The sequence below is a fragment of the Pseudomonas sp. SORT22 genome, from assembly GCF_018417635.1.
In the GTDB taxonomy this organism is placed as follows: Bacteria; Pseudomonadota; Gammaproteobacteria; order Pseudomonadales; family Pseudomonadaceae; genus Aquipseudomonas.
In genome coordinates this window covers 1,219,189-1,333,146 of record NZ_CP071007.1, presented here as the reverse complement: position 1 = coordinate 1,333,146, position 113,958 = coordinate 1,219,189, and the positions used below count along the sequence as shown (strand labels likewise).

102 protein-coding genes, 1 tRNA gene and 2 pseudogenes (2 of these 105 cut by a window edge) are annotated in these 113,958 nt (G+C 63.2%); 51 read left to right on the top strand and 54 right to left on the bottom strand.

Annotated elements, in window-relative coordinates; all coding sequences use genetic code 11:
* The 4 genes from JYG36_RS06305 to ung form a co-directional block, all read right to left on the bottom strand.
* Positions 1-1,052 carry the 5' portion of an autotransporter outer membrane beta-barrel domain-containing protein gene (locus tag JYG36_RS06305; protein WP_213603398.1) on the bottom strand. Its footprint begins 1,213 nt before the window's first position, so the window shows 1,052 of its 2,265 coding nt (coding positions 1-1,052); its start codon is at positions 1,050-1,052; the stop codon falls past the left edge of the window.
* A gap of 221 nt (positions 1,053-1,273) precedes the next feature.
* Positions 1,274-3,169, bottom strand: coding sequence for a hypothetical protein (locus tag JYG36_RS06300; RefSeq protein ID WP_213603396.1), 1,896 nt, complete (start codon positions 3,167-3,169; stop codon positions 1,274-1,276).
* A gap of 190 nt (positions 3,170-3,359) precedes the next feature.
* Complete coding sequence (locus tag JYG36_RS06295; protein ID WP_213603394.1) at positions 3,360-5,297, bottom strand: hypothetical protein; 1,938 nt, start codon at positions 5,295-5,297, stop codon at positions 3,360-3,362.
* Positions 5,298-5,425: 128 nt separating this feature from the next.
* Positions 5,426-6,118 (bottom strand): uracil-DNA glycosylase, encoded by a 693-nt coding sequence (ung, locus tag JYG36_RS06290; RefSeq protein ID WP_213603392.1) that lies wholly within the window; start codon positions 6,116-6,118, stop codon positions 5,426-5,428.
* 126 nt (positions 6,119-6,244) lie between these two features.
* Between ung and dspII the strand changes: the two genes are divergently transcribed.
* Positions 6,245-7,354, top strand: coding sequence for an enoyl-CoA hydratase/isomerase DspII (gene dspII / locus JYG36_RS06285; protein WP_045197589.1), 1,110 nt, complete (start codon positions 6,245-6,247; stop codon positions 7,352-7,354).
* Between the two features lie 8 nt (positions 7,355-7,362).
* Here the strand turns inward: dspII and JYG36_RS06280 are convergent, their stop codons facing one another.
* Positions 7,363-7,740, bottom strand: coding sequence for a hypothetical protein (locus tag JYG36_RS06280; RefSeq protein ID WP_213603390.1), 378 nt, complete (start codon positions 7,738-7,740; stop codon positions 7,363-7,365).
* 213 nt (positions 7,741-7,953) lie between these two features.
* Here JYG36_RS06280 and JYG36_RS06275 point away from each other — a divergent pair, with 213 nt between their 5' ends.
* The 5 genes from JYG36_RS06275 to JYG36_RS06255 all read left to right on the top strand — a co-directional run bounded on the left by JYG36_RS06275 (position 7,954) and on the right by JYG36_RS06255 (position 11,820).
* Positions 7,954-9,444 carry a sensor domain-containing diguanylate cyclase gene (locus JYG36_RS06275; protein ID WP_045197587.1) on the top strand — a complete coding sequence of 497 codons (1,491 nt, stop codon included), beginning with the start codon at positions 7,954-7,956 and terminating at the stop codon, positions 9,442-9,444.
* Positions 9,441-9,662 carry a cysteine-rich CWC family protein gene (locus JYG36_RS06270; protein ID WP_045197585.1) on the top strand — a complete coding sequence of 74 codons (222 nt, stop codon included), beginning with the start codon at positions 9,441-9,443 and terminating at the stop codon, positions 9,660-9,662. The genes JYG36_RS06275 and JYG36_RS06270 overlap by 4 nt, the downstream gene beginning before the upstream one ends.
* Positions 9,663-9,689: 27 nt before the next feature.
* Positions 9,690-10,382, top strand: coding sequence for a pseudouridine synthase (locus JYG36_RS06265; protein WP_213603388.1), 693 nt, complete (start codon positions 9,690-9,692; stop codon positions 10,380-10,382).
* Between the two features lie 322 nt (positions 10,383-10,704).
* On the top strand, positions 10,705-11,589 hold the full coding sequence (locus JYG36_RS06260; RefSeq protein ID WP_213603386.1) for an alpha/beta fold hydrolase: 885 nt from the start codon (positions 10,705-10,707) through the stop codon (positions 11,587-11,589).
* A 157-nt stretch (positions 11,590-11,746) separates the two neighbouring features.
* Positions 11,747-11,820: transfer RNA gene (locus JYG36_RS06255), tRNA-Gly, on the top strand.
* Positions 11,821-11,878: 58 nt separating this feature from the next.
* On the opposite strand, the gene JYG36_RS06250 is transcribed toward JYG36_RS06255, so the two are convergent.
* The gene (locus JYG36_RS06250; RefSeq protein WP_213603384.1) at positions 11,879-12,283 is read right to left on the bottom strand and encodes a DUF2388 domain-containing protein; all 405 of its coding nucleotides are present in this window, start codon (positions 12,281-12,283) and stop codon (positions 11,879-11,881) included.
* Between the two features lie 148 nt (positions 12,284-12,431).
* On the opposite strand from JYG36_RS06250, the gene JYG36_RS06245 reads away from it, so the two are divergent.
* A complete protein-coding gene (locus JYG36_RS06245) occupies positions 12,432-14,174 on the top strand; it encodes a SulP family inorganic anion transporter (RefSeq protein ID WP_045197579.1) in 1,743 nt (580 codons plus the stop codon).
* 27 nt (positions 14,175-14,201) lie between these two features.
* Here the strand turns inward: JYG36_RS06245 and JYG36_RS06240 are convergent, their stop codons facing one another.
* The 6 genes from JYG36_RS06240 to JYG36_RS06215 all read right to left on the bottom strand — a co-directional run bounded on the left by JYG36_RS06240 (position 14,202) and on the right by JYG36_RS06215 (position 21,646).
* Positions 14,202-15,797, bottom strand: coding sequence for an alpha/beta hydrolase-fold protein (locus JYG36_RS06240; protein ID WP_249744402.1), 1,596 nt, complete (start codon positions 15,795-15,797; stop codon positions 14,202-14,204).
* Positions 15,798-15,804: 7 nt separating this feature from the next.
* Positions 15,805-18,219 (bottom strand): TonB-dependent receptor, encoded by a 2,415-nt coding sequence (locus JYG36_RS06235; protein WP_213603382.1) that lies wholly within the window; start codon positions 18,217-18,219, stop codon positions 15,805-15,807.
* Positions 18,220-18,289: 70 nt separating this feature from the next.
* Positions 18,290-19,258, bottom strand: a complete 969-nt coding sequence (locus JYG36_RS06230) for a FecR family protein (protein ID WP_093380007.1) — start codon at positions 19,256-19,258, stop codon at positions 18,290-18,292.
* On the bottom strand, positions 19,251-19,790 hold the full coding sequence (locus JYG36_RS06225; protein WP_213603380.1) for an RNA polymerase sigma factor: 540 nt from the start codon (positions 19,788-19,790) through the stop codon (positions 19,251-19,253). Before JYG36_RS06225 ends, JYG36_RS06230 begins: the two co-directional genes overlap by 8 nt.
* Before the next feature lie 77 nt (positions 19,791-19,867).
* Entirely contained in the window at positions 19,868-20,506 is a 639-nt protein-coding gene (locus JYG36_RS06220; protein WP_045197570.1) for a LysE family translocator, read from the bottom strand.
* A 69-nt stretch (positions 20,507-20,575) separates the two neighbouring features.
* Entirely contained in the window at positions 20,576-21,646 is a 1,071-nt protein-coding gene (locus JYG36_RS06215; RefSeq protein ID WP_093387320.1) for a glycerophosphodiester phosphodiesterase, read from the bottom strand.
* A gap of 112 nt (positions 21,647-21,758) precedes the next feature.
* On the opposite strand from JYG36_RS06215, the gene JYG36_RS06210 reads away from it, so the two are divergent.
* The 5 genes from JYG36_RS06210 to JYG36_RS06190 all read left to right on the top strand — a co-directional run bounded on the left by JYG36_RS06210 (position 21,759) and on the right by JYG36_RS06190 (position 28,016).
* Positions 21,759-22,781, top strand: a complete 1,023-nt coding sequence (locus tag JYG36_RS06210; protein WP_093380001.1) for a DUF4917 family protein — start codon at positions 21,759-21,761, stop codon at positions 22,779-22,781.
* A gap of 86 nt (positions 22,782-22,867) precedes the next feature.
* The gene (locus tag JYG36_RS06205; RefSeq protein ID WP_093379999.1) at positions 22,868-23,407 is read left to right on the top strand and encodes an RNA polymerase sigma factor; all 540 of its coding nucleotides are present in this window, start codon (positions 22,868-22,870) and stop codon (positions 23,405-23,407) included.
* Complete coding sequence (locus JYG36_RS06200) at positions 23,404-24,357, top strand: FecR family protein (protein ID WP_195884914.1); 954 nt, start codon at positions 23,404-23,406, stop codon at positions 24,355-24,357. The genes JYG36_RS06205 and JYG36_RS06200 overlap by 4 nt, the downstream gene beginning before the upstream one ends.
* 114 nt (positions 24,358-24,471) lie before the next feature.
* Positions 24,472-27,027, top strand: a complete 2,556-nt coding sequence (locus tag JYG36_RS06195; RefSeq protein WP_371128669.1) for a TonB-dependent receptor — start codon at positions 24,472-24,474, stop codon at positions 27,025-27,027.
* Between the two features lie 95 nt (positions 27,028-27,122).
* Entirely contained in the window at positions 27,123-28,016 is an 894-nt protein-coding gene (locus tag JYG36_RS06190) for a DMT family transporter (RefSeq protein WP_045197562.1), read from the top strand.
* 35 nt (positions 28,017-28,051) lie between these two features.
* Here JYG36_RS06190 and JYG36_RS06185 read toward each other — a convergent pair whose 3' ends face one another.
* From JYG36_RS06185 to JYG36_RS06170, 4 genes are all read right to left on the bottom strand, one after another.
* A complete protein-coding gene (locus JYG36_RS06185; protein ID WP_093379993.1) occupies positions 28,052-29,269 on the bottom strand; it encodes a class I SAM-dependent methyltransferase in 1,218 nt (405 codons plus the stop codon).
* Between the two features lie 109 nt (positions 29,270-29,378).
* Complete coding sequence (locus tag JYG36_RS06180; protein WP_093379990.1) at positions 29,379-29,996, bottom strand: TPM domain-containing protein; 618 nt, start codon at positions 29,994-29,996, stop codon at positions 29,379-29,381.
* 26 nt (positions 29,997-30,022) lie between these two features.
* Complete coding sequence (locus tag JYG36_RS06175; protein WP_093379987.1) at positions 30,023-30,760, bottom strand: TPM domain-containing protein; 738 nt, start codon at positions 30,758-30,760, stop codon at positions 30,023-30,025.
* Positions 30,760-31,362: a LemA family protein gene (locus JYG36_RS06170; RefSeq protein WP_213603377.1), complete on the bottom strand. Its 603-nt coding sequence runs from the start codon at positions 31,360-31,362 to the stop codon at positions 30,760-30,762. The genes JYG36_RS06175 and JYG36_RS06170 overlap by 1 nt, the downstream gene beginning before the upstream one ends.
* Before the next feature lie 182 nt (positions 31,363-31,544).
* Here JYG36_RS06170 and bglX point away from each other — a divergent pair, with 182 nt between their 5' ends.
* The 4 genes from bglX (at position 31,545) to JYG36_RS06150 (ending at position 38,486) form a co-directional block, all read left to right on the top strand.
* Entirely contained in the window at positions 31,545-33,836 is a 2,292-nt protein-coding gene (gene bglX, locus JYG36_RS06165; protein ID WP_213603376.1) for a beta-glucosidase BglX, read from the top strand.
* A gap of 60 nt (positions 33,837-33,896) precedes the next feature.
* Positions 33,897-35,654, top strand: a complete 1,758-nt coding sequence (locus tag JYG36_RS06160) for a sensor histidine kinase (RefSeq protein WP_093379981.1) — start codon at positions 33,897-33,899, stop codon at positions 35,652-35,654.
* Positions 35,648-36,982, top strand: a complete 1,335-nt coding sequence (mifR, locus tag JYG36_RS06155) for a two-component system response regulator MifR (RefSeq protein WP_093379978.1) — start codon at positions 35,648-35,650, stop codon at positions 36,980-36,982. Before JYG36_RS06160 ends, mifR begins: the two co-directional genes overlap by 7 nt.
* Positions 36,983-37,166: 184 nt before the next feature.
* The gene (locus JYG36_RS06150; protein ID WP_045197546.1) at positions 37,167-38,486 is read left to right on the top strand and encodes an MFS transporter; all 1,320 of its coding nucleotides are present in this window, start codon (positions 37,167-37,169) and stop codon (positions 38,484-38,486) included.
* Positions 38,487-38,555: 69 nt separating this feature from the next.
* On the opposite strand, the gene JYG36_RS06145 is transcribed toward JYG36_RS06150, so the two are convergent.
* The gene (locus JYG36_RS06145; protein WP_045197544.1) at positions 38,556-39,311 is read right to left on the bottom strand and encodes a COG4705 family protein; all 756 of its coding nucleotides are present in this window, start codon (positions 39,309-39,311) and stop codon (positions 38,556-38,558) included.
* Positions 39,312-39,633: 322 nt separating this feature from the next.
* Between JYG36_RS06145 and JYG36_RS06140 the strand changes: the two are divergent.
* Together JYG36_RS06140 and JYG36_RS06135 are read left to right on the top strand one after the other, a co-directional pair.
* Positions 39,634-39,879, top strand: a pseudogene (locus JYG36_RS06140) (hypothetical protein); the annotation flags it as partial.
* Between the two features lie 116 nt (positions 39,880-39,995).
* Positions 39,996-40,607, top strand: a complete 612-nt coding sequence (locus JYG36_RS06135; RefSeq protein WP_195884920.1) for a flavin reductase family protein — start codon at positions 39,996-39,998, stop codon at positions 40,605-40,607.
* Here the strand turns inward: JYG36_RS06135 and JYG36_RS06130 are convergent.
* Positions 40,597-40,839, bottom strand: a complete 243-nt coding sequence (locus tag JYG36_RS06130; protein ID WP_213603373.1) for a hypothetical protein — start codon at positions 40,837-40,839, stop codon at positions 40,597-40,599. The genes JYG36_RS06135 and JYG36_RS06130 overlap by 11 nt on opposite strands.
* A gap of 38 nt (positions 40,840-40,877) precedes the next feature.
* Positions 40,878-41,186: an antibiotic biosynthesis monooxygenase family protein gene (locus tag JYG36_RS06125; RefSeq protein WP_045197535.1), complete on the bottom strand. Its 309-nt coding sequence runs from the start codon at positions 41,184-41,186 to the stop codon at positions 40,878-40,880.
* Between the two features lie 203 nt (positions 41,187-41,389).
* On the opposite strand from JYG36_RS06125, the gene JYG36_RS06120 reads away from it, so the two are divergent.
* Complete coding sequence (locus tag JYG36_RS06120) at positions 41,390-42,319, top strand: AraC family transcriptional regulator (protein ID WP_045197533.1); 930 nt, start codon at positions 41,390-41,392, stop codon at positions 42,317-42,319.
* A 14-nt stretch (positions 42,320-42,333) separates the two neighbouring features.
* Here JYG36_RS06120 and JYG36_RS06115 read toward each other — a convergent pair whose 3' ends face one another.
* Positions 42,334-43,767, bottom strand: a complete 1,434-nt coding sequence (locus JYG36_RS06115; RefSeq protein WP_213603371.1) for an aldehyde dehydrogenase family protein — start codon at positions 43,765-43,767, stop codon at positions 42,334-42,336.
* Positions 43,764-45,401 (bottom strand): 5-guanidino-2-oxopentanoate decarboxylase, encoded by a 1,638-nt coding sequence (locus tag JYG36_RS06110; protein ID WP_213603369.1) that lies wholly within the window; start codon positions 45,399-45,401, stop codon positions 43,764-43,766. Before JYG36_RS06110 ends, JYG36_RS06115 begins: the two co-directional genes overlap by 4 nt.
* A gap of 113 nt (positions 45,402-45,514) precedes the next feature.
* On the opposite strand from JYG36_RS06110, the gene JYG36_RS06105 reads away from it, so the two are divergent.
* Positions 45,515-46,396, top strand: a complete 882-nt coding sequence (locus tag JYG36_RS06105) for a LysR substrate-binding domain-containing protein (protein WP_213603367.1) — start codon at positions 45,515-45,517, stop codon at positions 46,394-46,396.
* On the opposite strand, the gene JYG36_RS06100 is transcribed toward JYG36_RS06105, so the two are convergent.
* Positions 46,390-47,004 (bottom strand): NAD(P)-dependent oxidoreductase, encoded by a 615-nt coding sequence (locus JYG36_RS06100; protein ID WP_045197520.1) that lies wholly within the window; start codon positions 47,002-47,004, stop codon positions 46,390-46,392. The two genes, JYG36_RS06105 and JYG36_RS06100, sit on opposite strands and share 7 nt — an antisense overlap.
* Positions 47,005-47,034: 30 nt before the next feature.
* Positions 47,035-47,916 (bottom strand): MBL fold metallo-hydrolase, encoded by an 882-nt coding sequence (locus JYG36_RS06095; protein WP_195884927.1) that lies wholly within the window; start codon positions 47,914-47,916, stop codon positions 47,035-47,037.
* A 105-nt stretch (positions 47,917-48,021) separates the two neighbouring features.
* On the opposite strand from JYG36_RS06095, the gene JYG36_RS06090 reads away from it, so the two are divergent.
* Entirely contained in the window at positions 48,022-48,930 is a 909-nt protein-coding gene (locus JYG36_RS06090; RefSeq protein WP_045197516.1) for a LysR family transcriptional regulator, read from the top strand.
* 71 nt (positions 48,931-49,001) lie between these two features.
* The gene (locus JYG36_RS06085) at positions 49,002-49,175 is read left to right on the top strand and encodes a hypothetical protein (protein ID WP_176794223.1); all 174 of its coding nucleotides are present in this window, start codon (positions 49,002-49,004) and stop codon (positions 49,173-49,175) included.
* Here JYG36_RS06085 and JYG36_RS06080 read toward each other — a convergent pair.
* Positions 49,168-50,046: a helix-turn-helix domain-containing protein gene (locus tag JYG36_RS06080; protein WP_093379957.1), complete on the bottom strand. Its 879-nt coding sequence runs from the start codon at positions 50,044-50,046 to the stop codon at positions 49,168-49,170. The two genes, JYG36_RS06085 and JYG36_RS06080, sit on opposite strands and share 8 nt — an antisense overlap.
* A gap of 168 nt (positions 50,047-50,214) precedes the next feature.
* Between JYG36_RS06080 and pobA the strand changes: the two genes are divergently transcribed.
* Positions 50,215-51,408: a 4-hydroxybenzoate 3-monooxygenase gene (gene pobA / locus JYG36_RS06075; RefSeq protein ID WP_093379954.1), complete on the top strand. Its 1,194-nt coding sequence runs from the start codon at positions 50,215-50,217 to the stop codon at positions 51,406-51,408.
* A 132-nt stretch (positions 51,409-51,540) separates the two neighbouring features.
* Complete coding sequence (locus JYG36_RS06070) at positions 51,541-52,944, top strand: MDR family MFS transporter (protein WP_213604354.1); 1,404 nt, start codon at positions 51,541-51,543, stop codon at positions 52,942-52,944.
* A 49-nt stretch (positions 52,945-52,993) separates the two neighbouring features.
* Here the strand turns inward: JYG36_RS06070 and JYG36_RS06065 are convergent, their stop codons facing one another.
* Positions 52,994-53,626, bottom strand: a complete 633-nt coding sequence (locus JYG36_RS06065) for a TetR family transcriptional regulator (protein WP_045197509.1) — start codon at positions 53,624-53,626, stop codon at positions 52,994-52,996.
* Between the two features lie 259 nt (positions 53,627-53,885).
* Here JYG36_RS06065 and JYG36_RS06060 point away from each other — a divergent pair, with 259 nt between their 5' ends.
* The 4 genes from JYG36_RS06060 (at position 53,886) to JYG36_RS06045 (ending at position 61,382) form a co-directional block, all read left to right on the top strand.
* A complete protein-coding gene (locus tag JYG36_RS06060) occupies positions 53,886-55,037 on the top strand; it encodes an efflux RND transporter periplasmic adaptor subunit (protein WP_093379951.1) in 1,152 nt (383 codons plus the stop codon).
* 3 nt (positions 55,038-55,040) lie between these two features.
* Positions 55,041-58,193, top strand: coding sequence for an efflux RND transporter permease subunit (locus JYG36_RS06055; protein WP_093379949.1), 3,153 nt, complete (start codon positions 55,041-55,043; stop codon positions 58,191-58,193).
* Positions 58,190-59,644, top strand: a complete 1,455-nt coding sequence (locus JYG36_RS06050; RefSeq protein WP_045197503.1) for an AdeC/AdeK/OprM family multidrug efflux complex outer membrane factor — start codon at positions 58,190-58,192, stop codon at positions 59,642-59,644. Before JYG36_RS06055 ends, JYG36_RS06050 begins: the two co-directional genes overlap by 4 nt.
* A 490-nt stretch (positions 59,645-60,134) precedes the next feature.
* Positions 60,135-61,382 carry an OprD family porin gene (locus tag JYG36_RS06045; RefSeq protein WP_371128636.1) on the top strand — a complete coding sequence of 416 codons (1,248 nt, stop codon included), beginning with the start codon at positions 60,135-60,137 and terminating at the stop codon, positions 61,380-61,382.
* 84 nt (positions 61,383-61,466) lie between these two features.
* Here JYG36_RS06045 and JYG36_RS06040 read toward each other — a convergent pair whose 3' ends face one another.
* Positions 61,467-62,372, bottom strand: a complete 906-nt coding sequence (locus JYG36_RS06040) for a TauD/TfdA dioxygenase family protein (RefSeq protein WP_093379944.1) — start codon at positions 62,370-62,372, stop codon at positions 61,467-61,469.
* Positions 62,373-62,554: 182 nt separating this feature from the next.
* On the opposite strand from JYG36_RS06040, the gene JYG36_RS06035 reads away from it, so the two are divergent.
* On the top strand, positions 62,555-63,481 hold the full coding sequence (locus JYG36_RS06035) for a LysR family transcriptional regulator (RefSeq protein WP_093379941.1): 927 nt from the start codon (positions 62,555-62,557) through the stop codon (positions 63,479-63,481).
* Here the strand turns inward: JYG36_RS06035 and JYG36_RS06030 are convergent.
* Positions 63,438-64,484: an ABC transporter substrate-binding protein gene (locus JYG36_RS06030; protein WP_093379938.1), complete on the bottom strand. Its 1,047-nt coding sequence runs from the start codon at positions 64,482-64,484 to the stop codon at positions 63,438-63,440. The two genes, JYG36_RS06035 and JYG36_RS06030, sit on opposite strands and share 44 nt — an antisense overlap.
* Before the next feature lie 279 nt (positions 64,485-64,763).
* On the opposite strand from JYG36_RS06030, the gene JYG36_RS06025 reads away from it, so the two are divergent.
* From JYG36_RS06025 to JYG36_RS06015, 3 genes are read left to right on the top strand one after another with little or no spacing between them, the layout of a single operon-like run.
* Positions 64,764-66,359 (top strand): ABC transporter permease, encoded by a 1,596-nt coding sequence (locus tag JYG36_RS06025; protein WP_213603365.1) that lies wholly within the window; start codon positions 64,764-64,766, stop codon positions 66,357-66,359.
* Entirely contained in the window at positions 66,356-67,180 is an 825-nt protein-coding gene (locus JYG36_RS06020) for an ABC transporter ATP-binding protein (RefSeq protein WP_045197491.1), read from the top strand. Before JYG36_RS06025 ends, JYG36_RS06020 begins: the two co-directional genes overlap by 4 nt.
* 9 nt (positions 67,181-67,189) lie before the next feature.
* Positions 67,190-68,791: an arylsulfatase gene (locus JYG36_RS06015; RefSeq protein WP_045197488.1), complete on the top strand. Its 1,602-nt coding sequence runs from the start codon at positions 67,190-67,192 to the stop codon at positions 68,789-68,791.
* Here the strand turns inward: JYG36_RS06015 and JYG36_RS06010 are convergent.
* A complete protein-coding gene (locus JYG36_RS06010) occupies positions 68,763-69,452 on the bottom strand; it encodes a Crp/Fnr family transcriptional regulator (protein WP_045197486.1) in 690 nt (229 codons plus the stop codon). The genes JYG36_RS06015 and JYG36_RS06010 overlap by 29 nt on opposite strands.
* An 88-nt stretch (positions 69,453-69,540) precedes the next feature.
* On the opposite strand from JYG36_RS06010, the gene JYG36_RS06005 reads away from it, so the two are divergent.
* Positions 69,541-70,065 carry an Mpo1 family 2-hydroxy fatty acid dioxygenase gene (locus JYG36_RS06005; RefSeq protein ID WP_045197484.1) on the top strand — a complete coding sequence of 175 codons (525 nt, stop codon included), beginning with the start codon at positions 69,541-69,543 and terminating at the stop codon, positions 70,063-70,065.
* 75 nt (positions 70,066-70,140) lie between these two features.
* On the opposite strand, the gene pcaC is transcribed toward JYG36_RS06005, so the two are convergent.
* From pcaC to pcaR, 9 genes are all read right to left on the bottom strand, one after another.
* Positions 70,141-70,533 carry a 4-carboxymuconolactone decarboxylase gene (gene pcaC / locus JYG36_RS06000; RefSeq protein WP_045197482.1) on the bottom strand — a complete coding sequence of 131 codons (393 nt, stop codon included), beginning with the start codon at positions 70,531-70,533 and terminating at the stop codon, positions 70,141-70,143.
* Positions 70,534-70,535: 2 nt separating this feature from the next.
* Complete coding sequence (gene pcaD / locus JYG36_RS05995) at positions 70,536-71,333, bottom strand: 3-oxoadipate enol-lactonase (protein WP_213603363.1); 798 nt, start codon at positions 71,331-71,333, stop codon at positions 70,536-70,538.
* 11 nt (positions 71,334-71,344) lie between these two features.
* The gene (locus tag JYG36_RS05990) at positions 71,345-72,709 is read right to left on the bottom strand and encodes a 3-carboxy-cis,cis-muconate cycloisomerase (RefSeq protein ID WP_045197477.1); all 1,365 of its coding nucleotides are present in this window, start codon (positions 72,707-72,709) and stop codon (positions 71,345-71,347) included.
* A gap of 19 nt (positions 72,710-72,728) precedes the next feature.
* Complete coding sequence (locus JYG36_RS05985; protein WP_045197475.1) at positions 72,729-74,018, bottom strand: MFS family transporter; 1,290 nt, start codon at positions 74,016-74,018, stop codon at positions 72,729-72,731.
* A gap of 119 nt (positions 74,019-74,137) precedes the next feature.
* Positions 74,138-75,343 (bottom strand): 3-oxoadipyl-CoA thiolase, encoded by a 1,206-nt coding sequence (pcaF, locus tag JYG36_RS05980; RefSeq protein ID WP_195885921.1) that lies wholly within the window; start codon positions 75,341-75,343, stop codon positions 74,138-74,140.
* A complete protein-coding gene (locus JYG36_RS05975; RefSeq protein ID WP_213603361.1) occupies positions 75,340-76,119 on the bottom strand; it encodes a CoA-transferase subunit beta in 780 nt (259 codons plus the stop codon). Before JYG36_RS05975 ends, pcaF begins: the two co-directional genes overlap by 4 nt.
* The gene (locus JYG36_RS05970; protein WP_045197469.1) at positions 76,116-76,973 is read right to left on the bottom strand and encodes a CoA transferase subunit A; all 858 of its coding nucleotides are present in this window, start codon (positions 76,971-76,973) and stop codon (positions 76,116-76,118) included. Before JYG36_RS05970 ends, JYG36_RS05975 begins: the two co-directional genes overlap by 4 nt.
* Positions 76,974-77,140: 167 nt before the next feature.
* Positions 77,141-78,487 carry a 4-hydroxybenzoate transporter PcaK gene (pcaK, locus tag JYG36_RS05965; protein ID WP_093379926.1) on the bottom strand — a complete coding sequence of 449 codons (1,347 nt, stop codon included), beginning with the start codon at positions 78,485-78,487 and terminating at the stop codon, positions 77,141-77,143.
* A gap of 277 nt (positions 78,488-78,764) precedes the next feature.
* Positions 78,765-79,640: a pca regulon transcriptional regulator PcaR gene (pcaR, locus tag JYG36_RS05960; protein WP_176794222.1), complete on the bottom strand. Its 876-nt coding sequence runs from the start codon at positions 79,638-79,640 to the stop codon at positions 78,765-78,767.
* A 607-nt stretch (positions 79,641-80,247) separates the two neighbouring features.
* Between pcaR and JYG36_RS05955 the strand changes: the two genes are divergently transcribed.
* Both JYG36_RS05955 and JYG36_RS05950 read left to right on the top strand, forming a co-directional pair.
* Complete coding sequence (locus JYG36_RS05955; RefSeq protein ID WP_010220873.1) at positions 80,248-80,448, top strand: hypothetical protein; 201 nt, start codon at positions 80,248-80,250, stop codon at positions 80,446-80,448.
* Positions 80,449-80,789: 341 nt separating this feature from the next.
* On the top strand, positions 80,790-82,262 hold the full coding sequence (locus JYG36_RS05950) for an inorganic phosphate transporter (protein ID WP_045197461.1): 1,473 nt from the start codon (positions 80,790-80,792) through the stop codon (positions 82,260-82,262).
* Between the two features lie 55 nt (positions 82,263-82,317).
* Here the strand turns inward: JYG36_RS05950 and JYG36_RS05945 are convergent, their stop codons facing one another.
* A complete protein-coding gene (locus JYG36_RS05945) occupies positions 82,318-83,796 on the bottom strand; it encodes a helicase HerA-like domain-containing protein (protein WP_093379920.1) in 1,479 nt (492 codons plus the stop codon).
* A gap of 169 nt (positions 83,797-83,965) precedes the next feature.
* Here JYG36_RS05945 and JYG36_RS26750 point away from each other — a divergent pair.
* The 5 genes and pseudogenes from JYG36_RS26750 to gpgF all read left to right on the top strand — a co-directional run.
* Positions 83,966-84,940, top strand: a pseudogene (locus JYG36_RS26750) (cache domain-containing protein); the annotation flags it as partial.
* A 141-nt stretch (positions 84,941-85,081) separates the two neighbouring features.
* Positions 85,082-85,846 carry a methyl-accepting chemotaxis protein gene (locus JYG36_RS26745; RefSeq protein ID WP_371128668.1) on the top strand — a complete coding sequence of 255 codons (765 nt, stop codon included), beginning with the start codon at positions 85,082-85,084 and terminating at the stop codon, positions 85,844-85,846.
* Between the two features lie 202 nt (positions 85,847-86,048).
* Entirely contained in the window at positions 86,049-87,170 is a 1,122-nt protein-coding gene (gene gpgS, locus JYG36_RS05935) for an N-acetylglucosaminyl phosphatidylglycerol synthase (RefSeq protein WP_213603359.1), read from the top strand.
* Entirely contained in the window at positions 87,163-87,924 is a 762-nt protein-coding gene (gene gpgD / locus JYG36_RS05930) for an N-acetylglucosaminyl phosphatidylglycerol deacetylase (protein WP_045197453.1), read from the top strand. Before gpgS ends, gpgD begins: the two co-directional genes overlap by 8 nt.
* A complete protein-coding gene (gene gpgF, locus JYG36_RS05925; RefSeq protein WP_093379914.1) occupies positions 87,921-88,925 on the top strand; it encodes a glucosaminyl phosphatidylglycerol flippase in 1,005 nt (334 codons plus the stop codon). The genes gpgD and gpgF overlap by 4 nt, the downstream gene beginning before the upstream one ends.
* Here the strand turns inward: gpgF and JYG36_RS05920 are convergent.
* The gene (locus JYG36_RS05920) at positions 88,900-89,073 is read right to left on the bottom strand and encodes a hypothetical protein (protein WP_176794221.1); all 174 of its coding nucleotides are present in this window, start codon (positions 89,071-89,073) and stop codon (positions 88,900-88,902) included. The two genes, gpgF and JYG36_RS05920, sit on opposite strands and share 26 nt — an antisense overlap.
* Before the next feature lie 23 nt (positions 89,074-89,096).
* The gene (gene purU, locus JYG36_RS05915; RefSeq protein ID WP_045197450.1) at positions 89,097-89,948 is read right to left on the bottom strand and encodes a formyltetrahydrofolate deformylase; all 852 of its coding nucleotides are present in this window, start codon (positions 89,946-89,948) and stop codon (positions 89,097-89,099) included.
* Between the two features lie 314 nt (positions 89,949-90,262).
* On the opposite strand from purU, the gene mvaT reads away from it, so the two are divergent.
* Complete coding sequence (gene mvaT, locus JYG36_RS05910; RefSeq protein WP_045197447.1) at positions 90,263-90,640, top strand: histone-like nucleoid-structuring protein MvaT; 378 nt, start codon at positions 90,263-90,265, stop codon at positions 90,638-90,640.
* A gap of 74 nt (positions 90,641-90,714) precedes the next feature.
* On the opposite strand, the gene sbcB is transcribed toward mvaT, so the two are convergent.
* From sbcB to JYG36_RS05895, 3 genes are all read right to left on the bottom strand, one after another.
* Positions 90,715-92,145, bottom strand: a complete 1,431-nt coding sequence (sbcB, locus tag JYG36_RS05905; RefSeq protein ID WP_045197445.1) for an exodeoxyribonuclease I — start codon at positions 92,143-92,145, stop codon at positions 90,715-90,717.
* A 61-nt stretch (positions 92,146-92,206) separates the two neighbouring features.
* Positions 92,207-92,566: a PilZ domain-containing protein gene (locus JYG36_RS05900; RefSeq protein WP_045197442.1), complete on the bottom strand. Its 360-nt coding sequence runs from the start codon at positions 92,564-92,566 to the stop codon at positions 92,207-92,209.
* Between the two features lie 126 nt (positions 92,567-92,692).
* A complete protein-coding gene (locus JYG36_RS05895) occupies positions 92,693-93,079 on the bottom strand; it encodes a tetratricopeptide repeat protein (protein WP_045197440.1) in 387 nt (128 codons plus the stop codon).
* A gap of 244 nt (positions 93,080-93,323) precedes the next feature.
* On the opposite strand from JYG36_RS05895, the gene pyk reads away from it, so the two are divergent.
* A complete protein-coding gene (gene pyk / locus JYG36_RS05890) occupies positions 93,324-94,775 on the top strand; it encodes a pyruvate kinase (protein WP_093379909.1) in 1,452 nt (483 codons plus the stop codon).
* Positions 94,776-95,617: 842 nt separating this feature from the next.
* On the opposite strand, the gene JYG36_RS05885 is transcribed toward pyk, so the two are convergent.
* Positions 95,618-96,556: an iron-sulfur-binding ferredoxin reductase gene (locus tag JYG36_RS05885; RefSeq protein WP_213603358.1), complete on the bottom strand. Its 939-nt coding sequence runs from the start codon at positions 96,554-96,556 to the stop codon at positions 95,618-95,620.
* Positions 96,549-97,661: a GGDEF domain-containing protein gene (locus JYG36_RS05880; protein ID WP_213603356.1), complete on the bottom strand. Its 1,113-nt coding sequence runs from the start codon at positions 97,659-97,661 to the stop codon at positions 96,549-96,551. Before JYG36_RS05880 ends, JYG36_RS05885 begins: the two co-directional genes overlap by 8 nt.
* Positions 97,662-97,977: 316 nt before the next feature.
* Here JYG36_RS05880 and JYG36_RS05875 point away from each other — a divergent pair, with 316 nt between their 5' ends.
* Positions 97,978-99,501, top strand: coding sequence for a fumarate hydratase (locus JYG36_RS05875; protein ID WP_045197431.1), 1,524 nt, complete (start codon positions 97,978-97,980; stop codon positions 99,499-99,501).
* Positions 99,502-99,624: 123 nt separating this feature from the next.
* On the opposite strand, the gene JYG36_RS05870 is transcribed toward JYG36_RS05875, so the two are convergent.
* From JYG36_RS05870 to JYG36_RS05850, 5 genes are all read right to left on the bottom strand, one after another.
* A complete protein-coding gene (locus JYG36_RS05870; protein ID WP_213603354.1) occupies positions 99,625-100,782 on the bottom strand; it encodes a phospholipase D-like domain-containing protein in 1,158 nt (385 codons plus the stop codon).
* Position 100,783: 1 nt separating this feature from the next.
* Entirely contained in the window at positions 100,784-101,365 is a 582-nt protein-coding gene (locus tag JYG36_RS05865) for a YceI family protein (protein ID WP_045197427.1), read from the bottom strand.
* Between the two features lie 45 nt (positions 101,366-101,410).
* Entirely contained in the window at positions 101,411-101,707 is a 297-nt protein-coding gene (locus JYG36_RS05860) for a hypothetical protein (RefSeq protein ID WP_045197425.1), read from the bottom strand.
* Positions 101,704-102,780 (bottom strand): serine hydrolase domain-containing protein, encoded by a 1,077-nt coding sequence (locus JYG36_RS05855; protein WP_408980604.1) that lies wholly within the window; start codon positions 102,778-102,780, stop codon positions 101,704-101,706. The genes JYG36_RS05860 and JYG36_RS05855 overlap by 4 nt, the downstream gene beginning before the upstream one ends.
* A gap of 63 nt (positions 102,781-102,843) precedes the next feature.
* Complete coding sequence (locus JYG36_RS05850; protein ID WP_213603350.1) at positions 102,844-103,731, bottom strand: acyl-CoA dehydrogenase middle domain-containing protein; 888 nt, start codon at positions 103,729-103,731, stop codon at positions 102,844-102,846.
* A 133-nt stretch (positions 103,732-103,864) separates the two neighbouring features.
* On the opposite strand from JYG36_RS05850, the gene olsB reads away from it, so the two are divergent.
* Both olsB and JYG36_RS05840 read left to right on the top strand, forming a co-directional pair.
* Complete coding sequence (gene olsB / locus JYG36_RS05845) at positions 103,865-104,620, top strand: L-ornithine N(alpha)-acyltransferase (RefSeq protein ID WP_093379894.1); 756 nt, start codon at positions 103,865-103,867, stop codon at positions 104,618-104,620.
* Positions 104,620-105,405 (top strand): lysophospholipid acyltransferase family protein, encoded by a 786-nt coding sequence (locus tag JYG36_RS05840; RefSeq protein WP_093379890.1) that lies wholly within the window; start codon positions 104,620-104,622, stop codon positions 105,403-105,405. The genes olsB and JYG36_RS05840 overlap by 1 nt, the downstream gene beginning before the upstream one ends.
* On the opposite strand, the gene JYG36_RS05835 is transcribed toward JYG36_RS05840, so the two are convergent.
* Positions 105,402-105,974 carry an acyl carrier protein phosphodiesterase gene (locus JYG36_RS05835; protein WP_093379886.1) on the bottom strand — a complete coding sequence of 191 codons (573 nt, stop codon included), beginning with the start codon at positions 105,972-105,974 and terminating at the stop codon, positions 105,402-105,404. The genes JYG36_RS05840 and JYG36_RS05835 overlap by 4 nt on opposite strands.
* A gap of 154 nt (positions 105,975-106,128) precedes the next feature.
* Between JYG36_RS05835 and JYG36_RS05830 the strand changes: the two genes are divergently transcribed.
* Genes JYG36_RS05830 through JYG36_RS05820 form a run of 3 tightly spaced genes read left to right on the top strand, consistent with a single transcriptional unit; the run spans position 106,129 to position 108,681 of the window.
* On the top strand, positions 106,129-106,431 hold the full coding sequence (locus tag JYG36_RS05830) for an ArsR/SmtB family transcription factor (RefSeq protein ID WP_038998919.1): 303 nt from the start codon (positions 106,129-106,131) through the stop codon (positions 106,429-106,431).
* Between the two features lie 13 nt (positions 106,432-106,444).
* Positions 106,445-107,614: an MFS transporter gene (locus JYG36_RS05825; protein WP_045197415.1), complete on the top strand. Its 1,170-nt coding sequence runs from the start codon at positions 106,445-106,447 to the stop codon at positions 107,612-107,614.
* Positions 107,615-107,631: 17 nt separating this feature from the next.
* Positions 107,632-108,681, top strand: coding sequence for an alkene reductase (locus JYG36_RS05820; RefSeq protein ID WP_213603348.1), 1,050 nt, complete (start codon positions 107,632-107,634; stop codon positions 108,679-108,681).
* Positions 108,682-108,702: 21 nt separating this feature from the next.
* Here JYG36_RS05820 and JYG36_RS05815 read toward each other — a convergent pair whose 3' ends face one another.
* The 3 genes from JYG36_RS05815 to JYG36_RS05805 all read right to left on the bottom strand — a co-directional run bounded on the left by JYG36_RS05815 (position 108,703) and on the right by JYG36_RS05805 (position 111,580).
* Positions 108,703-109,545: a hypothetical protein gene (locus JYG36_RS05815; protein WP_045197411.1), complete on the bottom strand. Its 843-nt coding sequence runs from the start codon at positions 109,543-109,545 to the stop codon at positions 108,703-108,705.
* Between the two features lie 87 nt (positions 109,546-109,632).
* On the bottom strand, positions 109,633-110,637 hold the full coding sequence (locus JYG36_RS05810) for an NAD-dependent epimerase/dehydratase family protein (protein WP_045197409.1): 1,005 nt from the start codon (positions 110,635-110,637) through the stop codon (positions 109,633-109,635).
* A 52-nt stretch (positions 110,638-110,689) separates the two neighbouring features.
* Entirely contained in the window at positions 110,690-111,580 is an 891-nt protein-coding gene (locus JYG36_RS05805) for a LysR family transcriptional regulator ArgP (protein WP_213603346.1), read from the bottom strand.
* A 122-nt stretch (positions 111,581-111,702) separates the two neighbouring features.
* Here JYG36_RS05805 and JYG36_RS05800 point away from each other — a divergent pair, with 122 nt between their 5' ends.
* The 3 genes from JYG36_RS05800 to JYG36_RS05790 form a co-directional block, all read left to right on the top strand.
* Positions 111,703-112,302 carry a LysE/ArgO family amino acid transporter gene (locus JYG36_RS05800; RefSeq protein ID WP_093379874.1) on the top strand — a complete coding sequence of 200 codons (600 nt, stop codon included), beginning with the start codon at positions 111,703-111,705 and terminating at the stop codon, positions 112,300-112,302.
* Between the two features lie 189 nt (positions 112,303-112,491).
* Positions 112,492-113,088: a superoxide dismutase gene (locus JYG36_RS05795; RefSeq protein WP_045197403.1), complete on the top strand. Its 597-nt coding sequence runs from the start codon at positions 112,492-112,494 to the stop codon at positions 113,086-113,088.
* 344 nt (positions 113,089-113,432) lie between these two features.
* Positions 113,433-113,958: the 5' end (the start) of a putative bifunctional diguanylate cyclase/phosphodiesterase gene (locus JYG36_RS05790; protein ID WP_045197401.1), read on the top strand. 1,526 nt of this gene lie beyond the right edge of the window; only the first 526 of its 2,052 coding nucleotides appear in the window; the start codon lies at positions 113,433-113,435; its stop codon lies off the right edge, out of view.

Here is a 113,958-nt window from a genome sequence, read left to right as displayed (position 1 = left end):
GGCTCGCCAAACTGCACATGGCCGCCCTGCAGGCTCAATTGTTCAACCTGGCTGTCACCCACCAGCGCCCAGGTACTGTCGCCGTTGAGCGCCAGTGCGTCGACGTTTTCCAGGCGCCCCTTGAACAGCGATTGATCGTTCAGGCTCAGTTGCGCCGCGCCGCCAGTGGCGACAATCACATCACCTTCCAGGCTGGCATTGCTCAGGGTCAGTTGCGCAGTGCTGCCATCGCCTACCTGAATATTGCCGACCAGGTCGCTGCGGCCAATCTGCATCTCTGCCGAACCACCGTTCTTGAGCTCAAGCAGGGTGCCATTGGCGCCTTCCAGGCTCGAACCATTGAGTACGTCGATACGGGCGGTGGTTGCAGAATCCACCACCAGGGCCGGCCCTGCTTCCCCGATCACTTTGCTGTTGTCCAGCAGCAAAGTCGGCGCCTGCTCGTTGGCTTCAGAGCCATAGTATTCATGAGACAAACGCACACCGCTCTCGGCGCCCTTGATCACGCTGTTGTGCGCCTGGGCCTGGCCGCCGATCATCAACAGACCATCAGCCGTAGCACCGGTCAGGCTCGAGTCTTTGAGCGACAGATTGCTATAGGCGCTGAGGGTTGCACCGAATCGGCCACCGTTGATTTCGCTGCTCTGGACCTGGACCTCGGACCCGGTCGCCGAACCATCGAGCAATCGGCCAACCGTCAGGCCGTTGCCCTGGGCGCTATCGATACGTGCGTTGGCGATACGGGCGGTACTGCTCACCAGGGCAACAGCGTTGTTCGAGCCGACGGCAGTGACGGTGCCACCCTCGATGTTCAGTTGGCCCTTGCGCACTTGAATGTGCTCGGTCCGCGCACCCTGGACATTCAGAGTGGCATTTTCCAATACGCGATAGTTGTAGGACGGCGTCCCCGAGGTAGCGGTAAAGGTCTGGTTGCTTTCGACAACCTTGGTGATAGCCAGGGCCTGAGCCGATGCCATCACCAAAGGTGCGACAAGGGCTGCCTGCAAGGCGCACGAAAGCGCCGAGGGTTTGAAGATGCTTGGTTTGGTCATGAGATTCTACTCCGCAGCATTGAGACTATTCAGTTCCGGATTAAACAGAGCCAACTAGTTCAAGCCCCGTTTGTTCGGAGCGCAGAATAGAAACTTCTGACAGAATCTTATGTAGGAATATTCCTCATAAGAAGTAGGCGTAATCAACAGGCAGTGTCGCGCCCATATAGATAAAATGAAGCCGAGCATTGCTCGGCCTCATTCATTATCAAACACTCAGCTTATGGCCTTCCTGGGCAAAGCCCGGTCCCCTGTTCTCCAAAGTAGTAGTAAGACTTCACTGGAGAACGGCCAATATCCTCGCCACCACGTTCCTGAATCCAATACAGCTCGACAAAACCGCTGCGCAGCGGCTCCATGCAAGGAATCCATGGGATCGTAAGATTTACCCCGGTGTCCACTTCGTTTTGATTGAGCACTTCCCGTGGGAAAGATAAACGCGTTTCTTCGACAGGCTGCGAATTGGTAAAACCTTCAAGGCCCAGCCAGTGCAAAGTAACGATGTCGCCCACTTGAAGATTTTGAGCATCAACAACCCTGGCATTAACGCCTCGCCATGGAAAATCGGAACAACTGATACCCGCTTGGGTTTCGAGCAAATTCAACTCAGGCGCGTTGACCTCTGCCAATGGAATGGCCCTGACATCCACCAATTGACTGCCCGACGACTGGAAGTTGGTGGTGGTCGCATTGGCAAAAATTTTATAGAACAGCGGAATGTCCGTTCCATTGCCGACTTTGACAATATCGTCCCAGCTGATTTGCAACTCGATCGGGTCACCGGGATTGTCTGTGCTCTGCACTGTATAGGTGGCCACCAACAGGTTTTCCGGGCCATAGTAAAGCCGAATAACCTCCCCGGTTTGCGCAGGATCATAGAGGGTAAAACTGACGTCGGCAGGCTGGCCTGCATCCTCTGGGCGCAAAAGATTCAGCTCCCCCGTCGACGAGGTCAGGAGTGGAACATCCAGCGCCGGGTTGACCGGATAGGGTTCGCCCGGGTTAGGTGGCCCAATTAACTCCAGGTCTACTTCCACGTCCAGTACTGGGGAGGGATAGGCCTTGCTACGGATGACTTCATAGCGCACCTGGGCCATATGCGCAGTCCCTTCGACGCCACTGGAGATGACTGCCCACGGTGCGGTAAACGGTAAAGGCCAGTTAGGCGTGGGCGGCAGGAAGACCCGATCCACATAAATATCATTCCAGTAAACGCGCACTTCGTCACCCGACGCCGCATTGGTATACTCATCCACCTCGATCAGCACGCCCTCACGTGCTTCGACAATGTCAATGGGCGCAGCGTCTACCCTGGGCGCCAGCAAGTCGATAGGTGTTGGCTCAAGGATAACGAACACTTGCTGGCGGTATGCCAGCTTGGTCGGATTGCCGGCCCGGTCTTCCAGTATATAGGTCACCTGCTTGGTGCCAGGCCCGGCAAGGAGCAGCTCGTCCTTTGTCAGCACTACGTTGATAGGCCTTTCGCTGACCAGCCCGCCTTTATTCGGCTGGGACTGCTCATCACCAAAGAGAATCGCCCAATAGTCACCCACTTGCAGGTCAAGGTAATCTGGAATCTGCAACACCAGCTCATCGTCGTGCGCTTCCAGATACTCCGGCGTCACCGTGGCATCCGGCAGGTCCTCCGGAAGAATGATGGCCGCTGGGAAAGCACCAAGATTGGGATCAAGCCTGTCGACTGTTACCGTAAGATTCTGCGAAACTCCATCATTGGGATTTATCGAGTTGACGACGTCAAAATAGACAACTTTCTCACCGTGCGACTCAAGCACTGGGTCTTGCAGCGTCACCGGAATGGGAAATGTGATCACATGAGGGACCGGCAACTCAACGCTGTGAACCGGCCTTTCGTTAATATAAACGGTTACCGTATCGATTGTGTCGGGCGGCCCCACTGTAGTGAAAGCCGGAATTTCCACCTCGAGTCCTTCCGGGATTTTCGGTGTACGCAGCAGATTAATCTGTCCCCCGGGAATATTTTGCTCCGTATTCATAGGCACCGGTGGATTAAACAAGTTTCTAAAACTTCTAGGCTGTGGGGCCCGTGTTTTGGCTTTTTCGGCTGACGCCTTGGTTGTCGCTTCAAACTTGGTCATCTTGGTATCTCCTGCAAATAGAAATAGGCTTGGAACACCATCAGCACCTCAGTCGACCCAGCCGCCGTCCTGCCAAGCAACGGCATTGCGGGGGCAAAGCCAAACCTTTTTTCAGAGCAAAACGTCGTCTTGTTTATTGCAACTGCGCAATCACTTCAGCGTATTGAGTCAACATCCTTGAACACAGTATTCACGCCTCTAGATCACAATACAGGCCCGTACTCAGATCGATGACTGACAACCTCGCACGGGCCAACCCCGACTCCCCCACACCACTACCGTCACCTTTCTCCAGCCGATAACGGACATTACCGCCCCCCCCACCCGGCGCACTTCGAGCCGCCAACTTGATCAGCGGGTCGTAGGGCAATACGGTGAACCTGTAGCCATGCTCGGCCTCGAGGTCTTCGCGGGTCAGAACATGCTCGAAACGTCCCTGGGTTCCAGGGATCGGGTTATTGCCCGATTGGTTGTAGTCGCCCTCCCAAAGCAGGATGAGCTTGTCATCCACCTGCAGTTGCGGGTCTTTGGGGATCTCTACCCGAACGCCCAACCATGGCTGTTCTTCGCAACGTATCCATTGATTGGTCTTGGCATCTGGAAAGGTGGCGGGCGCCAGGCCTTCGATGACTCGCACCTCGACACGCACGGATGTTATAGGCGACCGTTGCCGGTTTACCCCATTGAACGTGGTGTACTGCATCGGCAGGGCAGGTGAATTGCCGACACTATGGATAATCGCCCAAGGAACCCTCAGCACGATCAATTGCCCGCCAACATCCTCAACCTTCACCTCGTAGCGATCCACCGCCTGCGGATGACTGCCCCAGAACAGTTCCAGCACCTGACCGAATTGCGGGTTGTCATACAGAAGGATCTCGACGCTTGCGTCCTGCCCGGCATCGGCGCCTGTGAGCACATTATCGGCTGTCGTGCCCTTGACTACAGCCGGTAGCAACAAGGGGTTGACCGGATCCGGGCCGGGAGGCGGACCGGCCACCGTCAGGTCGATGTCTACCCATAAGGTCGAAGAGGTGAGCGAAGCCCCACCGCGTCGCCAGGTGTAGTGCACCCGATCAACAAAAGGTGCAGCAAAGCCTCCTGCCGCTAGAATTGCCCAACTGACCGGGGCCCTCAAAGGCCATTGCTGGTTCTCGGCAATGGTGATGAGGCGAAGCGCCAGCCCGCGCCAGTAGACCTGAACCTGATCGCCTTGCTGTGCGTCGCTGATGACGTCGATGTGAACCTCGACATCTGCACGGGCATCTTCCAGGTCAATCAGCCCATCGACATCGAACCTGGGCACCCGAGGGTCAGGCAGGTCGCCCGGCAATTCATCCAGCACTACCTCAATTGGCTGGACCTCGGACGTTGGCCCGCGATTACCGGTTCGATCTTCCAGGCGATAGTAGGCGTTATGCGGGCCTGAACCGCTCTCTCGGACCAGCATCGCATCGTATCGCGCAATGATCGGCGCATTGACATCGGTGATGCGCAACTCACCGGCATAGGGCAGTTCGCGTGATTGCTCATCCGTATCGATAACGGGCAACTTTTCCCAGTAGTAGGTCAGCAGGTCGCCCACCCTGATATCTGGCCAAGCCTCGACCCGGGCATCGACCGTGTCGTGCCGGCTGAGATAATCCTCGGTAACGCCGCTGATCAGGACTTCCTGGTCAAACTGCAGGGGCGTACCTTCTTCGTCGCCATTGGGCGCCTGCTTATCGATGAACAGGTGCGTTGCGTGCGAAGTGGACGGGTTCACCGATACCGTAACGCGGTACTCGACCCGGGCGGGGCCAGGCGCCGCCATGTACTCCGAGGGCATCTTGCAGACAACCGGGATCACATCATCCGGGATCACTGGCTGAGAAAAGGTAAATGTTTCAACTACATCGCCTCGCCAGAGAAATTCGACTGTCGTATCGAGGCCCGGAGGAGCGGCATTGTAATCCGCCCAGATCTCCCTGATGCTGATTTCCAATGGGCGTAGCTGGTCTTCCCTGCGGACCAAATGCCCCAGCACGTCATCTTCCGTTAACTCCATAGCGGCCGGAACGAACGGCGCGGCGTAGCGCTCCCGGGGATTTACCGGTTCATCAGTAGCATCAGAATCGTCCGAGCCCATGGCGACAGTTCCTTCCAGCGAAGAGGACCGTGGCAGCGAGCCTGTAGCTGACTGCCGTGGAAAACCTGGAAGTATTAGATGCCTATTTCAAATCGGCCGAAACTGACAAAAATGCTAGGTACCCAGCGTTAAACCGGTGGCAAACGCCAGTCGATCGGGGTCAACCCGCGCTGCTCGAGGAAGCGGTTGGCCTGGCTGAAATGCCCGCAGCCGAGAAAGCCACGGTAGGCCGACAACGGCGATGGATGCACCGACTTGAGCACCAGGTGCTTGGTGGCATCGATCAGTTTCTGCTTGCTCTGGGCATGGGCGCCCCAGAGCAGGAACACGCTGTTGGGCTGGTGCTCGCTGACCACTTCGATGATGCGGTCGGTGAAGAACTGCCATCCCTTGTTGGCATGAGACGCGGCATTGGCGCGCTCGACGGTCATGGTGGTGTTGAGCAGCAACACGCCCTGCTCGGCCCAGGATTGCAGGCAGCCGTGCTTGGGGATCTCGATGTTGAGGTCACGCTGCAGCTCTTTGTAGATGTTCACCAGCGACGGCGGCGTCGCCACCCCCGGTTGCACCGAAAAGCACAGGCCATGGGCCTGGCCCGGGCCGTGGTACGGGTCCTGGCCGAGGATCACCACCTTGACCTGGTCCAGCGGGGTGGAGTTGAGGGCGTTGAAGATCAGCGGGCCAGGTGGGTAGATCTCTTTGCCGGCAGCGTGCTCTTCGCGCAGGAACTCGCGCAACTGGTGCATGTAGGGCTGGTCGAATTCGGCGCGCAGGGCCTCTTTCCAGCTCGGTTCAAGTTTGATGCGATCGTCGTCAGTCATGGTCGGGTCCGTAAAACAATGGCGCGACACTAGGAAAGCCGCCTGCGCTTGTCAATCGATCCGACCGGCGACCGCCGAAATCGCCAGCAGCGGCCATACTTGTGCGGATCAACCACGAGGTCGCCCATGGCTGCAGTACAGTGCGAAGAACTCACCGGCGTCGACGGCGCGCGCATCGGCGTTGCCACCCTCAATACGCCGCAAACCCTCAATGCCTTGTCGCTGCCGATGATCGAGGTACTCGACGAACAGCTCAAGGCCTGGGCCGATGACCCGGATGTGGTCTGCGTGCTGCTGCGCGGCGAAGGCGCCAAGGCCTTCTGCGCCGGTGGCGAGGTGCGCAGCCTGGCCCAGGCCTGCCTTGACCATCCCGGCCGGGTACCGCCCCTGGCGGCGCAGTTCTTTGCCGCCGAATACCGCTTCGACTACCGCCTGCATACCTACCCCAAGCCGCTGATCTGCTGGGGCCACGGCCATGTGCTGGGTGGCGGCATGGGTTTGTTGCAGGGGGCCAGTGTACGCGTGGTCACCCCCAGCAGCCGCCTGGCCATGCCGGAGATCAGCATCGGCCTGTATCCGGATGTCGGCGGCAGTTGGTTCTTGTCGCGCCTGCCCGGCAAGCTGGGCTTGTTCCTCGGCCTTACCGGCGCGCCGATCAACGCCAGCGATGCCCTCGACCTGGGCCTGGCCGACCGTCTGCTGGGCGAAAGCCAGCAGGAAGAGTTGCTCGACGACCTGCTGCAATTGAACTGGCAGGAGCAGACCGCCCTGCAGCTCAACAGCCTGCTCAAGGCCCAGCAGAACGGCGCCCAGGCGCAAAGGCCCGAAGCCCAGTGGCTGCCCAGGCGCCAGCAGATCGACGCGTTGCTGGATGTCGCCGACCCGGTGTGCGCCTGGCGTGCCATCGCCCAGTTGCGCAACCACGCCGACCCGCTGCTGGCCAAGGCCGCGCAGACCATGCTCGAAGGCTGCCCGCTGACCGCGCACCTGGTCTGGGAGCAAATCCAGCGTGCCAAGTACCTGTCGCTGGCCCAGGTGTTCCAGATGGAATACACCCTGAGCCTCAATTGCTGCCAGCATCCGGAGTTCAGCGAAGGGGTGCGCGCGCGGCTGATCGACAAGGACCAAAAACCGCGCTGGCACTGGGCAGATATCGCCCAGGTGCCAACGGCGGTGGTTGAAGCGCATTTCAGCAAGGCGTGGGAAGGTCGTCACCCTTTGGCGGACCTGGCCTGAATGGCGCCTCAGCGGCGCCAGTTGCGATCCGGCCAGCCGTCACGGCTGCGCTCGTGACGTGACGATCCCTGGCGGTAGCGGTCATGGCTGCGCCCCGGGTAAGGCTTGTAGTAGTTATGCGGCGTTTCCCGGTAATAGCCGTGGGGCGCCGGACGGTAGTAATGCGGTGGCGGCGCGTAGTAACGCGGCGGTGGTGCCACGTAGTAGCGCGGCTGCGGCGCTACGTAATAGCCGCGGCTGTAGGGATACGACGGCCGGTAGTAACCCGGATAGCCATAGCGATCGGCGGTGTAGACCTCGGTGCGGTAGTAACCGTTACCTCCATAGGGGACACAGGCGGTGGTCAGCAAACCCAACACTGCAAGCAGCAAAAGTCGGCGATACATGGCGGCCTCCCGGACCGCGAAACTGCCCATCCCAGCGGCGCTGGTCGGCGTCGATCGGCAAGTGTTCATCGACATTGAATAAGACTGTCAAAACCAGGTCCGGTGCCATTGCTGCAATAAATTGATACAAGGCCGATACCCTTAAAAATCGTAAAGTTATTTTTCTGCCACACCACTAGAATGAAGGCCATTGGCCTACAGACCGGGAATGTCATGCCGCCTCGTTCCGCCCTGTTTTCGCAGCGCTCGCTGATCCTGACATTACTGCTGTTGCTCGCCTGCGGCTTCTTGGCGACCTCCCTGCTCAGCTACTTCGCCTCACGCAGCTCGATTCGCGACAACATCGTCAACACCGAGCTGCCGCTGACCTCCGATACGGTCTATTCGGAAATCCAGAAAGACCTGGTACGCCCGATCCTGATCTCGTCGATGATGGCTCACGACACCTTCTTGCGCGACTGGGCCCTGGGCGGCGAGCGCGACACCGCCCAGGTCACCCGTTACCTGGACGAAATCATGCGCCAGCACCACGCCTATACGGCGTTCTTCGTCTCCAGCAACAGCGGTATCTATTACCAGACCAAAGGCGTTCTGAAGAAAATCGACCCGCAAGAACCCCGTGATGCCTGGTACCAGCGGGTACTGAAAATGAACACGCCCTACGAGATCAACGTCGACCTCGACATGGCCAACCAGGACCGCCTCACGGTGTTCATCAACTACCGGGTGTTCGATTACGACGGCAAGTTCATCGGCGTTGCCGGCATCGGCCTGACGGTCGAGGCGGTGATCCGCCTGATCGACGATTACCAGCAGCGCTACCAGCGCCAGGTGTTCTTCGTCGATCCGCAGGGGCGTATCGTACTTACCGGCTCCAATGGCGGTCCCCATGGCGCCAGGACCGGGCAGCCGCTGGTCGAACTGGACGGGCTCGGGCAAATGCCACAACCGGTCAGCGGCAGCCATGAATACAACAGCAGCGATGGCCATAGTCATTTCCTCAACGTGCGCCTGGTGCCGGAGCTGAACTGGTACCTGTTCGTCGACAAGCGCGAAGACGGCGCCATGGATGCCATTCGCCAGTCGCTGTACCTGAACCTGGCGATCTGCGCGATGATCACCCTGGTGGTGTTGTCGCTGCTCAATGCCATGGTCAAGCGCCATCAGGACAACATCGAAGCCCTGGCCACCCTCGACAGCCTCACCGGCCTGCCCAACCGCCGTGGCTTCGACCTGCTGGCCGCGCAAGCGCTGCAGGAAGCCCAGCGCGAACCCAAGCCGCTGATCGCCCTGCTGATCGACCTCGACCACTTCAAGGCGCTCAACGACACCCATGGCCACCTGGCCGGCGACGAAGTGCTACGCCAGTTCGCCCAGGTGCTGGAGGAATGCCTGCGCCATGCTGATATCATCTGCCGCTGGGGTGGTGAGGAATTCATCGTGCTGCTCAAGGACACCGACAGCCAGAACGCCGCGGCGGTGGCCGAAAAAATTCGCAGCAAGACCGAGGCCCTGGCCTTTACCTATGCCGAGCAGCCGATCCACCTGACCGCCAGCATCGGCTTGAGCAACCTGCAGGCCGACGATACCCTGCACAGCCTGATCGCCCGCGCCGACCGTGCCCTGTACCGGGCCAAACAAAGTGGGCGCAACCGTGTCTGCAGCGAGATACCCCGAACCGACCATGAACAGCCCCGATCATGAATGACAGCCGCCGCTGCCCCGCCTGCGGCGCCAGCAACGATTGCAGCCTGGCCGACCCGCGCACGGCCGCCCAGGCCTGCTGGTGCTACGGCGTGAGCATCGACCCTAAGGTACTCGAAGCCCTGCCCGCCGAACTGCGCAACCAGGCCTGCCTGTGCCCGCGCTGCGCCGAGGTCGAGGCGCAATTGCAGGCAGCCAAGGCCACGCCAGCCGGTTAAACTGTCGCGCCCTGCACCTGGTTTTGTATGCGTCTCGATCGCTTCCTCAGCAACCTGCCCTGCTTCAGCCGTCAGCACGTGCGTTTGCTGCTGGTCGAACGGCGCGTGCGCGTGGATGGCCAGCAGGTCAGCGATCCACGCTTCCAGGTGCGCGAATTCAGCCGCATCGAGGTCGACGAGCAACTGCTGCAGGCCGGGCGCCCATTGCGCTACCTGATGCTGCACAAGCCCCAGGGCTGCGTCAGCGCCACCCAGGACCCGCAGCACCCCACGGTGATCGAGTTGATCGACCAAGCCGACACCGAAGATTTGCACATCGCCGGGCGCCTGGACTTCAACACCACCGGGCTGATGCTGCTGACCAACGATGGCCTGTGGTCGCGGCGCCTGACCCAGCCGCAGACCAAGCTGCCCAAGGTTTACTACGTCGAGACCGAGCAGGAGATCGGCGAGCACTACATCGAGAAATTCCGCCAGGGTTTCTACTTCGCCTTTGAAGACCTCACCACCCTGCCCGCCGAATTGACCTTGCTCGGCCCACGCAGCGCGCGCCTGAGCATCGTCGAAGGCCGCTACCACCAGGTCAAGCGCATGTTCGGCCACTTCGACAACAAGGTCGTGCGCCTGCACCGCGAACGCATGGGCCCGTTGCAGCTGGACCCCGACCTGCAGCCCGGTCAGTACCGCGCGCTCTACCCTGAAGAAATCCGGGCAATCTGAGCCTGCGACCGCCTGGCGGAAAATTTTCGTCAATTGCCCGAAAGGCACTTGCGGGTTGGCCGGGTGCCTGCTTGAATCCAATCGTCGGTCTGCATGTGACCAGCCAGTCACGATCGTAGTCCAAGACACCTTTTTGCCAGCGACCAGTGCCTCGAAGCCCCGGCGTCCGGCAGATTGCCCTCCTAGAACAATACCGGTCGACCAACGTGCCACATGGATCGACCAGGGCCCTCAGCTTCTCTTCAAGGCGTATGCCTACCTGTCATAAAGAACGCGCATCCTTGCATGTGCGAACACCCTTTTTGCGCCAGGAGTCGACGACATGAGGCCAGAAATCGCTGTGCTTGATATACAAGGTCAGTATCGGGTTTACACGGAGTTCTATCGCGCAGATGCCGCTGAGAAGACGATCATCCTGATCAATGGCTCGCTGGCCACGACGGCCTCGTTTGCCCAGACGGTGCGCAACCTGCACCCGCAATTCAACGTGGTGCTTTATGACCAGCCCTACGCCGGCAAGTCCAAGGCGCACAACCGCAACGAACACTTGCTGACCAAGGAAACCGAAGGGCAGATCCTCCTGGAGCTGATCGACCACTTTGGCGCCGATCATGTCATGTCCTTCTCCTGGGGCGGCGCCTGCACCCTGCTGGCCCTGGCGCACAAGCCGCGGCGCATCGAAAAGGCGGTGGTCAGCTCGTTCTCGCCGGTAATCAACGAACCGATGCGCGACTACCTCGAACGCGGCTGCCAGTACCTGAGCGCTTGCGATCGTTACCGGGTCGGCAACCTGGTCAACGACACCATCGGCAAGCACCTGCCGTCGCTGTTCAAGCGCTTCAACTACCGCCACGTCAGCAGCCTGGACAACCACGAATACGCGCAGATGCACTTTCACATCAACCAGGTGCTCGACCACGACCTGGGCAATGCCCTGCGGGCGGCGCGGGTGATCGACATTCCGGTGCTGTTCATAAATGGCGAGTGGGACGAATACACCACCACCGAAGATGCCCGCCAGTTCGGCCAACACGTGCGCAACAGCCACTTTCGCGAGATCCGCGCCACCGGCCACTTCCTCGACATGGAACACAAGGCCGCCTGCCGCGATACCCGCGAAGCCCTGCTGGGTTTTCTCAAACCTGCCCTGAAGGAATCGCGCCCGCGTTACAGCTACACCCAGGAGCATCATGCACTGGCTATCTGAGCGACACGGTCGCCGGTAGCGCAGCCTCCTGCATCAACGGCCCAAAAGGCCAAACAGAAGATGCACGACCTCGCGCTACTGGCCACCGGCAGATGACGCTTAAGCAACATAGGGCTTCAAATCGCGACGAAGTTCTGGTACAAAGTCAGCCCTGAAAGCGGGTGTCGTATAATGGCATTACTCCAGCTTCCCAAGCTGATAACGAGGGTTCGATTCCCTTCACCCGCTCCAGCTTCCTTCAGGTTTCAGCGCCGCTGAGGCCCTGGCCACCACTCTGGTGGCTGTTTCGCTAGATCCCCTTCGCTTCAACTGCTGCCAGCACCAGTATTCCCTGGGCCAGCTCGCGATCCGTTGCGCCTGGCGCACGCCCTTCGCTACGCAACCAGTTCAACGCCGATTCCAGATAGACACCCCGGTAAGCCCCGTCGCTGGCAATGAACGCCGCAGCATCGTCGCGAGCCTGCGCCATCACGCGTTTGCCATCTTTGCCGGAACTGGCCTCAGAGGCCATGGTGGGTCCATAAGTGGTTGCGCCAGTGAGCATGAAGGGCAGATAAAACGTGGCTCCAAGGGTCAACATGCCATCGACGTCGCCGCCGCTACCAAAGATGTCGCCCTGGCCCTGGGCGCTACAGCACCAGGCCAGGCTCAGCAACATTGCGCGCTTTTTCCAGCGATTGATCCTGCGTTCCATCGGTATCCATTCACTGTCCCTGTAATCGGCCGGCATTCTCCACGGCTTGAGCCAGACTTAACAGCAGTGTTTTTGACTTGGCGCCCTGCCCAGGCGCCGCGCGCTGCGCTTTAATAGCCCACCGCGAAACACTCGAAAGGATCCGTGCATGTTTCTCTCCCGCTGGCTGCCTGGCCTGGCCAATCTGTTGCAGTACCGCCGCGAATGGTTTCGTCATGACCTGCAGGCCGGCCTGTCGGTGGCGGCGATCCAGATTCCCATCGCCATCGCCTATGCGCAGATCGTCGGCCTGCCACCGCAGTACGGGCTGTACGCGTGCATCCTGCCGATGATGGTCTATGCGCTGATCGGCAGTTCGCGGCAGTTGATGGTCGGCCCGGATGCCGCCACCTGCGCCATGGTCGCCGGGGCCATTGCGCCACTGGCCATGGGCGACCCGGCGCGGCTGGCGCAGTTGTCGGTGATTGTCACCATCCTCGTTGGCCTGATGCTGATCGGTGCCGGGCTGGCGCGAGCCGGGTTCATTGCCAGTTTCTTCTCGCGACCGATCCTTATCGGTTACCTCAACGGTATCGGCCTGAGCCTGCTGGCCGGGCAACTGGGCAAGGTGCTGGGCTTTCAGATCGAGGGCAACGGCTTTGTCCTCAGCCTGATCAACCTGCTGCAGCGCCTGGGCGAAATCCACTGGCTGACCCTGGTGATCGGCGTTGCCGGGCTGGGTTTGCTGATCTGGTTGCCGCGCCGCTACCCGCGCCTGCCGGCGGCGTTGGTCACCGTGGCAGTGGCCACCCTGGTAGTCGGGCTGTTTGGCCTCGACCGCTTTGGCGTGGCGATCCTCGGCCCGGTGCCGGCCGGCATGCCGGAACTGGCCTGGCCGCAAACCAATCTGGAAGAAATGAAAAGCCTGTTGCGCGACGCCCTGGGTATCGCCACCGTGAGCTTTTGCAGCGCCATGCTGACTGCCCGCAGCTTTGCTGCCCGCCATGGCTATGCGATCAACGCCAACCATGAGTTCCTTGCTCTCGGGGTCACCAATATCGCCGCTGGGGTTTCCCAGGGCTTTGCCATCAGCGGCGCCGACTCGCGCACCGCGGTCAACGACATGGTCGGCGGCAAAAGCCAGTTGGTGGGGATTATCGCCGCCCTGGTCATCGCCCTGATCCTGCTGGCCTTCACCACGCCCATGGCCTGGATTCCCCAGGCTGCCCTCGGTGCGGTTTTGCTGATGGCCGGCTGGGGGCTGATCGATGTGCAGTCGCTGAAAAAAATCTACCGCCTCAGCCGCTTCGAGTTCTGGCTGTGCGTGCTGACTACCGTCGGCGTGCTCGGCGTCGGTGTGCTGCCAGGCATCATCATCGCTGTGACCCTGGCGATCCTGCGTTTGCTCTACAGCATCTACCAGCCTACCGATGCGGTGCTCGGCTGGGTGCCGGGCATCGAAGGCCAGGTCGACATCCGCCGCCACCAGGATGCGCGCACGGTGCAGGGGCTGGTGGTGTATCGCTTTGACGATGCGATCCTGTTCTTCAATGCCGACTACTTCAAGATGCGTTTGCTCGAGGCGGTGCAGCGCGAGGAGCAGCCGCGCGCGGTGCTGTTCGATGCCGAAGCGGTCAGTTCCATCGATGTCAGCGGTATTGCGGCCCTGCGCGAGGTGCGCGATACCCTGACAGCCCGCGGCATCTACTTCGGTATCGCCCGGGCACGCGGGCGCTTCTTGCGCATGCTGGTGCGCTCGGGGATCGCCCGGGAGATGGAGAACGGCTTGTTGTTTGGCTCGGTACGCTCGGGGATCCGGGCGTATCGGTTGTGGCGCAATCGCAGTCGCAGGGCAACGGTGCCGGGGATGGAAACGGCATCGCGGGGCAAGCCCGCTCCTACAGATGGGTAGGAGCGGGCTTGCCCCGCGATCGAGCCATTACCGGAGCTGACAGGCCTCGGGCACTTGCGCAACGTTGCCGATCAAACTGATCAAGCCACACGGCAAGCTGCCCCGCCACTGCAGGTAATCATGCCCGGCCGGGTACTCGACCTGCTCCACCGCATACCCCTTGGCCAGCAGCACGTCACGCAGATGGCGGTTGGTGTCGAGGATTTTCGGCCCTTCGAACAGGCCCGACTGCAGGTAAAAGCGCAGCGCTTGCCTGGGCGCCTTGACGTATTCGCGGGTGAGCCAGCCCGGCTCTTCGCCCTCACGTCCCCACCAGTAGGAACCGGACATGCTCAAGACATTGCCGAACAGCTGCGGGTGCTTGAGACCCAGGTAGGCCGACGCCAGGCCGCCGTAGCTGGAACCGGCCACCACCGTGCGTTCTGACGCTGCCGCAAGACCTTGCCGGCGCGCCCAGGGCATCAGTTCTTCAGCCATGAAGCGGGCGAACTGCGGGTTGGGCGGCAGTTCCTGCTGGCGGCTGAGGTCACTGGGGTTGGCGATGATCAACGCCGCGGTCGGCGCGATCAGGCCATCGGCGATCAGGTTGTCGAGAATCGTCGGGGTCGGCACCTGGCGGGTATAGGCGTGGGCATCGAACAGCACCAGCAAACCCTGGCCCTTGGCGCCCGGCTGCCACTGCGCCGGGCGGTACAGGTAAACGTCACGCTCGTTGCCGAGCAATTTACTGCTCAACACCTTGCGTTCCAGGCTGCCCCGAGCAATGCCGGGACGCTCGGCAACCCAGGGTTGCGCAGGCGCTGCCGCCAATTCCAGGCGTGAGCGCGAGAGGAACGGGTCGCCGCTGCCATCGGCAAAGCCGTTGGGGTTGAGTGGATCGCGGCGGGTGCTGGCGAGGATCATCCGCCGATCATCCGAGGCCGGCACGTCCGGGGCCATCTGGTAGCTCAAGCGCGCAGACGCCGGCAGCAGATAGCTGCGAAACCACACGTCGCTGTCGCCCAGGCGTTGCAGTTCATCATGATTGCCCGAGGGCGCGCCGAACACCCGCACGTTGTCCCGCGCTCCGCGCCAGAGGAAGGTCACCAGGGCCATGCCGGGCTGGTCTGCCACGCTTTCGACCATCGGCGTGCCCTGCTGCTGACGGGCCTGCCAGAAGGCTTCGGTACTCGCGCCCTGAGCCAGCTGTTGCTGCAACTCGCGCAGGGTCGGGCTTGGCAACGGGGCGGCCGTGCGCTTCTGCTCGCTGGCCGCGATTACTTGCTTCAGGGTCAGTGCATAAGTGGCTTGCGCGCGGCTGGCCAGCGCCTCGGCGCGCAGGCCATAGGCGCCATCGCGCTCGGCGATGAAAATGAACTCGCGCGGCTGGTCCTGGCCATCGATGAGCAGCCGTACAGGTTGGCCCTGGGCATCGAGCAGGCGCAGGCTGGCATCGCCCTGCAGCCGCCCCTGAACCAGGTCGCCGGCTTTGAGCTGCAAGGTCCAGACCGATTGCTGGCCCTGGGCAAAGCTGGCGCTGACGGTTTGCCCAGGTTGCAGGAGGTTGCCGCTACTGGCCATCGCGCTGCCACTCATGCACAGGGCCAGCGCCAGGGCGCAGCGCCATTGATTGAATATTTGCATGGTCACCTCAGAAATCGATGCTGGCGGAGAGTTTCAGCGTGCGCGGCTCGCTGACCGTGGCGTAACCGTCGTTGAACACTCCGGCCCAGTAGGCGCGGTTCTCGACGTTCTCCAGGCTTGCGCGCAGCACCACGTCCTTGCTGAGGATACGCGTGCTGTAGCGACCGCCGAGGTCATAGCGGGTCCATTGCGGGATCTTCAGGTCGTTGGCGCTATCGAGGTATTGCGAGCTGCTGTGGATGCCCAGCGCGGTCAGGGTCAGGCCCTGGATCCAGGGGGTGTCCCACTCGGCGCCGAGGTTGGCCGACCAGGCCGGCACGCCACGGGCGGTGTTGCCGTCAAAGCTGCCGCCAGCGGTGCGGGTCAGTTCGGCGCGGGTGTAGGTGACGCCACCGAGCAGGCGCACACTCGGGGTCAGCGAGCCGAACAGGTTCCATTCCACGCCACGGTTACGCTGCTCGCCATCGTCGGTGTAACGGTTGCTGGCGCGGTCCAGAAGCATGCTCGGCTTCTCGATCTGGAACACGCTGAGGGTGTGGGTGAAGTCGCCCAGGTCCCACTTGACCCCGGCCTCCATCTGCTTGGCCTTGTACGGGGCGAACTGCTCGCCGTAGTTGGCAGCGGCAAGGTCGGTGACCATGCCGCCCTGGGTCAGGCCTTCGATGTAGTTGGCGTACAGCGACACCGGCGCGTCCCAGGGCTTGAGCACAAGGCCCAGGGCCGGGGTCAGGGCGCGTTCGTCGTAGGCCGGGTTGCTCATCTTCTGCCGCACCCGTTGCGAACGCACGCCCAGGGTCAGCAGCACCTTGTCGTCGATAAAGCCCAGGGTGTCGGCGACGGCGAAGCTGGACAGGGTGTTGTCGCCGGTCTTGTCGCTGGAGCCGATATCGCCGGCAATGATCGGCTTGCCCGGGTGGTAGATGTTGGTCACGTATTTCTTGCTGGTGACGGTGGCGGCGCGGCCGATGTCCTGGTGCAGCAAGGTGGTGCTCAACACCACCTGGTGGTTCACCGGGCCGGTGACGAAGTTGCCACGTACCCCGGCTTCGGTGGACAGGCTGTGGGTGTAGCCGGCCTGGTTGTAGGTCTCGCCGCTGGCATCGCCGTTGGCGCCGGTGACGATCACCCGGGTGCCATTGAGAAAGCCCTTGTAGCGGGTGCGGGCGCTGCCGACGCTGGCGTAGGCGGTCCAGTCATCGTTGAGGTCGTATTCGCCGCGCAGCACCACGGCCTTGCTGACTTGCTTGGCGTAGATGCCGTCGAGGATGTTGGTGTCCGGTTTCGGCGCCTTGGTGACATGCCCCAGCTTGCTGAAGCCGGCCATCATCGGGCTGCCGTCTTCGAGCTTTTCATGGCTTTCGTAAGCGTCCAGCTCGAGCTTCCAGCCATCGCCGCGATAGTCCATGCCCAGCGACGCCAGGGTGCGGTCCTTGGACTGCTCGTCGACACCGGTTTCGCCGCTGCCGTAGACGCCGTTGAAGCGGATGCCGAAACGCTGCTCATCGCCCAGGCGCCGGCCCAGGTCGATATGGTTGGCGACATAACCGTCGGACACGTAGCTGCTGGTCAGGCGCGTCAGCGGTGCTTCGCCGGCGCGCTTGGGCACCAGGTTGATCACCCCGCCGACACCGCCGTTGGGCGCCATGCCGTTGAGCAAGGCGCCGGGGCCCTTGAGCACCTCGACACGTTCCAGAAACTCGGTCGCCACGTGGCCGTCTGGGGCCAGGCCGTACAGGCCGTTCAGCGCAAGCTCGGTGGAATCGAGGGAGTAGCCACGAATCATGAAGTTCTCGTAGGCGTGGCCTTCGCCGGTACTGAAGCGGATCGACGGGTCGTTGCGCAGCACCGCGCCAACCGTGCCGCTTTGCTGGTTCTCCATGTGCTGGGCGGTGTAGGCGGTGACGTTGAACGGCGTCTCCATCACCTCGCGATTGCCCAGCATGCCCAGCCGCGCGCCACGGGCGACCTGGCCACCGCTGTAGGCCTCGGGGATGCCGTTGGCGTTGCTGTTGGCGTTGATGTTCAGCTCGCCAAGGGTCAGGGCGCCATCGCTGTCGAGGCTGCGCAGAATGATCACGCCGTTCTCTTCGCTGGCCACCAGGCCACTGTTGGCCAGCAAGCGCTGCAAGGCCTGCTGCAAGGTGAACCGGCCCTGCAAGGCCGGGGCGCTACGGCCAGCCAGCAACTGGCTGTCGGCGGCGATGGCCACCCCGGCTTCGCGGGCCAGGGCATGCACCGCGGCTTCCAGGGACTGGCCCGGCAGGTTCAGGCTCAAGGCCTGCGCATCGGCGGCCAGAGCGCCGGCATCGGCCGCGCTCAACGGCAACAGGCTGGCGCTGCCCAGGGCACAGGCCAGCGCCAATCGACGCAGGGTGCCGGGAAAAGCCACAGGGTGTGCCGGGCGGGCATGGGGAAGCGACATGATCTGTCCTTGCAGAGGTGGGTTCAGCGATGAAGACGGGCCACCTCGGCGTTACCCCTCAAAATTATTTTCAGCGCCGTTGCAGGGTGCGCTGCTGCCCCTGGTTGACCAGGCTCACCGGGAGGATTTTCGGCAGCGCCTGCAGGAGCATTTCCGGCTGGTTGCTGGGGAAGCTACCGGTCAGGTGCAACTGGGCGGCGCTAGCCGCGAGGGTCACCGGTTGCAGGGCATAGGCGTTGACCTCGGCGATTACCTCGGCCAGCGGCGTATCGGTAAACGACCACCAGCCCCGCTGCCAATGCTCAAGACTCGCTGCAGCATGCGCATCAGCCCTGCGCGCGAGCAGGCGCCCATATGCGTCGAGGTTGATGCGCTCACCCGCCTGCAACACCTGCGAGCCCTCACGCAGGCCACGCACCTCGACCCGCCCGCGAGCCACCGCGACCTGAATCTCGCCACCGCGATCGCTGACGCTGAAGGCCGTGCCCAGCACTTCCACCTCGCCCAGGCGGGTGCTGATCAAAAACGGTCGCAAGCGCTCGCGCGCCACATCGAAATAGACATTGCCCTGCAGCAGGCGCACCTGGCGCAAGCCGTTGCTGTACTCGATGCGCAAGCTGGTTTCGGCCGCCAGCAACAATTGGCTGCCATCGGGCAGAATCTCCTGCCGCGGCGGCTCGGCATGCACGGTTTGCAGCAGGCGATCGAACTGCGGCGCACGCCGCCACAACCAGCCCAGCCAACTGGCCCCGGCCACCGCCACCAGCAAGCCGCCGCCCTGGCGCAGCAGACGCCGACGACTGAGATTAACCGGCTCCGGGGTTACTGCCGTGCGCAGTTGCGGGGTCAGCCGATGCACCAGTTGCCAGCGTTGTTCGGCCTCTTGCCAGGCCCGTTCGTGCTCACTGCTTTTGCCGCGCCAACGCTCCAGCTGGCCACGTGTCTGCTGCACCCGCTGCGGGTCGTCGCTGTTCAGCGCGGCCAGGTAGGTCAGGGCTTGCTGCACCTTGCGTGGAGAAACCGGCGACGACTCAGACATGCCGTGCCGCCAGGCTCAGCTCGGACAAATCGAACACCGCCCGGGCGATGTGCAGCTCTACGGCCTTGGCCGACAGCTCAAGTTCAGCACATACCTGGCGATGGGGCTGGCCGTGCAGACGCACACGGACGAACACCTCGCGGCGCAGGCGCGGCATGCGCTCGATACGCTCGATCAATTGCTGCAGCTGCTCGCGGGCGATGATGATGTCTTCGACGCTGGGGCTCAGCACATCGACGCGGCTCAGCCAGTCTTCCAGCGCCGCCAGCTCGTTGCTGCGCCGCCGGTACTGATCAATGCACAGATTGCGCGCGGCCTGGAACAGTAACGCCCGGGCGTTGACCACTGGCGCGTTCAGAGCATGGGCGTAAGCCTGGGCAAAGCTTGACTGGGCAATGTCGGCGGCATCATCCGGGTTGCGCAGACGGCCGCACAGGTAACGGCGCAGGTCGCTGTAATTGGCCAGCAGATCGTCGACGACCGCCTGCAGGGCCGGAGCAGCGGCGGTCCAGGGCATGGAGAGCGAAGTCATGAAGGTCCGGCGTGGAAGATGAACATGAATAGGAATTCATATCATTCTCACATACCTGTGCGGCCTTCTGCCAGCCCTCAGCTGTTGCGCGGCAGCAGCCCCGGCAAGGCGTGGGCCAGGGCATTGACGGCAAAGCCAATGAACATCACCCCGCAGGCGCGGGTGATCCACAGCTCGTAGCGGGTGTACAGGGTGCGCACATGACGGGCACCGACCACGCCGATCAGAATCAGGTAGGCCAGCAAGCCGCCAACAAAGCTCAGGGCGATCAAGGCTGGCAGCATCGACCAGTCCAGCGCTTCGGCGCGGCTCGAGAGCAAGGCGGTGAACGTCGCCACCGCCACCGGGTAGGCCTTGGGGTTGGTCAGGCCAAATACCACGCCATGCCAGAACGGCTTGCGCACCGGCCCCTGCTCGCCGTCGCCACTGCCCGGGCGGCTGCGCAAGGCGCGCATGCCCAGCCAGAACAGGTACAGGCCGCTGATCACACCGAGGATGTCGAACACCGAACTGCCGATTTGCCGGGCACCGACGATCGCCACCAATGCGGTACTGCACCACAGCACATCGCCGAGCAAGTGCCCGCAAAGAAACCCCGCGCCGGCGCGGCGCCCGCGGGTGGCGCCAATGCCGAGCACCGCCAGCACGCCGGGGCCCGGGGTAATACCGTAGATAAAACCGGAAGCGATTACCGCGAGCAGCAGCGAAAAGGTCATCGGGGCAGTGTCCTGAAAGTCCGTGCAAGGCGCGAAGTCTACGGCAGCCGCGCGGCGCCAGCCAGCCTCTCAGTAGCCCTCGGCACGCAGGATCTGCGCCTCGCTGCGGGCACTGGGGCGGCCCAGATAGCGCAGCAGCTGGCCGCTGCGGTTGCTGAAGATGCCGTCCACACCCGCCTCCAGCACCTGGCGAAAATCCACCGGTTCATCGACGGTGTACACGTGCACCAGCAGGCCCTTGTCGTGGCTGAGCTGGTTCATCCACGGCTGCACCAGGTCGGCGTAACTCTGCGCGCCGCCCCCGGCCAGCGCCGCCGAAGGTCCGGTGCCGATGGCGCCGGCGGCCTTGGCGTAATCCAGCCAGCGCACGAACTCGGCCTTGTCCCGGGGTTGCTGACGGGCATAGAAGGCGGCCTTGTCGGTTTCACCGGATTCGGCGAAGGTCTGCTGCGAGGCGGGCTCGATGCTGCCCTTGCCGATCCACAGCAACAGCACCTTGGGCACCTGGGGCATGTGCTGGTGCAGCAGCGCCAGGCTGTTGCGGTCAAAGCTCTGCAGCACCACCCTGCCCGGCCGCTCGAGCCAGCCACGGGCCTGCAGGGCTTTGTTCAGGTCGGCTTCGATACCGGGAAACAGGTTCGGCACCTTGGTTTCGATGTACAAGCCGGGCTGGCGCTGCGGATTGGCCGCGGCGATGCCCATGACTTCATCGAGGGTCTGGATTTTCAAACCCTTGAAGCTTGCCCGGGCACGTTCGGGGTAGGCCTTGTTGAACCAGCTGCCGACGTCCAGGGATTTCAGCTCGGCCAGGGTGAAGGCACTCACCGGCTGGTCCTGGCGTTCGGGAAAGCGCTCGGCCACGTCGCTGGTGCGCAGCAGGTTATCGTCATGCACAGCAACCAGCACGCCGTCGCTGGAGCGTTGCAGGTCCAGCTCCAGGTAATCGGCGCCCAGCTCCCGTGCCAGCCGGTAGGCCGGCGCCGTGGACTCCGGTGCATCATACGAGGCGCCGCGATGGGCGATCACCGCCGGGTAGGCAATGCCCTGCGCCCTGGCCAATTCAGTGCCCGGCCCGGCCTCGGCCAGCGCCGCCAGCGGCAATAGCGCCAGGCAACATACATGTTTAACGGTTTTGAACATCTTCAGGCTTCCTTTGCTGCGCAGCGAATCCAGCATAGTCGCCAACGCTGATGACAGACCGGTTGCATGCTAAAGTCGCCGGCGATTGCCTGCCCTGCCACAGAGATGCCCGATGCCCCACGCCGACCTCGACGCCAGCCTCAACCACTGGCCAGACCTGAACGCCAGTCACCCCTGCAGCGGCCTGCTGCTGGGCAATGGCGCCAGCCGTGCACTGTGGCGGCCGTTCAGCTACTTCTCGCTGTTCGAGGAGGCCCAGCGGGTGCGGCACAAGCCCCTGAACCTGAGCGATCAGGCGCTGTTCAAGTCGCTGGGCAGCGAGCTGTTCGAACCGGTGCTCAGTGCCCTGAACACCACGGTGCGGATCAACGCCGCGCTGGCGATCAGTTCCTCGGCGCCGCTGAACCGCTACTACGCGATCAAGGAAGCGCTGATCCACGCCATCCGCAGCGTGCACATCCCCTGGCGCATGCTGCCAAGCCAGACCTTGCAACAGATCAACCGCGAGCTGGGCAACTACCAGAGCGTCTACTCCAGCAACTACGACCTGATCTGCCATTGGGCCGCCAGCCAGAAGCCGGAAGGTTTCCAGCAGTTGTTCGACGAAGACGGCAACTTCGATATCCGCCGCACTCGCGGCCCGGGCACGCGCCTGCTGTACCTGCACGGCGGCCTGCACCTGCTCAAGCAGCAGGACGGCAGCACCCGCCAGCGCAGCGCCAGCGACGGCCAGTTGCTCGACGGCTTTGCCGTCAACACCCCCGGTGATGTGCCGCTGTTCGTCAACGAAAGCAGCAGCGACGACAAGCTCAAGGCCATCCGCAGTTCCGATTACTTAAGCTGGGCGCTTGGTGAACTGGCCGGCCATCAAGGCGGCCTGTGCATTTTCGGCCAGCACCTGGACAGCACCGACCGCCACCTGCTGGAGGCGATCAAGCAAGCACGCCCGGCGCACCTGACCATCGCCATCCGGCCGTTAAGCGCAGCCTCGATCATCAGCCAGAAGCAGCACTACGTGCAGCGCTTTGCCGATATGCCCACGCTGCAATTGCACTTCTTCGATGCCAGCAGCCACCCGCTGGGAGCGCCCGGGCTGGAAGTGCCGGTGCCGGTGCCGATCCGCAAGCGGCATTGAGCGGCGACAAAAACAGGCATGGTAAATAACAATTATTCTCGATACCATTCGCAACCTTTCTCTCCGGTCCGTCCTGGAAAGCTTGCATGCCGCGCCCCAAACCCGACCCTTTTGCCCACGACACCTGCCGCGGGTTCTATGCCGACATCCTGCATTTTTTGCGCAAGCGCATGGACAATGCCAACGATGCGGCAGACATGACCCAGGACGTGTTCACCCAGTGGCTGGGCTATCGCGACCGGGCGCGGGTCGAGCAACCACGGGCGTTTCTGTTCCAGATGGCGCGCAACCTGCTCAGCGATCACTGGCGTCGGCAGAAGGTGCGCCATAGCGTGCTCGACGAGGATGCCCAGGCCAGCGAACAGACACCGGCCGGCACAGCCAGCGACCCGCTCAAGCATGCCCAGCAGCAACAACGCCTGGAACAATTGAAACTTGTCCTCGCCGAACTCTCGCCGCGCCGCCGCGAAGCCCTTATGCTGCACCGCTTCGAAGGTTTGACGCAGGCGCAGATCAGCACGCGCATGGGCATTTCCGTAAGCATGGTGGAAAAGCACATCGCCGCGGCCCTGCTGCATTGCAAGCATCGCCTGGACAGTGACAACGGCATGGAGCAGCCAGAATGACCCCCACTCCTGAAATCGATAAGCGCAGCATCGATGCCCAGGCGGCCAGCTGGTTTACCCGTAACCGCAACGACAACTCGCGCGCAGCCCGCAAGGCCTTCGCCCAGTGGCTGCAAAACCCCGAGCATGCCCGCGCCTATGCCCAGTTCGAACAGCTCTGGGACGACCTGGCTGCGCTCAAGAGCCTGAACAAACCGGTCGCCCTGCCCAGCCGCCAACCGTTGCGCTGGCGCCCGGCCCTGGCCATCGCCGCCGGGCTGGTGTGTGCGCTGCTGGCGGCCAACCTGGGCCTGCCGAACCGCCATCACCAGCAACAGCTGGCCGCGCAGAGCGAACGCCCACAACACCTGGCCCTGCCCGATGGCAGCCAGCTGGACGTCAACGCCCGCACCCGGCTGAGCCTGAGTTTTGACAACGAACGCCGGCTGATTCGCCTCGACCAGGGCCAGCTGTACATCGAAGTGGCGCCCGACAAGGAGCGGCCGCTGTTCGTCGATGCCGGCAACGCCCGGGTACGCGTGGTGGGTACCGGTTTCGACCTGCGCCGTGGCCAGCAGGAGCTGGTGCTCAGCGTCGCCCACGGCCAGGTAGCGCTGGAAACCCCCGGCGAGAATCGCCCGCCGCTGCTATTGAGCGCCGGCCAGCGAGCGGTTTATGACCTGGCCCGCGGCAGCCTCAACGTGCACAACCTGAGCGCTGCAGAAATCGCCGACTGGCGCAGCGGCCACGTGAGTTTTCGCAACCGCGAACTGGCCAGCCTGATCGACGAACTGTCGCTTTACCGTACGGCACCGGTGCTGCTCGCCGATCCCTCGTTGGGCCGCTACAAGGTCTCGGGCAATCTTGACGTCAACGACCCTGACGCCCTGCTCACTGCGCTGCCAGTGCTGCTGCCGATCAAGGCGGTGAACCTTGCCGACGGTCGGGTGCGGATCGAACGCAAACAGTAATTTGAGAATATTTTTCATTCGCATGTGAGGGTTTTCCGCAGCCCTGCGTCTTCCTCCCGTCTGCGTAATCACTGCAGGCCTTTTCTGGCCTTTGTTGCCGTATTGGGGGGTTTTATCTTGCGTGCGTTTGCTCCTTTCAAGCCGTTGTCTGTTCGTCCTTCGCTGCTGGCCGCGTGCCTGGCCCTGAGCCTGCAGGCCCAGGCCGCACCGGTGCAACTGAACCTGCCGGCGCAGCCGCTGGCGACGTCGCTGAGCCAGCTGGCGCAGCAGGCCAAGCTGCAACTGCTGTTTGACGAATCCTTGCTCAACAGCGTCCAGGCCCCGGCGCTGCAAGGTGCTTACGAACCGCTCGAAGCAATCAGCCAGTTGCTGCACAACAGCCGCTTTGCCCTGGTCAAGGTCGGCAACACCTATGTGGTGCGCCTGCGTGAAGACAACGATGCTACCGCCGACAACAGCATCCAGCTTGGCGCGGTGAGCGTGGTGGGTAACGGCCAGCAGGTCGACCCGAGCACCGTCGGCCGCTCGACCCTGACCCAGGAAGACATCGACCGCTATCAGCCGAGCAACATCCCCAGCGTGCTCGCGACCCTGCCCGGGGTGAACATGGGCGGTTCGGCCAAGCCTGGCGGCCAGACCATCAACATCTGGGGCCTGGGCGATGCCGAAGACGTGCCGATGACCGTCGACGGCGCGACCAAGAGCGGCTTTGAGCGCTATCAGCAAGGCACCATCTTCATCGAGCCGGAGCTGATCAAGAACATCGAAGTAGAAAAGGGCCCGCACTCGATCTACACCGGCAACGGCGGCTTCGGCGGCAGCGTCAACATGACCACCAAGGACGCCCCCGACCTGCTCCAGGAAGGTCGCAACAGCGGCGCCATGCTCAAGTATGGTTATGCCAGCAACGACCATCAGCAGGTCTACAGCTCGGCATTGTTCGGTCGCACCGACGATGGCCGCATGGACGCCCTGGTGTACCTGACCAAGCGCGACGGCGATGACATGAAACTGGCCGGTACCCTGCCCGACCCCGAGGGCCGCTACCCGATCAACCCCCAGCGCCTGCCCAACAGTGCTCTGGACCTGGACGGCGCGCTGCTCAAGGCCAACATGCACTTTACCGACGAGCACAGCCTGGGCTTCTCCTGGTCGCGCTCGGAAAGTGAGCGCTGGGCGCCGTTCTCTTCCACCGCCTACCCGACGCCGCCGACCCAGTCGGACATCAACAGGTTCGGCTACAAGGATGCCCTCAAGCGCTTCCTGGCCAATCGCACGACCACCGACACCACCTGGTCGACCACCTACAAGTACCAGCCGGTGAACAACCCGCTGATCGACCTGCAGGTCAAATACTCCGAGTCCGACACCAAGCAGACCGATGAGCGCGATGCCACGGCGTTCTTCCAGCCGTCCACCGGCGGGCGCAAGATGGACACCGAATACCAGGACCAGATGCTCGATGTGCGCAACACCAGCCTGTTTACCACCGGCCCGCTGGAGCACGCCTTCACCAGCGGCTTTCAGATCCGCCACCACGACCGTGACACACAGATGTGGATGCCCGGCAAAAGCTACGAGATTCCCAAGTACAACAACGGCCACTACCAGCCGTACTTCATGCCCAGCGGCACCGTCGACAGCCAGGGCTATTTCATCCAGGACGCCATCACCCTCGGTGACGTGACCATCACCCCGTCGCTGCGCTACGACCATGTTGCCAACAAGGGCAAGCCGAACCAGGCGCCGTACTACAACGTTGCCGAGAATGGCCACGACTACAGCGAAAAAACCTACACCGGTTGGTCGCCACGCCTGTCAGTGTTCTGGAAAGCCACCGCCAACACCGCCTTCTTTGCCGACTACAGCAAGACCTGGCGCGCTCCGGTGCTTGATGAGCAATACGAAGTCCAGGGCATCGGCAGCCGCACCGCCAGCAGCCGCAACCTCGACCCGGAACGCATCACCGCCCTGCGTGCCGGTAACGTCACCGACTTTGCCAACGTCTTCACCGCTGACGACAGCATGCAGATCCGCACCACGCTGTTTCGTAACGAGATCAAGGACGAGATCTTCAAGGCCACCGGCATCGGCTGCGAAGCACAGCTGGCCAAGGGCGAAAGCATCTCCGACGCCTGCGGTAAAGGCCTGATGTCCAACTACCGCAACCTCAAGGGTGTGACCATCAAGGGCTTCGAGGTCGAAAGCTTCTACGACTCGACCTACCTGTTCGGTTCGGTGTCCTACTCGTGGATGACCGGCCGCCATGAAGGTGCCTACACCAACCCTTGGGGGCCGGACGTCTGGGCCAAGGACATTCCGGCACCGAAATGGATCACCACCCTGGGTGTGAAGATCCCCAGCTGGGACGCCAAGGTCGGCTGGCAGGCGCAGTTCGTGCGCAAGACCGACCGCCTGCCGAGCGACAACTACCGCGAAGGCCCGGCCAGCGCCCTGGGTGATCGCTATTACGACCACTATGCCAACGACGACTATCAGATCCATGGCCTGTTCGCCAACTGGAAGCCGCAGCAGCCTTACCTGAAAGGCACCGAGGTGAACCTGACGGTGGACAACCTGTTCAACAAGGACTACCGCTCCGAACTCAGTGGCGAGTACGCCTACAGCCAGGGCCGGAACGCCAAGGTCAGCATCACCCGCTTCTTCTGAGGCAACTGTACGGATGAACTTGTCAGCAACTGTAACAAGATCATCCGTCCGCCCTGTGGCTCAATGAAAGCACTTATCTGCCACAGGCGCTCCGTATGTCCAGCCGCGAAAACACCGGGATGGCCCTTGGCCTTCTCGGTGTGATTATTTTCAGCCTGACCCTGCCCATGACGCGCATCGTCGTGCAGGAGCTACACCCCTTGCTCAACGGCCTGGGGCGGGCCTTGCTGGCGGCGATCCCGGCTGCGGCGCTGCTGCTCTGGCGCCGGGAAAAATGGCCAACCTGGGCGCAGATCAAGGGCCTGAGCCTGGTAGCGCTGGGGGTGATCCTCGGCTTTCCGGTGTTCTCGGCCTGGGCCATGCAAAGCGTGCCGGCGTCCCACGGAGCACTGGTCAACGGCCTGCAGCCTTTATGCGTGGCAGTGTACGCCGCCTGGTTGTCCCATGAGCGGCCATCGAAAGCCTTCTGGGCCTGCGCCGCGCTGGGCAGTGCGCTGGTGCTGGCCTACGCGATGATCATGGGCGCCGGGCAGATCCAGGCCGGCGACCTGCTGATGCTCGCGGCGATTGCCGTGGGCGGCCTGGGGTATGCCGAAGGCGGCCGGCTGGCGCGGGAAATGGGCGGTTGGCAGGTGATCTGCTGGGCGCTGGTGCTGTCGGCGCCGCTGTTGCTCGGGCCGGTGATCTACCTGGCCCTGCAGCACCAGGGGCCGGTAAGTGCCAAGGCCTGGTGGGCGTTCGGCTATGTGTCGCTGTTCTCGCAGTTCATCGGCTTCTTTGCCTGGTACGCCGGGCTGGCCTTGGGCGGCATTGCCCGGGTAAGCCAGATCCAGCTGCTGCAGATCTTCTTCACCATCGCCTTTTCGGCGCTGTTCTTTGGCGAGCAGGTCGAGCCGATTACCTGGCTGTTTGCCGCCGGGGTGATTGCCACGGTGGTGCTGGGGCGCAAGACCCGGGTGCAGCCTGCGCCTGTGCGGGGCCTGGGCTGACGCGATCGCGGGTCAAGTCAAGGCGTCCCGATGATTCAGGCAGGAATCAAGCCATCGGCGCGCAACAAGGTCTCCAGGCAATGCTCCTTGACCCCGTAGAAGTCCTTGAGCTGCTGGATCTTCTCCAACAATGCTGAAGCCTCAACCGGTGCCTGGCGCTTGACCGCCAGGATCATCTTGTTCTTGTTGGTGTGCTCCAGGGAAATGAACTCGAAAACCTTGGTTTCGTAACCGCAGGCTTCCAGGTACAAGGCGCGCAAGCTGTCGGTGAGCATCTCGGCCTGCTGGCCCAGGTGCAATCCGTACTGCAGCATCGGCTTGAGCAAGCCTGGGCTGTGCAGTTGCGGGCGGATCTGCTTGTGGCAGCACGGCGAGCACATGATGATCGCCGCGCCGCAACGAATGCCGGTATGAATCGCGTAATCGGTGGCGATATCGCAGGCATGCAAGGCGATCATCACCTCGATGGCGCTGGGCACCACACTGCGCACGTCACCGCATTCGAACACCAGGCCCGGGTGCTCCAGGCGCGAGGCCGCGGCGTTGCACAGCTCGACCATGTCCGCGCGCAGTTCGACGCCGGTAACCTGCGCCTCGCGCTGCAGGGTATTGCGCAGGTAATCGTGGATGGCGAAAGTCAGGTAGCCCTTGCCCGAGCCGAAGTCGGCCACCCGCAGCGTCTGGTCGGCGGCCAGCGGCGCCGAATTCAGGGCATGGGAAAACACTTCGATGAACTTGTTGATCTGCTTCCACTTGCGCGACATCGCCGGGATCAGCGCCTGCTGCTTGTCGGTCACGCCCAGGTCGTGCAAGAACGGCCGGCTCAGCTCCAGGTAGCGCTTTTTCTCGCGGTCATGCTCCCCGGCCGGCGCCTGGCGCGCCTGCTGCACGGCGCTGCGATGGAGCATCGGCTTGCCCTTCTTGCTGAATTCCAGCTGCGCTTCGTCGCTGAGGCTGAGCAGATGGGCGTTGCGAAACGACGCCGGCAGCAGCTCATCGACCAGCGCCAGGGCTTCATCGTTGCCCAGGTTGCGGGTGATGTCGCGGGTCTTGTAGCGGTAGACGAACGACACGCAAGCCTGGCCCTTGACTGTCAGCGGCTTGGCGATGATGCGCTGCAGGGTTTCTTCGTTGCCGACATGGCGCGCCAGCACCAGCTTGATCAGGGCGTTCTGTTCCAGGCTGGTGGCGAGCAGGCTCAGAAACTGCGCACGCGCATCCGGCGCGGCCTGGGCGGTGGGGGAATCGGACATCGGGAAAGGGTGCCTCGGGTTGCGGAGGGGGCGCAGGGATGCGCAGTGCCGGGAATTTTACGTGGATGCGCTTTCCCTGCACAGCTTTTGTCGACCGATGCCGCCGCGGCTAACCGAGCACCACCAGGCGGTTGGGCAGCTCGTTGCGCTCGTGAGTCTGCGGCACATGGGTGCGCAGCAGCTCGCCGCAGGCCTCGATGCAACTGACGAACCCCTGCAGCGTCTGGCCCTGGCGCACCTGTGCGGTAAAGCGCTTGACGATCGCGTCCCAGACCTTGTTGTCCAGGTGCCGGGAGATGCCTTCATCGACGAGAATCTCGACATAGCGCTCGGCCTCGCTGACAAAGATCAGCATGCCGGTGCCACCCACGGTGTGGTGCAGGTTCTGTTCGAGAAACTGCCGGCGGGCCAGGTTCGCCGCGCGCCAGTGGCGCACCGAGCGCGGAATCAGGCGGGTGGTCAGCGACGGGATGCGAAACAGCAGGCACAAGGCAATAAAGGTCAGCCACTGCACGATCAGCAAACTGTGCACGCTCATCCAGCCGCTGAGGTAATGGACGACGCCCGGCACCACCAGGGCCAGCAGGCTGGCCCACAGCAAGGGGATATAGGCATAGTCGTCGGCGCGGCTGGCCAGCACCGTGACCAGTTCGGCATCGGTATGCCGCTCGACCCGGGCAATGGCTTCAGCGACCTGGCGCTGTTGTTGTTCAGTGAGCAAAGTCATGCGCTGCGCTACCCGTTGTTGTTCATTTACCAGCCCCCCGACGACCCACCGCCGCCGAAGCTGCCCCCGCCACCGCTGAAGCCCCCTCCGCCACCGCCGCCGCCAAAACCACCGCCGCCGTAGCCACCGCCGAAACCGCCGCCCATGCCGCCGCGCCCGCTGCCGCCAAGGCCCAGCGACTGCAGGGCGAACACCACCAGGATCAGCAGGATGAACAAACCGATGCCCCAGGCCGGCGCACCGTCCTGGCCATCGTTGCCCAGCGCCCGCGAAGGCTCGGCCAAGGGGTTGCCGCCCAGCACCTGGAGTATCGCCGCCGTGCCCTGGACGATGCCCTGACTGTACTCGCCACGACGAAACGCCGGGGTGATGATGCGGTTGATGATCACCGACGACTGCGCATCGGTCAGGCGCTCTTCCAGGCCATAGCCGACTTCGATGCGCAGCTTGCGCTCCTGGGGGGCGACGATCAACAGCGCGCCGTTGTCCTTGCCTTTCTGGCCAATGCCCCAGTGACGGCCGAGCTGGTAGCCGTAGTCTTCGATGCTCTGCCCCTGCAGGTCGGCCAGGGTCACCACCACGACCTGTTCGCCGGTGCCCTGCTCATGGGCCTTGAGCATGTTGTCGAGCTGGCTGCGGCTGGCACCGTCGAGCAGGCCGGCGTTGTCCACCACCCGCCCGCTCAGCGCCGGGAAGCTGAGCTCGGCGCGCAGCGGCGTAGCGATCAGCAGCGCTAGCAGCAGCGCAAGCTTGAACAGGCGCATCAGAATTTCACTTCAGGCGCTTTTTCGGCATCGGCGCTGGTGGCCTCGAAGTTCTCGCGGATCGGCAGGTCGCTGTACATCACGCTGTGCCAGAGTCGCCCGGGAAAGGTGCGAATCTCGGTGTTGTAGCGCTGCACGGCGGCGATGAAATCCTTGCGCGCCACGGCGATGCGGTTCTCGGTGCCTTCCAGTTGCGACTGCAAGGCCAGGAAGTTCTGGTTCGACTTGAGGTCCGGGTAACGCTCGGACACCACCATCAAGCGGCTCAAGGCCCCGGTCAGCTGCGACTGCGCCTGCTGAAATTGTTGCAACTTTTGTGGATCGTCCAGCGTACTGGCATCGACCTGGATCGAGGTCGCCTTGGCCCGGGCTTCTATGACCGCGGTCAGGGTTTCCTGCTCCTGCCTGGCGTAGCCTTTGACCGTTTCGACCAGGTTGGGAATCAGGTCGGCGCGGCGCTGGTACTGGTTCTGCACCTGAGCCCAGGCGGCCTTTACCTGCTCGTCGTAGTTGGGGATGTTGTTGATCCCGCAACCGGCCAGCAGGCTGCCAAACATCAGCAGCAGCCACAGGCGTACGCCCTTGAATTGAATTACCTGCATGTCGCTACGCTCCTTGATCGCCGTGATTCACCGGACTTGAGGCATAATCCGTCATCGCCGCTGGATCGGGATCGCCCAATCGGCTAAAAGATGCCCCAGCAAACTACAACAATAGCCGCTTCCCCAACTTCGGCTGGGCAGTATCACCGTGAATACTGCCGCAAGCCTTGAGAACAGAATTCATGAACAAGCTGTGTTTGCTGGGTCTGGTTGTCAGCCTGGCCAGTCAATCGGCCTTTGCCGACACCTCTGCCGCCCCGCTGCAGGACAAACAGGCGTTCATCGCCAACCTGATCAAGCAGATGACCCTGGATGAAAAGATCGGCCAGTTGCGCCTGATCAGCATCGGCCCGGAAATGCCCCGCGAGATGATCCGCAAGGAAATCGCTGCCGGCCGCATCGGCGGTACCTTCAACTCGATCACCCGCGCAGAAAACCGGCCGATGCAGGATGCCGCTGCCAAGAGCCGGCTGAAGATCCCGATGTTCTTCGCCTACGACGTGATCCACGGCCACCGCACGATCTTCCCGATCAGCCTGGGCCTGGCCGCCAGCTGGGACATGGAAGCGATCGCCAAGGTTGGCCGGGTGTCCGCCGCCGAGGCCGCCTCCGACGGCATCGACATGACCTTCGCACCGATGGTCGACATCGCCCGCGACCCGCGCTGGGGCCGTACCAGTGAAGGCTTCGGCGAAGACACCTACCTGGTCTCGCGCATCTCCAAGGTGATGGTCGAATCCTTCCAGGGCCCGAGCCCGGCGGCGGCAACCAGCCTGATGGCCGCGGTCAAGCACTTCGCCCTGTACGGCGCGGTGGAAGGCGGGCGCGACTACAACACGGTCGACATGAGCCCGACCAAGATGTTCAACGACTACCTGCCACCCTACCGCGCCGCCATCGATGCCGGCGCCGGCGGGGTCATGGTGGCGCTGAACTCGATCAACGGCGTTCCGGCGACCTCCAACACCTGGTTGATGAACGACCTGCTGCGCAAGGACTGGGGCTTCAAAGGCGTGACCGTCAGCGACCACGGGGCGATCACCGAGCTGGTGCGTCACGGTGTCGCCCGCGATGGCCGCGAAGCCGCCAAGCTGGCGATCAAGGCCGGCATCGACCTGAGCATGAACGACTCGCTGTACGGCGAAGAGCTGGCCAGCCTGCTCAAGGCCGGTGAAATCCAGCAGGCCGATATCGACAACGCCGTGCGCGAAGTGCTCGGCGCCAAGTACGACATGGGCCTGTTCGAAGACCCCTACCGGCGCATCGGCAAGGCCAGCGACGACCCGGCCGACACCTATGCCGACAGCCGCCTGCACCGCGCCGAGGCCCGTGACGTCGCGCGCCGCAGCCTGGTCTTGCTGGAAAACCGCCAGCAGACCCTGCCGCTGGCAAAAGCCGGCACCATCGCCCTGGTCGGCCCGCTGGCCGATGCCCCGATCGACATGATGGGCAGCTGGGCCGCCGCCGGCCGCCCGCAGCAATCGATCACTGTGCGCGAAGGCATGCGCCAGGCGCTCGGTGACAAGGCCAAGGTGATCTACGCCAAAGGCTCCAACGTCACCCACGACAAGGCCATCCTCGACTACCTGAACTTCCTCAACTTCGATGCCCCGGAAATCATCGACGATCCGCGCCCTGCCGCGGTGCTGATCGATGAAGCGGTCAAGGCTGCCAGGCAGTCCGACGTGGTGGTGGCGGTGGTGGGCGAGTCCCGTGGCATGTCCCACGAATCGTCCAGCCGCACCACCCTGGAAATCCCCGCCGCCCAGCGCGAGCTGATCAAGGCCCTGAAAGCCACCGGCAAACCGCTGGTGCTGGTGCTGATGAACGGCCGGCCGCTGTCGCTGGCCTGGGAACGCGAGCAGGCCGATGCGATTCTGGAAACCTGGTTCAGCGGCACCGAAGGCGGCAACGCCATTGCCGACGTGCTGTTCGGCGACTACAACCCGTCGGGCAAGCTGGCGATCACCTTCCCGCGCTCGGTCGGGCAGATCCCGATGTACTACAACCACCTGAGCATCGGCCGCCCGTTCACCCCAGGCAAGCCAGGCAACTACACCTCGCAGTACTTTGAAGAGCCAAACGGCCCGCTGTACCCCTTCGGCTACGGCCTGAGCTACAGCGACTTCAGCCTGGCGAACCTGAAGCTTTCGAGCAAGACGGTCAAACAGGGCCAGGACCTGGAAGCCAGCATCGTGGTCAAGAACACCGGCAAGCGTGATGGCGAAACCGTGGTGCAGCTGTACCTGCAGGACGTCACCGCGTCCATGAGCCGCCCGGTCAAGGAGCTGAAGAACTTCCAGAAAGTCATGCTCAAGGCTGGCGAAGAACGCACCCTGCGCTTCACCATCAAAGCCGACGACCTGAAGTTCTACAACGGCCAGCTGCAATGGGCGGCGGAACCGGGCGAGTTCCGGGTCCAGGTCGGCCTCGATTCGCAGGCCGTGCAACAACAGAGCTTCGAGCTGCTGTAACAACGTTGCCATGCTCCAAGGGAAGGCCAGGAGGCCTTCCCCACTGCCGGGACTTGCACCATGCCTTCTTCCTTTCGCGCCCTGCGTCTGGGCCTGATTCTGTTCTTCATCCTTGCCGGTACCCTGCTGACCGCAGGCTGGGCCATGCACCATGCCAAGCGCCAGTCGATGGTCGAGGATGCCCGCCGGGCCAATGAGCAACTGGGGCTGTATGCCACGTCGCTGCACACCCTGATCGAGCGCTACCGCGCCTTGCCCGCCGTGCTGGCACTCGACCCGGAACTGATCAGCGCCTTGCGCGGGCCAGTCGCAGGCCCGGTGCAGGACGCCCTGAACCGCAAACTGGAACGCATCAACGGCGCGGCCAATTCCTCGACCCTGGAACTGCTCGACCGCACCGGCCTGGCCGTGGCCGCCAGCAACTGGCGCCTGCCCAGCACCTATGTCGGCTCCAACTATGGCTTTCGCCCGTACTTCAAGCAGACCCGCAGCCAGGGCAGCGGCCGCTTCTATGCGGTGGGCGTGACCAGCGGCGTGCCGGGGTATTTCTTGTCCAGTGCCGTGCATGATGAAAACAGCCGCTTTCTCGGCGCCATGGTGGTCAAGCTGGAGTTCCCCGAGCTTGAGCGCGAATGGCGCCAGGGCAGCGATATCCTCCTGGTCAGCGACGCCCGCGGGATCATCTTCATCGCCAACCAGGACGGCTGGCGCTACCGCGAACTGCAACCATTGAGCAGCGCCGACCGCGCGGAACTGGCCGCTACCCGCCAGTACGACAAGCAACCGCTGGTGCCATTGCAGCACCATATCCTCAGCAGCTTCGACGCCAACAGCCACCTGATGCGCGTGCAGGGCCCCGAGGGCAGCACCGATTACCTGTGGGAAAGCCTGCCGCTGGAGGCCGAAGGCTGGACCCTGCACCTGCTGCGCAAGCCGCAGGTCAGCGATGACGGGCGCAACGCCGCGCTGGCCGCCGCTGCCGTGTGGCTAAGCCTGGTGTTCGCCCTGTTGTTCATCAGCCAGCGCCTGCGCCTGGCGCGCTTGCGCCAACGCAGCCGCGAAGAGCTCGAACGCCTGGTCGAGGCCCGCACCCGCGACCTGCGCACCGCCCAGGAAGGCCTGGTGCAATCGGCCAAACTGGCGGCGCTGGGGCAGATGTCGGCGGCCCTGGCCCACGAAATCAACCAACCCTTGACCACCCAGCGCATGCAACTGGCAACCCTGCGCCTGCTGCTCGACAACCAGCGCCTGGACGAAGCGCGCCAGGCCCTGGAGCCGCTGGAGCAGATGCTGACGCGCATGGCGGCGCTCACCGGGCACCTGAAGACCTTCGCCCGCAACAGCCCCAGCGGCCTGCGCGAACGCCTGGACCTGGCCACCGTGGTCGACCAGGCGCTGCAGTTGCTCGATGCGCGGATCCGCGCCGAAGACGTCAGCGTCGCCCTGTACCTGGCCCGCCCGGCCTGGGTGCGCGGCGATGCGATCCGCCTTGAGCAGGTGCTGATCAACCTGCTGCGCAACGCCCTGGATGCCATGGCCGAAAAGAGCTACAAACGCCTTGAGGTGCGCATCGATGCCGAGCAGGAGCACTGGCGCCTGAGCGTGCTCGACAGCGGTGGCGGTATCCCCGCCGAACACCTGGGCAGTGTCTTCGACCCGTTCTTCACCACCAAGCCGGTGGGCGAAGGATTGGGCCTGGGCCTGGCGATTTCCTATGGCATCATTCACGAAGCCGGTGGCCGCCTGCAGGTTGAAAACCAGCCCGGCGGCGCCCGTTTCAGCCTGACCCTGCCTATGGACCCGGAACCTGCATGTTGAACTCAGTAATGGTCGTCGACGATGAAGCCAGCATCCGCACCGCCGTAGAGCAGTGGCTGAGCCTGTCGGGCTTCAACGTGCAACTGTTCAGCCGCGCCGAAGACTGCCTTGAGCAACTGCCCGGGCACTTCCCCGGGGTGATCCTCAGTGACGTGCGCATGCCAGGGATGGACGGCCTGCAGTTGCTTGGAAAGCTGCAGGCCAGCGATGCCGACCTGCCGGTGATTCTGCTCACCGGGCACGGCGATGTGCCGATGGCGGTCGAGGCCATGCGCAACGGCGCCTACGACTTTCTGGAAAAACCCTTCAGCCCCGAAGCCCTGCTCGGCAGCCTGCGCCGCGCCCTGGAAAAACGCCAGCTGGTGCTGGAGAACCGCCGCCTGCATGAGCAGGCCGATTTCAAGGTGCGCCTGGAGGCGAACCTGCTGGGTGTGTCCCTGGGCATGCAGCAGTTGCGCAAGCAGGTGCTGGACCTCGCCAGCCTGCCGGTCAATGTGCTGATTCGCGGCGAAACCGGCAGCGGCAAGGAGCAGGTCGCACGCTGCCTGCACGACTTCGGCCCGCGCGCCGGCAAGCCTTTCGTTGCCCTCAACTGCGCGGCAATCCCAGAGCAACTGTTCGAGGCCGAGCTGTTCGGCCATGAAAGCGGCGCCTTCACCGGCGCCCAGGGCAAGCGCATCGGCAAGCTTGAATACGCCAACGGCGGCACGGTGTTCCTCGACGAAATCGAAAGCATGCCGCTGGCCCAGCAGGCCAAGCTGCTGCGCGTGCTGCAGGAGCAGAAGCTCGAACGCCTGGGCGCCAACCAGAGCATCAGCGTCGACCTGCGGATCATCGCCGCAACCAAGCCCGACCTGCTTGAAGAAGCCCGCGCCGGACGCTTTCGCGAAGACCTCGCGTACCGCCTGAACGTCGCCGAATTGCGCCTGGCGCCGTTGCGCGAGCGCCGTGAAGACATTCCGCTGCTGTTCAACCACTTTGCCCGTCTGGCCGCCGAGCGCGTTGGCCGCAACGCGCCGCTACTCAGTGGCGCGCACCTGGGCAAGCTGCTGGGGCACGACTGGCCGGGCAACGTCCGTGAACTGGCCAACGCCGCCGAACGCCATGCCCTGGGCCTGGGCGAGCCGGCAGCGGCGCCCATCGAAGCCGGGCAGTCGCTGGCCGCCCAGCAGGAGGCCTTCGAGGCCCAGTGCCTGCGCGCCGCCTTGAGCCGGCACAAGGGCGAGATCAAGGCGGTCATGGAAGAGCTGCAACTGCCGCGGCGCACCCTCAACGAGAAGATGCAACGCCACGGCCTGTTGCGTGAAGATTTTCTCGGCCCTGCTTGATCGAAACGCCGATCAACATAAGCGGATTTTCGCCGACCCACCCGTTTGAATAGGCGGATTTCCGCTCACCACATCCATACAACCCTTCTAGACCGGGCTTCCAGCACCTGGCACAGCTTCTGCTATAGCCCTGGCAGGCTGCGTTTCGGCGCGCTCCACAAAAACAACTATGAAGGTCCCTTCGATGGATAACTCCACCACCCTGCCCGCCGGGGCGGCCGTTGCGCCCGCCGCGGAAAAAACCACCCGAAGCCGACTCAAGTCGATTTTCAGCGGTTCGATCGGCAACATGGTCGAATGGTACGACTGGTACGTTTACGCCGCGTTTTCCCTGTACTTCGCCAAAGCCTTCTTCCCTGCTGGCGACACCACTGCCCAGTTGCTCAACACCGCTGCGATCTTCGCCGTGGGCTTTTTGATGCGCCCGATCGGCGGCTGGCTGATGGGTATCTACGCCGACCGCAAGGGCCGCAAGGCCGCACTGATGGCCTCGGTACTGCTGATGTGCGCAGGCTCGCTGGTCATCGCCCTGACCCCGGGCTATGAAACCATCGGCGTCGCCGCACCGGTACTGCTGGTCATCGCCCGCCTGATGCAAGGCCTGTCGGTAGGCGGTGAGTACGGCACCTCCGCCACCTACCTCAGCGAGATGGCCACCAAGGAACGCCGTGGCTTCTTCTCCAGCTTCCAGTACGTGACGCTGATCTCCGGCCAGCTCATCGCCCTGGCGGTGCTGATCATCTTGCAGCAGACCCTGACCACCGAGCAGCTGTATGCCTGGGGCTGGCGCGTACCCTTCGTGATCGGCGCACTGTGCGCGGTGGTTGCCCTGTACCTGCGTCGCGGCATGGAAGAAACCGCCTCCTTCACCAAGAAGGAAAAGTCCAAGGAAAGCCTGATGCGCACCCTGATGCGCCATCCGAAAGAGCTGGCTACCGTGGTCGGCCTGACCATGGGCGGCACCCTGGCCTTCTACACCTACACCACCTACATGCAGAAGTACCTGGTGAACACGGTGGGCATGAGCATCTCCGACTCGACCACCATTTCGGCGGCCACCCTGTTCCTGTTCATGTGCCTGCAGCCGGTCATCGGCAGCCTCTCCGACAAGATCGGCCGACGCCCGATCCTGATCGCCTTCGGCGTGCTCGGCACCCTGTGCACGGTCCCGATCCTGACCACCCTGCACACCATCGAAACCTGGTGGGGCGCGTTCTTCCTGATCATGGCGGCGCTGATCATCGTCAGCGGCTACACCTCGATCAACGCCGTGGTCAAAGCCGAGCTGTTCCCGACCGAAATCCGCGCCCTGGGCGTTGGCCTGCCGTACGCCCTGACCGTGTCGATCTTCGGCGGTACCGCTGAATACGTCGCGCTGTGGTTCAAGAGCATCGGCATGGAGACCGGCTACTACTGGTATGTGACTGCCTGTATCGCCTGCTCGTTGCTGGTGTATGTATTCATGAAGGACACCCGCAAGCATTCGCGGATCACCACTGACTGACAGCCAACTTTGCGCTGTAAATGAAAAGGGGCGTCCAGCAATGGACGCCCCTTTTTTGCATGACCCGGTTCAGGACAACTCGGCCAGTGCCTGGCGCTGATTGCGATTGTTGTAGTAATAGGCCAGGCCGATCATCGCCAGCAAGATACCGCCCAATACCGCCGATGAGCCTACCGTGCCGAAGTCCAGGCCGCCCTTTTCATGGGGTTTGGTGAGGAAGTCGCCCAAAGTCGCACCAAAGGGCCGGGTCAGCACGAAGGCGATCCAGAACAACACCACGCCGGACAGCCGGGTCCAGTACCGGGCCAGCACCACCAAACCGATGGCACTGCCGATCAGCAAGGCGCCACCGGCAAAGCCCAGGCCCGAATCGTCTGCCAGGTAGTCGCCCAGCGCCGTGCCCAGGGTGTTGGAGAACAGGATCGCCACCCAGTAAAACAGCTCGCCCTTGCGCGTCTTGATGTGATTGACGTTGAGCGGATTGCCGCTAAGGCGCCAGAGGGCAAAGGTCAGCAACAGAATGCCGATCAGGATCGCCGAGCCGGTGGCGTAGCCCAGGCCCAGCGTGCGGTCCATGAAGTCGGACATGGTCGTGCCGGCGGTGCTGGTGGAAAGGATTACCAGCCAGTACAGCACTGGGTGGTAGGCCCTGGAAAACAGTTGGGTGACCAGGGTGGCGAGAAACACGCTGATCAGGATCAGCGAGCTCATGGCGTAGCCCACGTTCAATGTCATTGAAAGCAGGTCGCCGGCGGTCTCGCCGAGGGTGGTGGCGCAGATCTTCATGACCCAGAAGGCCAAGGTGATCTGGGGGAGTTTATTCATCGGGTAGCGCTCCAGTGTCAGGTGCGGCAGAGACTGCGCAAGCGCCGATGAAAAATCGGTAGTGGGCTGATGAAAAAAGTGTTTTGGCCGGTTTAACGACTGATTAATCCTGGGGGGGCATTGTTCACCCATGGGAGATCGGGTTGCCTGCATCGCGGGTCAAGCCCGCTCCCACAGGTGCGCGATAAAGGCGGGACTGTCGCCAAAAACATCTAGTTATTCGATTTTTATACGCTATTTTTTGCGCTTTTTAATCAATTTAATCGGCGTAGCATTAAACCCATAGAAACAAACAACCCCTCACCACCTCGGAGCAACGACCATGAAAAGCAAACTGATCCTGACCCTGGCCTTCTCGGTACTGGCTGCCAACGCATTCGCCGAAGACGGCTTCGACCACACCAACGGCCACAACTTCAGCGCCGTGCAAAGCCAGTCGGCCACTTATGCAGAAGATGGTTTCGATCGCACCGGCGCGGCCAAATTTGCCGAAGACGGTTTCGATCGCACTGGCGGCGCCAAATTCGCTGAAGACGGCTTCGATCGCACTCAGGCCCACCGCATCAGCTAACCCCTGCTGCGACGCAGTCAGCCCGGCTTCGGCCGGGCTTAGTCATTTTCAGCAAGGCCAAGCCTTGGCACACTAGAGGCTTACTCACAGGGAAGGCCTTCGGGCCAGCGCAGATGTATTACTACGAACCGGCAAAAGGCCACGGCCTGCCCCACGATCCGTTCAATGCCATCGTCGGCCCCCGCCCGATTGGCTGGATTTCCTCCCAGGACGCCGAAGGTCGCCTGAACCTTGCGCCCTACAGCTTCTTCAACGCCTTCAACTACATTCCGCCGATCATTGGTTTTTCCAGCGTCGGGCGTAAAGACAGCCTGAACAACATCGAGCAGACCGGCGAGTTCGCCTGGAACCTGGCCACCCTGCCGCTGGCCGAGGCCATGAACCAGAGCTGCGCTGCGGTTGCGCCGCAGGTCGACGAGTTCGCCCTGAGCGGGCTGACGCCCGTCGCGTCAAAGGTGATTGCGGTGCCGCGGGTGCAAGAAAGCCCGGTGTCGTTCGAGTGCAAGGTGACCCAGATCATCCAGCTGCAAAGTGCCGACCAGGCATTGGTGCCTAGCTGGCTGGTGCTGGGTGAAGTGGTGGCGGTGCATATCGCCGAGCACCTGCTCAAGGACGGTATCTACGATACCGCTGCGGGCCAGCCGATCCTGCGTGGCGGCGGCCCGGCGGATTACTTCGAGCTGGGCAACCTGTTCAAAATGGCCCGCCCGCAGGTCAACAGCTGAGTTGCCAGACCAGCTCGGCGTCGTCATCGACGCCCTGCAGGCGTTCAAGTTCGGCGCAGGCTGCTTCATCAGCGGCCAATGCGGTCTTGAAGGTCTGCTCCAGCAAGACCTTGTGAAAGCGCGGCGCCCCGGAGGCGCCCAGGCCTTTGACGGCGATGGCGGCGTGGTAGCCGTCGTCGCCGCGCACGGCTGCCGATACTGCTTCGAACTGGGAAAATTCTTTACGTGCCATGTGCCTTGAATCCACATCAATTGCCGAAAGCCGCCATTCTAACCTGCAGATGGTTCGCCGAAGGTATGCAGGTCGAGGCTGTCGACCACCCGCGCCTGTACCAACTCACCGAACAGCTCGAGGGTCGGTGAAGCGAAGTAGCCACTCATCGATTGCTGATCGCGCCAGAAGCCGCTGAGCAGCCACAGGTCGGCGTCGGCCTGGGAGCGTTGCAGGCTGAATTTCAGGCAGCCGGGGGCCTGGCGCGAGGGTTCCAGCAGATCACGCAGGCGCTCGCCCAGTTCGTCTGAACGACCACTGCTGGCGCGGATAAAAGCAAGGTGGGTGACCGATTGTGCCGAGGTCATGAGCGTTTCTCCATGTGCAGCCAGATGAAATTGCCAGGCTGCACAGGTTAGGCCACGCGCCTGCGCGGCGGTTAGGCGATTCCTGTCGAGCGCTTGCCTGATCCTGCGCGCCTTGCAGGATCAGGCAAGCAGGCGGCAGCTTTCGACTAGCGCCGTGGCTTGCACAAACCTATCCTGCAGTCGTTCTCCGAGGAATCGCTCCCATGTCCGCTACCGACCCCAACCGCTTGATCCTCGACCCTGCCCTGGAGCGCCAGCGCCAGGAGCTGGCGGATCTTATCCAGCGCCATGCACCACGCCAGGCTGGCGTCGAGTCGGCGGTTGAAGACCTGTTTCTGGTGCGCTACGAAGAAAGCGTGCGCTCCATGCCGGCCCTGGCGGAGCCTGCGCTGTGCATCCTGGCCCATGGCAGCAAGGAGGTGTGCCTGGGCGACGAGCGCTATATGTACGACCCGTTGCATTACATGGTGGTGTCGGTGGCACTACCGATCAGCGGCGTGCTGCTCGAGGCCAGCCCGGAAAACCCCAGCCTGGGCGTGCGCCTGAACATCGACCCGGCGCAGATCAACAACCTGCTGGCCGATGCCGGCCCGCTGGGCGTACCGAGCTTGCCGTCGGGGCGCGGGCTGTATGTGGAACGGACCGATCCGCTGTTGCTCGATGCGTTGCTGCGGCTGATTCGTTTGCTCGATTCACCCAAGGACATCCCGATCCTCGCACCGCTGATCCAGCGCGAGATTCTCTATCGGCTGCTACGAGGCCCGCAGGGTTACCGGCTGTATGAAATCGCCATGGCCAACAGCCAGACCCACCGGGTGTGCCAGGCCATCGAATGGCTCAACCAGCACTTTGATCGGCCATTGCGCATCGACGAACTGGCGCGCGAGGTCAACCTCAGTACTTCGACCCTGCATCACCGGTTCAAGGCAGTGACGTCCATGAGCCCGTTGCAGTACCAGAAGCAGTTGCGCCTGCAGGAAGCGCGGCGGCTGATGCTTAATGACGGGCTGGAGGCGGCAGTGGCGGGTTATCGCGTGGGCTATGAAAGCCCATCGCAGTTCAGCCGCGAGTACAGCCGCTTGTATGGGGCGCCGCCGGTGCGCGACCTGGCAAGGTTGCGCAGCGCGCTCTAGATAGCTATCGCGGCCTACACCGCCCTGACTACGTGCTTGATCTCCTGAAACGCACTCAAGCCCCAAGGCCCCAGCTCCCGTCCCAGGCTGCTCTGCTTGTAGCCACCCCAGGCCGTCTGCGGGAAAATCACTTGCGGCGCGTTGATCCACACCAGCCCTGCCTGCAAGGCATTGGCGACCCGTTCAGCCGCCTGCAAGTCCCGGCTGAGTACACTGGCCACCAAGCCGAACTCGGTATCGTTGGCCAGCGCCAGCGCCTCGGCTTCGGTGGCAAACGAGCGCACACACAGCACCGGACCGAAGATTTCCTCTCGCCACAAGGCGCTGTCCAGTGGCACCTCGGTGAACACCGTCGGGCTGACAAAATAGCCGCAAGGCAGCTGCGCCGGCCGTGAGCCGCCACACAGCAACTGCGCCCCTGCTTGCAGGCCTGCGGCGATATGCGCCTGCACCCTTTGGTACTGGGCCTGGTTGACCAGCGGCCCCATTTCGCTGTCGCCGCTGAACGGCTCGCCGACGCGAATCCCTTCGGCGCGGGCCTTCAGGGCATCGATAAATGCCGGGTACAGGGCTTCGGCGACCAGCACCCGGCTGGTCGCTGAACACATCTGCCCGGCATTGAAGAAGCCACCAAGGCAAGCCAGCTCCACTGCCAGTTCGAGGTCGGCGTCCTCGAGCACCAGCAACGGCGACTTGCCGCCCAGCTCAAGGCTCACGCCCTTGACCGTTTCCGCCGCGCGCTGCATGACCTGCACACCCACCGCATTGCTGCCGGTGAAGGAAATCTTGGCAACACGCGGATCGGCCGCCAGCGGCGCGCCCACTGCAAGGCCAGTACCACAGACCAGGTTGAACACCCCGTGCGGTAGCCCCGCTTCGGCGATGATTGCCGCCAGTTCCAGCTCGGCCAGCGGCGTGACTTCCGACGGTTTGAGCACCACGCAGCAGCCGGCCGCCAGGGCTGGCGCGAGCTTCCAGGCGGTAGTGACCATGGGGAAGTTCCACGGCACGATCAAGCCGACCACGCCGCACGGTTCACGGCGCACCCGGGCGACAAAGTCTTCGCTGGGCAGCGCCACCGAGCGGTCACGCCCGAGGTTATCGGCGAGTTCCGCGTAATAGCGGAAAGTGGCGACGACATCATCGACATCGATATGGGCTTCAGCCAGCGGCTTGCCGTTGTTGCTGGCTTGCAACTGCACCAGGCGCTCGCGGCGCGCTTCGACGCCCTCGGCAATGGCCCGCAAGATCGCCGCACGGGTCGGCCCGCTGGAGGTGGACCACTCAACAAACGCAGCCTGGGCAGCCAGCGTTGCCCGTTCGACGGCTTCAGCGTCACCCCCGGCAACTTCCGCCAGCACCTGCTCGTTGCTCGGGTTGATTACCGCCAGCGCTTGCGGGCCATGCTGCCAGACGCCTTCGATATAGATGCCAGGCAGCTTGATCATGCGGGCACCGCCTGCATCCAGGTGGCCTGGTCGATTTCGATCAGGCTCGGGCCTTTGCGATCGCAAGCCTGGCGCAAGGCTTCACGCAACTGGGCAAGGTCACCCACCGATTCGGCGCTGCAGCCCAGGGCCTTGGCCACGCCAATAAAGTCAGGGGTGTAGATGTCGACACCGACCGGTTCGATGGCGCGGTTGACCATGTAGCGCTTGATCTCTTCGTAGCCCTGGTTGTTCCACAACAGCACGATCAGCGGCACCTGCGCCTCACGGGCACTGGCCAGCTCCGGCAGGGTGAACTGCAAGCCACCGTCACCGATCAGGCACACCACCGGCGCGCGCTCGGCCGCCACTTCAGCGCTACCCAGCCAGGCGCCCATGGCTGCCGGCAGGGCGTAACCGAGGGTACCGTAGCCGGTCGAGGCGTTGAACCAACGCCGCGGTTGGTCCATGTCCAGGGTCAGGTTGCCGGTGTACACCGGCTGTGTCGAATCGCCGACCAGCACTGCGCCGGGCAGGGTTTCGAGGAGGGTTGTGAGCATGCGCGTCTGGCTGCGCATCGGCAGGTCGCGCTCGGCTTGCAGCACCTCACGCAGGTGCGCGGCACGGGCCGCACCCCATTCGGCGCCGCGCACCGGGGCCGGTTGCTCGGCCAGGGCGACCAGCAGGGCCTGGGTGGCGATGGTCGAATCGGCGACCAAAGCGACCTTCGGCGGGTAGTTGCGCACGGTCTGGTCGGGGTCGATGTCGATGCGCAGCAGCTCACCGGGGATCTCGAAACCGCCCTTGAAGGTCACGTCGTAGTCGGTCTCGGCAAGCTCGGTACCGATCGCCAGCACCACATCGGCCTCGGCGACCAGGGCGCGGGTGGCCACCAGCGACTGGGTCGAGCCGATCTGCAGCGGGTGGCTGGCCGGCAGTACGCCCTTGGCGTTGATGGTCAGCGCTACCGGGGCCTGCAGGTATTCAGCCAGGCGAGTCAGCGCGGCGCTGGCGTCAATGGCGCCACCTCCGGCGAGAATCAGTGGCCGCCGGGCGGCAGCGAGCATGGCGGCCATTTGCGCAACCGGCGCAGGCGCGGCGCCAGCACGGGCGATACGCACTGGCGTACAGGCCAGCAGGTGATCGGCGTCTTCGACCAGTACATCCAGCGGAATCTCGATATGCACCGGGCGTGGCCGGGCGCCATCGAACACGGCAAAGGCACGGGCCAGCACCGACGGCAGGTCATCGGCGCTCATCAGCGTGTGGGAAAACGCCGCCACACCGGCCACCAGGTTGCCCTGCGCCGGCAACTCGTGCAGCTTGCCGCGCCCACCACCCAGCTGGTCGCGCGACTGCACGCTGGAGATCACCAGCATCGGGATCGAATCGGCATAGGCCTGGCCCATGGCGGTGGTGATGTTGGTCATGCCCGGGCCGGTGATGATGAAGCACACACCCGGCTTGCCACGGGTACGGGCATAGCCGTCAGCCATGAAACCGGCGCCTTGCTCGTGGCGCGGAGTGATGTGGCGGATGCTCGAGCCTGCCAGCCCGCGATAGAGTTCCACGGTATGCACGCCGGGAATTCCAAAGACATGGTCTACGCCATAGCCTTCAAGGAGTTTGACCAGTACTTCGCCGCAAGTCGCCATGATCGTGTGCCTGTAATTGTTCGGGAAACAGCCTGTATTGGACCGCCCGACGGCTACCTGCACAATGCAAAAAAGCTCATACTAGCCATGTTCCCAAGTCATGGCTCAAGCTGATGAAACGCCTGCCTCCATTGCCTGCGCTGCACACCTTTCTGGTCACCGCCCAGTGCTGCAACTTCACCCGCGCCGCGCAATTGCTGCACATCACCCAGGGTGCGGTGAGCCGGCAGATCGCCGGCCTTGAAGAGCACCTGGGTTATCCGCTGTTTTTACGCCAGGCCCGCGGCCTGAGCCTGACCCGCGAAGGCCAGGACTGGCTGCCGCGGGTGCAGCAGGTGTTCGCCCTGATCGAGGAAGGTGTGCAACAGGTCGGGGCGCGCAGTACCACCTTGCAGCTCAAAGCCCCGACCTGCGTGATGCGCTGGCTGCTGCCACGGCTGATGGAATGGCAGGCGCTGCGCCCGGACGTGCCGGTGGAGCTGACCACCACGGTGCAGCACGGGGTGGATTTTCGTCGGGAAGTGTTCGATGCGGCGGTGGTCTATGGCGCCCGGCCCAACCATGGCCTGCAGACCCAGAAGCTCTTTGATGAACAACTGACGCCGGTGTGCGCGCCGCAACTGCTGAGCGGCGCCCTGCCCTTGCAACAGGTCGCCGACCTTGATCAGCACATGCTCCTGCACCCGACCCGCGACCAGCGCGACTGGAATGCCTGGCTCGATGCCGCCGGGGCGAACCTGCCCCGGCAGGGCAAGGGCCAGCATTTCGAAACCCTGGACATGGCCATGTCCATGGCCTCTCAGGGCACCGGGGTGGCCATCGGCGACTGGTCGCTGATCGGTGATGACCTCAAGTGCGGACGGCTGGTGATGCCGTTCCCGCTCAAGGTCAGCACTGGCCAGGCCTATTACCTGGTGCGACCGCAAGGGTCGGCTTCAGCGGCTTTGCTGGAGCTGCTCGCCTGGTTGTGCGAGCAGGCCCAGGTGCCTCAGTAACCGACGGTGAAGCGCTGGCGCGAGTGTGCCGGTTTCTCTACTTCATCGAGCATGGCGATAGCGTAGTCGGCAAAGCTGATCCAGCTCTTGCCGTCGGCGCCGATCAGCAGGTGATCCTTGCCCAGTTTGTAAGCGCCGCGGCGCTCACCTTCGACGAACTCGGCCGAAGGCGAGAGGAAGCTCCAGTCCAGTTCCTGTTCCTGACGCAGAGTGTCAAGGTAGTGGCCGCCGGCGGTGGCTTCAGCCTTGTAGGCCTCGGGAAAGTCCGGGCTGTCGATGACCTTGTGCCCCGACGGCAGCAACAGGCTACCAGCCCCGCCTACTACCAGCAGGCGCTTGACCCCGGCGCGCTTGACCGGCTCGATGATGGCCTGCGGCTTGATGCTGGAAAAGTGTGCGGCGCTCAGTACCACGTCGTGGCCAGCGACTGCCTGTTCAAGGGCGGCGGCATCGCTGACGTCCAGCGCCACGCTTTTCACCCTCTCACGCCCCTGCAGTTTCGACGGGTCTCGGGCAATGGCGGTAACGCTGTGGCCGCGGCGCAGGGCCTCTTCCAGCAACTGGCTGCCAGCACGGCCGGTAGCCCCAATGATTGCGATCTTGCTCATGGACATTCTCCAGTCAGGATTGAACAACGCTTACCACTTCATCTCGCCCTTGGCGACCTTGGCGCCGAGCTCCAGCGAGCTCTCTTCGCCCAGGTCCGGGTAACGTTTTTTCATCGCCGCGATCAGTTCGGCGGCGTTGCCAGCCTTGGCGGTTTCTTCGTCGAAGGCCCGGATATAGTCCGCAGTGAACTGCACCGCCTTGAGCGAACGGCTGCTCTGGCCCAGGTAGTGGCCAGGGATCACGGTGTCGGGCTTGAGCTGCTCGATACGCTTGAGGGTCGCCAGCCAGTCCTTGTGCGATTGCGCCGACTGCGTGTCGGCCATCCACACGTGCAGGTTCTCGGCGACTACCACGCCACCGACCACCGCCTTGATCGACGGAATCCACACGAAACTGCGGTCCGGTTGCGGGCCGTCGAGGCCAACCACTTGCAGGCGCTGGCCTTCAAGCTTGAGCTCGGTACCTTGCAGCACTTGCGGCACGATCAGCTTCGCCGGCTTGTCGGCGCCCATCTGCGGGCCCCAGTAGGCCAGCTTGCCATCCATGGTCTGCTTGATATGGGCGACGGTCGCCGCCGAGGCCACGACTTTGGCCTTGGGGTAGGCGTCGGTCAGGGTCTGCAGGCCGAAGTAGTAGTCCGGGTCACCGTGGCTGATATAGATAGTGGTCAGTTGCTTGCCGCTCGCTTGCAGCTTGGCCAGTACCTGCTCGGCCTGGGCCTTGCCGAACTGGGCGTCAACGAGGATGGCGTCATGCTTGCCGCTGACGATCACCGAACTGACCGGAAACAGGGCATTGCTACCCGGATTGTAGACATCCAGGTTAAGCGGCTCGGCGGCCGAAGCCTGGGCCATGACCCCAAGGGTGGCAAAGGCGAGCAACAAGCGGCGCAGGGAGAACGAACGAGGCATCAAGGTGATTCCTGTGAAGTGGGCAATGAGCAACAGCTTAGTTGCACGATCCGTCACAAAAAATGCGATGCTTAGGATTAGTTTGTTTCTGAAAGCGGGCAAATCATGGATCGTCTGACAGCAATGCGGGTCTTCGTCAGCGTGGTCGACCTGGGCAGCCAATCGGCTGCCGCCGACCACCTGGAACTCTCCCGGCCGGTGGTTTCCCGCTACCTGGCCGAGCTTGAGGACTGGGTCGGCGCGCGCCTGATGCAGCGCACCACCAGGCGCCTGAGCCTGACCGCCGCCGGCCAGGAAACCCTGCCGCGCTGCCGGCAGATGCTCGAGCTTGCCGGCGACCTGCAGGCCGCGGTCAGTACCCCCAACGATGCGCCGCGCGGCGAGTTGCGCATCAGCGTCAGCACCTCGTTCGGCCAGGCACAGTTGATGGACGCCGTAGCCGACTACGTCAAACGCTATCCCGGGGTAAAGATCGACCTGCAGATGCTCGACCGCACAGTGAACCTGGTGGATGAGCGCATCGACCTGGCGATCCGCACCAGCAACGACCTGGACCCGAACCTGATCGCCCGGCGCCTGAGCGTATGCCGCTCGGTGATCTGCGCCTCGCCCGCCTACCTGCGCCAGCACCCGGCGCCGCAGCAGGTGCAGGAGCTCAGCCAGCACAACTGCCTGACCCATTCTTACTTCGGTCGCAGCCTGTGGCATTTCGACGTGGCTGGCGAGGTGGTGTCGGTACCGGTGCAAGGCAACATCAGCGCCAACGAAGCCATGACCCTGCAACGGGCGGCGCTGGCTGGCGCCGGTGTGGCCATGCTGCCGACCTACCAGGCTGCCGGCGCCCTGCGCAGTGGCGAGCTGGTTCGCCTGCTGCCCCGGGCCAAGCCGCGCGAGCTGAACCTCAACGCTGTGTACACCTCGCGCAAGCACATGCCGGCGACCCTGCGCAGCATGCTCGACTTTCTCGCCGAGCGCTTTACCGCCGAGCCTATCTGGGACCAGGACCTGCTCTAGACGGGCACACCCGGCCAAGCTGACCTATGCTTTGAATAGCACCTGTAGGTGGTTGGCAGGAGGTGAGCATCATGGGCGTCAAATCCAGAAAATGCGCCGTTATCTGTGCCATGGCCGCTGTGGTCGGCTTGTATGCCACCGCCGCCTGGCGGGTTGAACAGATCCGCAATCAGCCCTACTCCGCCGCCAGTTGCAGCCTGGCGCACTGCGTGCCGCACACCGCGACGCTGAGCGCACTCAAGTAGGTGATTGCCCGGGCTGGTGACGAAAGTCACTGGGCGCCTTGCCGGTCAGGCGGCGAAAGAACCGCGAGAAATACGCAGGGTCGGCAAAGCCCAGGCTGTCGGCCAGTTGCTTGATGCTCAGGCTGGTGTAGATCAGCTCGCGCTTGGCTTCGAGCAACAGGCGTTGATGGATGATCTGCAAGGCCGACTGTCCGGCCAGTTCGCGGCAGATGCTGTTCAGGTGCGCCACCGAAATCCCCACCTCATGGGCCAGCGCCTCGACGCTCGGCTGCTGACGAAACTGCTGCTCGACCAGCGCGTTGAAGCGCTCCAGATACTCACGTCCGCGTGCCACCGCCAGGCCTTGGCCATGACGCTGCAAACATTGGCGACTGATCCACACCACCAACAGGTTTATCAATGAGCGCAACTGCAAATCGCGCCCGGGCAGGTCCCGCTGGTACTCCTGCTGCAAGGCGCTGAACAGGCTGTAGAGATAGTTGCGATCGTCGCCTGCCAGGTAGGTGCCGGCCTGGGCCAGGGCCGCTGGTGCGCCGGCCAGTTGCGTGTGCAGCAGGTTGACCAGCGGCGCCGCCAGCGTCACCACGTAGCCGTCGACATCGCTGGAAAAACGAAAGCCGTGCACGCACAGCGCCGGTACCACCTGGATCGCGGCCTGTTCCAGGCGCCGCACCTGGCCTTCGACTTCGATCTCGGCCTGGCCGGCATAAAGGAACAGCAGTTGGCACAGATCGGCGTGCCGATGGGGCTCGATTTCCCAGTCGTGCAAGCGGCTGCGCGCCGGGATCGACTCGCAGTGCAGCAGGTCCGGGGTCGGCCACTGCAACTGTTCGCCATACAGTTTGAATACCGGTATCGACGCCTTGCTCATTGATCAACTGGCTCCAGGGCAATGCCCGATAATCGCACTGATTAGTGAAAAGTCCTGCTTCCTGCGGTTTTTATCCCTTCTTCGCCCGTCTTTCCAAGCGAAAAATGCAAGCACAACAATCATAAGCTGCTTTCGGCCCTGCGCTGAAGCTTGCCTGGGATAACAACCATGAAGACTCAAGTCGCCATTATCGGTGCCGGCCCTGCCGGACTGCTGCTCGGCCAGTTGCTGCACAAGGCCGGGATTGCCAACGTCATCGTCGAGCGCCAGAGCGCCGACTACGTGCTCGGGCGCATCCGTGCCGGGGTGCTGGAACAAGGCATGGTCCAATTGCTGCGCGAAGCCGGCGTCGGTGCGCGCATGGACGCCGAGGGCCTGCCCCACAGCGGTTTTGAACTGGCCTTCGACGGGCGCCGCGAACACATCGACCTCAAGGGCCTGACCGGCGGCAAAGGGGTGATGATCTACGGCCAGACCGAAGTCACCCGTGATCTGATGCAAGCGCGCCAGGCCTGCGGCGCCGTGACGGTCTATCAAGCCGACAACGTCCGGCCCCATGATCTGAAGTCCGAGCACCCTTACCTGACCTTCGAAAAAAACGGCGAAGTACTTCGCCTGGACTGCGACTACATTGCTGGCTGCGACGGCTACCACGGCATCGCCCGGCAATCGATTCCCGCCGAGGCGCTGAAGATTTTCGAGCGGGTCTACCCGTTCGGCTGGCTCGGCGTGCTGGCCGATACCCCGCCGGTCAGCGACGAACTGGTGTACGCCCGCCACGAGCGCGGCTTCGCCCTGTGCAGCATGCGCTCGCCGACCCGCACCCGCTATTACGTGCAGGTGGCGGCTGAAGAAAAGGTCGAGGACTGGTCCGATGAGCGCTTCTGGACTGAACTGAAATCGCGCCTGCCCACGGATCTTGCCGAGCGCCTGGTGACCGGCCCGTCAATCGAGAAAAGCATCGCGCCGCTGCGCAGCTTCGTCGTCGAACCCATGCAGTACGGCAAGCTGTTCCTGCTCGGAGACGCCGCGCACATCGTCCCGCCCACCGGCGCCAAGGGCCTGAACCTGGCGGCCAGCGATGTCAGCACCTTGTACAACATCCTGCGCAAGGTCTACGGCGAAGGTCGCACCGATCTGCTCGAGCGCTACTCGCAGATCTGCCTGCGGCGGATCTGGAAAGCCGAACGGTTTTCCTGGTGGATGACCTCCATGCTGCATCGATTCCCGGACAGCGACGCCTTCAGCCAGCGTATCCAGCAAACCGAGCTTGAGTATTACGTGAGCTCCGCAGCCGGTCGCACAACACTGGCAGAAAACTACGTCGGCCTGCCCTACGAGCCAATCGAAGAAGACGCTTAGCAAGCTATCGAGTAGACTGGTCAGCACCTGTTCCCGCAGCGTAACGGCTGCGGGCTTCACCTGCCCCCGAGCTGGCCCGTGACTCAACTGAACACTCCGCAACCGGTGCTGCGCAGCGTGCTCGTCGCGCTGATGCTGGCGATCTTCCTCGGCGCCCTCGACCAGACCATCGTCGCCGTGTCGATGCCGGCGATTTCGGCGCAATTCAACGACGTTGGCCTGCTCGCCTGGGTGATTTCCGGCTACATGGTGGCCATGACCGTAGCGGTACCGATCTACGGCAAGCTCGGCGACTTGTACGGCCGGCGGCGGATGATTCTTACCGGCACTGCGCTGTTTACCCTGGCGTCGATCTTCTGCGCACTGGCGCAGAACATGGAGCAACTGGTGCTCGCGCGGGTGCTGCAGGGTATCGGCGCCGGCGGCATGGTCTCGGTCAGCCAGGCGATCATCGGCGACTTCGTGCCGCCGCGCGAACGCGGCCGTTACCAGGGTTATTTCAGCAGCATGTACGCCCTGGCCAGTGTCGCCGGGCCGGTGCTGGGCGGAGTACTCACCGAATACCTGTCGTGGCGCTGGGTGTTCTGGCTCAACCTGCCGCTGGGCCTGACCGCCTGGTGGGTGACCCGCCGAGCCCTGCGCAGCCTGCAAGTGCCTACACGCAAGGCGCAGGTCGATTACCTCGGCGCCGCGCTGCTGATTCTTGGCCTGGGCAGCCTGCTGCTGGGCATCACCCTGATAGGCCAGGGCCAGCCCTGGGATTCTGCGCAAGTGGCCAGCCTGCTCGGCTGTGCGCTGATCGGCCTGCTGCTGTTCGTACTGCATGAACAGCGAACCGCCGAACCGCTGCTGCCGCTCAAGCTGTTCGCCAATCGCATCGCCACCCTGTGCTGGTGCACGATTTTCTTTACCAGCTTCCAGGCCATCTCGCTGACCATGCTGATGCCGCTGCGCTACCAGAGCATCACCGGTGCCGGCGCCGACAGCGCCGCGTTGCACCTGCTGCCGCTGGCCATCGGCTTGCCCATCGGCGCTTATTGTGGCGGCCGCATGACTTCGCACACAGGGCGCTACAAACCGCAGATTCTCGGCGGCGCGCTGCTGATGCCGTTTGCCATCGTCGGCATGGCCTTCAGCCCGCCGCAGGCAGCCTGGTTCAGTGGCGTGTTCATGTTGTTGACCGGCATTGCCTCGGGCCTGCAGTTCCCCACCTCGCTGGTGGCAACCCAGAGTGCGGTAGAACCGCGAGATATCGGCGTGGCCACCAGTACCACCAACCTGTTCCGCTCACTGGGCGGGGCCATGGGCGTGGCTATCATGTCCACCCTGTTGCTGGCGATGCTGGCCCGGGGCGGCTTGAGCCTGGCCGGCGATGCCCTGCTTGGCAGCCTGCAGGCCGGCGAACCGACCGCGGCAATGCAGGCTGAATTGCTGCTGACCTTTCGCAACCTGCTGCTCGGCAGCGCGGCAGTTTCACTGCTGGGGCTGACGGCGGCGCTGGCCTTGCCTGACAGACAATTGCGCGGCCGCCCGTAAGACCTTATAACTGACGTGGAAACAAATGATCACAAAGCTTCACAAAGTCTCATTTGCGCAAGGCGGGGCTCAAGCGCAGCATATCCAGCCCGGTATCGATCCACTGCTCGGCCTGGTTGAGCAGGTCGAAGCTGTCGGGCAGCAGTAGCCAGCGGCGAATCAGTCCGTCTATATAGGCATAGATGGCCAGCGCTGCGCGCTCTGGGTCCACGTCGGCGGGCAGTTGCCCGCGCTTGACTGCATTGCCCAGCGACAACGCAATATGGGCATGACATTCGATCGTCGAGGCCTGCCGTTGCTGGCGGATCTCGCACATATCATCGGTGAACTCGCATTTGTGATGCAGAATTTCATTGATTCGCCGGGTCTTCGGATCGAGCACCATCTGGTGCATCAAGCGTACCAGCAGCTTGCGCATGCAGCCGAGCGGGTCGAGTTCATCCTCGCTTTCGCTGGCCCGGGCCAGGGCGTCCAGCGGCTCGTGCAGGCTGTCGAGCATGGCCTGCACCAGTTCGGCCTTGTCGTTGAAGTGCCAGTAGATAGCACCGCGGGTCACACCCGCCTCCTTGGCGATATCGGCCAGGGTGGTACGCGCTACCCCGCGCTTGTAGAAGGCCTTTTCCGCAGCTTCGAGAATCTGGGCGCGGGTTTCCTGGGCTTCTTCTTTGGTTCGACGGACCATGGCAGTACAACCTCATCAGGCCCGGGCACGCACGCAGGGTGCCTGGGAGTCGGGCCGGGTCAGCCTCTGCAGGCTGTTACCGGCTGTATTAATTTGGGGGCTCGCATTGGCTGAACACGTCGCCTGCGAGGTATTTACAAACAACCATGAATGTAAGTATATTCCTTAGCAAGCTATTTATCCACTCGACAGCATTTTTTATAGCGCACCCTTTCCATTATTCTTGAGCGTCTTCAGCTCTTGCGACCCGAGGATCTTCATGCAATTCAAGCCAGCTGTTACCGCTCTGGTTTCCGCCGTCGCCCTGGCAACACTGCTCAGCGGCTGTAAAAAGGAAGAGGCGGCGCCTGCGGCGCAAGCTCCTCAGGTCGGCGTCGTAACCCTGCAAACCCAGGCCTATACCCTGACATCCGACCTCCCCGGCCGTACCACTGCGTACCGCATCGCCGAGGTTCGCCCACAGGTCAACGGCATCATTCTCAAACGTCTGTTCAAGGAAGGCAGCGAGGTCAAAGACGGCCAGCAGCTGTACCAGATCGACCCGTCGGTGTACGAGGCGACCCTGAACAGCGCCCAGGCCAACCTGCAATCGACCCGTTCGCTGTCCGAGCGTTACAAGCAGCTGGTCAACGAACAGGCTGTCAGCCGCCAGGAATACGACGACGCCCAAGCCAAACGTTTGCAGGCTGAAGCCTCGCTGCGCAGTGCCCAGATCGACCTGCGCTACACCAAGGTCCTGGCGCCTATCAGCGGCCGTATCGGCCGCTCTTCGGTAACCGAAGGCGCGCTGGTCAACAACGGCCAGGCCGAAGCCATGGCCGTTATCCAGCAGCTCGACCCGATCTATGTCGACGTCACCCAGTCCTCGGCCGAGCTGCTCAAACTGCGCCGCGAGCTGGAAAGCGGCCAGTTGCAGAAGGTCGGCGACAACGCCGCCAAGGTCACCCTGACCCTGGAAGACGGCAGCACCTACGCCAAGGAAGGTCGCCTGGAGTTCTCCGAAGTCTCGGTTGACCAGACCACCGGCTCCGTGACCCTGCGCGCCGTGTTCCCCAACCCCGAGCACAACCTGCTGCCGGGCATGTTCGTGCATGCGCGCCTGGCTGCCGGGGTCAACAGCGCCGCCATCCTCGCGCCACAGCAAGGCGTGACCCGCGACCTCAAGGGCCAGCCGACCGCGTTGATCGTCAACAAGGACAACAAGGTCGAGCTGCGTCAGCTCAAGGCCAGCCGTACCGTCGGTAGCGACTGGCTGATCGAGGAAGGCCTGAACCCGGGCGACCGCCTGATCACCGAAGGCCTGCAGTTCGTCAAGCCGGGCGTCGAGGTCAAGGTCAGCGAAGCCACCAACGTCAAGCCTGCCCAGCCAACCCAGGCCAATGCAACGACTGCAGGGGCCAAAGGGGAGTAAACCATGTCGAGATTCTTTATCGATCGCCCGATCTTTGCCTGGGTGATCGCCTTGGTGATCATGCTGGTCGGCGCCTTGTCGATCCTCAAGTTGCCGATCAACCAGTACCCGAGCATCGCGCCGCCGGCCATCGCCATCGCCGTGACCTACCCGGGCGCTTCGGCGCAGACCGTGCAGGACACCGTGGTGCAGGTGATCGAGCAGCAGCTCAACGGTATCGACAACCTGCGTTATGTGTCGTCGGAAAGTAACTCCGACGGCAGCATGACCATTACCGCGACCTTCGAGCAGGGTACCAACCCCGATACCGCGCAGGTCCAGGTGCAGAACAAGCTCAACCTGGCCACCCCGCTGCTGCCGCAAGAAGTGCAGCAACAGGGTATCCGCGTGACCAAGGCGGTGAAGAACTTCCTGCTGGTGATCGGCCTGGTGTCCGAAGACGGCAGCATGTCCAAGGACGACCTGGCCAACTACATCGTCTCCAACATGCAGGACCCGATCTCGCGCACTGCCGGTGTCGGTGACTTCCAGGTATTCGGTGCGCAGTACGCCATGCGCATCTGGCTCGATCCGGCCAAGCTGAACAAGTATCAGCTGACTCCGGTCGATGTGCGTACCGCCGTGGCCGCGCAGAACGTCCAGGTGTCCTCCGGCCAGCTCGGCGGCCTGCCTGCCCTGCCGGGTACCCAGCTGAACGCCACGATCATCGGCAAGACCCGCCTGCAGACCGCCGAGCAGTTCGAGAAGATCCTGCTCAAGGTCAACCGTGACGGCTCCCAGGTGCGCCTGAGCGATGTCGCCGAGGTCGGCCTGGGTGGTGAAAACTACGCAATCAGCGCCCAGTTCAACGGCAAGCCGGCCTCTGGCCTTGCGGTGAAACTGGCCACCGGCGCCAACGCCCTGGATACCGCCAAGGCCCTGCGCCAGACCATCACCGACCTGGAACCGTTCTTCCCGGAAGGCATGAAGGCGGTGTTCCCGTATGACACCACGCCAGTGGTGACCGAGTCGATCAGCGGGGTAATCCACACCCTGATCGAAGCGATCGTGCTGGTGTTCCTGGTGATGTACCTGTTCCTGCAGAACTTCCGCGCCACCATCATCACCACCATGACCGTACCGGTGGTATTGCTGGGTACGTTCGGGATTCTTGCGGCGTTCGATTTCAGCATCAACACCCTGACCATGTTCGGCATGGTACTGGCCATCGGCTTGCTGGTGGACGATGCCATCGTCGTGGTGGAGAACGTCGAGCGGGTAATGTCCGAAGAAGGGCTGTCACCCAAGGAAGCGACCAAGAAGTCCATGGGCCAGATCCAGGGCGCCCTGGTCGGTATCGCCCTGGTGCTGTCGGCGGTACTGCTGCCCATGGCCTTCTTCGGCGGCTCCACCGGTGTGATTTATAAACAGTTCTCCATCACTATCGTCTCGGCCATGGCCCTGTCGGTACTGGTGGCACTGATCTTCACCCCGGCACTGTGCGCGACCATGCTCAAGCCGATTGCCAAGGGCGAGCACCACGTTGCCAAGCGCGGCTTCTTCGGCTGGTTCAACCGCAACTTCGACCGCAGCGTGCGCAGCTACGAGCGCGGCGTCGGCAACATGCTGCGGCACAAGGCCCCGTACCTGCTGGCCTACCTGCTGATCGTGGTCGGCATGATCTGGCTGTTCACCCGCATTCCGACGGCGTTCCTGCCTGAAGAAGACCAGGGCGTACTGTTTGCCCAGGTGCAGACCCCGGCCGGTTCCAGCGCCGAGCGCACCCAGGTGGTGATCGACGAGATGCGCAGCTACCTGCTCGACAAGGAAGCCGATACCGTTGCCTCGGTGTTCACCGTCAACGGCTTCAACTTCGCCGGTCGCGGCCAGAGCTCGGGCATGGCCTTCATTATGCTCAAGCCATGGGGCGAACGTTCGGCCGAGAACAACGTGTTCAACCTGGCCAACCGTGCCCAGCAGCATTTCTTCAGCTTCCGCGACGCGATGGTGTTCGCCTTTGCCCCGCCTGCAGTACTGGAGCTGGGTAACGCCACCGGTTTCGACGTGTTCCTGCAAGACCGTGCCGGTGTCGGCCACGAAAAACTGATGCAGGCGCGTAACCAGTTCCTCGGCATGGCTGCGCAAAGCAAGATCCTCTCGGCAGTGCGCCCGAACGGCCTGAACGATGAACCGCAGTACCAGCTGACCGTCGACGACGAGCGCGCCAGTGCCCTGGGCGTGACCATCGCCGACATCAACAACACCCTGTCGATTGCCCTGGGTGCCAGCTACGTCAACGACTTCATCGACCGCGGTCGGGTCAAGAAGGTCTACATCCAGGGTGAAGCCGGTGCACGGATGAGCCCGGAAGACCTGCAGAAGTGGTTCGTGCGCAACGCCGCCGGCGAGATGGTGCCGTTCTCCTCCTTCGCCAAGGGCGAGTGGATCTACGGTGCACCGAAGCTGTCGCGTTACAACGGTGTCGAAGCCATGGAAATCCTCGGTGCACCAGCCCCTGGCTACAGTACCGGTGAAGCCATGCTTGAGGTCGAGCGCCTGGCCGCGCAACTGCCGGCGGGTATCGGTTACTCATGGACGGGCCTGTCGTACGAGGAGCGGCTGTCCGGCTCCCAGGCGCCAGCGCTGTACGCCCTGTCGCTGCTGATGGTGTTCCTCTGTCTGGCAGCGCTGTATGAAAGCTGGTCGATCCCGATCGCGGTCATGCTCGTGGTACCGCTGGGGATCATCGGTGCGCTGCTGGCCACCAGCCTTCGCGGGTTGTCCAACGACGTGTATTTCCAGGTGGGTCTGTTGACCACCATCGGCCTGGCGGCGAAGAACGCGATCCTGATCGTCGAGTTCGCCAAAGAGCTGCACGAGCAGGGCCGCAGCCTGATCGACGCGGCCATCGAAGCCTGCCGGATGCGTCTGCGGCCGATCATCATGACCTCGCTGGCGTTCATCCTCGGCGTGGTACCGTTGGCCATTTCCAGCGGTGCAGGCTCGGGTAGCCAGCACGCCATCGGTACCGGGGTGATCGGCGGCATGATCACCGCCACGGTACTGGCGATCTTCTGGGTGCCATTGTTCTTCGTAAGTGTGTCGTCGCTGTTCGGTAGCAAGAAGCCCGAAGAGGACGCCACCCCTGAAACTCCACGCTATGAGGCCGGGCAATGAGTAAGTCCCTGTTGTCCCTGGCAGTAACCGCTTTCATTCTTGGCGGCTGCTCGCTGATCCCTGACTACCAGACCCCGGAATCGCCGGTGGCCGCGCAGTGGCCGCAAGGCCCTGCCTACTCGCCGACCGAGTCGGCCGAGGTGGCCGCCGCCGAACAGGGCTGGCGTCAGTTCTTCCATGACCCGGCGCTGCAGCAATTGATCCAGACCGCGCTGGTCAACAACCGCGACCTCAAGGTCGCGGCGCTGAACATCGATGCCTACCGTGCGCAATACCGCATCCAGCGTGCCGACCTGTTCCCGGCGGTTTCGGCCAATGGCAGCGGCAGCCGCCAGCGGATGCCGGCGAACATGTCGCAAACCGGCGAATCGGGCATCACCAGCCAGTACTCGGCGACCCTCGGGGTCAGCGCCTATGAGCTGGACCTGTTCGGCCGGGTGCGCAGCCTGACCGAACAACAGCTGGAGAACTACCTGTCCAGCGAAGAAGCCCGGCGCTCGACGCAGATCAGCCTGGTGGCCAGTGTGGCCAACGCCTACTTCACCTGGCAGGCCGACCAGGCACTGCTCAAGCTGACCGAAGACACCCTCAAGACCTACGAGGAAAGCTATCAGCTGACCGCGCGTAGCAATGAAGTGGGGGTGGCCTCGGCTCTGGACCTGAGCCAGGCACGCACCTCGGTTGAGGGCGCGCGGGTCAAGCTGGCGCAGTTCCAGCGCCAGGTTGCTCAGGACCTCAACAGCCTGACCGTGCTGCTCGGCACCGGCGTGCCGGCCAACCTGCCGACCGCGCAGAAGCTCGACAGCGACCTGCTGGCCGAAGTGCCGGCGGGCCTGCCGTCCGACCTGCTGCAACGCCGGCCAGACATCCAGGAAGCCGAACACCTGCTCAAGGCCGCCAATGCCAACATTGGCGCCGCCCGCGCAGCGTTCTTCCCGAGCATCAGCCTGACCGCCAATGCCGGCACCCTGAGCCCGGACATGGGCGGCCTGTTCAAGGGTGGTTCGGGCACCTGGCTGTTCCAGCCGCAGATCAACCTGCCGATCTTCAACGCCGGTGCCCTGCGCGCCAGCCTCGACTACTCGAAGATCCAGAAGGACATCAACGTCGCGAAATACGAGAAAACCATCCAGACCGCCTTCCAGGAAGTCTCCGATGGCCTCGCCGCGCGCCAGACCTTCAACCAGCAGTTGCAGGCCCAGCGTGATCTGGTTGCCGCCAACCAGGACTACTACCGCCTGGCCGAGCGTCGCTACCGCATCGGTATCGACAGCAACCTGACCTTCCTCGACGCCCAGCGTCAGCTGTTCAACACCCAGCAGTCGTTGATCAGCGATCGCCTGTCGCAGCTGGTCAGCGAGGTCAACCTGTACAAGGCCCTCGGTGGCGGCTGGTACGAGCAGACCGGTCAGGCGCAGCAGCAGGCAGCGGTCCAGACGCCGAAAGGCTGAGTCCCTGTGCTGTAGAAGAGCCCACCCTTGGCGGTGGGCTTTTTATTATGGTTATTTGGGGAGTTCCGGGTGTAGGGTTTAGATGTGGGTTTGCGAGCTTATCCATTCGTTGTGGCGCTGCTGCTTGCCCCTTCCGCCTTTACGGCGGCCTACTTTTCTCTTGGGAAGAAGTAGGCCGCCGTAAGGGCGGAAGGGGCCGGCAGCCGCGCCACATCAAATGGATAAGCTTGCAAACCCAACCACAAAAATCATAGATCTCAGGATTGCATGAAGAGCCTTTTGTAACCCCGGGCCAAGGAATTAACCAAACAGTTACCGTTCGATTATCGCCCAATTCCGCCCGTAACGAATTGATTCATCCCCGCCCGCCGCCGCACCATCGCTTCGCAGCTTTTCCAAAGCGTACTCCCAAAGATCGTAGCCCGGCCTGTGACCTCCAAGCGTCGCAGCGGATGGCTTCGGCTTACATAAAAACAAGAGACAACTGACGATGACCACACCCGCACGACACCTGCTTCCCGGCTTGCTGGCCATGACTTGCGCCCTGCCCGCCCTCGCGGCCGAAGGCGGCTTTGTCGAGGACGCCAAGGCCAGCCTCAACCTGCGCAACTTTTACATCAACCGCAACTTCGTCGACCCGGCCAACCCCCAGGGCAAGGGCGAAGAATGGACCCAGAGTTTCATCCTCGACGCCCGCTCCGGCTTTACTCAGGGCCTGGTCGGTTTTGGCGTGGATGTATTGGGCCTGTACTCGGTCAAGCTCGATGGCGGCAAGGGCACAGCGGGTACCCACCTGCTGCCGGTGCACGATGATGGCCGCCCGGCCGACGACTTCGGCCGCCTGGGGGTGGCGCTGAAGGCGAAGATCTCCAACACTGAGCTTAAGGTTGGCGAATGGATGCCGGTGCTGCCGATCCTGCGCTCCGACGACGGCCGCTCGCTGCCGCAGACCTTCCGTGGCGGCCAGCTCACCTCGCAGGAAATCGCCGGCCTGACCCTGTATGCCGGGCAGTTTCGCGGCAACAGCCCGCGTAACGATGCGAGCATGGAAGACATGTCGATGAACGGCCGCGCGGCCTTCACCTCCGACCGTTTCAACTTTGCCGGTGGCGAATACAGCTTCAACGACAAGCGCACGATGATCGGTTTGTGGAACGCCGAGCTCAAGGACATCTACAACCAGCAGTACCTCAACCTGGTGCACAGCCAGCCGCTGGGCGACTGGACCCTGGGCGCCAACCTCGGCTACTTCATCGGCAAGGAAGACGGCGCCGAACGCGCAGGCAAACTGGACAACCGCACTGCCTCGGCAATGCTCTCGGCCAAGTACGGCGCCAGTACCTTCTATGTCGGCCTGCAGAAAGTCAGCGGCGACGATGCCTGGATGCGGGTAAATGGCACCAGTGGTGGCACCCTGGCCAACGACAGCTACAACTCAAGCTTCGACAACGCCCAGGAGCGCTCCTGGCAGTTGCGTCACGACTACAACTTCGCCGCCCTCGGCGTGCCCGGGCTGACCCTGATGAACCGCTACATCAGCGGCGACAACGTGCATACCGGCGCCATCACCGATGGCAAGGAATGGGCGCGGGAATCGGAGCTGGCTTATGTAATCCAGTCCGGGACCTTGAAGAGCCTGTCGCTGAAATGGCGCAACTCGACCATGCGCCGGGACTACAGCACCAACGCCTTTGACGAGAACCGGCTGATCATCAGTTATCCGATCGGTATTCTCTGAATCTGCTGCTACGCCAGTTCCCACAGGTATTTGGGACACCTGTGGGAGCGGCGGTGCGACGACTCGACTTGACCCGCGATGGCTTCAAGCCCCGCGAGTCGTGCGGCTGCGCTGCCCGGCAACCCCCACCGGCACATCGCCCTGCAAAGTCACCCGGCGCACCACCCGGCCCTGGGTGCCATAGTCGTCCACTGCGTAATGCTGGGTCGCGCGGTTGTCCCAGATCGCTACGTCACCGGCCTGCCAGCGCCAGCGTACGGTGTTTTCCAACCGGGTGACATGGCTTTGCAGCAGGTTGAACAAGTGCGCGGAGTCGCTCTGCGAGTAGCCCTTGATGCGTTTGACGAAGTGCCCCAGCAGCAGGTTTTTCTCGCCGCTGACCGGGTGCACGCGCACTACTGGATGCTCGGTTTCGTACACCGTCGAGGTGAAGACCTTGCGGTAGTTTTCCAGCTGCTCAAGGCTCACGTTGGGTTTGGCGGCGGCGTAGTCGTACTCGTTGCTGTGCACCGCCCAGAGCTGGTCCGCCAAGGCCTGCAGCTCAGCGGAAAGGTCCTGGTAAGCCGTGGCGGTGTTAGCCCAGACGGTATCGCCGCCGGATTCAGGTGCCACCACCGAGCGCAGGATCGACGCCTTGGGGTAGGCATCGACGAAAGTCACGTCGGTGTGCCAGGAATTGGCCCGGCGCCCTTCGCCACCATCAAGCTCAAGCAGGTAGCGGGTGCCTTCGCGCACCGGCACGGTCGGGTGGGCGATCGGCTCGCCGAGCAGGTGCGCGAAGGCCTCCTGCCCCTGGTCATCAAGGTGGGTCTGGGCGCGGAAGAACACCACCTTGTACTGCACCAGCGCAGCCTGGATGGCCTCGATCACGGCCGGTTCAAGGTCGGCGCTCAACTGGACGCCACGAATCTCGGCACCGATGCGCCCGGCCACCGGGTGAATCTCCAGGGTATGGGTGACAGGTACTACGGCGCGTGCGGCATTGCTCATGGTTTGACCCTCATCTGGCTAGGTTGCGCTAAGTGCCGATGAAAGCTCTGCTCTATTGATATACAAATAAGCTCTAACAAATAAGCAGATGCTTCATTGACGGAATAAGAGCTTGCATTTAAAACCTGAGCCTGCGCGGCGGCAAATACCTTCGCCGTATTTTTGGAATGCCGGGAAAGCATATGGATCTTCGCCAACTGCGTTACTTCATCGCCCTCACCGAACACCGCAGTTTTGTCCGCGCCGCCGATGCCATGGGCATCACCCAACCGGCTTTCAGCCGCAGCATCCAGGGCCTGGAACAAGAGTTTGGCTGCGTGCTGATCGATCGCGGCAACAAGGACCTGCGCCCCACCCCCGAAGGCCAGGTGGTGCTGCAACACGCCCTGCGCCTGGTGCAAGGCGCGGCTCAGCTCAACAGCGAGGTGCAGCAGATGACCAAGCTCGATGCCGGCGAGCTGCGCTTTGGCTGCGGCCCGGCGCCGGCAGTGCACCTGGTGCCGCAGGCGGTGGCGCGCTTTCTCGCCGCCCACCCTAAGGTGCGCACCTGCTTCGACGTGGATAACTGGGAAAAACTCAGCCGCGCGCTAAACCGTGAAGAGATCGAATTCTTCGTCGCCGATATCCGCCACTTCGAGGCCGACCCGAACTTCCAGACCCAAGCGCTGAGCCCGCGCCGCGGCCTGTTCTTCTGCCGCCCGGGGCACCCGCTGCTGGCCAAGGACAGCCTGTCGACCAACGACATGTTCGACTACCCGCTGGCCACCACCCTGATCCCGCCGGGGGTGCGCAAGCTGCTGGCCAACCTCAGCGGCAAGACCGACTTCGCCCCACAGGTGCAAACCGAGCACCTGCCGACCCTGGTGAAAATCGTGCTGGGTACCGATGCCATTGGCATCGGCACCGAAGAAGCCTTTGCCGAGGACATCGACCACGGCCGCCTGGTGCGCCTGCACTGGCGCAACCTGCCGGCCAACCTTGATAGCCTCAACGCCCGCTGCGGCATCGTCAGCCGCAGCGGATACCGCCTCTCGCCCGCCGCCCGGGCAATGATCGAAACCCTGGTCAGCCTCGATCGGCAGCCAGAGGTGCAGGTGCTGGCCGGATAGCCTGCGGTGCCAGCCACTGATCGACCTTGAACCCTTTGCGGATCAGCCGCTGCTCGGCGGCCAGGTCCACTGACGCCTGCAATTTGCTCAGGAAGTCGGCATCCAGGGTCGAGGGGAAGATCTTGCTCAGTTGCTCATCCTGCAAGTCTTGCTGGAGGATCGCCGGCGGGTAGCTGGCCAGCCCCGAAACCAGCTGGATATAAGCGTCCTTGTTGTCGTCCTGGGTCAGCCAGTGCACGGCCTGCTGCTGGGCGGCCAGCAGTTTTTCCACCAGTTCGGGATGCTCGTCGACAAAGCGCCCGGAGCCCACCAGCACCGCCTGGACATTGCCGGCGCCGCCCAGGTCGCGGGTATTCAACGGCAGCTCGGCCAGGCCGCGTTGCTTGAGGGCGCTGATGCCGGTCGAGCCCCAAGTGGCGTCGATCTGCCTGGCGGCCAGGGCGGCAATCGCCGCGTTGAAATCCAGGTTGATGACCTTCAGGTCCTTCTCGCTCAGGCCCTGGCTGGCCAGGGCGGCGTCGAACGACAGCTGGGTGGCGGTGCCGCGGAACACCGCCACGCGCTTGCCCTTGAGGTCTTGCAGGGTCTTGATGTTGCTGCCCGGCGCCACCCCCAGGTAGTGCTTGATGCCGCGCCCGGTGGCGGCCAGCAGGCGGGTGTCGAGGCCATTGGCCTTGCCGATGATCGCCGCCAGGTCGCCAAGGTAGGCGAAGTCGACCTGGCCGTTGGCAAAGGCCTCGTTGATCACCGGACCGGCGCCCTTGAAGTAGTTCCACTGGATGTGGATGCCATCGGCGGCGAAGGCTTTTTCCAGCAGTTGCTGGTCGCGCAGCACGTCGGTCACACCGCCACCGGAATGCTGGGTGCCGGCGCTCAGGTCAGGCACGGCGATGCGGATTTCCTTGACCTCGCCAGCCAGGGCCAGCGGCGGCAGCCAGCCGACCACCGCGGCCAGGGCGGGAACGGCAAACAGGTTGAACACACGGTTGATCGACAGGTTCATGGCACGCGACTCCTGGTAATGGTGCGCCCACGCTACCGACAACCCGAACCATTAAATAAATACTAATAAATTACATTTTAATAACCTGTAAGCATAAATACCGCAGCACGTGCCTTGCAGCGTGCCATGCATCAGACACAAGAAAAATATGCTTCGAATGCATTGGCTGCGGGTTATGGCAGCGGCTTTAAATGCAGGTTCTTATCACCTAAACGCATTGAAACTCACCGAATAATTCAATTTAAGAATAAGCAAATAGCCAATGTGCGGAGGTTTTCCATGGCCCGAGCTTCACTTTCCAGCCTGCCACTGGCAAGCCCCCCAGGCCGGACGCGACGGTTCGGCGGCCTGCCCCTGCGCCGCCTGCAAGCCTGGTATCTGCCGCTGTCATTGGCCGCCCTGTGGTGGCTGGCCAGTCGCAACCAGTGGATGAGCGAACAGATACTGCCAGCGCCGAGCCTGGTCTGGCAGAGCGGCCTGGAACTGGCCCAGGGCGAGCTGTGGACACACCTGGCGATCAGCCTGCAACGCCTGGCCCTGGGCCTGCTGCTGGGGGTTGCCAGTGGCGCCTTGCTCGGCGCCTGGCTGGGGTTCAGCCGTCGCGCTGAACGCCTGGTGCTGCCGACCTTCAATGCCCTGGCGCAGATCCCGACCCTGGCCTGGGTGCCGCTGTTCATGGTGCTGTTCGGTATCGGCGAGGTGCTCAAGCTGGTGGTGCTGGTCAAGGCGATCATCGTCCCGGTGACCCTGCACACCCTGGTCGGCGTGCGCGATGCCCAGCCACGCCTGCGCGAAGCGGCGACGGTACTGCGCCTGCCGCCGCACCTGTTGATCAGCCGGCTGATTTTTCCGGCGGCCCTGCCGGCCTTTCTCGCCGGCGTGCGCCTGGCCCTGGCCACAGGCTGGACTTCATTGCTGGCGGTAGAGCTGCTGGCCTCCAGTGAAGGCATCGGCTACCTGATGGTCTGGGCCCGGCAGCTGTTCATGCTCGATATCGTCTTCGTCTGCATCCTGGTCATCGGCCTGCTGGGTTTTGTCATGGACCGTGGCTTGGCTTGGCTCGACCGGCGCCTGGTGCACTGGCCGCACCCGCCCAGCGCCGAGCTGCGGGTGTCGCGCTTGCAAGGTGGCCAGCGCCTGCAGGCGTTGCTGCTACCGTTGGCGCTGCTGGTGCTGTGGCAACTGGCCAATCAGCTGGACTGGGTCGACACGCAGATCCTGGTCGCCCCGCTGCAGGTCTTGCAGACCACCTGGGACGGCCTGCTTGACGGCTCGCTCAGCGGCGCACTGGCCATCAGTGTCGGCCGGGCACTGGGCGGTTTGCTGCTCGGCGGTGGCCTGGGCTTCGCCCTGGGCCTGTGGCTGGGGCTGTCGACGCCTGCCGAACGCCTGCTCGGGCCCAGCCTGGCCGGCTTGCGGCAGATCGCAATCTTCGCCTGGGTGCCGCTGCTGACCGCCTGGTTCGGCCTTGGTGAACTGGCCAAGTGGGTGTTCGTTGGCCTGGCGGCGTTCTTCCCGCTGTTCATTGCCACCCAGCGGGCGGTGGCCAGCCGTTCGCCACAGCTGGAGGAAGCCGCCCGCGTACTGCACCTCGATCTGCCCCAGCGCTTGCGCCGGCTGGTGCTGCCGGGCGCGGCGCCGGGGATTTTCGCCGGCCTGCGCATCAGCCTGATCTACGCCTGGCTGGGCACCATCGGCGCCGAGTATTTCATGCCTTCGGGCGGCGGTATCGGCAGCTTGATGATCGGCGCCCAGCAACTGCTGCGCATGGACATCATCATGGCCGGGATGCTCCTGGTCGGCCTCACCGGCGCCCTGCTGGGCGCCCTCGGACAACACCTCGAATTGCGCGCCACGCGCTGGAGACGAGCATGAACGCCATCGCCCCTGCCCTGGTCAGTTTCAATCAGGTCGGCAAACACTTCGCCGTTGCTGGCGGCGAGCTGGAAGCCATCCGCGACTTCAACCTGCAGATCGCCGACGGTGAATTCGTCGCCATCGTCGGCGCCAGCGGCTGCGGCAAATCCACCCTGCTGCGCCTGCTGATCGGCCTGGACAACGACTACCAGGGGCAGATCCTGATCGATGGCAAGCCGCTCGATGGCATCGGCAGCGAACGCGGCATCGTCTTTCAGGAGCACCGGCTGTTCCCCTGGCTAACCGTTTCGCAAAACATCGCCCTGGGCCTGGTCAACGACCCCTTGAACAACGAGCAGCGCCAGCAACGCATCAACCAGTACATCGCCCTGGTGGGCCTTGAGGACTTCAGCCAGGCCTACCCGCACCAGCTGTCCGGTGGCATGGCCCAGCGCGTGGCGATTGCCCGCGGCCTGGTGGCCAGCCCGCGCATTCTTCTGCTCGATGAACCCTTCGGCGCCCTCGACGCGCTGACCCGCCAGCAGATGCAGGACGAGCTGCTGGCGATTCGCGAGCGCGCGCGCATCACCACCCTGCTGGTGACCCACGATGTCGAGGAAGCGCTGTTTCTTGCCGACCGCGTGGTGGTGCTGGAGCCGCGCCCGGGGCGGATCAAGCGCATTGTCGAGATCGACCTGGCGCACCCGCGCCAACGCGCAAGCCTGGCCTTCCACCGCCTGCGCGAAGACCTGCTGCACGAACTGACCGCCGACGCGCGCTACCTGCCACCGGCGCAGGAACAGATCCGCGACCTGCCCTTGACCTACCTTGCCTACTGAGAACCGACCATGAGCCAACGCCCCAACTTTCTGGTCATCGTTGCCGACGACCTGGGTTTCTCCGATATCGGCGCCTTCGGCGGCGAAATCGCCACGCCGAACCTCGACGCGCTGGCCACCGCCGGCCTGCGCCTGACCGACTTTCATACCGCGCCGACCTGCTCGCCCACCCGCTCGATGCTGCTCACCGGCACCGATCACCATATCGCCGGCATCGGCACCATGGCCGAGGCGCTGACCCCGGAGCTGATCGGCAAGCCGGGCTACGAAGGCTACCTCAACGACCGCGTGGTGGCCTTGCCGGAGCTGCTGCGCGATGCCGGATACCAGACCCTGATGAGCGGCAAATGGCACCTGGGCCTGACCGCCGAGCTGGCGCCCCAGGCCCGCGGCTTCGAGCGCTCCTTCGCCCTGCTGCCGGGCGCGGCCAACCACTATGGCTTTGAACCGACCTACGACGAACACACCCCGGGCCTGCTCAAATCAACGCCGGCGTTGTACATCGAAGACCAGACCTTCATCGACGAACTGCCCAAGGATTTCTATTCTTCCGACGCCTTCGGCGACAAGCTGCTGCAGTACCTGAAGGAGCGCGACCAGAGCCGGCCGTTCTTCGCCTACCTGCCGTTCTCGGCGCCGCACTGGCCGTTGCAGGCGCCGGCCGAAGTGGTGGCGCGCTACCAGGGCCGCTACGACGCCGGCCCCGAAGTGCTGCGCCAGGAGCGCCTGGAAAAACTGCGCACGCTCGGCCTGATCGCCGCCGACACCCAGGCCCACCCGGTCGACAACCACTGGCACAGCCTCAGCGACGAGCAACGCCAGCGCTCGGCGCGGGCCATGGAGGTGTACGCGGCGATGGTCGAGCGCATGGACTGGAACATCGGCCGGGTGCTCGACTACCTGCGCAACCAGGGCCTGCTCGACAACACCCTGGTGCTGTTCATGTCCGACAACGGCGCCGAAGGTGCGCTGCTCGAGGCCTTCCCCAAGTTCGGCCCGCAACTGGCCAGCTACCTCGACCAACATTATGACAACAGCCTGGACAACATCGGCCGGGCCAACTCCTATGTTTGGTATGGCCCGCACTGGGCCCAGGCGGCCACCGCACCGTCGCGGCTGTACAAGGCCTTTACCAGCGAAGGCGGGATTCGCGTACCGGCGCTGGTGCATTACCCGGCATTGGCACGCCAGGGTCAGATCAGCCAGCAGTTCAGCACGGTGATGGACATCACCCCGACCCTGCTCGATCTTGCCGGCGTGCGCCACCCCGGCAAGCGCTGGCGCGGCCGTGAGGTAGCGCCGCTGCGCGGTAAATCCTGGCTGGGTTACCTGTCGGGCGAGACCGAGCAAGTGCACGACGAAAACACCGTCACCGGCTGGGAGCTGTTCGGCCGCCGGGCCATTCGCCAGGGCCATTGGAAAGCGCTGTACATTCCCGGCCCGGTCGGCCCGGCCACCTGGCAGTTGTACGACCTGGCCAGCGACCCGGGCGAAATCAACGACCTGGCCGCAGTACAACCGGCGAAGCTGCAGGCGCTGCTGGGCGAATGGCAGAAGTATGTCGAGGAGACCGGAGTGATCCTCAGTCAGTCGCCGTTCCAGCCGGACTAGCCAGGGCCTGCAGGCGTGCCGGGTCGAGGATCTCGATCTCGCCATAGCCCAGGCGCAAGGCGCCTTCCTGCTGCAGCGACTTGAGGATCTGGTTGGTGGTCTGGCGCGACAGCGAGAGCATCAGCGCCAGTTGCTCCTGGGACAGTTGCAGCACGCGCCGGCTGCCAAGCAACTCGCCATAGCCGGCGGCGATCTGCAACAGCCTGTGGGCCACCCTCGGTGCGGCGGCCAGCAGGCTCTGCTGCTCCAGCGCAACAAACACCACGCGCAGTTTATGGCTCATCAACAAGGCCACGTCGCGCCAGTGCCGGGGCTGTTGATCGAGCAACTTCAACAGCGGCGCCTGGGGGATCCACAGCAACTGGGTCAGTCCTTCGGCCTGGGCGTCGTGGGTGCGCGGCTGGCCGTCGAACAGGCTGATCTCGCCGAACCAGTGCGGCGCTTCGATCAGGGTCAGCAGCGCCTCCTTGCCATCGGTGGCCACCGCGCCCACGCGCATCGCCCCGTCGAGCACCGCATACAGCCCGCACGGCGCATCGCCGCGCTGGAACAGGTATTGCCCGGCCGCCAGCTGACGCGGCCGGGCCAGTGCCAGCAGGCTATCCTGAAAGCTGGGAGGCAATGCCTGGAACCAGTGACCTTGCAGCAGGGTTTCGCGCATAGCGCCTCGAAGCTGAACTCTGTCGGCTAGCCGACAGACAGGTGGATATCTGTAGGACATGCTCACGTCACCTACAGGAGGTACAACAATGAAAAACCTGGTCGAACACCTGAGTCAATACGCCGCCTACCACCGCGACCCGCGCAACATCGCCACCCACTTCATCGGCATACCGCTGATCGTGCTGGCGGTAACGGTTTTGCTGTCACGCCCAGGCACCGAACTAGCTGGCGTCTGGCTGTCGCCAGCACTGCTGGTGGCGCTGGTTACCGGCTGGTTCTACCTGCGCCTGGACCAACGCCTGGGCCTGCTGATGGCGTTGTTGCTGGGCTTGTGCCTGTGGGCCGGGCAGGCGCTGGCGGTGCAAAGCACCCTGGTCTGGCTGAGTGCCGGGCTGGTGTTGTTCGTGATCGGCTGGGTGATCCAGTTTGTCGGCCACCACTATGAAGGCCGCAAGCCGGCGTTTGTCGATGATCTGATGGGCTTGATCATCGGGCCGTTGTTCGTGGTGGTGGAGCTGGGGTTCTTGCTGGGGTTGCGCCCGGAGCTGAAGAAGGCCATCGAGGAAAATGTCGGGCCGGTGGCGGTTCGGCAGAAGAAGGCAGCGGTCTGAGCGGGGCTGCTTTGCAGCCCTGCTCTTACACCAAACCTGTTGGAGCGGGCTTGCCCCGCGATGAGGCCCTGAGGGTCAGCCCCTGGACTCAACCCCCAACTCATCCCACACCGACTCGGCCAGGTGGAAGGTGGCATTGGCCGCCGGAATGCCGCAGTAGATCGCGCTCTGCATCAGCACTTCCTTGATCTCCTCACGGGTCACGCCATTGTTGGCCGCCGCGCGCAGGTGCAACTTCAGCTCCTCGTTGCGGTTCATGCCAATCAGCATGGCAATGGTGATCAGGCTGCGGGTATGCCGCGGCAGGCCCGGGCGGGTCCAGATGTCACCCCAGGCGTGGCGGGTGATCATTTCCTGGAACTCGCTGTTGAACTCGCTCAGGTTGCTCAGGCTACGGTCGACATGGGCATCGCCGAGCACCGCGCGGCGCACTTGCATGCCGGCGTCATAACGTTGTTTCTCGTCCATGGTCAGCCCTCTCGGCCCAGCAGAAAATCAATTACCCGGCGGCTGAACGGCGCACCGACTTCGACGTTGGAAAGGTGCGCAGCGTGGAATTCGGCGTACTGCGCGCCCGCCACGTTCTCCTGGATGAAACGCCCACCGGCCGGCGGCGTCACCGCGTCGTGGCTGCCGGAGATCACCAGCAGCGGAACCTTGATCTGGCCCAGTTGCTCACGAAAATCAGCATCGCGCACCGCCCCGCAGTTGGCCGCATAGCCTTCAGGCGAGGTGGCGGCGAGCATATCGGTAATCCGCTTGGCCTGGTCGGGATTGCCCTCGGCATAGGTTTTGGTGAACCAGCGCTCGATCGAGGCATCACGCAAGCCGACCATCGCGTCTTGACGATCACGCAATACCAGCTCGATGCGCGGGTTCCAGGTGTCCGGCGCGCCGATCTTGGCCGCGGTGTTGCACACGATCAGGCGGTTCAGCCGCTCGCCGGCGTTGATCCCCAGCCACTGGCCGATCAGCCCGCCCATCGACAGACCGCAGAAATGCGCCTGTTCGATGTGCAAGGCATCGAGCAACGCCACTACATCCTGCCCCAGTTGTTCGATGCTGTACGGCCCCGGGGTCACCAGCGAACCGCCATGGCCGCGGGTGTCGTAGCGCAGCACGCGAAAATGCGCGGTCAGGGCCGGGACCTGGGTGTCCCACATGTGCAGGTCGGTACCCAGAGAATTGGACAGCACCAGCACCGGCAGGTGTTCCGGGCCTTCGAGTTGATAGTTGAGTACGCCATCGGCGAGTTGTACCTGTGCCACTGCAGCCTCCTTCAGGCATTGACGCGGTGATGTTCAGCCAGCGCCCGCTCGACCCAGGCACGGGCCTGGCCGAGGTAGTGGGCTGGGTCGAGCAGACGATCGAGCTCGTCTGGCGAAAGTTCGGCACTGACCTGCGGCTCGTCGCCCAGCACGGCGCGCAGATGGCGCTGCTCGGCCACGGCCCGCTTGCAGCAGGTTTCCAGCAGATGGTGGGCATGGTCACGGCCCAGGCGCTGGGCCAGGACGATACTCACCGCTTCCGCCAGTACCAGGCCCTGGGTCAGGTCGAGGTTGCGGCGCATGCGCTCGGCGTCCACTTCCAGGCCATCGGCGATGATCTGTGCCTGGCGCAGCGCCCCGGAGACCAGGCAGCAGATCTCCGGCAGGGTTTCCCATTCGGCATGCCACAGGCCGAGGCTGCGCTCGTGCTCCTGGGGCATGGCGGCATACAGCGTGGCCAGCAGGCCCGGGACCCGGGTGGCGGCGCCGATCAGCACCGCAGCGCCGACCGGGTTGCGCTTGTGCGGCATGGTCGAGGAACCGCCCTTGCCCGGCGCCGAAGGCTCGAACACCTCAGCCGCTTCAGTCTGCATCAGCAGGCTGACGTCACGGCCGAGCTTGCCAAGGCTGCCGGCAATCATGCCGAGCACCGCCGCGAACTCCACCAGACGGTCGCGCTGGGTGTGCCAGGGTTGTTCAGGCAGCGTCAGCTGCAAATCTGCGGCCAAGGCTTCGGCCACCGGCAAGGCCTTGTCGCCCAACGCCGCCAGGGTCCCGGAGGCGCCGCCAAACTGCAGGGTCAGCAGGCGCGGCTTGAGTTCCTGCAGGCGCTGGCGATGGCGATTCAAGGCGCCCAGCCAGCTGGCAATCTTCATGCCCAAGGTGACCGGCGTAGCATGTTGCAGCCAGGTGCGCCCGGCCAGGGGCGTCTCGGCGTGAATCTCGGCCTGGCGCGCCAGGGCGTTGGTCAGTTGCGCCAGGTCGGCCTCGATCAAGGCCAGCGCCGCCCGCAGTTGCAACACCAGGCCGGTGTCCATGGCATCCTGGCTGGTGGCGCCCAGGTGCACATAACGCTCGGCCTCCGGTACGCCACTGGCAATCACCTTGCCCAGCGCCTTGACCAGCGGGATCGCCGAGTTGCCGGCCACGGCAATCGCCTCGGCCAGCGCGGCAAAGTCATAGCGTTCGGCATGACAGGCGGTTTCGATCGCCGCCACCGCCACCTGGGGGATTACCCCAGTGGCCGCTTCGGCACGGGCCAGGGCCGCTTCGAAATCAAGCATGCCCTGCACCCGGCCACGGTCAGAGAAAATCTCGCGCATTCCCTGCGCGGTGAAATAGGCATCGAACAGCTGATTGCCCGGACGCGGGTTCATTGGCAGGTCCTTGAACAGGTCAATGGTCGTGGTGCAGGTACGCAGCCTGCTTCGGCAAGCGCAGGCTGAACAGGAAGGCAATCGCCATCATCGCCGTAACGTACCAGTAAAAGGTGTTTTCCATGCCCATGGATTTCAGCCCCAAGGCGACGTACTCGGCCGAGCCGCCAAACAGCGCGTTGGCCACCGCATACGCCAGGCCGACGCCCAGGGCGCGTACCTGCGGCGGGAACATTTCGGCTTTGACCAGACCGCTGATCGAGGTGTAGAAGCTGACGATGCACAGCGCCAGGGTAATCAGCACGAAGGCCAGGAACGGGCTGGTGACGGTTTTCAGCGCCAGCAGGATCGGCACGGTGAACAGCGTGCCCAACGCGCCGAACAGCAGCATCGAATTACGCCGGCCGATACGGTCCGAGAGCATGCCGAACAACGGCTGCATGCACATGTACAAAAACAATGCGCCGGTCATGATGAAGCTTGCGGTCTTGGCGCTCATGCCGGCGGTGTTGACCAGGTACTTCTGCATGTAAGTGGTGAAGGTGTAGAAGATCAGCGAGCCGCCGGCGGTGTAGCCAAGCACGGTGATGAACGCCGCCTTGTGGTTGCGAAACAGCCCGGCGATGCTGCCGGCGTCCTTGTCGTTGCGGGTTTCGGCGCTGCTGGTTTCTTCCAGCGAGCGGCGCAGAAACAACGAGATCAGCGCAGCAATCGCACCGACCACAAACGGGATGCGCCAGCCCCAGGCGCGCAGTTCGTCTTCACTAAGCAACTGCTGAAGAATCACTACCACCAGCACCGCCAGCAACTGCCCGCCGATCAGGGTCACGTACTGGAACGAGGCAAAAAAACCGCGCTGGCCGCGCAGCGCCACTTCACTCATGTAGGTGGCGGTAGTGCCATACTCACCGCCCACCGACAGGCCCTGGAACAGCCGCGCCAGCAACAGCAGCGCCGGCGCCCAGGCGCCGATCGAGGCATAGGTGGGCAGGCAGGCGATGACCAGCGATCCGGCGCACATCATCAGCACCGAGATCATCATCGAGTTCTTGCGGCCGTGACGGTCGGCAACGCGGCCGAACAGCCAGCCACCAATCGGTCGCATCAGAAAGCCGGCGGCGAACACCCCGGCGGTGTTGAGCAACTGTACCGTCGGATCGTCGGAGGGGAAAAAGGCCGGGGCGAAATAGATGGCGCAGAAGGCATAGACGTAAAAGTCGAACCATTCGACCAGGTTGCCCGAGGACGCACCGACAATGGCAAAGATGCGTTTACTACGCTCCTCACCGGTGTAATAGGCTGAAGTCATGGCTGCTTACTCTTGGTGGGTTCTGAGAGTCTAGACACACTCAGTAACACTCACGTTCCACAGAACAATCACGCCGGCCGCGCCGCCTTGCGTGGAGGCGGCGCGGCCGGGCCATTGGTTTACACCCGCTCGATGGCCAGGGCCAGGCCCTGGCCGACGCCGACACACATGGTCGCCAGGCCTTTGCGTCCGCCGGATTTCTCCAGGTGGTGCAAAGCGGTAAGGACCAGGCGCGCGCCGCTCATACCCAGCGGATGGCCAAGGGCAATGGCGCCGCCGTTGGGATTGACCTGCGGCGCATCGTCGGCCAGGCCGAGTTCGCGCAGCACGGCCAGGCCCTGGCTGGCAAAGGCTTCGTTGAGTTCGATGACATCAAAATCAGCCACCGCCACGCCCAGGCGCTCGGTCAGTTTGCGCACCGCCGGCACCGGGCCGATGCCCATTACCCGCGGCGCCACACCGGCACTGGCCATGCCAAGCACCCGCGCCCGCGGGGTCAGGCCATGCTTTTTCACTGCGTCTGCCGAGGCCAGGATCAGCGCCGCAGCACCGTCGTTGACCCCCGAGGCATTGCCGGCGGTGACGGTCTTGTCCGCGCCGTTGACTGGCTTGAGGCGGGCCAGGGCTTCGAGGGTGGTGTCGGCGCGCGGGTGCTCGTCGTGCTCAACGACCGTCTCGCCCTTTTTATGGGCGATGCGCACCGGCACGATCTCTTCGGCAAAGAAGCCCGCAGCCTGGGCGGCAGCCGTGCGTTGCTGGCTGCGCAGGGCAAAGGCGTCCTGGTCGGCACGCGAGACCTGATAATCGTCGGCAACGTTGTCGGCGGTCTGCGGCATGGCATCGACGCCGTACTGGGCCTTCATCAGCGGGTTGATGAAGCGCCAGCCGATGGTGGTGTCTTCCAGCTTCATGTTGCGCGAGTAGGCGTTGTCGGCCTTGCCCATGACGAACGGCGCCCGGGACATCGACTCGACGCCGCCGGCAATCGCCAGCTCCATCTCGCCGCTGGCGATGGCGCGAAAGGCCGTGCCCACCGCGTCCATGCCCGAGGCGCAGAGGCGGTTGAGGGTCACCCCCGGCACGCTGTCTGGCAGGCCGGCCAGCAGCAGCGCCATGCGCGCGACGTTACGGTTGTCTTCACCGGCCTGGTTGGCGCAACCGAGGAACACCTCGTCGAGCTGATCCCACTGTACCTGCGGGTTACGCTCGATCAACGCCTTGAGCGGCACTGCCGCCAGGTCGTCGGCGCGCACGCTGGCCAGGGCGCCGCCAAAGCGGCCAATGGGGGTGCGAATGGCATCGCAGATAAATACCTCACGCATCAGGCTTCTCCTGGCGCTTGGCCGTGGGCGGCGGCGGTGCGCGCTTCAAGGTCGCGCAGGGCGTTGAGCTCGACATCGCTCGGCGCGACGGTGGTTTGCACGTCGTCGGCAAAACGGATGGCCCAGCCGGTGGCAGCGATGATCTGCTCGCGGGTCACGCCCGGGTGAATCGAAGTCACCACGAACTCATGAGTACCGGCTTCCGGCTCCATGATGCACAGGTCGGTAATAATGCCTACCGGCCCCTCGCCTGGCAGGCCCAGGCGCTTGCGTGAATCACCGCCTTCGCCGTGGCCGACCGAGGTAATGAAGTCGAGCTTGTCGACAAAGGCGCGGTTCGACTGCTTGAGGATGATCAGCACCTGCTTGGCGGAACCGGCGATCTCCGGCGCGCCACCGGCACCTGGCAGGCGAACTTTGGGCTGGTGATAGTCACCGACCACGGTGGTGTTGATGTTGCCGAAGCGGTCGACCTGGGCCGCGCCGAGAAAGCCCACATCGATGCGCCCGCCCTGCAGCCAGTAGCGAAAGATCTCGCCGGTCGGCACCACGGTGTCGGCGGTTTCCGCCAGCTCGCCGTCACCGATCGACAGCGGCAGCACGCTTGGCTTGGCGCCGATCGGGCCGGACTCGTAAATCAGCACGACATCGGGCGACGAGGTCAGGCGCGCCAGGTTGGCGGCCTTGGACGGCAGGCCGATGCCGACGAAGCAGACGGCGCCATTGCGCAGGCGACGGGCTGCGGCAACGGTCATCATTTCATTGGTGGAGTAGCTCATTGTGCAGCCTCCGCGCTGGCCAATTTTGCCTTGAATTCAGTGAAGTCGGCGGTGCCGCGAATGTACTGGTCGACCCACGCCGTGAAGCTTTCGCGGCTGCGGGCAATCGGGTCCCAGGCCTGGTAGAAGCGATTGTCCCGCTCGTAGTAACCATGGGCGTAGGACGGATGCGCGCCGCCCGGCACCAGGCACACCGCAGACAGCGCCCAGGTCGGCAGCACGCAGGCGTTCATCGGCGCCTGGAGGTCGTCGACAATTTCCTCGACGGTGACGATGCAGCGCTTGGCCGCCAGGGCTGCTTCCTTCTGCACACCGAGAATGCCCCAGAGCAGCACGTTGCCCTTGCGGTCGGCCTTTTGCGCGTGAATCACGGTGACGTCCGGGCGTACCGAAGGCACGGCGGCGAGAACTTCACCGGTGAACGGGCAAGTGACGCTCTTGATCAGTGGGTTGACCTTCGGCAGGTCGGAACCTGCGTAGGCACGCAGCACCGCGAAGGGCAGGCCCGAGGCGCCGGCGACGTAGGCGTTGGCCAGGTCGGCGTGGCTGTGTTCTTCGATCTCGATAGCGTGCGGCCAGTGTTTTTCAACCGCGTCGCGCAGGCGATGGAGGGAACCGACACCCGGGTTGCCGCCCCAGGAGAAAATCAGCTTGCGGGCGCAACCGGCGCCGATCAGCTGGTCGTAGATCAGGTCAGGCGTCATGCGTACCAGGGTCAGATCTTTCTTGCCCTGACGAATGATTTCATGCCCGGCGGCAGTCGGAATCAAGTGCGTGAAGCCTTCGAGGGCGACGCTGTCTCCGTCGTTGACGAACTGCTTCACGGCGTCGTGGAGCGAGAGGATTTCAGCCATTGCAGACTCCTGGATATGCTGAGTCGGGGTCGGTTTCAAGGCGCCTCGGGCGGCGCCGGTCATGGGTTCAGATTAAGATGGGCTGGGGGGCTGTTCAATCCGATAATCGACTAACTGTTCGATTATCGAACTGATTGTTATCTTGCTAACAACACGTGCGAGGGCTGTCAGGTCGCATCTGCGTGACTGACCATGCCCTTGATAATCACCGCCGTGGTGGCCAGTGCCGCCGGGATCACCAGCGCGGTCAGCACTTGTTCGAAATTCCAGCCCAGGCCCAACAGGGTTGCGCCCATCCACGCCCCGAGAATCGCCCCGAAACGGCCGATACCGAGCATCCACGACACCCCGGTGGCGCGCCCCTGGGTCGGGTAGAAGCGGGCCGCCAGCGACGGCATCGCCGACTGCGCACCGTTGACGCACATACCGGCAATCAGCACCAGGGTCGCGAGAAGGGTGATGTTGCCCAGGCTCTGCCCTACCGCGTAGGCAAACACCCCGGCCAGCAAGTAGAAGGTGCCGATAACCTTGTGCGGGTTGTAACGGTCCATGGCCCAGCCCACCGCCACGGCGCTGAGCACCCCGCCAAACTGGAACAGCGCACCGATGAAGGCAGCCTGCTCCATGCTCGCGCCACTGTCGCGCATCAGGGTTGGCAGCCAGCTGGTCAGCAGGTAGACAATCACCAGGCCCATGAAATAGGTCAGCCACAAGAGCAGAGTGCCGACGCTGTAAGTCCCGGAGAAGATCACCGCAAACACGTTGCGGGCTTTGACTGTCTTTTGCTCCGGCACGCTGAAGCTCGATGCCTGGCCGACGATGGCCGGCTCGATCGGCGCCAGGGTCTTGCGTACCTTGTCGGTGCCGCGGTTGCGCACTACCAGGTAACGCGCCGACTCCGGCAGCCAGAACACCAGCACCACCGCCAGCACCAGTGGCAGAACCCCGCCGATCAGCAGCAGGCTGTGCCAGCCGAACGCCGGGATCAGCTTGGCAGAAATGAAGCCACCCCCGGCCATGCCCAGGTTGAAGCCGCAGAACATGCTGGTCACCAGCAGCGACTTGTGCCGCTCCGGGGTGTATTCGGACAGCAGCGTCGTGGCATTGGGCATGCCCGCGCCCAGGCCCAGCCCGGTGAGAAAACGCAGCACCAGCAACTGGTCAACATTGGTGCTGTAGGCCGACGCCAGGCTGAACGCGCCGAACAGCAGCACTGCCCCCACCAGTACGACTTTGCGCCCGAAACGATCGGCCAGCGGCCCGGACCCCAGCGCACCGAAGACCATGCCGATCAACGCAGCGCTCATCACCGGGCCGAGGCTGGCCCGGTCAATGCCCCAGTCCTGGGACAGGGCCGGGGCGATAAAGCCCATGGCCGCCGTATCGAGGCCGTCGAGGAAGACGATCAGAAAGCACAGGATCACCACCCGCCATTGGTAGCGCGACAGCGGTTGGCTATTGATAAAGGACTGCACATCAAGGCAGTTTCCGACAGCAGCTTGAGGACTATTCATTATTTTTATCCAGAAGAAGCGCGCGCGTGTGCGGGTGCGCGCGTGAACGGCACGGACGAACAGGGACGGGATCGAAAAACTGGATCAGCTGCCGCGCAGTCCCGCGTAGGACAGGTGCAAACCGTGCAGGGACAGGAAGTCGGTCATGGGGCGTTTGCCTCTCGCTCATTATTATGGGCGGCCAGGGCAGGCTGACCGCTGCGAGGGACATTAATAAGCAGGCGGGCGCGGCGCAATTCGATAAACGCATCTCTGTGCGTTTATCGAACAGGAACGTTCAGGCGAACAATTGCGCGCTGAGGTCACGACTGGCGGCAAGCATGATCGGCAGGAAGCGCTGTTCAAGCTCGGTGCGGCTGACCCGTCCGGCATGGGTACTGACGTTGAGCGCCGCCAGCACCTGGCCGGAGGCGTCGTAAACCGGAACGGCAATCGAGCGCAAGCCCTGCTCCAGCTCCTGGTCGACCACGCACCAGCCCTGCTGGCGAACCAGCTGCAGGCACTCGAGCAAGGCCACCGGGTCATGGAGGGTGCGGCTGGTCTTGGCCTGCAGGTCGGCGTGCTCGAGGTATTCGTGCAGGGTTGCGTCGTCCAGCGCCGCCAACAGGATACGGCCCATGGAGGTGCAATAAGCCGGCAGGCGCCCGCCAACCGACAGGTCGACCGAAATCAGGCGCTGCACCGTGGCCGAGCGGGCGATGTAGAGAATGTCGTCGCCCTCCAGGGTGGCCATGTTGCAAGCCTCGTGCAACTGGTCGCTCATGCGGTCCAGATAAGGCTGCGCTGATACCGCCAGCGGCGTCGACGACAAGTAGGCGTGACCCAGGGTCAGCACCTTGGGCAGCAGCGAATAGGTGCGCCCGTCGGTGGTGGCGTAGCCGAGCTTGATCAGCGTATGCAGGCAGCGGCGTACCGCGGCGCGGGGGATTTCCGTGCGGTGGCTGATCTGGGCGATGGTCAGGTGGCGCTTGCGCTCCTGGAACGCCTGAACTACCGCCAGGCCCCGGGCCAGCGAGGTCATGAAATCGGGGTCACCGGTAAAGGCCTGGATACGCTTGGCCGGCGAGGCAACGATAGGCGGCGCCAGGGACGCAAACGAGCTACGCACGTTGTCGTTCAATCCTGGCCCTTTGGGCGTGGTTTCTTCTGTCATGGCTAGCCTCGGCAACACGGTCACTGGGGCGATTATCGAACCATCGACCGATAATCGCAATTGACCGCTACCCTCAATTGCTTATACCTTTCTCCCGCCACCATGTGGCTTCTTGGAGAGACTGGTCAGGTACCCACCGTAGAAGTCCCAGGCACGGCCTTGCCCACGAAGCGAGGCCGTTTTTCCTTCCTCCGTAAAAGACGGGGTCGGTGGCCAGAGAACTTTTTCTCGGCGCCCGGTTCAAATTTCATACTCGGCGGACTGAGCGCATTCATAACTTCGTAACAAAACCGCCGCTCTATTGTTCTTATCAACAATAGAGAGTACTAGTGTCAGACAATCTGCTTGCTATAATAAAACTTCGTATCCACGCCCTTGGGCGGGGATAGTGCGGATCCAATCCGCTGCTGCCCCCAGGCAGACACAACCGGATCGCTGCAAGTGCCATTAACGTGAACACCTCGATGTTCACTTTCGCTTGCACCACCACAACCTACTGTTGCTGCGACAGTTATGCCGCTCTGGCCGCGTAGCCGTGTGCATGTTGTGCCCCGCGCACTCAATTGCCCGCGTAAACGCCAGGGTTTATATCCATACAGGTAATACTGTGACCAAAGATGAACTGCGCGCCGAACTAGAGCGCCAGGAACAACGTTACAAGGACGTCTATGGCGGTGAAGTCACCACTTATGCCGCGCAACCCGACCCGGAACGCAAGCCATGGCGCAAACGCGCAAGCGTGCTAGACCAGGCCTTCGCCCAGGAACTGGAAAAAATCGAGAAAGAACTCAAGGACCAGGCGCCCTGAGCCACGCCTGATGGCGATCGCAACACGCCGCGCCACGGCGTGCGGGGATGCTTTTAGCTGAGCACGATGCAGCTGATTTTTGCGCCGTCATACGCATGCGGTAACGGAATTTCACAAATTTCATACGGCCGTTTGATTTTTTTCTGATACGCATGAAATCATGCAAATGTTTAATTTTTCTCGATTTTTTTCGATTTTAGCCGACGATCACCGAAGCATCGCCGACTCAGCGGCTTGGGCAATGGGGTAGAAAAGTCGTCGAGCGGTCCGTCGCAGGGGCATCGATTACCGGGGATTTCTGGCATAATCGCGCCCCCTTATGACCGGGTCAGAATTCCTTCATGATCGATTTATTCAGCGGACTTGATGCCTGGGTACTGGTGAGCTTGCTGCTCGCTCTGACCTTCGTACTCGCCTTCGAGTTCATCAATGGCTTTCATGACACCGCTAACGCGGTAGCTACAGTCATCTATACCAAAGCCATGCCGCCGCACCTGGCCGTGTTCTTCTCCGGCGTGTTCAACTTCCTCGGGGTTCTGCTCGGCGGTGTCGGCGTGGCGTATGCCATCGTTCACCTGCTGCCGGTCGAACTGCTGATCAACGTGAACACCGGCCACGGCCTGGCGATGGTCTTCTCTCTATTGGCTGCCGCCATCACCTGGAACCTGGGTACCTGGTACTTCGGGATCCCGGCGTCCAGTTCGCACACGTTGATCGGCTCGATCCTCGGCGTGGGCCTGGCCAACGCCCTGATCAGCGACATTCCGCTGGGTGACGGGGTCAACTGGCAGAAGGCAATCGATATCGGCATGTCGCTGGTACTGTCGCCGATGGCCGGTTTCGCTGTCGCCGCGCTGGTGCTGCTGGGCCTGAAATGGTGGCGACCACTGTCGAAGATGCACAAGACGCCGGAACAGCGCCGCAAACTCGACGACAAGAAGCACCCGCCATTCTGGAACCGCCTGGTGCTGGTAATTTCGGCGATGGGTGTGAGCTTCGTGCACGGTTCCAACGACGGTCAGAAAGGTATCGGCCTGATCATGCTGGTACTGATCGGTATCGTTCCATCGGCGTTCGTTCTCGACCTCAACAGCACCACCTACCAGATCGAGCGGACCCGCGACGCCACGCTGCACCTGAACCAGTTCTACCAGCGCAACGAAGCGACCCTGGGCGAATTCCTGGCCCTGGGCAAAGCCAAAGAAGGCGACCTGCCAGAACAGTTCAGTTGCAACCCGCAGCAGACCGAGCCGACCATCAATGCCTTGCTCGATTCGCTCAAAGGCGTGGCCGACTACCGTTCGCTGACACCGGAAAAACGCATTGAAGTACGTCGTTACCTGCTCTGCCTGGACGACACCGCCAAGAAGGTCGGCAAGCTGCCAGGCCTGCAGGCACGCGAGAAGGCGGACCTGGACAAACTGCGCAAGGACCTCACCGCCACCACCGAGTACGCACCGTTCTGGGTGATTCTCGCGGTCGCCCTGGCCCTGGGCCTGGGTACCATGGTCGGCTGGAAACGCGTAGTGCTGACCATCGGCGAGAAGATCGGCAAACAAGGCATGACCTACGCCCAGGGCATGTCGGCGCAGATCACCGCAGCCTGCGCCATCGGCATGGCCAACATCTTCAGCCTGCCGGTCTCGACCACCCACGTACTGTCCTCGGGTGTGGCCGGTACCATGGTGGCGAACAAGAGCGGCCTGCAAGGTGGCACCGTGCGCACCATCCTGCTGGCCTGGGTACTGACCCTTCCGGCTACCGTGGGCTTGTCGGCAGCTTTGTTCTGGCTGGCGACCAAAGCCATCGGCTAATACACCCCGCAGTAAAAAGGCGCCCCGAGGGGCGCCTTTTTTATGCCTGATGCAATCACCGGCGCTTGCTGCCGCCGAGCAACGAACCCATCAGGCCCCGTACCAACTGGCGCCCGAACTGGTTGGCCGCCTGGCGTACCGCCGACTTGATCGCCTGCCCTGCTGCGCTTTGCAGGAACTCGCCGGCTTTGTCGGCCAAGCTCTCTTCAGCCGCAGCCGGCGCCTGCTCAGGCTCAGCGGCGCCGCCTTTACGGGCATTGAGCATTTCATAGGCCGATTCACGGTCGATCGGTTTGTCATAACGCCCGACCAAGGGCGAAGCGGCAATCAGCGCTGCCCGTTCGGCGGCGCTCAGCGGCCCGATGCGCGACTGCGGCGGGGCAATCAGTACACGCTGGACCATACCCGGCGTGCCCTTTTCCTGCAGGGTACCGACCAGGGCCTCACCGATGCCCAGCTCGGTGAGCACGCTCAAGGTGTCGAATTGCGGGTTGGGGCGGAAACCATCGGCCACGGCCTTGAGGGATTTCTGCTCCTTGGCGGTGAATGCCCGCAGGCCGTGCTGGACGCGCAGGCCCAACTGCGCGAGGACATCATCCGGCAGATCGCCCGGCGACTGGGTGACAAAGTACACACCTACGCCCTTGGAACGGATCAGCCGCACCACCTGCTCCAGCCGGTCCTGCAGGGCCTTGGGGGTGCCATTGAACAGCAAGTGGGCCTCATCAAAGAACAGGGCCAGCAACGGTTTTTCGGCATCGCCACGCTCGGGCAATTGCTCGAACAGTTCGGCCAACAGCCACAGCAGGAAGGTCGCATAGACCTTCGGCGCCTCATGCACCAGGCGGCTGGCGTCGAGCAGGTGAATGCGTCCGCGACCATCGACATCCGGCTGCAGAATGTCTTCCAGTTGCAAGGCCGGCTCGCCAAACAGCGCCTCAGCGCCCTGCTGCTCGAGGGTTGCCAGGCGCCGCAACAGGGCCTGGCTGGAGCCGGTGGTCATCAGCGCACTGTCTTCACCGAGCAGTTGCGGGTTGTCCTTCAGGTGCGCCAGCAGCGCCTTGAGGTCCTTGATGTCGAGTAGCAACAGGCCTTCGCGGTCGGCGACCTTGAACGCGGCATACAACGCCGCCTGCTGGCTGTCGGTCAGCTCCAGCAAATTGCCCAACAACAACGGGCCCATTTCGCTGAGGGTGGTGCGCAGCGGGTGACCAGACTGACCGTGAATATCCCACAAGCTGACCGGATAAGCCTGAGGCCGATGGTTAAGCCAGGGCATGCCGGCAATGCGCTCGGCCACCTTGCCCTGGGGGTTGCCCGCCGCGCCCAGGCCGCACAGATCGCCTTTGACATCAGCGGCAAACACCGCCACGCCAGCGTCGCTGAAGGCTTCGGCCATGTGTTGCAGGGTTACGGTCTTGCCGGTACCGGTCGCCCCGGCCACCAGGCCGTGACGGTTGGCCAGGCGCATGGCCTGGGCCACCGGCTGCCCGGCGAGGTCGGCGCCGAGCACGAATTGCGAAGAGTCAGGCATGTTTTTTCACCCTCTGTTTAAAGCTTTGGCTTGAAACGGCCGATATTAAATAGCGATAGACCACCAGGAAGACAGGAATAGCCCGACAAGGAATTGGGACCTGCACTGCTTTCACGCTGTTCTTTGTGCGAACGACCCGGATAACAAGACCTTAGCGGACCGACACGTTATGAACAAAAGCCTCCGATTCAGCCACAAGATCCTATTGGCCGCCTCGCTGATCGTCATGATCGCCTTTACCCTGTTTACCTTGTACAACGATTTCTTGCAGCGTAATGCCATTCGCGAGGATCTGGAAAACTATCTTGAAGAAATGGGCGAAACCACTTCGACCAATATCAAGAACCTGTTTGACGGTCGTATTCTGCTGGTACAAAACGTTGCACAAAACATTGCCGCGTTTCCCGAGGCTGACAAAGTCGGCACGCTGCTCGGCCAACAAGCGCTGGTCTCAAGTTTCCTGACCATTTACCTGGGTGACGTCAATGGCGGTTTCACCATCCGCCCACAGACCAAGATGCCCGACGGCTACGACCCGCGCGTACGCCCCTGGTATAAAGACGGCATGGCCGCCAACGGGCCGATCCTGACCGAACCTTATATTGATGTCAGCACCGGCAAGATGGTCATTTCGGTGGTGGCGACCGCTGCGCGCAACGTTGGCGTGGTCGGTGGCGACCTGGCCCTCGACGGCCTGACCGAGATCATCAACTCGCTGAACTTCGGCGGCATGGGCTACGCCTTCCTGATCAACGATCAAGGCAAGATCCTCGTGCACCCGGATAAAAACCTGGTGATGAAGTCGCTGTCGGACCTGTTCCCACAGAACACCCCGCGCATCAGCAAGGAACCGAGCGAGGTCGAACTTGACGGCAAGACCCGGATCCTCAGCTTCGCCCCGGTCAAGGGCCTGCCTTCGGCTAACTGGTACATCGGCCTGTCGGTAGACAAGGACGAGGCCTACTCGATGCTGAGCAAGTTCCGCACCTCGGCGGTGATTGCCACCCTGGTCGCCGTGGTCATCATCATTGCCCTGCTCGGCCTGCTGATCCGCGTACTGATGCAACCGCTGCACACCATGACCCGGGCCATGGAGGACATCGCCGAAGGTGAGGGCGACCTGACCAAGCGTCTGGCGATCCATAACCACGACGAATTCGGCATCCTCGGCACCGCCTTCAACCGCTTCGTCGAGCGCATCCACGGCTCGATCCGCGAAGTGTCCTCGGCCACCGAGCAGGTCAACGAAGTGGCCCTGCGGGTAGTCAGCGCCTCCAACTCGTCGATGGTCAACTCCGACGAGCAGTCCAACCGCACCAACAGCGTTGCCGCGGCGATCAACCAGTTGGGCGCCGCCGCCCAGGAAATCGCCCACAACGCCGCGCAAGCCTCGCAACAGGCAAGCTCGGCACGGCATCTGGCTGAAGAAGGCCAGCAGGTGGTCGATCGCAGCATCCAGGCGATGAACCGTCTGTCGGACCTGATCTGCACTTCCAGCGCACACATCGAGACGCTCAACAGCAAAACGGTGAACATCGGCCAGATCCTCGAAGTGATCACCAGCATCTCGCAGCAGACCAACCTGCTGGCGCTCAACGCCGCCATCGAGGCGGCACGCGCAGGGGAAGCCGGTCGCGGTTTTGCTGTGGTCGCCGATGAAGTACGCAACCTGGCGCACCGCACCCAGGAGTCGGCGCAGCAAGTGCAGAACATGATCGAAGAGCTGCAGGTCGGCGCCCGTGAATCGGTCGACACCATGGGCCAAAGCCAGCGCCACAGCCAGGACAGCGTCGAGATCGCCAACCAGGCCGGTGAGCGCCTGGGCAGCGTAACCCTGCGCATCGGCGAGATCGACGGCATGAACCAGTCGGTGGCCACCGCCACCGAAGAACAAACCGCCGTGGTCGATTCGATCAACATGGACATCAACGAAATCAACATGCTCAACCAGGAAGGGGTCGAGAACCTGCAGTCGACCCTGCGCGCCTGCGCCGACCTGGAGCAACAAGCCAGCCGCCTGAAACAACTGGTGGGCAGCTTCCGTATTTGAGCTTGAGCGGCAAGCTACAAGCTGTAAGGTGCAAGAAGAAACAGAGCCTAGTGCGCTCTGCTTTTTCTTGCAGCTTGTAGCTTGCCGCTAGCCGCTACCGAACCCAATCGAACAAACTATCCTTCATAGAGGTCAACCTTAGGGCGCGTCTCCAGCGGCGAAAAGCCGCCTGGTGACACACTCTGGAGACGATCTCGGAGGGATGCTGATCGTGCACATCGCTGACATCACCATGTTCTACGCGCCCGCCAGCGGCGGCGTGCGTACCTATCTTGATGCCAAACACCGCCGCCTGGGCCTTACTCCCGGTGTTCGTCACAGCCTGTTGATTCCCGGCGCCAGCGCCAGCCACGATAACGGCATCTACAAGGTGCCGGCCCCGGCCCTGCCATTCGGCAACGGCTATCGCTTCCCCCTGCGCCTGGCACCTTGGCGCAATGTCCTGCACGATCTTCAGCCGGACCTGATCGAGGTCGGTGACCCCTACCTGACCGCCTGGGCGGCGCTGGATGCCCGGCGCCAGCTGGATGTGCCGGTGATCGGCTTCTATCACTCCGACCTGCCGTTGCTGGTGAGCAACCGCATGGGCAACTGGTTCACGCCCAACGTCGAAGCCTATGTCAGCAAACTCTATGGCAATTTCGACCGGGTGCTGGCGCCGAGTCAGGTAATGGCCGACAAGTTGCGCGGCCTGGGTATCGACAATGTCCATGTGCAGCGCCTGGGCGTCGACCTGGCAACCTTCCACCCGCAGCACCGTGACCTGTCGCTGCGCCGGCAACTGGGTCTCGCCGATACCACGCGCCTGCTGGTGTTCGCCGGACGCGGCTCGCGGGAGAAGAACCTGCCGGTACTGCTCGACTGCATGAAACGTCTGGGCAAGCACTATCACCTGCTGCTGGTGGGCTCGCACATGCCGGCCACGGTGCCGGCCAACGTCAGCGTCATCGATCACTTCTGCCCGGCCACTGAAGTCGCCCGCCTGCTGGCCAGCGCCGATGCCCTGCTGCACGCAGGCGACCAGGAGACCTTCGGCCTGGTGATTCTCGAAGCCATGGCCAGTGCCATTCCGGTCATTGCCGTGGCCGCCGGGGCCTTCAGCGAAATCGTCAACGAGCACTGCGGGCGCCTGTGCCCGCCCAACGATGGCCAGGCCATGGCCCGCACGGTGCGCGAGGTGTTCGAGGCCGGTGCCCGGCACATGGGTCAGCAGGCCCGCGCCCATGTCGAGCAGCACTACGCCTGGGACAGCGTAGTCAATGGCCTGCTCGAGCATTACCGGGCGGTGCTCGGCCACCCGATGCCGGTACGCGCTCATGCCTGAGCCTGCCGATCGCCCGAGCCTGCTGCTGGTGCTGCATGATGTCGCGCCGGAAACCTGGCCGGACTACCAACCCTTCGTCGAAGCCATCGACGCTCTGGGCAACATTCCCATGACCTGGCTGGTGGTGCCGGACTTTCACAAGCGCAATGCCCTGGAGCAGGCCCCCGGATTTCGCCTGATGCTCGACCGGCGCTTGCAGCGTGGCGACGAAATGGCCCTGCATGGCTACTTTCATGCCGATGACAGCCCGCCACCGCGCTCGCCGCGGGACTACTTCATGCGCCGCATCTATACCTGGGAAGGCGAGTTCTACAGCCTCGACCAGCCCCAGGCGCGGCAACGCCTTGAAGCCGGTATCGACCTGTTCCGCCGCTATGACTGGCCCCTGGCGGGTTTTGTCGCCCCGGCCTGGCTGATGAGCGACGGCACCCGCCAGGCCTTGCGCCAACTCCCGCTGCGTTACACCAGCGACCCGCAGCACATCTTTCAATTGCCCGACTTCAGCCCGATCGCGGCCCCCGGCCTGGTCTGGAGCGCCCGCAGCCGTTGGCGCCGCGGGCTGTCGAAAGTGTTGTGCGACGTACGTGAGGCGCGCCTGCGCCAAGCGCCGGTGATCCGCCTGGGCCTGCACCCGGTGGACATGCGCCATGGCTTTTCCCGCCGCTACTGGCTGCAAACGGTCCAGCGCTTGCTGCGCCAGGGCCGCGAGCCGATGACCAAATCCGCCTGGCTGGCCAGCAGGCACCCTCGGTGAACCGCCTGCCCTGGCTGCTGATGGCGCTGATCGGGGCGCTGCTGGTGCCAGCCCTGCTCGGAGGCAGCGAGCTGTTGCCGCGCCTGCGTGGTTTTGCCCCGCAACTGCTGCTGGGCCTGTTCGCCATGATTGTAGTGTGCTGGATCATCAACGCCATGCGCCTGCGTCTGCTGCTCGGCAGCCAGGGCGCGGCGCTGGGGCGCTTGCGCAGCCTGGGGGTGATCATGGCCACCGAGTTTGCCATCTGTACAACGCCGGGCGGCAGCGGCGGGCCGCTGGCACTGATGGCCTTGCTGGCCCGCGATCGCATCGGGCCGGCGCGCAGCAGCGCGGTATTTGCTGCCGACCAGCTCAATGATCTGCTGTTCTTTTTCTGCGCCATGCTGGGGATCGCCGGCTACGCGCTGTTCCACAGTCTCAACCGCAGCCTGGAGGGCCTGCTGCTCAGCAGCGCGCTGTTGATGTTCACCGCCTTCGCCACCCTGCTCGGCTTGCTGCGATACCGTCGCGCGCTACTGCGCCTCAATGGCCGGTTGCTGCACAGGCTCAAGGTGTCCGCCCGCAGGCGCCGACGCTGGACGCGCAAGCTGCTGCACTTCTTTCGCGCCCTGGGCGAAACCTGGCGGCTACCCAAACGCACCCTGGCGCTGGTGTTTGCCCTGACCTGCGTGCACTGGGGGCTGCGCTACAGCGTGCTGTACCTGGCGTTGCGCGGGCTTGGGGTCGATCTGCAGTGGATACCGAGCTTCCTGGTGCAGATGCTGTCGCTCAGCGCCGGGCAATTCAGCCTGCTGCCGGGCGGTGCAGGCGCGGCTGAAATGACCTCGGCCGCATTGCTTTCGCCTTTGGTGGGCACATCGACCGCGGCGGCGGCCATCCTGATCTGGCGGCTGGTGACCTACTATTTCTACCTGGTCGCCGGTGGCCCGGTGTTCCTCTGCCTGCTGGGTCGGCCGCTGCTGGAGCGCTGGCGGCTCAGTCAGGCGCGGGTTCGTCGCTAGCCGGCTTGAGCTGCTCCCAGAGCTCGGCGGCACCGGGAAAATCGGTGCCGTCTTCGCTGTCCAGCGCATCCGGGTCGTAGCGGCTCAGGCAGCCCTCGCCGAGGGTCGGCGGGGCCTTGGAGGTAGCCTTGTCGAGTGGATCGGCCATTGGCCAACCTCCGGCACTGAGGCTTAGTTGAACACCACGGTCTTGTTGCCGTGGACCAGCACGCGGTCTTCCAGGTGATAACGCAGGCCGCGGGCCAGGACCATTTTCTCGACGTCACGGCCGAAACGCACCATGTCTTCGATGCTGTCGCTATGGCTGACGCGAACCACGTCCTGCTCGATGATCGGGCCGGCATCGAGTTCTTCGGTGACGTAGTGGCAGGTCGCGCCGATCAGCTTGACGCCGCGCAGCGACGCCTGGTGGTACGGTTTGGCGCCGACGAACGAAGGCAGGAAGCTGTGGTGGATGTTGATCACCTGCTGGGCGTATTCCTGGCACAGTTGCGGCGGCAGGATCTGCATGTAGCGCGCCAGTACCACCACGTCGGCACCGTGCTCCTTGACCAGGCGCGAGACTTCGGCAAAGGCCGGCTGCTTGTTCTGCGGATCGACCGGCACATGGAAGAACGGGATGCCGTGCCACTCGACCATGCTGCGCAGGTCGTTGTGGTTGGAAATCACACAGGGAATGTCGCAGTCCAGTTCCTTGGCATGCCAGCGGTGCAGCAGGTCGGCCAGGCAGTGGGACTCGCGGCTGGCCATCAATACTACGCGCTTCTTCTGGTCGGTATCGGTGATGCGCCAGACCATCGAGAACTCTTCGGCGATCGGTGCGAAGGCTTCACGAAATTCCTCGATACCGAACGGCAGGGTTTCGGCGCGGATTTCGTGGCGCATGAAGAACCAGCCGCTCTGCTCGTCGGAGTGGTGGTTGGCTTCGTTGATCCAGCCGTTATAGGACGCCAGGAAATTACTGACTTTGGCGACGATGCCAACGCGGTCGGGGCAGGCAATCACCAGCCGGTAGGTGCGCATGAAATGGACTCCAGAAACTTTCGCAAAGGCGCACATTCTAGCGAGTGCCCGGCAAAACTGCAGTACTCATTGCACGCGCCCTGTCGCCTGCCCGGGTGGCGCGGTAGAGGGCACTGCCGTGTAGCGCTGCGGGCTGGCGATCAAGTTAACTATTGGAAAAACCACTTAGTTTGTAAATTTTTCTTAACCTAATCCCTCAAGGTGTTTAAGCATTCATTGAGCTAATTGCCTGCTTAAATGTTTACTTGGGGGTACTGTCTGATTATTATTGCCGCACTGTCTGTCCAAAATCCTTCATTTCCAAGGAACGCCTCATGTCCCTGATCAACGAATATCGCGCTACCGAAGAAGCCATCAAAGAACTGCAAGCGCGTCTGCAGAACCTGTCGCAAGACGACAAGCTGCAAACCGAGCTGGAATTCGAAGGCAAACTGCGTGCACTGATGGGCGAATATTCGAAGTCCCTGCGTGACATCATTGCGCTGCTGGATCCAGAAGCCAAACTGAACAAAGCCCCGCGCGGCGCGGTTAAAACCACCGGCACCAAACGTGCGCGCAAGGTCAAGCAATACAAAAACCCGCACAACGGTGAAGTCATCGAAACCAAAGGCGGCAACCACAAAACCCTGAAAGAATGGAAAGCCAAATGGGGTGGTGACGTGGTTGAAGGCTGGGCAACCCTGCTGGGTTAATAAGCCCGCTGGTAACCTTGTGTTACTCGCTAAAAACGCCAGCCTTGCTGGCGTTTTTTATTTTCAACGTTTGCTTACATTCCCAATTGCAACTTAAGCGCCTGCACATGGTTACGCCACTGGCCGAGCAACAGCTGTTGCTGGGCGTCGGCGTCCAGCCAGCATTCCTGCAGGGCCCGCTCGAAATCCCCAAGGGTATTGGGCGCGCCCATCAACGGGTCGCTCAGGCGTTGCTGGCAGAAGGTTTGCCAACGCTGGCGTTCCTCGGCATTCAAGGTTTCGCTGAAATTGCGTGCGCGATAACGAAACAACAATTCTGGCAAACGTTCATCATCGAACATCCACTGCCCCTGCCCTAGTTGCTGCGGATCGACACTGCGCACTTGCTCGCACAAACGCCGATCACGATCGCCAAGAAAGCCATCATACAACTGCTGTTCCGGGTCTTCGCTGGGAGCAAACTCCTCGGCGCTATAAACCAGCGGCAATTTCTCCTGCCATTGCCCGGCGGCGGCAATCAGACTCGCCGCGCGCGCCTGATAAACAGCCATATCCAGTTGCAAACGCTGCTGATCTTCGCCACGCAATACACTCAACGGGGCGACCACCGGGCAGCGATTGATATGGATTAATTTCAACGGCACCGGCAATTGTCCGTCAGGCATTTCCTCACGACGAGTGTATAAACGCTGACGCAGTGAATCAGCATCCTCATCTATCAAGGGCTGAACATCCAGGTGCAGGTCACAGACAATCAAGGCATTGCGATTGCGCGGGTGCCAGGCCAGAGGTAATACCACCCCCAGATAATTGCGTGCCGCAGAGAAACGGCCAGAGATATGCACCATCGGTTGTAATAATCGAATCTGGTCGAGGACTTTCTGCTTGCTGCGCAGTTGAAACAACCAGTCATAAAGCTTGGGCTGTTTCTGTCGGATCAATCGCGCAAGTGCAATGGTGGCGCGCACGTCAGACAACGCTTCATGGGCCTGGCCATGGTCGATGCCATTGGCGGCAGTGAGCAACTCCAGGCGCAAACTGGTGCGCCCGTCCTGTTGTGGCCACTCGATACCGTCCGGGCGCAGGGCATAAGCAGTGCGTACGATGTCGATCAAGTCCCAGCGGCTGTTGCCGCCCTGCCACTCGCGGGCATAGGGATCAAAAAAGTTGCGATACAGGCTGTAGCGGGTGACTTCGTCGTCGAACCGCAAGCTGTTGTAGCCGGCGCCACAGGTGCCGGGGCGGGCCAGTTCGGCATGCACCCGGGTCATGAACTCGGCTTCGCTCAAGCCGTTGGCGGCCAGTTGCTGCGGAGTGATGCCGGTGACCAGGCAAGCCTTGGGATGCGGCAGGATATCGGCGCTGGGCTGGCAATAGAAGTTGATCGGCGCCTCGATCTCGTTGAGGTCAAGGTCGGTGCGCACCCCGGCGACCTGCAAGGGCCGGTCGTTGCGCGGGTTGATACCGGTGGTTTCGTAGTCGTGCCAGAAAATGCTGGAGCTCACGGGGTCGTCCTGAACAGAAGGTCGCCCAGAGTCTAGGGCCAGCAGCCCGTCACGGCCAGCGTCAGGCCGAAGCGTTCAACGGATGGAAGCTGAAATAGTTGCGCAGGGCACGCACCAGTTGCTCGTAGTCACGTGGCGCCTGCAGCAGCATGAAACCCGAGTCGTAATGCCCGGGCGTCTGGTCTTCATGGCTCCACAGGCAACTGGCGGTGAGGTTGATCAGGTGCACTGCGCCATCGCGGCCCGGGACTTTGAGCTGCAACTCGAAATCCGGGCCGACCAGCATCGGCAGCTGGCTGATCAGCATCAGGCCGTCTTCGGACACATTTCCCAGGTAGCCGATGGGCTGGTCGGTGAAGCGGTTGAAGACTTTGAGAAAATAAGGGAGCTGGTGACGCTCGATGCGGCGCTCGTCAAACATGGTCGGGATCGCTGTCGAAGACCCTTTTAGCAGGGCCGCGCTAGGGCTGCTGTTTTTCATTCATTTCAGCAACAAGATTAGCGCACCCTGACCCGCGCGTCACAATCAGACCTGCTGACTTTAGTATTAACGCCAAGGCGTGGTGGTTGCCGGGCGGGCAATCGCCGCTTCGCCGCTGCGGTAGTGGCCCAGTTGTTCGAGGGTCTGCAGCCGGGCACGGGCACGGAACGCGTACTCGCTCTGCGGGTAGCGCTGAAGAATGAACTGGTAGGTCTGCGCCGCATCGACGAACAATTTCTGCCGTTCAAGGCACTGGCCACGCAGCAGCGACACTTCCGGCTGGATGAACGGTCGGGCGCGGCTGGTGCGCTCGACCTGGGACAGCTCGAGCATGACCTTCTCGCAGTTGCCCCGGTCATAGGCGCGGTAGGCGTTGTTCAAATGATGGTCCATCGACCAGCGGGTGCAACCGACGACGCTGGTGGCCAGGGCTAAAACGATCAAGGCTCGCATGGGGGATCTCCTGTATTGAGCAGTGTATCGGCTTTGTGCGGAAAATCTGTAGACATGGCTGGCTGCACTGGCCTCATCGCGGGTCAAGTCTAGTCGTCGCACCGCCGCTCCCACACCAGCGGCGCTCGGGCCCTGTAGCCGTTCAAATGCCACTCGCGCTAACCGCCAGGTAGTGCAAAGGAACAATGACTACAGCGATTTTCCGGAGTAGCCTTTCGCTGCGCTTCACTATAGGAGTCTGTGCATGACCATCCGCCGTACCAAAATCGTCGCCACCCTTGGCCCCGCCAGCAACTCGCCGGAAGTGATCGAGCAACTGATCCTCGCCGGCCTGGATGTCGCTCGCCTGAACTTCTCCCACGGCACGCCTGACGAGCACAAGGCTCGCGCGCGCCTGATCCGCGATATCGCTGCCCGCCTGGGCCGCCACGTGGCGCTGCTCGGTGACCTGCAAGGGCCGAAGATCCGTATCGCCAAGTTCAGCAACAAGCGTATCGAACTCAAGGTCGGTGACCGCTTCACCTTCTCCACCGCCCATCCGCTGACCGAAGGCACCCAGGATATCGTCGGCATCGACTATCCGGACCTGGTCAAGGACTGCGGCGTCGGTGATGAACTGCTGCTCGACGACGGCCGCGTGGTCATGCGCGTAACCAGCGCCACCGCCGACGCCCTGCACTGCGAAGTGCTGATCGGCGGCCCGCTGTCCGACCATAAAGGCATCAACCGTCGCGGCGGCGGCCTGACAGCTCCGGCGCTGACCGAAAAAGACAAGGCCGACATCAAGCTGGCAGCCGAAATGGACCTGGACTACCTGGCCGTTTCCTTCCCGCGCGACGCCTCCGACATGGAATACGCCCGTCGCCTGCGCGACGAAGCCGGCGGTAGCGCCTGGCTGGTGGCCAAGATCGAGCGCGCCGAAGCGGTCGCCGATGACGAGACCCTCGACGGCCTGATCGCCGCCAGTGACGCGGTCATGGTGGCCCGTGGCGACCTGGGCGTGGAAATCGGCGATGCCGAGCTGATCGCGATCCAGAAGAAGATCATCCAGCACGCCCGCCGCAACAACAAGGCGGTGATCGTGGCGACCCAGATGATGGAGTCGATGATCCAGAACCCGATGCCGACCCGCGCCGAAGTGTCCGACGTGGCCAACGCCGTGCTGGACAACACCGATGCGGTGATGCTCTCGGCCGAAAGCGCCGCCGGCGCCTACCCGATCGAAGCGGTACAGGCCATGGCGCGCATCTGCCTGGGCGCGGAAAAGCACCCGACCAGCCAGAAGTCCAGCCACCGTCTGCACACCCGCTTCGAGCGCTGCGACGAAAGCATCGCCCTGGCGGCCATGTACACCGCCAACCACTTCCCCGGCGTCAAGGCAATCATCGCCCTCACCGAAAGTGGCTACACCCCGCTGATCATGTCGCGCCTGCGTTCCTCGGTGCCGATCTACGCGTTCTCGCCGCACCGCGCCACCCTGGCTCGCGCTGCGATGTTCCGTGGCGTGTACCCGGTGGCTTTCGATCCGGCAGCCCTGCCGGCGGAGAAAGTCAGCCAGGCGGCAGTCGACGAGTTGCTGCAGCGCGGCGCGGTCGAGCCAGGTGACTGGGCGATCCTGACCAAAGGCGACAGCTACCACACCATCGGTGGTACCAACGGCATGAAGATCCTGCACGTCGGTGATTCGCTGGTCTGATGCTCAGGCCCTGCTGAACAAAGCCCCGTAGCCTGTGCTGCGGGGCTTTTTTTTGGCTCTTCACGGAATTCAGGGTTGGGTTGTTGAGGCTGTGAGTTTATCCATTCAGTGTGGGGCTGCTGCTGGCCCCTTCCGCCTTTACGGCGGCCTACTTTTCTCTTGGGAAGAAGTAGGCAAAACCGCTTGCTCCTGCATACGGCCCTACGCTGCGCTCCGGGTCCCCTCGCTACGGCACCTTCCGGGGCATCGCGGCCTACGACTTGCTGCGCCAAGTCTACATCTCGCGTCTTCGGCTGCCGCCGAAGGTGCTGCGCACCGCCCCTACAGGCACCTACGCTCGGCCTCCTGAAGTCGCTTTTCGCGGCGCCTGGAAGTACGTGCATGAAGATCAAGACCAAAACCAAAACCAAGCAAGTCGTTCCTAGCTTTGGCTTCAGTATGACCGCGCCAGAATCTGATTTCGCAGATACGCCAGTGCAGGCACCGCCCGTAACTTCGCGACTTCAGGAGGCTGAGCGTAGGTGTCTGGAGGGGGCTGGTGCGCAGCCCCCTTCGGCCTGAGCCGAAGTCGCGAGACGTAGACTTGGCGCAGCAAGTCGTAGGCCGCGATGCCCCTGGAAGGCACCGTAGCGAAGGAACCCGGAGCGCAGCGTAGGGCCGTATGCTGGAGCGAGCGGTTTTGGTTCCTTTTGCCAAGACAAAAGGGACCCGCCGTAAGGGCGGAAGGGGCCGGCAGCCGCGCCACATCAAATGGATAAGCCCGCAGCCGTAACCGCAACAACCCAACCCAAAGATCATAGACCCCGGGATTGCGTGAAGAACCTTTTTTTGCCTGCTCGGAATCAGGCATGACCGGTGAACACATCGGCAAGCAACTGATTGCGCGGCAGGCCGGCGAGAAACATGCGCCGGGCAAACTGCTCGACACTGGCCGCCGAGCCACAGGCCAGGGTCACAGTCTGGCGTGACGGCAGGCGTAGCGCCGCCAGAGCCTGGGGCAACTGCGGCGGGGTCAGCAGCTCGACCTGCAACTGCGGGTGCCGGCTGGCAAGCGCCATCAATGCCTGCGCCAGATAGTGCTCCTGCTGGTCATGGGCCAGGTGCAGCAGGCGAATCGGGCCGTGGTGTTCCTGGCGCAAGGCTTCGCGCACAATCCCCCATAACGGCGCCAGGCCAGTGCCGGCGGCCAGCAGCCACAACGGGCGCTCCTGCCAGTCCGGATCGTAATGCAAGGCGCCGCCGCGCAACTCGCCCAAGCGCAACGTCGAACCGATAGTCAGTTGCCGGGCGGCATCGCAGAAGGCACCGGGTTGCCGGCAATCGAGGTGAAACTCGAGAAAGCCGTCCTCCCCCGGCAGGCTCGCCAGCGAATAAGGTCGGGCGACCCCGTTCGGGCTCCACAACACCAGGTGCTGGCCGGCCTGGTAGCGTAGCGCCCTTTGCGGCTCAAGCCGCAGGCGCAGCACCGTCGGGCTCAGCCAGTCCAGGCCGCTGACCTCGGCCGGCAGGCCATCTGCGAGCGGGTCGAACAAGGCCACCTGCAAATCTTCTTCGACACTGCATTGGCACGCCAGGCGCCAACCTTGCTGGCGTTTGTCCGCCGCCAGGGCATCGGGCCGGGCATCTGCGGGCTGGCCTTGCAGGCAGCGCACCAGGCAGGCGTGGCAACTGCCGGCACGGCAACTGTAGGGCACCGCCAGCCCGGCATCATTAAGGGCATCGAGCAGGTTGCTGCCCGCGGCCACCTGCCATTGTCGCTCAGCGACCCGCAACTCAGGCATCGACGGCCTCCCAGGCGGCCAGGCAGCGGTTGCGCCCACAGTGTTTGGCCCGGTACAAGGCCTGATCGGCACGTTGCAAGGCGTCATCGAGATCATCGCCAGGCGCCAACAGGGTCAGCCCGGCCGACAGGCTTAACGGTTCGACGCGCAAGCCGACCGCTGGCGGCTGGGCCAGGGCAAAGGCCTTGCGCAAGCGTTCACAACAGCTGAACAGCTGCGCTTGGCTGCAATCGGGCAGCAACAGCACGAACTCTTCGCCACCGTAACGGGCCAGCACCGCAGTGTCGCCCAGGCAATCGCTGGCGATCGAGGCGAAGGCTTGCAGCACCTGGTCGCCGGCGGCATGCCCATAGACATCGTTGATGCGCTTGAAATGATCGAGGTCGATCAACGCCAGGCCGTGGCTGCTGTCTGCGCGCATGCGCGCAAGCTCGCGGCTGGCCAGGCTGAGAAAATGCCGACGGTTGAACAGCCCGGTCAGTTCGTCGGTGGCCACCAGGTCTTCAAGCTGGCGCATCATGCCGCGCAAGGTGTCCTGATGGGCCTGCAAGGCATAGCGGCGTTGGCGCATGCGCTGGCGAGCGGCCTGCACATAGCGGGCATACAGGCACAACCAGCACAGCACCACCAGCAAGGCACTGGCCTGCAACGCCAGCAGCGAACCGGCGAAATGCGGCACCTGCCAGGCCTCCCAGGCAATCAGGCCGAAGAAGCTGCACAGCACCAGCAGCGCGCAGCGCACGAACACCCGCCCCCTCAGGTGAAACAGGCCGAACATCAGAATCAACGGATAAAACATCAGAAAAGTACCGCGCCCCTGGTCGAGCTGGGCCAGCAGCCAGGTTTGCCAGGCAATCGCCAGCAACACCTGGAATTCGGTCAGGCTCGGGTCGCCAAAGCGCAGGTTGCGGCCACTGGCAAACACCCAGCCGAGCAGCAACTGGCTCACCAGCAACAGGCCGCTGCCCAGCAACAAGACATCCAGGGAGGCTTGCAGATGGCCATTCAACAGCGCAACCCAGACCAGCGCCAACACCAGCAGATAGGTGCCGGCCGCCATGAGAAAACGTTTGAGGAGAAGCTTCTGCAGCGCTGTTTCGGTCACAGGTGGCTCACCGTGCTCTGGCCAGGGCAGAGGAATAAGGCATGGCCAACCGCCACTTTAGGGTGTGTGAAGAATAATTGCCATGTTTGCACATATCGGCCCTGACGGGCATTCAGGCAAGAACAGTGCCCGGCCACTGCCGACCTTGGTGGGGACCTTTGGTACGTGTGCCAACCGCGGATGCGCGCTATACTGCCGCGCCTTTTTTGCGCCGACAGCCTTGCGTTGGCGCCTGTTGAAGGTCGTTTCGACACCTCGGCCAGTCCGCGTCGGAATACCTTAATGAATGTTCCCGTCTTTAAGAGGAGCGCGCTGCATGACCGTGATCAAGCAAGACGACCTGATTCAGAGCGTTGCCGACGCCCTGCAGTTCATTTCGTACTACCACCCCGTTGATTTCATCCAGGCCATGCATGAGGCCTATCTGCGTGAAGAGTCGCCGGCTGCGCGCGATTCCATCGCCCAGATCCTGATCAACTCGCGCATGTGCGCCACCGGCCACCGGCCGATCTGCCAGGACACCGGTATCGTTACCGTGTTCGTGCGCGTCGGTATGGATGTGCGCTGGGACGGCGCGACCATGAGCCTGGACGACATGATCAACGAAGGCGTGCGCCGCGCCTATAACCTGCCGGAAAACGTCCTGCGTGCATCCATCCTGGCCGACCCGGCCGGCGCGCGTAAGAACACCAAGGACAACACCCCGGCGGTCATCCACTACTCCATCGTCCCGGGCAACACCGTGGAAGTGGACGTAGCGGCCAAGGGCGGCGGCTCCGAGAACAAGTCGAAGATGGCCATGCTCAACCCGTCCGACTCGATTGTCGACTGGGTACTCAAGACCGTTCCGACCATGGGTGCCGGCTGGTGCCCACCGGGCATGCTCGGTATCGGCATCGGCGGTACCGCCGAGAAAGCCGCGGTGATGGCCAAGGAAGTCTTGATGGAGTCCATCGACATCCACGAGCTCAAGGCCCGTGGCCCGCAGAACCGCATCGAAGAGATCCGCCTGGAACTGTTCGACAAGGTCAACCAGCTGGGTATCGGCGCCCAGGGCCTGGGCGGCCTGACCACCGTGCTCGACGTCAAGATCATGGATTACCCGACCCACGCCGCCTCGTTGCCGGTGTGCATGATCCCCAACTGCGCCGCCACCCGTCACGCCCATTTCGTGCTCGACGGTTCCGGCCCGGCCGACCTGGAAGCGCCATCGCTGGACGCCTACCCGGAGATCGTCTGGGAAGCCGGCCCATCGGCCCGCCGCGTCAACCTCGACACCCTGACCCCGGAAGACGTGCAGAGCTGGAAGCCGGGCGAGACCATCCTGCTCAACGGCAAGATGCTCACCGGTCGCGACGCTGCGCACAAGCGCATGGTCGAGATGCTCAACAAGGGCGAAGAATTGCCGGTCGACCTCAAGGGTCGCTTCATCTACTACGTCGGCCCGGTTGATCCGGTCGGTGACGAAGTGGTTGGCCCGGCCGGCCCGACCACCGCAACGCGGATGGACAAGTTCACCCGGCAGATCCTCGAGCAGACCGGCCTGTTGGGCATGATCGGCAAATCCGAGCGCGGCCCGACCGCCATCGAAGCGATCAAGGACAACAAGGCCGTGTACCTGATGGCCGTCGGCGGCGCTGCCTACCTGGTGGCCCAGGCGATCAAGAAGTCCAAGGTCCTGGCCTTTGCCGAACTGGGCATGGAAGCGATCTACGAGTTCGAGGTCAAGGACATGCCGGTCACCGTCGCGGTCGACAGCAACGGCGAGTCGGTACACATCACCGGCCCTGCGATCTGGCAGCACAAGATCGCTGAAAGCCTGGCGGTGGAAGTGAAGTAAGCCTCAGGGTTTGCTGGTACAAGAAAGCGGCAGGTGGATTACTCCCCTGCCGCTTTTTTATTGCCTGTACGGGCCTCATCGCTGGCGAACAAGGTCACCATAGACCGCCAACCGGCCTCAGGCTCAATCGCGCCGATCGAGCAGGTTGACCACCAGCCGGTCGAGCCAGCCCCACAAGCGTTGCTGCACCCGCTTCCACAACGGTCGCGCATGCCAGTGGGCAAGGTCCACGGCCAGGCTCTGGGCAAAGTCGCGCTCAAAGCTCGCCGCCACGTCGGCGGTCAGGGGTGGGTCGATGGCTTCGACGTTGGCTTCGAGGTTGAAGCGCAGGTTCCAGTGGTCGAAGTTGCACGAGCCGATGCTCACCCAGTCATCCACCAGCACCATCTTCAGGTGCAGGAAGCACGGCTGGTACTCGAAGATCTTCACCCCGGCGCGCAACAGCCGCGGGTAATAGCGATGGCCGGCATACCGCACCGACGGGTGATCGGTACGCGGCCCGGTCAGCAGCAAACGCACATCGACGCCGCGGGAAGCAGCACGGCGCAGGGAACGGCGCACTTTCCAGGTCGGCAAGAAGTACGGCGTGGCCAGCCAGATGCGCCGCTGGCCGCTGTTCAGCGCACGCACCAGCGACTGCAGAATGTCCCGGTGCTGGCGGGCGTCGGCATAGGCCACGCGGCCCAGGCCGGCGCCACTGAGCGGGATCGGCGGCAAACGCGGCAGGCCGAAGTGGGTTGGCGGCCGCCAGGCGGTGCGGCGCAGGTTGGCCCGCCACTGGCGGTCGAAGAGCATCTGCCAGTCGGCCACCAACGGGCCTTGCATCTGCACCATCACTTCGTGCCATTCGCTGACGTCTTCAGTGGGCGTCCAGAACTGGTCGGTAACGCCGGTGCCGCCGACCACCGCCCAGCGCTGGTCGACCAGCAGCAGCTTGCGGTGATCGCGATACAGGTTGCGCAAGCCCCGGCGCCAGCGCAAGCGGTTGTACCAGCGCAGCTCGACGCCAGCGGCCAGCAAGCGCTGGCGCAGGCTCAGGGTAAAAGCCAGCGAGCCGTAGTCATCGAACAGGCAACGCACTTGCACACCGCGCTCGGCGGCCTGCACCAGGGCCTGGACCATGGTTTCGGCGCAGGCGCCCGCCTCCACCAGGTACAGCTCTAGGTCCACCTGGTGCTCGGCGCGCACGATTGCGGTAAGCATGCGCGGGAAAAACTCGGGACCGTCGATCAATAGCTCGAACTGATTGCCATCGCGCCAGGGAAAGACCGGTCCGGCCATATCAGCGCGCCGTAAAGATCAGCACCGCAGCCACCGGCACCGACGGGCTGATGGACTTGAGCCCGGCCAGCTTGCGCAGGGTGGCAAGGCCTGGGAGCAGATCGAAATCATCGGCGCGCAGCATCAACGGCTCCAGGGTGACCACCTGAAAGCGCCGCTCATCCAGGCGGGTCGCCAGCAACAGGGCGCTGTAGCTGTGCTGCTTGCCATGCAGGCTGACCGTCACCGGCAGGCGCAGTTCGACCTGGGCGCCATTGGCCAGGTCGTTGATCGGACGCAGGTCGATCTGTGCGTTGACCTTGGCCTCGGGAAATTTGCTGAACTCGAACAGTTCCTTGCGCATGCGCTCGTCACGCAGCGGCACACTGCTGCTGTTGGAGTCCATCTCGATCAGCAGCTCGGCGGCGCCCTTGCGATCGACTTTGCCATGCAGGACGAGGAAGCGATGCACCTCGGCGGTGTCGCCATTCTTGCTGGAGACGAACGACAGGCGCGACGATTCGCCGTCCAGGTGCCAGTTGGCCTGGGCAGGGAGACTCAAGACGACCAGCAGGGCAAGCAGAAGACGCGGCAGACTGAACATGTGAAATCCTGTAACACAATGGTCGTCAACCTTACCCGGCTGTCTTCACGGCAGCAAGCGACAGCCCTCGCGCGGCCCCAGCCACTGCGCATGATTCTCCACCCCCAGGCCGGCAGCGCTGATCAGCCGCTGCTGCGCGTCTTCGTCCAGGCGGCTGAGCGGCAGGTACTGCTGCACGTAGCTGCGACAGTACTGCGGATCGAAACCCATGACATAACGGCACGAGCAGTACTCCTTGGCCGAGTAGGCACTGAGAATGCCTGGGAAATCCATCAGTGCCTGGCGCTCATACCAGGCCCAGGCGCCAGCCAGCAGCACCAGCACCAGCAACACGCGCTTCATGGCCGCACCTCATCGACCGCAGCCAGTACCCGCTTGAGCAGTTCGTTGTGGGCGTAACTGGCATCGCGATCATCGGCGTAGCGCACGATCACCAGCTTCTGCGCCGGCAGCACATACAGCGCCTGCCCCCAGTGCCCGAGGGCTGCGTAGGTATCGGCCGGCGCATCCGGCCAGGGTCGCGGACTGCCGGGCAGCGGCTGGTTGAGCCACCAGTGCCCACCCGGGTTGGCTTCACCCGGCTGGGCGGTGGCCGGCAGGAACGGCTGGCGATTGAACGCCACCCAGTCGCTGGACAGTAGCTGGCGCGACTGCCAGCGACCTTCGCGCAGCATCAACAGGCCGATACGGGCCAGGTCGCGGGCGCTCATGTACAGGTAGGAGGAACCCACCAGGGTGTTTTTAGCGTCACGCTCCCAGACCGCACTGCTGATGCCCAGGGGCTCGAACAAGGCGTGCCAGGGATAATTCGCATAGTCAGCTTCGCCGAGCATGCCGCGCAAGGCCGCCGCCAGCACATTGCTGTCGCCACTGGAGTAAAGAAAACGCTGCCCGGCGCTGGCCGCTTCGGGTCTGGCTGCGGTGTAGCCGGCCATGTCGCCGCGCCCGCGGGTATAGAGCATTGCCACCACCGACGACTTGAGCGGCGCGTACTCGTAAACTTCCTGCCAGTCCAGGCCGCTGGCCCAGTGCAGCAGGTCTTCGATGCGCACCTGGGGATGGGCGCGCATCGGCGGGTAGAAACGCGCCAGCGGATCGTGCAGGTCAAAGCGGCCTTCGCCGTGGGCGACGCCGAGCAGGGTCGCCAGCACGCTCTTGCTGATCGACCAGGTCAGGTGCGCGGTTGCAGCGCTGCTGGGCGCGGCATAGCGTTCATAGACAATGCGCCCGTCGGCGATCACCAGCAGCGCGTCGGTGCGTACGCCCTGGCGCTGCTGATCATCGCGAGGGGCGAAGGCATAACGCTCCACCGCCTGCCAGGCGCTACGGTTGGCCACGGGCGCAACGGTCCAGTCAGGTACAGGCCACAACTCCTGCGCTGGCACGGCCTTGCTCAAGGCCAACAGCGCCAGCATCCACCACGCCACGTTGCTCATGCCGCTTACTCAAGGCCAGGGTTTGCACAGCCTGCCAGCGTTTCATGACAGTCCGGCGGCAGCCCAGGCCTTGGCCAAACGCTTGGCCCGGGCGGCGCTGGCGATTTCCAGCAGGCCCTGGTCGCGCTGCCACAGGCTTGCCCATTCACCAGGGCTGGCCAGCAGCGCCTGGTTGATCTCCTCCTTCATGGCGTTGAACTGCGCGAACAGGCCGCCCAGCAATAAATGGCTGGCTGAAGCCTCCGCGCATTGGCGGGTGCTTTCGGCACAGGCGCCGAGCAAGCCGATCAGGCGCAGTTGCAGGTTTTGCGCCCAGCCCGATTCCTGGCCGACGCCATACAGCCAGGCGCACAGGGCACTGAGCACGTAGAGGTCTTCCAAGGAGCGGAAGGGTTTGACGTAGGCATCCCAACCATCGCCCGCCAGCCGTTCGCACAACGCCCCTTGCAGGTGCAGGCGGGCATGGCCGACCTCCGGCATCAATGGCAAGGCCGGCAGCGGTTCGAGGCGCACCCCGGGCTCGCCGGCATAAACCACCGCCAGGCTCAGCTCAGGCGCCTGCCCTTGTGGCTCGCAGCGCGCCGCCACCAGCAGCCATTCGGCATCCAGCCCGGCGGTGACGAAGTCCTTGCTGCCGCTCAGGCGCAGGCCATCCAGGCGCACCTGCATGTCGGCCGGACGCACGCTGCGCCGCTCGCTGGCGCACAGGGCGCCGAGGCTCGGCGGCGCGCTCGGCCACAGTACCCGCAGGGCCGCCTGGTAGCCAAGCAGAAACGCCAGGCCCGGGGTGGCCATGGCGCGTGCGCCGAGCACCGCCAGCTCGAACGGGCTGACCGTGCCCAGGCGTGCCAGCAAGGTGGAATAGGTATCGGCCAGCGTGGCCGCCTGGGGGTGTCGCTGTCGGTCGTTGAGTCGTTGCAGCCAGGCCATCGAAGCGCTCCTTGGGGGCTGTCATACAAGCATCACCAATTGTTCACGGGGGTGACACCGCATCTACCTAGGCTGACTTTGCACAACAAAGTCGACCGGCCGCAACCCCATGGCTGGCTTATGGAGACACGCAATGACTCGGATCGCTCGCTCTGGCGACAACAGCACTGAACGCCGTCTGCAAGCCGAACGCCTGGTCGGCCCGGCAGCCCTGCAGGAAGCCCAGGCCCTGAGGTTCAGCGTATTCAGCGGTGAATTCAAGGCCAAGCTCAAAGGCGCCGAACTGGGCCTGGACATGGATGACTACGACATTCATTGCCGCCACATCGGCGTGCGCGACTTGACCAGCGGGCGCCTGGTCGCCACCACCCGCCTGCTCGACCATCAGGCTGCCAGCAGCCTGGGGCGCTTCTACAGCGAAGAGGAATTCAGCCTGCACGGCCTCGGCCACCTGCAAGGGCCAATCCTCGAACTGGGGCGCACCTGCGTCGACCCGGCCTACCGCAACGGCGGCACCATCGCCGTGCTCTGGGCGGAACTCGCCGAAGTGCTCAACGAGGGCCGCTACAGCTACCTCATGGGTTGCGCCAGCATCCCCATGCAGGATGGCGGCGTGCAGGCCCATGCGATCATGCAACGCCTGCGCGAACGCTACCTGTGCACCGAGCACCTGCGCGCCGAACCGAAAAACCCGCTGCCAAGCCTGGCCCTGCCGGGTAACGTCATCGCCGAGATGCCGCCGCTGCTCAAGGCGTATATGCGCCTGGGGGCGAAGATCTGCGGCGAGCCGTGCTGGGACGAAGACTTCCAGGTCGCCGACGTGTTCATCCTGCTCAAGCGCGACGAGCTGTGCCCGCGCTATGCCCGGCACTTCAAGGCGGCGGTCTGATGCAGCGCCTGCGCGTCTATGGGCGCGTGGTCCGGGTGCTGCTGGTGGTGCTGTTCGGCCTGGCCATGGCCGCGCTGTTCACCCTCTACGAGCGCCTGCGCGTACCGGCCTCGACCGAGCGTCGGCAGCGCTGGTCGCAGCTGTTCATGGGCAGGCTGAGCAACGCCCTGCCGTTCAAGGTGCGGGTGGTGGGCCAGGTGCCGCAGCAACCGATGCTGTGGGTCAGCAACCATGTGTCCTGGACCGACATCCCGTTGCTGGGCATGCTTGCGCCGCTGTCGTTCCTGTCCAAGGCCGAAGTGCGCACCTGGCCGATTGCCGGCTGGCTGGCGCTCAAGGCCGGCACTCTATTTATCCGCCGCGGTGGTAACGACAGCCAGCTGCTGCGCCAGCAGATCAGCCAGCACCTGCAACAAGGCAGCGCATTGTTGATTTTCCCCGAAGGCACCACCACCGACGGGCGCAGCCTGCGCACCTTTCATGGGCGCCTGCTGGCCAGTGCCATCGATACACAAACCCCGTTGCAGCCGGTCGCCCTGCGCTACCTGCGCAACGGCCAGAGCGATGCGATCGCACCGTTTATCGGTAATGACGATTTGCTCTCGCACCTGTTCCGGCTGTTTGCCAATGATTGCGCCGAGGTCGAGATCCATCTGCTCGCGCCAATTGCCAGCGCCGGCGAAGAACGCGCCGCCCTGGCGTTCAAGGCGCAGCAGGTAATCCAGCAGGCATTGTTCGGCAGCGAACCGGTTGCCCAGCCACAACGCCGGGCCAGGGCCGCCTAGGTATTGGCCCTGGCAAAGCGCTGAAGCTCTGGGTAGAAATTGCGAAAGTCATTCAGCAATGGCTGGTACAGCGCCGTCACCTCCTCTATCGCACCGTCCATGCCTTCGGGCCGTGACAGGCGCCGGGCAATGCCGCGAAACACTTGTTCGAGCACCGCGAATTCGCGGTAAGACCCCAGCCAGTCATCGGCGGCCATGTACGGCGCGATTTGCGCCAGGCGCCCGGGCAAGGCCGGCTCGGCGGCGAGGACCTGGTAGACCCGGTCGGTGAACTGACCCAATGGCTGCTCAGCGTAGTCCTGCCAGTGCAAGGCCAGGCAGTGGTCGAAAAACACATCGAGGATGATCCCGGCATAACGCCGCCGCTGCCGCGGAAAACGCGCCAGCGCCGCCAGCACCAGTGGATGGCTGTCGGTGTAGACGTCGATCTGCCGGTGCAAACGAATCGCCGCTTCCAGCGACGGGGCAAAGCGCCCCTGCAACGGCCCTTTGACGAAATCGCCATAGAGGCTGCCGAGCAATTGCTCGGGCTGCTGACCGCCGAGGTGAAGGTGTGCGAGGTAGTTCATGGACTGGGATTCTAGCACCCCGGCATCTATATCGTTATAACCCGATATAGCGATTTACGCTGAGCTCAGAACCACATCATATTTGTATATCGCGAAATACCGATTTATATTTCGCCACATCGCGATATACCGCTACACAACCACGAGCCCAACCATGCCTCTCGATCTCGACGAAATAATAAAAGCCCTGGCCCACCCAGTACGGCGAGAAATCCTCAACTGGCTGAAGGACCCCGACGCGCAGTTCCCCGACCAGCACCACAGCACCGAACACGGTGTGTGTGCCGGGCAGATCGATCAACGCTGCGGCCTGTCGCAGTCGACCGTTTCTGCCCACCTGGCGACCCTGCAGCGCGCGGGCCTGATCAGCAGCCAGAAGATTGGCCAGTGGCATTTTTTCAAACGCAACGAGGAAACCATCCAGGCCTTCCTCCAGCAGATGAGCCAAGAGCTCTGACAAGGACCTTGCAATGCCCCTTTCGCTGATAATCCTGGCGCTTAGCGCCTTCGCCATCGGTACCACCGAGTTCGTCATCATGGGTCTGCTGCCCGACGTGGCGGCAGACCTGGGTGTGTCGATTCCCGGTGCCGGCTGGCTGGTCACCGGTTACGCCCTGGGCGTGGCCATCGGTGCGCCGTTCATGGCCCTGGCCACCTCGCGCCTGCCGCGTAAAGCGGCGCTGATTGCGCTGATGGGCGTGTTCATCGTCGGCAACCTGCTGTGTGCGGTGGCCAGCGACTACAACCTGCTGATGTTCGCCCGGGTGGTGACCGCCCTGTGCCACGGTGCCTTCTTCGGAATCGGCTCGGTGGTCGCGGCCAGCCTGGTGCCGGCCAACCGCCGCGCCTCGGCCGTGGCCCTGATGTTCACCGGCCTGACCCTGGCCAACGTCCTTGGCGTGCCGCTGGGCACCGCGCTGGGCCAGGAATACGGCTGGCGCTCGACTTTCTGGGCGGTAACCGTGATCGGCGTGATTGCCTTGATCGGCCTGATCCGCTTCCTGCCGTTTCGCCATGACGAAGAAAAACTCGACATGCGCGCCGAACTGGCTGCACTCAAAGGCGCCGGCATCTGGCTGTCGCTGTCGATGACCGTACTGTTCTCAGCCTCGATGTTCGCCTTGTTCACCTATGTCGCGCCGCTGCTTGGCGACGTCACCGGCGTTTCGCCACGGGGCGTGACCTGGACCCTGCTGCTGATCGGCGTCGGCCTGACCCTGGGCAATATCGTCGGCGGCAAGCTGGCCGACAAGCGCCTGGGCGCCACCCTGGTCGGCGTGTTCGCCAGCATGGCGGTGGTCTCCACCGTGCTGAGCTGGACCAGCGTCGCGCTGATTCCGGCCGAAATCACCCTGTTCCTCTGGGCCACCGCCGCCTTTGCCGCCGTACCTGCCCTGCAAGTCAACGTGGTGACCTTCGGCAAGGCCGCGCCGAACCTGGTCTCGACCCTGAACATCGGCGCCTTCAACCTGGGCAACGCCCTTGGCGCCTGGGTCGGCGGCACCGTCATCGCCCAGGGCCTGGGCCTGACCCGCGTGCCCCTGGCCGCCGCAGCGCTGGCGGTACTGGCGCTGATCGTCACCCTGATCACCTTCAGCCAGGGCGGCAAAAAAGCCGAACTGGCACCTGCCACTCACTGATAAGCCTTGAGGTATTTATGACGACGCTTTTTGATCCGATCACCCTCGGCGACCTCGTGCTGCCGAACCGCATCATCATGGCCCCACTGACCCGCTGCCGCGCCGATGAAGGCCGGGTGCCCAACGCACTGATGGCCGAGTACTACGTGCAGCGCGCCAGCGCCGGGCTGATTCTCAGCGAAGCGACCTCGGTGACGCCCATGGGCGTCGGCTACCCGGACACCCCGGGCATCTGGTCCAACGACCAGGTGCGCGGCTGGACCAACGTGACCAAGGCCGTGCATGGCGCCGGCGGGCGGATTTTCCTGCAGCTGTGGCACGTAGGGCGGATCTCTCACCCCAGCTACCTCAATGGTGAAACCCCGGTCGCGCCGAGCGCCATCCAGCCCAAAGGCCATGTCAGCCTGGTGCGTCCACTGGCCGATTACCCGACCCCGCGGGCACTGGAAGCCGCAGAAATCGCCGACATTGTCGAGGCTTACCGTACCGGCGCCGAGAATGCCAAGGCGGCCGGTTTCGATGGCGTTGAAGTGCACGCGGCCAACGGCTACCTGATCGACCAGTTCCTGCAGAGCAGCACCAACCAGCGCGATGACCAGTACGGCGGTTCGCTGAAGAACCGTGCTCGGCTGTTGCTGGAAGTGACTGACGCGGTGAGCGAAGTCTGGGGTGCGCAACGGGTGGGTGTACACCTGGCACCGCGCGCCGACTCCCATGACATGGGCGACGCCAACCGCGCCGAGACTTTCACTTATGTGGCGCGCGAACTGGGCAAGCGCGGCATCGCCTTCATCTGCTCGCGGGAGAAGGAAGCCGACGACAGCATCGGCGCACTGATCAAACAAGCCTTTGGCGGCCCGTATATCGTCAACGAGCGCTTCACCAAGGCCAGCGCCAACACAGCGCTGGCCAGCGGTAAAGCCGATGCGGTGGCCTTCGGCATTCCGTTCATTGCCAACCCGGACCTGCCGGCGCGGCTGGCGGCGGATGCGCCACTGAACGAAGCGCATCCGGAGACCTTCTATGGCAAGGGGCCAGTGGGTTACATCGATTATCCGCGGCTGTAGGTGCTGAACGCGATGAGGCCCTCAAGGCCGGGCGTTGATCTGCTGCTGCAGGTTCTGCACCTGGCTTTGCAGGGTATTGATATTGCGCGTCACCTGGCCACGAAACGCATCAAACTCCGCCGTCGAGGCACCGCTGCTGGCCGCCGGCGCCGGGCGGTTCTCCTGCTCGCTCTTGAGCACGATCAGGTCCTGCTCCAGGCGCTGAATCGCCGCTGAAGGGTTGCCCTGCTTCTTCAAGGCTGCCACATCAGCGTTCAGGCTCTTGAGCTCACCTTCAAGCTTGCCGCCATCCACCTGGGCCGTCTTCAATGCGGCCAGCTCCTCGTTCACACGCTTGAGCTGGGCCTGCAACTGCTCCTGCAATTTGGCATTGGCCGCTTGCTGTTCGCTGGCCTGCGCCAGCACTTGCTCCAGGCGTTTACCCAGGTCACCGGTCTGCCCGGCTACACCCTGCTGTTGCTTGCCCTGCTCGGTCAGGCTCGCCTGCAACTGCCTGATCTGCAGCTTCAGGGCTTCGCTGTCGGTGCTGACACTGCTCTCGCTGGCCGCCACCTTGCCGCTGATCGCCTGCAGGCGCCCCGCCGCTTCTTCACTGATGCGGGCAAAGCTCTCCTGGGTGGCAACCAGTTGCTGCTCCATCAGCGAAATCTGCTGAAAGCTCCACCAACCAAGGCCCGCCAGGGCAATGAACGAGGCGCCGAGCAACGCCCACAACGGGCCGCTGCTGGCCACCTTGGGCTGGGCATGCGCGGCCGCCGCACCGCCACGACGCACGCCGGCAACCGGGACAACATCATCGTCGTCACGGCTACCGGCACTCAAGGTCGGTACGTTATCGAAATCATCTGGGGCATTGTTACGCATGGGATCCCTTCAACCACGGTGATAGCAAATGGTCATTAGTATAAAGCCTGATCTGCGCACTGATCGACCGCAAAGCCGTGATCGGGTTCAGTGCTGGCCGGACGCAAGGTCCTGGGCTTTCCACCAGCCGCAGAACTCATCCAGTGCCGACCACAGGCTGACGCTGGGGCGGTAATCAAGAAACTGCCGGGCGCGGCTGATGTCGAGGGTGAAGTCCTTGCTCATCACCTGCATCCCCAAGCGTGACAGGGTCGGCTGCGGGCGGCCCGGCCAGAGCAGGCAGGCGCCTTCGTTCAAGGCTGCAAGGCTGTAGGCCAGGCCGTAGGAACGGTAGCGGGTGACTTGCGGCAGGTGCATTTGCCGCATCACATAATTGACCACATCCCACAGCGGCAAGGGATGACCGTTGCTGATGTTGTAGGCCTGGCCAAGCGCCGCGTTATCGGCGAGCAAGGCACTGATCAGCGCTTCGTTGAGGTTCTGCACGCTGGTGAAGTCGACCTTGTTCAGGCCATTGCCGATGATCGCCAGGCGCCGCTTGCGTTGCATCTGCAGCAAGCGCGGGAAGATGCTCACATCACCCGCGCCGGTGACAAAGCGCGGACGCAGGGCCAGCACTTCGAGGCCAAACTCCTGGGCGCCGAAGACCTTCTGTTCGGCCAGGTGCTTGGTGGCCCCGTAATGGTCATGAAAGCGCCGTGGCACCTGGTCTTCAGTAATGCCCAGCTGCGAGCGGCCATTGAAATAGATCGACGGCGAAGACAGGTGCACCAAGCGCCGTACATGCTCCTTCAGGCAAGCCTCGACAACGTTTTCAGTGACCACCACGTTGCCTTGGTAAAAGTCCTGGTAACGCCCCCAGTTGCCCACCGCACCGGCGCAATGCACCACCGCCTCGACGCCCTGGCACAGGCGTCGGGCCAGGTCCGGATCGCCAAGGTCACCCGGGATGAACTGCGCGCCGCGTCGCACCAGGTGCTCGACGCCTTCGGCGCGGCGGCCGTTGACCCGAACGTCAAAGCCCTGCTCCAGGGCAAAGCGCGCAAAGCGCCCGCCTATGAAGCCGCTCGCGCCGGTGACCAGAATTTGCATGTAGCACTCCGCCTAAAACAGGTTTTTCAGATACTGCTGACGCCGCCAATGCCTACAAGGGCACCAGCCACTGCCCGGCCGTCAGGCGCAGGTGATCCGTCAGTTGGCCGAGCAACTGCCCGCCATTGCGCCAATGATGCCAGTACAAGGGCACGTCGATGGGTTTATCCGCGGATATTTCTACCAGGCGCCCGCTGGCCAGCTGATCGCGCACCTGCAGTTCCGGCACCAGGCCCCAGCCCAGGCCCGCTTCGGTCATGCGCAAGAAGCCTTCGGATGACGGGCACAGGTGATGGAGGAAACCGTCCTGAATACCTAACGAGGCCAGGTAACGGTGCTGAAGAAAGTCATCCGGCCCGAACACCAGCGCCGGCGTGCGCGACAGCCGCGCGGCAGCGAAACCGGCTGGAAAGTAGCGCGCCATGAACGCCGGGCTGGCCAGCGCCCGGTAGCGCATGGCGCCGAGCAACAGGCTGCGCGCGCCGGCCACCGGCCGTTCGCTGCCGCACAGGCAGGCTGCTACTTCGCCGGCACGCATGCGCTTGAGGCCGACTTCCTGGTCTTCGACCACCAGGTCGAGCAACACCTGCTGACCGGCACAGAATTCGCCCACAGCGCCTGCCCACCAGGTCGCCAGGCTGTCGGCATTGAGGGCGATGCGCAGGCGCTCGGGCATGCCCTCTGCATCCAGCGCCGGCACCTGGCTCTGCAGATCACGCTCAAGCAGGCGCACCTGTTGCACATGGTTGAGCAGGCGCCGGCCGACATCGGTGGGGCTCGGCGGATTGGCGCGCACCAGCACCGGCTGGCCAACCCGCGCCTCGAGCAACTTGATGCGCTGGGAAATCGCCGACTGCGACAAGCCCAGCACCTGGGCGGCGCGCTCGAAACCGGCCTGTTCAATCACGGCGGCGAGGGCAGACAGCAGTTTGTAATCGAACATTATTTTTCCTAATGCCAGATCAGCTTTATTTGTTTTTCTTATACAGAGGAAATCCCCACAATGGCCAGCATCTTCTTTGTATTTGCGCCCGCGCCCTGCGGGTGTCTTGTGGAGTTCCCCTTATGTGGCAAAGCTACCTGAACGGCCTGTTGGTCGCCTTCGGCCTGATCATGGCGATCGGCACGCAAAACGCCTTTGTCCTGGCACAGAGCCTGCGCCGCGAACATCACCTGCCGGTGGCGGCGCTGTGCGTGGTCTGCGATGCCATCCTGGTGGCCGCGGGCGTGTTTGGCCTGGCCACGGTGCTGGCGCAAAACCCGACCCTGCTGGCGGTGGCGCGCTGGGGTGGCGCGGTGTTTCTGATCTGGTACGGCGGCAAGGCGTTGCTGCGCGCCTGCTCGCAACAAAGCCTGCAACAGGGCGAAGGCCAGGGCTTGCGTTCGCGTCGGGCGGTGCTGCTCAGCGCCCTGGCGGTAACCCTGCTCAACCCCCATGTGTACCTCGACACGGTATTGCTGATCGGCTCGCTGGGCGCCCAGCAGACCGTGCCCGGCGCTTACGTGGCCGGCGCCGCCAGCGCCTCGCTGCTGTGGTTTTTCACCCTCGCCCTGGGCGCCGCCTGGCTGGCCCCGTGGCTGGCGCGCCCAGGCACCTGGCGGCTGCTCGACCTGATGGTGGCGGTGATGATGTTTGCCGTGGCGGCGCAGCTGATCTTTACCTGAGGCGCCGCTCGTCCGGCACCGGCAAAGGCTCTGGAACCTCTTTCCCGTACACTTGTTGCGTGGTTATGCACCGGGCCCGGTGCTATGATCCAGCCCTTGCGTCGCAAAGAGTACAAACTCGCCGACGCACACCGGCCGCCCGTGATCGGCCTTGCGCTCACCGCAACAGACCTGATTAGGAGAATCACCATGGCTTTTGAATTGCCGCCGCTGCCTTACGCCCACGACGCCCTGCAGCCGCACATTTCCAAGGAAACCCTGGAATACCACCACGACAAGCACCACAACACCTATGTCGTGAACCTGAACAACCTGGTGCCAGGCACCGAGTTCGAAGGCAAGACCCTGGAAGAGATCGTCAAGACTTCCTCGGGCGGTATCTTCAACAACGCCGCTCAGGTCTGGAACCACACCTTCTACTGGAACTGCCTGGCGCCAAACGCCGGCGGCCAACCAACCGGCGCCCTGGCTGAAGCCATCAACGCCGCGTTCGGTTCGTTCGACAAGTTCAAGGAAGAGTTCACCAAGACTTCGGTCGGCACCTTCGGTTCCGGTTGGGGCTGGCTGGTGAAAAAATCCGACGGTTCCCTGGCCCTGGCCAGCACCATCGGCGCCGGCAACCCGCTGACCAACGGCGACACCCCGCTGCTGACCTGCGACGTCTGGGAACACGCCTACTACATCGACTACCGTAACGTGCGTCCGAAGTACGTCGAAGCGTTCTGGAACCTGGTCAACTGGAAGTTCGTCGCCGAGCAGTTCGAAGGCAAAACCTTCACTGCCTGAGCCGGCTGCTGAGCAATACCTTGCACAAGGTATTGAGCGCGCGAAAAGCCCACCCTAGCGGTGGGCTTTTTTATGCGCGTCTGCGCTGCAACATTTTTCATCCTATTCAGGCGCCGTGCATCTTGCCGCGCACGCAGAGCACGCTAACATCAAACGTTGGGAAACTCGTTGCCACGGATTAAAGTCGCGAGGCCGGGCAACCGATACAGTGACGGCAGGCAGCCAACCTGCTCCTGGTGCAAAATGCACCGTCAAGGAGCTGGAGAAGTCCTGTTGACGGCCGATAGTGGATTGCCAAGTTTGATGGCAAAATGATGCCATGCGCATGGATTAAGGAAACCCCATTGAAGCTGGAACTCAAGAACAGCTTATCGGTCAAGTTGCTCAGGGTAGTACTGCTCTCGGCGTTGGTCGTCGGTGTAGTTCTCAGTTGTGCGCAGATCGTCTTTGATGCCTACAAGACCCGCCAGGCCGTCGCCAATGACGCCCAACGGATCCTCGACATGTTCCGCGACCCTTCGACCCAGGCGGTGTACAGCCTGGACAAGGAAATGGGCATGCAGGTCATGGAGGGCTTGTTCCAGGACGAGTCCGTGCGCATGGCCTCCATCGGCCATCCCAACGAGACCATGCTGGCGGAAAAATCCCGCCCGCTGCAGGAGGTTTCCAGCCGCTGGCTGACCGACCTGATTCTCGGCCAGGAGCGCAACTTCACCACCCAGCTGGTCGGCCGTGGCCCCTATAGCGAATATTACGGCGACCTGAGCATCACCCTCGACACCGCCTCCTACGGCGAGGGCTTCCTGGTCAGTTCAGTGATCATCTTCATTTCCGGCGTGCTGCGCGCCCTGGCCATGGGCCTGGTGCTGT

Coding starts and splice junctions, on each gene's coding strand:
- JYG36_RS06300 (WP_213603396.1), bottom strand. CDS start 3,169: ATGACCAAGTTTGAAGCGACAACCAAGGCGTCAGCCGAAAAAGCCAAA.
- JYG36_RS06295 (WP_213603394.1), bottom strand. CDS start 5,297: ATGGGCTCGGACGATTCTGATGCTACTGATGAACCGGTAAATCCCCGG.
- ung (WP_213603392.1), bottom strand. CDS start 6,118: ATGACTGACGACGATCGCATCAAACTTGAACCGAGCTGGAAAGAGGCC.
- dspII (WP_045197589.1), top strand. CDS start 6,245: ATGGCTGCAGTACAGTGCGAAGAACTCACCGGCGTCGACGGCGCGCGC.
- JYG36_RS06280 (WP_213603390.1), bottom strand. CDS start 7,740: ATGTATCGCCGACTTTTGCTGCTTGCAGTGTTGGGTTTGCTGACCACC.
- JYG36_RS06275 (WP_045197587.1), top strand. CDS start 7,954: ATGCCGCCTCGTTCCGCCCTGTTTTCGCAGCGCTCGCTGATCCTGACA.
- JYG36_RS06270 (WP_045197585.1), top strand. CDS start 9,441: ATGAATGACAGCCGCCGCTGCCCCGCCTGCGGCGCCAGCAACGATTGC.
- JYG36_RS06265 (WP_213603388.1), top strand. CDS start 9,690: ATGCGTCTCGATCGCTTCCTCAGCAACCTGCCCTGCTTCAGCCGTCAG.
- JYG36_RS06260 (WP_213603386.1), top strand. CDS start 10,705: ATGAGGCCAGAAATCGCTGTGCTTGATATACAAGGTCAGTATCGGGTT.
- JYG36_RS06250 (WP_213603384.1), bottom strand. CDS start 12,283: ATGGAACGCAGGATCAATCGCTGGAAAAAGCGCGCAATGTTGCTGAGC.
- JYG36_RS06245 (WP_045197579.1), top strand. CDS start 12,432: ATGTTTCTCTCCCGCTGGCTGCCTGGCCTGGCCAATCTGTTGCAGTAC.
- JYG36_RS06240 (WP_249744402.1), bottom strand. CDS start 15,797: ATGCAAATATTCAATCAATGGCGCTGCGCCCTGGCGCTGGCCCTGTGC.
- JYG36_RS06235 (WP_213603382.1), bottom strand. CDS start 18,219: ATGTCGCTTCCCCATGCCCGCCCGGCACACCCTGTGGCTTTTCCCGGC.
- JYG36_RS06230 (WP_093380007.1), bottom strand. CDS start 19,258: ATGTCTGAGTCGTCGCCGGTTTCTCCACGCAAGGTGCAGCAAGCCCTG.
- JYG36_RS06225 (WP_213603380.1), bottom strand. CDS start 19,790: ATGACTTCGCTCTCCATGCCCTGGACCGCCGCTGCTCCGGCCCTGCAG.
- JYG36_RS06220 (WP_045197570.1), bottom strand. CDS start 20,506: ATGACCTTTTCGCTGCTGCTCGCGGTAATCGCTTCCGGTTTTATCTAC.
- JYG36_RS06215 (WP_093387320.1), bottom strand. CDS start 21,646: ATGTTCAAAACCGTTAAACATGTATGTTGCCTGGCGCTATTGCCGCTG.
- JYG36_RS06210 (WP_093380001.1), top strand. CDS start 21,759: ATGCCCCACGCCGACCTCGACGCCAGCCTCAACCACTGGCCAGACCTG.
- JYG36_RS06205 (WP_093379999.1), top strand. CDS start 22,868: ATGCCGCGCCCCAAACCCGACCCTTTTGCCCACGACACCTGCCGCGGG.
- JYG36_RS06200 (WP_195884914.1), top strand. CDS start 23,404: ATGACCCCCACTCCTGAAATCGATAAGCGCAGCATCGATGCCCAGGCG.
- JYG36_RS06190 (WP_045197562.1), top strand. CDS start 27,123: ATGTCCAGCCGCGAAAACACCGGGATGGCCCTTGGCCTTCTCGGTGTG.
- JYG36_RS06185 (WP_093379993.1), bottom strand. CDS start 29,269: ATGTCCGATTCCCCCACCGCCCAGGCCGCGCCGGATGCGCGTGCGCAG.
- JYG36_RS06180 (WP_093379990.1), bottom strand. CDS start 29,996: ATGACTTTGCTCACTGAACAACAACAGCGCCAGGTCGCTGAAGCCATT.
- JYG36_RS06175 (WP_093379987.1), bottom strand. CDS start 30,760: ATGCGCCTGTTCAAGCTTGCGCTGCTGCTAGCGCTGCTGATCGCTACG.
- JYG36_RS06170 (WP_213603377.1), bottom strand. CDS start 31,362: ATGCAGGTAATTCAATTCAAGGGCGTACGCCTGTGGCTGCTGCTGATG.
- bglX (WP_213603376.1), top strand. CDS start 31,545: ATGAACAAGCTGTGTTTGCTGGGTCTGGTTGTCAGCCTGGCCAGTCAA.
- JYG36_RS06160 (WP_093379981.1), top strand. CDS start 33,897: ATGCCTTCTTCCTTTCGCGCCCTGCGTCTGGGCCTGATTCTGTTCTTC.
- mifR (WP_093379978.1), top strand. CDS start 35,648: ATGTTGAACTCAGTAATGGTCGTCGACGATGAAGCCAGCATCCGCACC.
- JYG36_RS06150 (WP_045197546.1), top strand. CDS start 37,167: ATGGATAACTCCACCACCCTGCCCGCCGGGGCGGCCGTTGCGCCCGCC.
- JYG36_RS06145 (WP_045197544.1), bottom strand. CDS start 39,311: ATGAATAAACTCCCCCAGATCACCTTGGCCTTCTGGGTCATGAAGATC.
- JYG36_RS06135 (WP_195884920.1), top strand. CDS start 39,996: ATGTATTACTACGAACCGGCAAAAGGCCACGGCCTGCCCCACGATCCG.
- JYG36_RS06130 (WP_213603373.1), bottom strand. CDS start 40,839: ATGGCACGTAAAGAATTTTCCCAGTTCGAAGCAGTATCGGCAGCCGTG.
- JYG36_RS06125 (WP_045197535.1), bottom strand. CDS start 41,186: ATGACCTCGGCACAATCGGTCACCCACCTTGCTTTTATCCGCGCCAGC.
- JYG36_RS06120 (WP_045197533.1), top strand. CDS start 41,390: ATGTCCGCTACCGACCCCAACCGCTTGATCCTCGACCCTGCCCTGGAG.
- JYG36_RS06115 (WP_213603371.1), bottom strand. CDS start 43,767: ATGATCAAGCTGCCTGGCATCTATATCGAAGGCGTCTGGCAGCATGGC.
- JYG36_RS06110 (WP_213603369.1), bottom strand. CDS start 45,401: ATGGCGACTTGCGGCGAAGTACTGGTCAAACTCCTTGAAGGCTATGGC.
- JYG36_RS06105 (WP_213603367.1), top strand. CDS start 45,515: ATGAAACGCCTGCCTCCATTGCCTGCGCTGCACACCTTTCTGGTCACC.
- JYG36_RS06100 (WP_045197520.1), bottom strand. CDS start 47,004: ATGAGCAAGATCGCAATCATTGGGGCTACCGGCCGTGCTGGCAGCCAG.
- JYG36_RS06095 (WP_195884927.1), bottom strand. CDS start 47,916: ATGCCTCGTTCGTTCTCCCTGCGCCGCTTGTTGCTCGCCTTTGCCACC.
- JYG36_RS06090 (WP_045197516.1), top strand. CDS start 48,022: ATGGATCGTCTGACAGCAATGCGGGTCTTCGTCAGCGTGGTCGACCTG.
- JYG36_RS06085 (WP_176794223.1), top strand. CDS start 49,002: ATGGGCGTCAAATCCAGAAAATGCGCCGTTATCTGTGCCATGGCCGCT.
- JYG36_RS06080 (WP_093379957.1), bottom strand. CDS start 50,046: ATGAGCAAGGCGTCGATACCGGTATTCAAACTGTATGGCGAACAGTTG.
- pobA (WP_093379954.1), top strand. CDS start 50,215: ATGAAGACTCAAGTCGCCATTATCGGTGCCGGCCCTGCCGGACTGCTG.
- JYG36_RS06070 (WP_213604354.1), top strand. CDS start 51,541: ATGCTGGCGATCTTCCTCGGCGCCCTCGACCAGACCATCGTCGCCGTG.
- JYG36_RS06065 (WP_045197509.1), bottom strand. CDS start 53,626: ATGGTCCGTCGAACCAAAGAAGAAGCCCAGGAAACCCGCGCCCAGATT.
- JYG36_RS06060 (WP_093379951.1), top strand. CDS start 53,886: ATGCAATTCAAGCCAGCTGTTACCGCTCTGGTTTCCGCCGTCGCCCTG.
- JYG36_RS06055 (WP_093379949.1), top strand. CDS start 55,041: ATGTCGAGATTCTTTATCGATCGCCCGATCTTTGCCTGGGTGATCGCC.
- JYG36_RS06050 (WP_045197503.1), top strand. CDS start 58,190: ATGAGTAAGTCCCTGTTGTCCCTGGCAGTAACCGCTTTCATTCTTGGC.
- JYG36_RS06045 (WP_371128636.1), top strand. CDS start 60,135: ATGACCACACCCGCACGACACCTGCTTCCCGGCTTGCTGGCCATGACT.
- JYG36_RS06040 (WP_093379944.1), bottom strand. CDS start 62,372: ATGAGCAATGCCGCACGCGCCGTAGTACCTGTCACCCATACCCTGGAG.
- JYG36_RS06035 (WP_093379941.1), top strand. CDS start 62,555: ATGGATCTTCGCCAACTGCGTTACTTCATCGCCCTCACCGAACACCGC.
- JYG36_RS06030 (WP_093379938.1), bottom strand. CDS start 64,484: ATGAACCTGTCGATCAACCGTGTGTTCAACCTGTTTGCCGTTCCCGCC.
- JYG36_RS06025 (WP_213603365.1), top strand. CDS start 64,764: ATGGCCCGAGCTTCACTTTCCAGCCTGCCACTGGCAAGCCCCCCAGGC.
- JYG36_RS06020 (WP_045197491.1), top strand. CDS start 66,356: ATGAACGCCATCGCCCCTGCCCTGGTCAGTTTCAATCAGGTCGGCAAA.
- JYG36_RS06015 (WP_045197488.1), top strand. CDS start 67,190: ATGAGCCAACGCCCCAACTTTCTGGTCATCGTTGCCGACGACCTGGGT.
- JYG36_RS06010 (WP_045197486.1), bottom strand. CDS start 69,452: ATGCGCGAAACCCTGCTGCAAGGTCACTGGTTCCAGGCATTGCCTCCC.
- JYG36_RS06005 (WP_045197484.1), top strand. CDS start 69,541: ATGAAAAACCTGGTCGAACACCTGAGTCAATACGCCGCCTACCACCGC.
- pcaC (WP_045197482.1), bottom strand. CDS start 70,533: ATGGACGAGAAACAACGTTATGACGCCGGCATGCAAGTGCGCCGCGCG.
- JYG36_RS05990 (WP_045197477.1), bottom strand. CDS start 72,709: ATGAACCCGCGTCCGGGCAATCAGCTGTTCGATGCCTATTTCACCGCG.
- JYG36_RS05985 (WP_045197475.1), bottom strand. CDS start 74,018: ATGACTTCAGCCTATTACACCGGTGAGGAGCGTAGTAAACGCATCTTT.
- JYG36_RS05975 (WP_213603361.1), bottom strand. CDS start 76,119: ATGAGCTACTCCACCAATGAAATGATGACCGTTGCCGCAGCCCGTCGC.
- JYG36_RS05970 (WP_045197469.1), bottom strand. CDS start 76,973: ATGGCTGAAATCCTCTCGCTCCACGACGCCGTGAAGCAGTTCGTCAAC.
- pcaK (WP_093379926.1), bottom strand. CDS start 78,487: ATGAATAGTCCTCAAGCTGCTGTCGGAAACTGCCTTGATGTGCAGTCC.
- pcaR (WP_176794222.1), bottom strand. CDS start 79,640: ATGACAGAAGAAACCACGCCCAAAGGGCCAGGATTGAACGACAACGTG.
- JYG36_RS05950 (WP_045197461.1), top strand. CDS start 80,790: ATGATCGATTTATTCAGCGGACTTGATGCCTGGGTACTGGTGAGCTTG.
- JYG36_RS05945 (WP_093379920.1), bottom strand. CDS start 83,796: ATGCCTGACTCTTCGCAATTCGTGCTCGGCGCCGACCTCGCCGGGCAG.
- JYG36_RS26745 (WP_371128668.1), top strand. CDS start 85,082: ATGGTCAACTCCGACGAGCAGTCCAACCGCACCAACAGCGTTGCCGCG.
- gpgS (WP_213603359.1), top strand. CDS start 86,049: ATGCTGATCGTGCACATCGCTGACATCACCATGTTCTACGCGCCCGCC.
- gpgD (WP_045197453.1), top strand. CDS start 87,163: ATGCCTGAGCCTGCCGATCGCCCGAGCCTGCTGCTGGTGCTGCATGAT.
- JYG36_RS05920 (WP_176794221.1), bottom strand. CDS start 89,073: ATGGCCGATCCACTCGACAAGGCTACCTCCAAGGCCCCGCCGACCCTC.
- purU (WP_045197450.1), bottom strand. CDS start 89,948: ATGCGCACCTACCGGCTGGTGATTGCCTGCCCCGACCGCGTTGGCATC.
- mvaT (WP_045197447.1), top strand. CDS start 90,263: ATGTCCCTGATCAACGAATATCGCGCTACCGAAGAAGCCATCAAAGAA.
- JYG36_RS05900 (WP_045197442.1), bottom strand. CDS start 92,566: ATGTTTGACGAGCGCCGCATCGAGCGTCACCAGCTCCCTTATTTTCTC.
- JYG36_RS05895 (WP_045197440.1), bottom strand. CDS start 93,079: ATGCGAGCCTTGATCGTTTTAGCCCTGGCCACCAGCGTCGTCGGTTGC.
- pyk (WP_093379909.1), top strand. CDS start 93,324: ATGACCATCCGCCGTACCAAAATCGTCGCCACCCTTGGCCCCGCCAGC.
- JYG36_RS05885 (WP_213603358.1), bottom strand. CDS start 96,556: ATGCCTGAGTTGCGGGTCGCTGAGCGACAATGGCAGGTGGCCGCGGGC.
- JYG36_RS05875 (WP_045197431.1), top strand. CDS start 97,978: ATGACCGTGATCAAGCAAGACGACCTGATTCAGAGCGTTGCCGACGCC.
- JYG36_RS05870 (WP_213603354.1), bottom strand. CDS start 100,782: ATGGCCGGACCGGTCTTTCCCTGGCGCGATGGCAATCAGTTCGAGCTA.
- JYG36_RS05865 (WP_045197427.1), bottom strand. CDS start 101,365: ATGTTCAGTCTGCCGCGTCTTCTGCTTGCCCTGCTGGTCGTCTTGAGT.
- JYG36_RS05860 (WP_045197425.1), bottom strand. CDS start 101,707: ATGAAGCGCGTGTTGCTGGTGCTGGTGCTGCTGGCTGGCGCCTGGGCC.
- JYG36_RS05855 (WP_408980604.1), bottom strand. CDS start 102,780: ATGCTGGCGCTGTTGGCCTTGAGCAAGGCCGTGCCAGCGCAGGAGTTG.
- JYG36_RS05850 (WP_213603350.1), bottom strand. CDS start 103,731: ATGGCCTGGCTGCAACGACTCAACGACCGACAGCGACACCCCCAGGCG.
- olsB (WP_093379894.1), top strand. CDS start 103,865: ATGACTCGGATCGCTCGCTCTGGCGACAACAGCACTGAACGCCGTCTG.
- JYG36_RS05840 (WP_093379890.1), top strand. CDS start 104,620: ATGCAGCGCCTGCGCGTCTATGGGCGCGTGGTCCGGGTGCTGCTGGTG.
- JYG36_RS05835 (WP_093379886.1), bottom strand. CDS start 105,974: ATGAACTACCTCGCACACCTTCACCTCGGCGGTCAGCAGCCCGAGCAA.
- JYG36_RS05830 (WP_038998919.1), top strand. CDS start 106,129: ATGCCTCTCGATCTCGACGAAATAATAAAAGCCCTGGCCCACCCAGTA.
- JYG36_RS05825 (WP_045197415.1), top strand. CDS start 106,445: ATGCCCCTTTCGCTGATAATCCTGGCGCTTAGCGCCTTCGCCATCGGT.
- JYG36_RS05820 (WP_213603348.1), top strand. CDS start 107,632: ATGACGACGCTTTTTGATCCGATCACCCTCGGCGACCTCGTGCTGCCG.
- JYG36_RS05815 (WP_045197411.1), bottom strand. CDS start 109,545: ATGCGTAACAATGCCCCAGATGATTTCGATAACGTACCGACCTTGAGT.
- JYG36_RS05810 (WP_045197409.1), bottom strand. CDS start 110,637: ATGCAAATTCTGGTCACCGGCGCGAGCGGCTTCATAGGCGGGCGCTTT.
- JYG36_RS05805 (WP_213603346.1), bottom strand. CDS start 111,580: ATGTTCGATTACAAACTGCTGTCTGCCCTCGCCGCCGTGATTGAACAG.
- JYG36_RS05800 (WP_093379874.1), top strand. CDS start 111,703: ATGTGGCAAAGCTACCTGAACGGCCTGTTGGTCGCCTTCGGCCTGATC.
- JYG36_RS05795 (WP_045197403.1), top strand. CDS start 112,492: ATGGCTTTTGAATTGCCGCCGCTGCCTTACGCCCACGACGCCCTGCAG.